At 71.0% G+C, this 113210-nt stretch carries 109 protein-coding genes, 7 tRNA genes and 1 other RNA gene (2 of these 117 cut by a window edge); 32 read left to right on the top strand and 85 right to left on the bottom strand.

Going from position 1 to position 113210, the window contains the following annotated elements:
* The 10 genes from Q9R26_RS03090 to topA all read right to left on the bottom strand — a co-directional run.
* Positions 1–281: the 5' portion of an isochorismatase family protein gene (locus Q9R26_RS03090; protein ID WP_311226509.1), read on the bottom strand. The gene continues 340 nt to the left of window position 1, outside the view; only the first 281 of its 621 coding nucleotides appear in the window; its start codon is at positions 279–281; its stop codon lies off the left edge, out of view.
* 23 nt (positions 282–304) lie between these two features.
* A complete protein-coding gene (dacB, locus tag Q9R26_RS03085; protein WP_311226508.1) occupies positions 305–1816 on the bottom strand; it encodes a D-alanyl-D-alanine carboxypeptidase/D-alanyl-D-alanine-endopeptidase in 1512 nt (503 codons plus the stop codon).
* A 73-nt stretch (positions 1817–1889) separates the two neighbouring features.
* Positions 1890–2885: a Gfo/Idh/MocA family oxidoreductase gene (locus Q9R26_RS03080; RefSeq protein WP_311226507.1), complete on the bottom strand. Its 996-nt coding sequence runs from the start codon at positions 2883–2885 to the stop codon at positions 1890–1892.
* Positions 2886–2937: 52 nt separating this feature from the next.
* Positions 2938–3378 carry a BLUF domain-containing protein gene (locus tag Q9R26_RS03075; protein ID WP_311226506.1) on the bottom strand — a complete coding sequence of 147 codons (441 nt, stop codon included), beginning with the start codon at positions 3376–3378 and terminating at the stop codon, positions 2938–2940.
* A gap of 188 nt (positions 3379–3566) precedes the next feature.
* On the bottom strand, positions 3567–4364 hold the full coding sequence (locus Q9R26_RS03070) for a glycoside hydrolase family 16 protein (RefSeq protein ID WP_311226505.1): 798 nt from the start codon (positions 4362–4364) through the stop codon (positions 3567–3569).
* 181 nt (positions 4365–4545) lie between these two features.
* Positions 4546–4618 (bottom strand) — tRNA-Thr (locus Q9R26_RS03065).
* Positions 4619–4662: 44 nt separating this feature from the next.
* Complete coding sequence (locus Q9R26_RS03060) at positions 4663–5298, bottom strand: TetR/AcrR family transcriptional regulator (protein WP_182066632.1); 636 nt, start codon at positions 5296–5298, stop codon at positions 4663–4665.
* 24 nt (positions 5299–5322) lie between these two features.
* Positions 5323–6465 (bottom strand): DNA polymerase III subunit delta', encoded by a 1143-nt coding sequence (locus Q9R26_RS03055; RefSeq protein ID WP_259579474.1) that lies wholly within the window; start codon positions 6463–6465, stop codon positions 5323–5325.
* 25 nt (positions 6466–6490) lie between these two features.
* The gene (gene tmk, locus Q9R26_RS03050; protein ID WP_311226504.1) at positions 6491–7126 is read right to left on the bottom strand and encodes a dTMP kinase; all 636 of its coding nucleotides are present in this window, start codon (positions 7124–7126) and stop codon (positions 6491–6493) included.
* A complete protein-coding gene (gene topA / locus Q9R26_RS03045) occupies positions 7123–9948 on the bottom strand; it encodes a type I DNA topoisomerase (RefSeq protein ID WP_311226503.1) in 2826 nt (941 codons plus the stop codon). Before topA ends, tmk begins: the two co-directional genes overlap by 4 nt.
* 162 nt (positions 9949–10110) lie before the next feature.
* Between topA and Q9R26_RS03040 the strand changes: the two genes are divergently transcribed.
* Positions 10111–10302 (top strand): hypothetical protein, encoded by a 192-nt coding sequence (locus Q9R26_RS03040; RefSeq protein ID WP_311226502.1) that lies wholly within the window; start codon positions 10111–10113, stop codon positions 10300–10302.
* A 102-nt stretch (positions 10303–10404) separates the two neighbouring features.
* On the opposite strand, the gene Q9R26_RS03035 is transcribed toward Q9R26_RS03040, so the two are convergent.
* The 4 genes from Q9R26_RS03035 to Q9R26_RS03020 form a co-directional block, all read right to left on the bottom strand.
* Positions 10405–10710, bottom strand: coding sequence for a TadE family type IV pilus minor pilin (locus tag Q9R26_RS03035; RefSeq protein ID WP_311226501.1), 306 nt, complete (start codon positions 10708–10710; stop codon positions 10405–10407).
* Positions 10711–10720: 10 nt separating this feature from the next.
* Positions 10721–10960 carry a DUF4244 domain-containing protein gene (locus Q9R26_RS03030; RefSeq protein ID WP_311226500.1) on the bottom strand — a complete coding sequence of 80 codons (240 nt, stop codon included), beginning with the start codon at positions 10958–10960 and terminating at the stop codon, positions 10721–10723.
* 84 nt (positions 10961–11044) lie between these two features.
* The gene (locus tag Q9R26_RS03025) at positions 11045–11878 is read right to left on the bottom strand and encodes a type II secretion system F family protein (protein WP_311226499.1); all 834 of its coding nucleotides are present in this window, start codon (positions 11876–11878) and stop codon (positions 11045–11047) included.
* Entirely contained in the window at positions 11875–12804 is a 930-nt protein-coding gene (locus tag Q9R26_RS03020; protein WP_182066647.1) for a CpaF family protein, read from the bottom strand. Before Q9R26_RS03020 ends, Q9R26_RS03025 begins: the two co-directional genes overlap by 4 nt.
* 802 nt (positions 12805–13606) lie before the next feature.
* Here Q9R26_RS03020 and acs point away from each other — a divergent pair.
* A complete protein-coding gene (gene acs / locus Q9R26_RS03015; protein ID WP_259579486.1) occupies positions 13607–15559 on the top strand; it encodes an acetate--CoA ligase in 1953 nt (650 codons plus the stop codon).
* A 78-nt stretch (positions 15560–15637) separates the two neighbouring features.
* On the opposite strand, the gene Q9R26_RS03010 is transcribed toward acs, so the two are convergent.
* Together Q9R26_RS03010 and Q9R26_RS03005 are read right to left on the bottom strand one after the other, a co-directional pair.
* Positions 15638–16099 (bottom strand): RidA family protein, encoded by a 462-nt coding sequence (locus tag Q9R26_RS03010; protein WP_182066640.1) that lies wholly within the window; start codon positions 16097–16099, stop codon positions 15638–15640.
* Positions 16096–16254: a DUF4177 domain-containing protein gene (locus Q9R26_RS03005; RefSeq protein WP_017888699.1), complete on the bottom strand. Its 159-nt coding sequence runs from the start codon at positions 16252–16254 to the stop codon at positions 16096–16098. The genes Q9R26_RS03010 and Q9R26_RS03005 overlap by 4 nt, the downstream gene beginning before the upstream one ends.
* Positions 16255–16304: 50 nt before the next feature.
* On the opposite strand from Q9R26_RS03005, the gene Q9R26_RS03000 reads away from it, so the two are divergent.
* The 5 genes from Q9R26_RS03000 to Q9R26_RS02980 all read left to right on the top strand — a co-directional run bounded on the left by Q9R26_RS03000 (position 16305) and on the right by Q9R26_RS02980 (position 21785).
* The gene (locus Q9R26_RS03000) at positions 16305–18869 is read left to right on the top strand and encodes a transglycosylase domain-containing protein (RefSeq protein WP_182066641.1); all 2565 of its coding nucleotides are present in this window, start codon (positions 16305–16307) and stop codon (positions 18867–18869) included.
* Entirely contained in the window at positions 18866–19822 is a 957-nt protein-coding gene (locus Q9R26_RS02995; RefSeq protein WP_182066642.1) for a metallophosphoesterase, read from the top strand. The genes Q9R26_RS03000 and Q9R26_RS02995 overlap by 4 nt, the downstream gene beginning before the upstream one ends.
* A gap of 93 nt (positions 19823–19915) precedes the next feature.
* A tRNA-Pro gene (locus Q9R26_RS02990) sits at positions 19916–19989 on the top strand.
* A gap of 156 nt (positions 19990–20145) precedes the next feature.
* Complete coding sequence (locus Q9R26_RS02985) at positions 20146–21171, top strand: ATP-binding protein (RefSeq protein ID WP_311226498.1); 1026 nt, start codon at positions 20146–20148, stop codon at positions 21169–21171.
* Positions 21168–21785 (top strand): response regulator transcription factor, encoded by a 618-nt coding sequence (locus tag Q9R26_RS02980; protein WP_311226497.1) that lies wholly within the window; start codon positions 21168–21170, stop codon positions 21783–21785. The genes Q9R26_RS02985 and Q9R26_RS02980 overlap by 4 nt, the downstream gene beginning before the upstream one ends.
* A gap of 86 nt (positions 21786–21871) precedes the next feature.
* On the opposite strand, the gene Q9R26_RS02975 is transcribed toward Q9R26_RS02980, so the two are convergent.
* The 12 genes from Q9R26_RS02975 to ffs form a co-directional block, all read right to left on the bottom strand.
* Positions 21872–22915, bottom strand: a complete 1044-nt coding sequence (locus Q9R26_RS02975) for an LLM class flavin-dependent oxidoreductase (protein WP_311226496.1) — start codon at positions 22913–22915, stop codon at positions 21872–21874.
* A 129-nt stretch (positions 22916–23044) separates the two neighbouring features.
* Positions 23045–23671 carry a thymidine kinase gene (locus Q9R26_RS02970; RefSeq protein ID WP_182066646.1) on the bottom strand — a complete coding sequence of 209 codons (627 nt, stop codon included), beginning with the start codon at positions 23669–23671 and terminating at the stop codon, positions 23045–23047.
* A complete protein-coding gene (locus Q9R26_RS02965) occupies positions 23671–24372 on the bottom strand; it encodes a response regulator transcription factor (RefSeq protein WP_247737937.1) in 702 nt (233 codons plus the stop codon). Before Q9R26_RS02965 ends, Q9R26_RS02970 begins: the two co-directional genes overlap by 1 nt.
* A complete protein-coding gene (locus tag Q9R26_RS02960) occupies positions 24359–25594 on the bottom strand; it encodes a hypothetical protein (protein ID WP_311226495.1) in 1236 nt (411 codons plus the stop codon). The genes Q9R26_RS02965 and Q9R26_RS02960 overlap by 14 nt, the downstream gene beginning before the upstream one ends.
* A complete protein-coding gene (locus Q9R26_RS02955; protein ID WP_311226494.1) occupies positions 25591–26811 on the bottom strand; it encodes an ATP-binding protein in 1221 nt (406 codons plus the stop codon). Before Q9R26_RS02955 ends, Q9R26_RS02960 begins: the two co-directional genes overlap by 4 nt.
* Before the next feature lie 170 nt (positions 26812–26981).
* Complete coding sequence (locus tag Q9R26_RS02950) at positions 26982–28136, bottom strand: Rv2578c family radical SAM protein (protein WP_311226493.1); 1155 nt, start codon at positions 28134–28136, stop codon at positions 26982–26984.
* A gap of 47 nt (positions 28137–28183) precedes the next feature.
* The gene (locus Q9R26_RS02945) at positions 28184–29671 is read right to left on the bottom strand and encodes a malate:quinone oxidoreductase (RefSeq protein ID WP_311226492.1); all 1488 of its coding nucleotides are present in this window, start codon (positions 29669–29671) and stop codon (positions 28184–28186) included.
* 96 nt (positions 29672–29767) lie between these two features.
* Positions 29768–30820 carry an aspartate-semialdehyde dehydrogenase gene (locus Q9R26_RS02940; RefSeq protein ID WP_182067004.1) on the bottom strand — a complete coding sequence of 351 codons (1053 nt, stop codon included), beginning with the start codon at positions 30818–30820 and terminating at the stop codon, positions 29768–29770.
* A gap of 43 nt (positions 30821–30863) precedes the next feature.
* The gene (locus Q9R26_RS02935; RefSeq protein ID WP_017888681.1) at positions 30864–32129 is read right to left on the bottom strand and encodes an aspartate kinase; all 1266 of its coding nucleotides are present in this window, start codon (positions 32127–32129) and stop codon (positions 30864–30866) included.
* Positions 32130–32245: 116 nt separating this feature from the next.
* Positions 32246–32845 (bottom strand): recombination mediator RecR, encoded by a 600-nt coding sequence (gene recR / locus Q9R26_RS02930; protein WP_017888680.1) that lies wholly within the window; start codon positions 32843–32845, stop codon positions 32246–32248.
* Entirely contained in the window at positions 32845–35571 is a 2727-nt protein-coding gene (locus Q9R26_RS02925; RefSeq protein WP_311226491.1) for a DNA polymerase III subunit gamma and tau, read from the bottom strand. The genes recR and Q9R26_RS02925 overlap by 1 nt, the downstream gene beginning before the upstream one ends.
* 95 nt (positions 35572–35666) lie before the next feature.
* Positions 35667–35763: signal recognition particle sRNA small type (ffs, locus tag Q9R26_RS02920), an RNA gene on the bottom strand.
* A 37-nt stretch (positions 35764–35800) separates the two neighbouring features.
* Here ffs and Q9R26_RS02915 point away from each other — a divergent pair.
* Positions 35801–36475: an SDR family oxidoreductase gene (locus Q9R26_RS02915; RefSeq protein WP_182067000.1), complete on the top strand. Its 675-nt coding sequence runs from the start codon at positions 35801–35803 to the stop codon at positions 36473–36475.
* 200 nt (positions 36476–36675) lie between these two features.
* Here Q9R26_RS02915 and Q9R26_RS02910 read toward each other — a convergent pair whose 3' ends face one another.
* Positions 36676–37872 (bottom strand): acetate/propionate family kinase, encoded by a 1197-nt coding sequence (locus tag Q9R26_RS02910; protein ID WP_182066998.1) that lies wholly within the window; start codon positions 37870–37872, stop codon positions 36676–36678.
* A 49-nt stretch (positions 37873–37921) separates the two neighbouring features.
* The gene (pta, locus tag Q9R26_RS02905; protein ID WP_311226490.1) at positions 37922–40030 is read right to left on the bottom strand and encodes a phosphate acetyltransferase; all 2109 of its coding nucleotides are present in this window, start codon (positions 40028–40030) and stop codon (positions 37922–37924) included.
* A 121-nt stretch (positions 40031–40151) separates the two neighbouring features.
* Between pta and Q9R26_RS02900 the strand changes: the two genes are divergently transcribed.
* Together Q9R26_RS02900 and Q9R26_RS02895 are read left to right on the top strand one after the other, a co-directional pair.
* Positions 40152–40236, top strand: a tRNA-Ser gene (locus tag Q9R26_RS02900).
* Between the two features lie 301 nt (positions 40237–40537).
* A complete protein-coding gene (locus Q9R26_RS02895; protein WP_182066994.1) occupies positions 40538–41179 on the top strand; it encodes a hypothetical protein in 642 nt (213 codons plus the stop codon).
* Positions 41180–41328: 149 nt separating this feature from the next.
* Here Q9R26_RS02895 and Q9R26_RS02890 read toward each other — a convergent pair whose 3' ends face one another.
* Positions 41329–42585 carry a multidrug effflux MFS transporter gene (locus tag Q9R26_RS02890; protein ID WP_311226489.1) on the bottom strand — a complete coding sequence of 419 codons (1257 nt, stop codon included), beginning with the start codon at positions 42583–42585 and terminating at the stop codon, positions 41329–41331.
* Positions 42586–42812: 227 nt separating this feature from the next.
* Here Q9R26_RS02890 and Q9R26_RS02885 point away from each other — a divergent pair, with 227 nt between their 5' ends.
* A complete protein-coding gene (locus tag Q9R26_RS02885) occupies positions 42813–43394 on the top strand; it encodes a TetR/AcrR family transcriptional regulator (protein ID WP_182066990.1) in 582 nt (193 codons plus the stop codon).
* A gap of 11 nt (positions 43395–43405) precedes the next feature.
* On the opposite strand, the gene Q9R26_RS02880 is transcribed toward Q9R26_RS02885, so the two are convergent.
* The 5 genes from Q9R26_RS02880 to Q9R26_RS02860 all read right to left on the bottom strand — a co-directional run bounded on the left by Q9R26_RS02880 (position 43406) and on the right by Q9R26_RS02860 (position 50151).
* Entirely contained in the window at positions 43406–44008 is a 603-nt protein-coding gene (locus tag Q9R26_RS02880) for a substrate-binding domain-containing protein (protein WP_111022264.1), read from the bottom strand.
* A gap of 1 nt (position 44009) precedes the next feature.
* Positions 44010–45440, bottom strand: a complete 1431-nt coding sequence (locus Q9R26_RS02875) for an MFS transporter (protein ID WP_311226488.1) — start codon at positions 45438–45440, stop codon at positions 44010–44012.
* Positions 45441–45578: 138 nt separating this feature from the next.
* Positions 45579–46724, bottom strand: a complete 1146-nt coding sequence (locus Q9R26_RS02870; RefSeq protein WP_209133791.1) for a cystathionine gamma-synthase — start codon at positions 46722–46724, stop codon at positions 45579–45581.
* 13 nt (positions 46725–46737) lie between these two features.
* Positions 46738–48102 carry a cystathionine beta-synthase gene (locus Q9R26_RS02865; protein ID WP_110863383.1) on the bottom strand — a complete coding sequence of 455 codons (1365 nt, stop codon included), beginning with the start codon at positions 48100–48102 and terminating at the stop codon, positions 46738–46740.
* Positions 48103–48276: 174 nt separating this feature from the next.
* Complete coding sequence (locus Q9R26_RS02860; protein WP_311226580.1) at positions 48277–50151, bottom strand: ABC transporter ATP-binding protein; 1875 nt, start codon at positions 50149–50151, stop codon at positions 48277–48279.
* 125 nt (positions 50152–50276) lie between these two features.
* Here Q9R26_RS02860 and Q9R26_RS02855 point away from each other — a divergent pair, with 125 nt between their 5' ends.
* Positions 50277–51701, top strand: a complete 1425-nt coding sequence (locus Q9R26_RS02855) for an amino acid permease (protein ID WP_311226487.1) — start codon at positions 50277–50279, stop codon at positions 51699–51701.
* 159 nt (positions 51702–51860) lie between these two features.
* Here the strand turns inward: Q9R26_RS02855 and Q9R26_RS02850 are convergent, their stop codons facing one another.
* The 5 genes from Q9R26_RS02850 to Q9R26_RS02830 all read right to left on the bottom strand — a co-directional run bounded on the left by Q9R26_RS02850 (position 51861) and on the right by Q9R26_RS02830 (position 56532).
* Complete coding sequence (locus Q9R26_RS02850) at positions 51861–52778, bottom strand: hypothetical protein (RefSeq protein WP_311226486.1); 918 nt, start codon at positions 52776–52778, stop codon at positions 51861–51863.
* A gap of 274 nt (positions 52779–53052) precedes the next feature.
* Positions 53053–53436, bottom strand: coding sequence for a 50S ribosomal protein L7/L12 (gene rplL, locus Q9R26_RS02845; protein ID WP_027466380.1), 384 nt, complete (start codon positions 53434–53436; stop codon positions 53053–53055).
* Between the two features lie 51 nt (positions 53437–53487).
* Complete coding sequence (gene rplJ / locus Q9R26_RS02840; RefSeq protein ID WP_182065696.1) at positions 53488–54003, bottom strand: 50S ribosomal protein L10; 516 nt, start codon at positions 54001–54003, stop codon at positions 53488–53490.
* A gap of 280 nt (positions 54004–54283) precedes the next feature.
* Complete coding sequence (locus tag Q9R26_RS02835) at positions 54284–55795, bottom strand: ATP-binding protein (RefSeq protein WP_311226485.1); 1512 nt, start codon at positions 55793–55795, stop codon at positions 54284–54286.
* A complete protein-coding gene (locus Q9R26_RS02830) occupies positions 55792–56532 on the bottom strand; it encodes a response regulator transcription factor (protein WP_110861513.1) in 741 nt (246 codons plus the stop codon). Before Q9R26_RS02830 ends, Q9R26_RS02835 begins: the two co-directional genes overlap by 4 nt.
* Before the next feature lie 103 nt (positions 56533–56635).
* Between Q9R26_RS02830 and Q9R26_RS02825 the strand changes: the two genes are divergently transcribed.
* The 5 genes from Q9R26_RS02825 to Q9R26_RS02805 all read left to right on the top strand — a co-directional run bounded on the left by Q9R26_RS02825 (position 56636) and on the right by Q9R26_RS02805 (position 62182).
* Positions 56636–57670 carry an acyl-CoA dehydrogenase gene (locus tag Q9R26_RS02825; RefSeq protein WP_311226484.1) on the top strand — a complete coding sequence of 345 codons (1035 nt, stop codon included), beginning with the start codon at positions 56636–56638 and terminating at the stop codon, positions 57668–57670.
* Positions 57667–59022: a bifunctional PIG-L family deacetylase/class I SAM-dependent methyltransferase gene (locus Q9R26_RS02820; protein WP_311226483.1), complete on the top strand. Its 1356-nt coding sequence runs from the start codon at positions 57667–57669 to the stop codon at positions 59020–59022. The genes Q9R26_RS02825 and Q9R26_RS02820 overlap by 4 nt, the downstream gene beginning before the upstream one ends.
* The gene (locus tag Q9R26_RS02815) at positions 59019–59729 is read left to right on the top strand and encodes a glycosyltransferase (RefSeq protein ID WP_311226482.1); all 711 of its coding nucleotides are present in this window, start codon (positions 59019–59021) and stop codon (positions 59727–59729) included. Before Q9R26_RS02820 ends, Q9R26_RS02815 begins: the two co-directional genes overlap by 4 nt.
* A 129-nt stretch (positions 59730–59858) precedes the next feature.
* Positions 59859–61403 (top strand): ABC transporter permease, encoded by a 1545-nt coding sequence (locus tag Q9R26_RS02810; protein WP_311226481.1) that lies wholly within the window; start codon positions 59859–59861, stop codon positions 61401–61403.
* 101 nt (positions 61404–61504) lie between these two features.
* Positions 61505–62182 carry an ABC transporter ATP-binding protein gene (locus tag Q9R26_RS02805; RefSeq protein ID WP_209134227.1) on the top strand — a complete coding sequence of 226 codons (678 nt, stop codon included), beginning with the start codon at positions 61505–61507 and terminating at the stop codon, positions 62180–62182.
* Positions 62183–62263: 81 nt separating this feature from the next.
* Here the strand turns inward: Q9R26_RS02805 and Q9R26_RS02800 are convergent, their stop codons facing one another.
* From Q9R26_RS02800 to Q9R26_RS02775, 6 genes are all read right to left on the bottom strand, one after another.
* The gene (locus Q9R26_RS02800; protein ID WP_311226480.1) at positions 62264–63211 is read right to left on the bottom strand and encodes a biopolymer transporter Tol; all 948 of its coding nucleotides are present in this window, start codon (positions 63209–63211) and stop codon (positions 62264–62266) included.
* A 136-nt stretch (positions 63212–63347) separates the two neighbouring features.
* Positions 63348–64187, bottom strand: coding sequence for a carbohydrate ABC transporter permease (locus Q9R26_RS02795; protein WP_017888647.1), 840 nt, complete (start codon positions 64185–64187; stop codon positions 63348–63350).
* Positions 64180–65175 (bottom strand): carbohydrate ABC transporter permease, encoded by a 996-nt coding sequence (locus tag Q9R26_RS02790; RefSeq protein ID WP_017888646.1) that lies wholly within the window; start codon positions 65173–65175, stop codon positions 64180–64182. The genes Q9R26_RS02795 and Q9R26_RS02790 overlap by 8 nt, the downstream gene beginning before the upstream one ends.
* A 181-nt stretch (positions 65176–65356) precedes the next feature.
* Positions 65357–66658 carry a sugar ABC transporter substrate-binding protein gene (locus Q9R26_RS02785; protein ID WP_182065689.1) on the bottom strand — a complete coding sequence of 434 codons (1302 nt, stop codon included), beginning with the start codon at positions 66656–66658 and terminating at the stop codon, positions 65357–65359.
* A gap of 114 nt (positions 66659–66772) precedes the next feature.
* Positions 66773–67924 carry a Gfo/Idh/MocA family oxidoreductase gene (locus tag Q9R26_RS02780; RefSeq protein WP_311226479.1) on the bottom strand — a complete coding sequence of 384 codons (1152 nt, stop codon included), beginning with the start codon at positions 67922–67924 and terminating at the stop codon, positions 66773–66775.
* The gene (locus tag Q9R26_RS02775; protein ID WP_311226478.1) at positions 67921–68667 is read right to left on the bottom strand and encodes a sugar phosphate isomerase/epimerase; all 747 of its coding nucleotides are present in this window, start codon (positions 68665–68667) and stop codon (positions 67921–67923) included. The genes Q9R26_RS02780 and Q9R26_RS02775 overlap by 4 nt, the downstream gene beginning before the upstream one ends.
* 144 nt (positions 68668–68811) lie before the next feature.
* Between Q9R26_RS02775 and Q9R26_RS02770 the strand changes: the two genes are divergently transcribed.
* Positions 68812–70023, top strand: a complete 1212-nt coding sequence (locus Q9R26_RS02770; RefSeq protein WP_311226477.1) for an ROK family protein — start codon at positions 68812–68814, stop codon at positions 70021–70023.
* A gap of 67 nt (positions 70024–70090) precedes the next feature.
* Positions 70091–70804 carry a YqaJ viral recombinase family protein gene (locus Q9R26_RS02765; RefSeq protein ID WP_209133810.1) on the top strand — a complete coding sequence of 238 codons (714 nt, stop codon included), beginning with the start codon at positions 70091–70093 and terminating at the stop codon, positions 70802–70804.
* On the opposite strand, the gene Q9R26_RS02760 is transcribed toward Q9R26_RS02765, so the two are convergent.
* From Q9R26_RS02760 to Q9R26_RS02735, 6 genes are all read right to left on the bottom strand, one after another.
* On the bottom strand, positions 70801–71409 hold the full coding sequence (locus Q9R26_RS02760) for a Pr6Pr family membrane protein (protein WP_182065684.1): 609 nt from the start codon (positions 71407–71409) through the stop codon (positions 70801–70803). The genes Q9R26_RS02765 and Q9R26_RS02760 overlap by 4 nt on opposite strands.
* Positions 71410–71551: 142 nt before the next feature.
* Positions 71552–72241 (bottom strand): 50S ribosomal protein L1, encoded by a 690-nt coding sequence (gene rplA, locus Q9R26_RS02755; RefSeq protein ID WP_017888639.1) that lies wholly within the window; start codon positions 72239–72241, stop codon positions 71552–71554.
* 90 nt (positions 72242–72331) lie between these two features.
* Positions 72332–72763: a 50S ribosomal protein L11 gene (rplK, locus tag Q9R26_RS02750; protein WP_017888638.1), complete on the bottom strand. Its 432-nt coding sequence runs from the start codon at positions 72761–72763 to the stop codon at positions 72332–72334.
* A 158-nt stretch (positions 72764–72921) separates the two neighbouring features.
* A complete protein-coding gene (gene nusG, locus Q9R26_RS02745) occupies positions 72922–73965 on the bottom strand; it encodes a transcription termination/antitermination protein NusG (RefSeq protein ID WP_182065683.1) in 1044 nt (347 codons plus the stop codon).
* 134 nt (positions 73966–74099) lie between these two features.
* The gene (gene secE, locus Q9R26_RS02740) at positions 74100–74363 is read right to left on the bottom strand and encodes a preprotein translocase subunit SecE (protein ID WP_371830607.1); all 264 of its coding nucleotides are present in this window, start codon (positions 74361–74363) and stop codon (positions 74100–74102) included.
* A gap of 35 nt (positions 74364–74398) precedes the next feature.
* Positions 74399–74471: transfer RNA gene (locus tag Q9R26_RS02735), tRNA-Trp, on the bottom strand.
* Between the two features lie 151 nt (positions 74472–74622).
* Between Q9R26_RS02735 and Q9R26_RS02730 the strand changes: the two genes are divergently transcribed.
* A complete protein-coding gene (locus tag Q9R26_RS02730) occupies positions 74623–75849 on the top strand; it encodes a pyridoxal phosphate-dependent aminotransferase (RefSeq protein ID WP_311226579.1) in 1227 nt (408 codons plus the stop codon).
* A 117-nt stretch (positions 75850–75966) separates the two neighbouring features.
* Here the strand turns inward: Q9R26_RS02730 and Q9R26_RS02725 are convergent, their stop codons facing one another.
* The 3 genes from Q9R26_RS02725 to Q9R26_RS02715 are packed head-to-tail and all read right to left on the bottom strand — an operon-like array spanning position 75967 to position 77869.
* Positions 75967–76995, bottom strand: a complete 1029-nt coding sequence (locus Q9R26_RS02725; protein WP_311226476.1) for a UDP-N-acetylmuramate dehydrogenase — start codon at positions 76993–76995, stop codon at positions 75967–75969.
* 2 nt (positions 76996–76997) lie between these two features.
* The gene (locus Q9R26_RS02720; RefSeq protein ID WP_071247385.1) at positions 76998–77423 is read right to left on the bottom strand and encodes a MaoC/PaaZ C-terminal domain-containing protein; all 426 of its coding nucleotides are present in this window, start codon (positions 77421–77423) and stop codon (positions 76998–77000) included.
* A complete protein-coding gene (locus tag Q9R26_RS02715) occupies positions 77420–77869 on the bottom strand; it encodes a MaoC family dehydratase N-terminal domain-containing protein (RefSeq protein WP_082047026.1) in 450 nt (149 codons plus the stop codon). Before Q9R26_RS02715 ends, Q9R26_RS02720 begins: the two co-directional genes overlap by 4 nt.
* Positions 77870–78000: 131 nt before the next feature.
* Between Q9R26_RS02715 and Q9R26_RS02710 the strand changes: the two genes are divergently transcribed.
* Positions 78001–78399, top strand: a complete 399-nt coding sequence (locus Q9R26_RS02710; RefSeq protein ID WP_182065680.1) for a hypothetical protein — start codon at positions 78001–78003, stop codon at positions 78397–78399.
* A gap of 111 nt (positions 78400–78510) precedes the next feature.
* A complete protein-coding gene (locus Q9R26_RS02705) occupies positions 78511–80406 on the top strand; it encodes an ABC transporter ATP-binding protein (RefSeq protein ID WP_209133817.1) in 1896 nt (631 codons plus the stop codon).
* Positions 80407–80481: 75 nt separating this feature from the next.
* Here Q9R26_RS02705 and Q9R26_RS02700 read toward each other — a convergent pair.
* From Q9R26_RS02700 to Q9R26_RS02680, 5 genes are all read right to left on the bottom strand, one after another.
* Positions 80482–80555 (bottom strand) — tRNA-Met (locus Q9R26_RS02700).
* Between the two features lie 32 nt (positions 80556–80587).
* Positions 80588–80659 (bottom strand) — tRNA-Thr (locus Q9R26_RS02695).
* 93 nt (positions 80660–80752) lie between these two features.
* Entirely contained in the window at positions 80753–81910 is a 1158-nt protein-coding gene (locus tag Q9R26_RS02690) for a peptidoglycan DD-metalloendopeptidase family protein (RefSeq protein ID WP_311226475.1), read from the bottom strand.
* A gap of 148 nt (positions 81911–82058) precedes the next feature.
* Positions 82059–82889 carry an inositol monophosphatase family protein gene (locus tag Q9R26_RS02685; protein ID WP_311226474.1) on the bottom strand — a complete coding sequence of 277 codons (831 nt, stop codon included), beginning with the start codon at positions 82887–82889 and terminating at the stop codon, positions 82059–82061.
* Positions 82890–82947: 58 nt separating this feature from the next.
* A tRNA-Tyr gene (locus Q9R26_RS02680) sits at positions 82948–83032 on the bottom strand.
* A gap of 197 nt (positions 83033–83229) precedes the next feature.
* Between Q9R26_RS02680 and Q9R26_RS02675 the strand changes: the two genes are divergently transcribed.
* Both Q9R26_RS02675 and cls read left to right on the top strand, forming a co-directional pair.
* On the top strand, positions 83230–83718 hold the full coding sequence (locus tag Q9R26_RS02675; protein ID WP_311226473.1) for a YajQ family cyclic di-GMP-binding protein: 489 nt from the start codon (positions 83230–83232) through the stop codon (positions 83716–83718).
* A 39-nt stretch (positions 83719–83757) separates the two neighbouring features.
* On the top strand, positions 83758–85218 hold the full coding sequence (gene cls, locus Q9R26_RS02670) for a cardiolipin synthase (RefSeq protein ID WP_182065675.1): 1461 nt from the start codon (positions 83758–83760) through the stop codon (positions 85216–85218).
* A gap of 172 nt (positions 85219–85390) precedes the next feature.
* On the opposite strand, the gene Q9R26_RS02665 is transcribed toward cls, so the two are convergent.
* The 4 genes from Q9R26_RS02665 to Q9R26_RS02650 all read right to left on the bottom strand — a co-directional run bounded on the left by Q9R26_RS02665 (position 85391) and on the right by Q9R26_RS02650 (position 89869).
* Entirely contained in the window at positions 85391–86506 is a 1116-nt protein-coding gene (locus tag Q9R26_RS02665; protein WP_311226472.1) for a heparan-alpha-glucosaminide N-acetyltransferase domain-containing protein, read from the bottom strand.
* Between the two features lie 7 nt (positions 86507–86513).
* Positions 86514–87887, bottom strand: coding sequence for an FAD-dependent oxidoreductase (locus tag Q9R26_RS02660; protein ID WP_259579554.1), 1374 nt, complete (start codon positions 87885–87887; stop codon positions 86514–86516).
* Positions 87888–87969: 82 nt separating this feature from the next.
* Positions 87970–89046 carry a polyprenyl synthetase family protein gene (locus tag Q9R26_RS02655; RefSeq protein ID WP_209133828.1) on the bottom strand — a complete coding sequence of 359 codons (1077 nt, stop codon included), beginning with the start codon at positions 89044–89046 and terminating at the stop codon, positions 87970–87972.
* Positions 89047–89077: 31 nt separating this feature from the next.
* Entirely contained in the window at positions 89078–89869 is a 792-nt protein-coding gene (locus Q9R26_RS02650; protein ID WP_017888622.1) for a demethylmenaquinone methyltransferase, read from the bottom strand.
* 86 nt (positions 89870–89955) lie between these two features.
* Between Q9R26_RS02650 and Q9R26_RS02645 the strand changes: the two genes are divergently transcribed.
* On the top strand, positions 89956–91215 hold the full coding sequence (locus Q9R26_RS02645; RefSeq protein ID WP_311226471.1) for an isochorismate synthase: 1260 nt from the start codon (positions 89956–89958) through the stop codon (positions 91213–91215).
* Between the two features lie 93 nt (positions 91216–91308).
* On the opposite strand, the gene menD is transcribed toward Q9R26_RS02645, so the two are convergent.
* The gene (gene menD, locus Q9R26_RS02640) at positions 91309–93000 is read right to left on the bottom strand and encodes a 2-succinyl-5-enolpyruvyl-6-hydroxy-3-cyclohexene-1-carboxylic-acid synthase (RefSeq protein WP_311226578.1); all 1692 of its coding nucleotides are present in this window, start codon (positions 92998–93000) and stop codon (positions 91309–91311) included.
* 49 nt (positions 93001–93049) lie between these two features.
* Positions 93050–93409, bottom strand: coding sequence for a PLDc N-terminal domain-containing protein (locus Q9R26_RS02635; protein ID WP_182065670.1), 360 nt, complete (start codon positions 93407–93409; stop codon positions 93050–93052).
* Between the two features lie 64 nt (positions 93410–93473).
* On the opposite strand from Q9R26_RS02635, the gene Q9R26_RS02630 reads away from it, so the two are divergent.
* Positions 93474–93809: a DUF4229 domain-containing protein gene (locus Q9R26_RS02630; protein ID WP_259579557.1), complete on the top strand. Its 336-nt coding sequence runs from the start codon at positions 93474–93476 to the stop codon at positions 93807–93809.
* A 47-nt stretch (positions 93810–93856) separates the two neighbouring features.
* On the opposite strand, the gene Q9R26_RS02625 is transcribed toward Q9R26_RS02630, so the two are convergent.
* Genes Q9R26_RS02625 through Q9R26_RS02610 form a run of 4 tightly spaced genes read right to left on the bottom strand, consistent with a single transcriptional unit; the run spans position 93857 to position 97343 of the window.
* Positions 93857–94858: a 1,4-dihydroxy-2-naphthoate polyprenyltransferase gene (locus tag Q9R26_RS02625; protein WP_182065668.1), complete on the bottom strand. Its 1002-nt coding sequence runs from the start codon at positions 94856–94858 to the stop codon at positions 93857–93859.
* A 40-nt stretch (positions 94859–94898) separates the two neighbouring features.
* The gene (locus Q9R26_RS02620) at positions 94899–96038 is read right to left on the bottom strand and encodes an AMP-binding protein (RefSeq protein WP_259579559.1); all 1140 of its coding nucleotides are present in this window, start codon (positions 96036–96038) and stop codon (positions 94899–94901) included.
* A complete protein-coding gene (locus tag Q9R26_RS02615) occupies positions 96038–96967 on the bottom strand; it encodes a 1,4-dihydroxy-2-naphthoyl-CoA synthase (RefSeq protein ID WP_182065666.1) in 930 nt (309 codons plus the stop codon). The genes Q9R26_RS02620 and Q9R26_RS02615 overlap by 1 nt, the downstream gene beginning before the upstream one ends.
* A gap of 31 nt (positions 96968–96998) precedes the next feature.
* A complete protein-coding gene (locus Q9R26_RS02610) occupies positions 96999–97343 on the bottom strand; it encodes a hypothetical protein (protein WP_182065665.1) in 345 nt (114 codons plus the stop codon).
* A 338-nt stretch (positions 97344–97681) separates the two neighbouring features.
* Here Q9R26_RS02610 and Q9R26_RS02605 point away from each other — a divergent pair, with 338 nt between their 5' ends.
* Positions 97682–98677 (top strand): o-succinylbenzoate synthase, encoded by a 996-nt coding sequence (locus tag Q9R26_RS02605; protein ID WP_259579563.1) that lies wholly within the window; start codon positions 97682–97684, stop codon positions 98675–98677.
* Positions 98678–98952: 275 nt separating this feature from the next.
* Here Q9R26_RS02605 and ccsB read toward each other — a convergent pair whose 3' ends face one another.
* The 6 genes from ccsB to Q9R26_RS02575 form a co-directional block, all read right to left on the bottom strand.
* A complete protein-coding gene (gene ccsB, locus Q9R26_RS02600; protein WP_259580319.1) occupies positions 98953–99972 on the bottom strand; it encodes a c-type cytochrome biogenesis protein CcsB in 1020 nt (339 codons plus the stop codon).
* Between the two features lie 5 nt (positions 99973–99977).
* Positions 99978–101702, bottom strand: coding sequence for a cytochrome c biogenesis protein ResB (locus tag Q9R26_RS02595; RefSeq protein ID WP_182065663.1), 1725 nt, complete (start codon positions 101700–101702; stop codon positions 99978–99980).
* Positions 101686–102384, bottom strand: a complete 699-nt coding sequence (locus tag Q9R26_RS02590; RefSeq protein ID WP_110861628.1) for a cytochrome c biogenesis CcdA family protein — start codon at positions 102382–102384, stop codon at positions 101686–101688. The genes Q9R26_RS02595 and Q9R26_RS02590 overlap by 17 nt, the downstream gene beginning before the upstream one ends.
* 45 nt (positions 102385–102429) lie before the next feature.
* Positions 102430–103086 carry a TlpA disulfide reductase family protein gene (locus Q9R26_RS02585; protein WP_262138682.1) on the bottom strand — a complete coding sequence of 219 codons (657 nt, stop codon included), beginning with the start codon at positions 103084–103086 and terminating at the stop codon, positions 102430–102432.
* The gene (locus tag Q9R26_RS02580) at positions 103083–103739 is read right to left on the bottom strand and encodes a histidine phosphatase family protein (protein WP_111038113.1); all 657 of its coding nucleotides are present in this window, start codon (positions 103737–103739) and stop codon (positions 103083–103085) included. The genes Q9R26_RS02585 and Q9R26_RS02580 overlap by 4 nt, the downstream gene beginning before the upstream one ends.
* Positions 103740–103806: 67 nt before the next feature.
* Positions 103807–105300 (bottom strand): SulP family inorganic anion transporter, encoded by a 1494-nt coding sequence (locus tag Q9R26_RS02575; RefSeq protein WP_182065661.1) that lies wholly within the window; start codon positions 105298–105300, stop codon positions 103807–103809.
* Between the two features lie 42 nt (positions 105301–105342).
* On the opposite strand from Q9R26_RS02575, the gene Q9R26_RS02570 reads away from it, so the two are divergent.
* On the top strand, positions 105343–105744 hold the full coding sequence (locus tag Q9R26_RS02570; protein WP_396136811.1) for a MerR family transcriptional regulator: 402 nt from the start codon (positions 105343–105345) through the stop codon (positions 105742–105744).
* Here the strand turns inward: Q9R26_RS02570 and Q9R26_RS02565 are convergent.
* Together Q9R26_RS02565 and Q9R26_RS02560 are read right to left on the bottom strand one after the other, a co-directional pair.
* Positions 105721–105942: a hypothetical protein gene (locus Q9R26_RS02565; RefSeq protein ID WP_182065660.1), complete on the bottom strand. Its 222-nt coding sequence runs from the start codon at positions 105940–105942 to the stop codon at positions 105721–105723. The two genes, Q9R26_RS02570 and Q9R26_RS02565, sit on opposite strands and share 24 nt — an antisense overlap.
* The gene (locus Q9R26_RS02560; protein WP_182065659.1) at positions 105942–106277 is read right to left on the bottom strand and encodes a hypothetical protein; all 336 of its coding nucleotides are present in this window, start codon (positions 106275–106277) and stop codon (positions 105942–105944) included. Before Q9R26_RS02560 ends, Q9R26_RS02565 begins: the two co-directional genes overlap by 1 nt.
* Positions 106278–106448: 171 nt before the next feature.
* Here Q9R26_RS02560 and aspS point away from each other — a divergent pair, with 171 nt between their 5' ends.
* Positions 106449–107789: an aspartate--tRNA(Asn) ligase gene (aspS, locus tag Q9R26_RS02555; RefSeq protein WP_311226470.1), complete on the top strand. Its 1341-nt coding sequence runs from the start codon at positions 106449–106451 to the stop codon at positions 107787–107789.
* Between the two features lie 119 nt (positions 107790–107908).
* Here the strand turns inward: aspS and Q9R26_RS02550 are convergent, their stop codons facing one another.
* From Q9R26_RS02550 to Q9R26_RS02530, 5 genes are all read right to left on the bottom strand, one after another.
* Positions 107909–108202: a Dabb family protein gene (locus Q9R26_RS02550; RefSeq protein ID WP_071406294.1), complete on the bottom strand. Its 294-nt coding sequence runs from the start codon at positions 108200–108202 to the stop codon at positions 107909–107911.
* The gene (locus Q9R26_RS02545) at positions 108199–108453 is read right to left on the bottom strand and encodes a glutaredoxin family protein (RefSeq protein WP_311226469.1); all 255 of its coding nucleotides are present in this window, start codon (positions 108451–108453) and stop codon (positions 108199–108201) included. Before Q9R26_RS02545 ends, Q9R26_RS02550 begins: the two co-directional genes overlap by 4 nt.
* An 87-nt stretch (positions 108454–108540) precedes the next feature.
* Positions 108541–108639: a 30S ribosomal protein bS22 gene (locus tag Q9R26_RS02540; RefSeq protein ID WP_003792170.1), complete on the bottom strand. Its 99-nt coding sequence runs from the start codon at positions 108637–108639 to the stop codon at positions 108541–108543.
* A 109-nt stretch (positions 108640–108748) separates the two neighbouring features.
* Entirely contained in the window at positions 108749–108943 is a 195-nt protein-coding gene (locus tag Q9R26_RS02535; RefSeq protein ID WP_017888579.1) for a helix-turn-helix domain-containing protein, read from the bottom strand.
* 156 nt (positions 108944–109099) lie between these two features.
* Entirely contained in the window at positions 109100–109615 is a 516-nt protein-coding gene (locus Q9R26_RS02530; RefSeq protein ID WP_110861584.1) for a helix-turn-helix transcriptional regulator, read from the bottom strand.
* A 74-nt stretch (positions 109616–109689) separates the two neighbouring features.
* Between Q9R26_RS02530 and Q9R26_RS02525 the strand changes: the two genes are divergently transcribed.
* Entirely contained in the window at positions 109690–111123 is a 1434-nt protein-coding gene (locus Q9R26_RS02525; protein ID WP_182065654.1) for a TrkH family potassium uptake protein, read from the top strand.
* Positions 111116–111811 carry a TrkA family potassium uptake protein gene (locus Q9R26_RS02520; protein WP_217499818.1) on the top strand — a complete coding sequence of 232 codons (696 nt, stop codon included), beginning with the start codon at positions 111116–111118 and terminating at the stop codon, positions 111809–111811. Before Q9R26_RS02525 ends, Q9R26_RS02520 begins: the two co-directional genes overlap by 8 nt.
* Positions 111812–111896: 85 nt before the next feature.
* Here the strand turns inward: Q9R26_RS02520 and proC are convergent, their stop codons facing one another.
* Positions 111897–112727 (bottom strand): pyrroline-5-carboxylate reductase, encoded by an 831-nt coding sequence (gene proC, locus Q9R26_RS02515; RefSeq protein WP_311226468.1) that lies wholly within the window; start codon positions 112725–112727, stop codon positions 111897–111899.
* Positions 112728–112791: 64 nt separating this feature from the next.
* Between proC and Q9R26_RS02510 the strand changes: the two genes are divergently transcribed.
* Positions 112792–113210 carry the beginning of a cation diffusion facilitator family transporter gene (locus Q9R26_RS02510; protein WP_311226467.1) on the top strand. Its footprint extends 538 nt past the window's final position, so 419 of the gene's 957 nt are visible here — the first part of the coding sequence; the start codon lies at positions 112792–112794; its stop codon lies beyond the right edge, outside the window.

The raw sequence follows: 113210 nt of genomic DNA, 5'->3' as shown, positions 1-113210 counted from the left end.
GTGTCGAGATCGGGGTGGTAATCGGCGCCGGGTGTGCCGGCGACGCAGTGCACCGGCCAGGTGTCGACGAAGTCGGGTCCTTCGGGTCCGGCGAAGTGTCCGCCGTTGTCGTCGTCGCCGTGGTGCCAGTCGCGGGACGCCACGATCAGGTCGTACTCGTCCCCGTGCCGACCGAGGAACGCGGTGATGCGCTCCGCGAGCGCCGCTCCCCCGGTGACCGCGAGCGCACCGCCCTCGGTGAAGTCGTTCTGGACGTCCACGACGAGCAGTGCTCTTGCCATGGGTCCATTCAACACCCGTCGGCTCAGGAGCCGGTGAGCTTGCTCCCGCACGAGTAGGTCGCGGCGGTCACCGCGTCGAGCGCCGGCAGTGCCGCCGCACGCGGCGAACCGATGGCGTAGAAGGCGAAGGTCAGCCGCGACCCGTCGGCGGCGTCGATGTAGCCGCCGAGGGTGTTCGCGCTGTCGATCCAGCCGGTCTTCGCGTGCACCTTGCCGCGGGCGACCGCGTTCGCGCCGGTGAACCGGCTGGCCAGGGTGCCGGACTGGCCGGACACCGGCAGGGCGTTCGCGAGCGTGCCGAGGCCCTTCGCGCCGGAGGCGACCTGCACCATGAGGTGCGCGACGAACTCCGGCGACACGGCGTTCGAGGCGCTCTCGCCCGAGCCGTCCTTGATGACGATGCCGGCCGGGTCGAGGCCGTAGGAGCGCAGTGCCGACTGGTACACGGACGACAGCGACGCCGCGGAGCCGTTCGAGCCGGACTCCTTCGAGGACACCCGGGCGAGCATCTCGGCCAGGGTGTTGTCCGAGTTCGGGATCATCTGCCCGATGAGCGTCGACACCGGCTGCGACGACACCGTGGCGATCGTCTCGGTGCCGGTGGTCGCCCGCTTGACGATCTGCGCGGACCCGGCGCCCGCGACGCCCGCGTTCGCCAGTGCCGTGCGGAACGCGATGCCGGCGCGTCCGACCGGGTCCTCCGACCGGGGCGAGGTCGCCGCTGCGGGGTTCGCCCGGTCACCGTCGACCATGAGCGCCGTGACCTCCGGCTGGTACCCGATGGTGCGCTCGGACACCGGCCACGTGGGGTCCCAGGCGTCGGCGTCGCTCCAGTACGAGTCGTCGGTGACGATCGTGGTGACCGGGGTGTCACCGACCTTCGCCTTCACCTGCTGCGCGAGCTGGGCGAGGGTCGGGGCACCCGGGTACACCGTGCCGCCGCCGGCGGACAGCGTCGCGTCACCGTGGCCGACCAGGGCGACGGTGTTCGCGGACTCCCGTGCGACGGTCGTCGGGATGCGGTGATCGCCCCCGAGTACCGAGAGCGCGGTCGCCGAAGTCAGGGTCTTCATGACGCTGCCGGTCTGGGCGGCCCGCTCGCCGTGCTCGGAGAACAGGACCTTGCCCGTCTTCGCGTCCATCACGTACCCCTCGAAGTCGCCCAGGCCGCTCGCCGACGCAGCCGTCGCGATCGAGCAGGTCCGGAGCGCGGACGGACCGGCGAGGTCGTCCGGCACCGCGCGGGCATCGGCGGTCGGGGTGGGGGACGGCTTCGTCGTCGGGCGCTTCGTGGTGGGCGTCCGGTCCGGAGCCGAGGACGCGGTCCGGGTCGGGCTCGGCGCCGCAGCGGTCCGGGAGTCCGGGGTCGTGGCCGCCGCGACGGCGACGGCCCCACCGGAACCGACCACCAGCAGCGCCGCGAGACCACCGGCGATCCATGGGACCGGGCGTCGTGCAGCGGAGGCGCGCACCGCGGTGACGGCGGCGCGGAACCGCTCCGGGACGGAACGCGGGGTGGGCTGCTGCTCGGACATCGCGACCGATCCTACGGAACTGCGGCAGGAGCCTCCAGGCCGGATCCGGGATCCGTTGCGGACGGGAGCCGGGTCAGGGAGCCGTGACCGGACCGTCGGCCGGGTACCGGACCCCGACCTGGCGTCGTGCCTCGTCCAGCACCGCCATGATCGCAACGGTCTCGTCCGGGTCCATCGGGCCGCCGTCGTGGCGGCCCGACATGATCATCGTCTCGAAGGCGCGGGCCTCGTGTCCGTAGCCGGCGAGCTCCTCGCGGCCGTCGAACTCCTCGACCACGGCACCGTCGCGGTCACGGATCCGCCAGGTGGTCGGCGTGTACCAGGTGGAGTCGAGGTCGATGCGGCCGGTCTCGCCGATGATCGCCGCGGTGTTCGGGCTCCGCAGGTCCATCCCGAAGTGGATCATCGACTGCGCACCGCCCTCGTGCGTCATGACCAGGCCCATCTGCTCGTCGACGCCCTGCTCGCTCAGCGTGCCCGCCGCGACGAGCGCGGTCGGCACCCCCAGCACGTCCACCGCGAAGGACACGGGGTAGATCCCGAGGTCGAGCAGCGCTCCCCCGCCGAGTGCCGGGTCGCGCAACCGGTGGTCGGGGTCCGTCGGGAGGGCCTGGTGGTGGGTCGCCTCGACGACCACCGGGCGGCCGATCCGGCCCTCGGCGACGACCTCGCGGATCATCGCCATCTGCGGCAGGAAGCGGGTCCACATCGCTTCCATCACCGCGACGCCCGCGTGCCGAGCCGCGTCGATGACCGTACGGGCCTCGTCCGCGGTCATCGTGAAGGCCTTCTCGACCAGGACGTGCTTGCCCGCCCGGATCGCGAGCAGGGCGTCCTCGGCGTGCCGGACGTGCGGGGTCGCGACGTAGACCGCGTCGACATCGTCGTCCGCCACCAGGTCCTCGTAGGAACCGTGTGCCCGGTCGATGCCGAACTCGGCGGCGAAGGCCTCGGCGTGTTCGCGGGTGCGGCTGCCCACGGCGGTGAACACGATGCCGGCCGTGGTGCAGTCACCCACGAAGGACCGCGCGATGCCGCCTGTGCCGATGACTCCCCAGCGAACCGTCATGGGTCCTGTCTACCAGGGCGGGGTGGGCCGTGGCGGGGCCTGCCTCGGGGCGTCAGCGGCGGTGCTTGCCGAGCGCGGCGTCCGGGGCGGCCATCGGGTGGTTCCGGAACCAGCGCAGGAGCTCACGGGCACGGCTCGTGTCGGCGCTCGCGTCCCCCTTGGCGAGGAACGAGTCGAAGCCGTCGGGCAGGTCGGCTTCGGCCTCCCGGTGGAACGCCATCTTCCACTCGCCGAAACGGCGGGTGTGGATGCGCTCCTCGACCAGCAGACCGACGTCGGTGTGCCGCGGGTCGTCGATGATGCGCTGGTACGTCTCGAGCACGGCCGCCTCGGGGCCCTCGAGCAGCTGCATGAACCGGCCGTCCTTGTAGACGAGCAGACCGGACAGGCCGGATGCGGTGTTGCGGACCCGTGCGTGCTCGAGCAGTGCGTCGAGCCGCTCCTGGTCGAACACCTCGTTCGCTGCGCTCATGTAGACCAGGGACAGCAGCATGACGACCTCTCGGTGACGACGGAACGGGTTCTCTCTCATCGTGGACCGCGCCGACGCCGTCGGGCAGCCCCAGAACGGGGATCGTTCCCGCCCGCGCACCCGCGTCGAGGTTCGGGTCATCGACGCGAGCACACGGGTGTCGGGTCGTACGACCGGACTGATTCGGAGCCCCCGTCCGGGGGGTTTGGTCACTCCGTGTCGTAAGTACGGACCCAGTCGATCTGCACGTGCCCCGGGTCGCCCCAGTTGCCGATCTGGAACATGTAGCGGTGCGGGGTGGTGGGCACGTTGCGCGGCACCGTGAACACCAGCTTGCCGTCGAGGTAGTACCGGATGATCTTCCCCGGCACCCACTCGGTCGTGTAGGTGTGCCAGTCGTTCCAGGACACCCGGGTGTTGTAGTGCTCGGTCCGCTTCTCGAGCCCCTGGAGCATCGAGTGGTGGAAGACGCGCGGTGAGCCGTCGAACTGCCCCTCCGGGTAGTTCAGCTCGCCGTCCGCCCACGCGTTCGACGTCGGCCAGAGCATGACCGCGATCCCGTTGCCGTCCCCACCGGTCGCCCGCGCACGGATGCTGAAGGTGCCGCCGACGTGCGACCAGGCACCGGTGGGCGTACCGAACGTCCCGGCAGCGCCGTGCTTCCCGTCCATCGAGACGTCCAGGTAGCCGTCGTGAGCGCTGATGAGCTTGTCCGAGTAGTACTTGCCGCCCGTGCCGTCGGGGTACGGCTGCCACGAGTTCCGGTACGTCTCCGCGAAGGGGCCGCCGGCTGCTGCCGGGGTGTCGAAGTCCTCGGAGAAGGTCGGCTCGCGGTCCGCCAAGTACGCGGGACCGGTCGCGGACGCCGTCGGGGTCGCGGACGAACCGGTGCTCGGCGACGAGGTCGAGGCGGACGTGGCACGGGACTCGGGCACGGCTGCCGCGGTGACCGCCAGGGCTCCGGCGGTGGCAGCGACCACGACGATGACCAGGACGCGCTTCAGCACGGCGTCACCGCCGGTGGAGCGCTGGGCTGGTGGTCGGTCATCATGTCCCCCGTATCGCGGACAAGGCTAGCCCGCGAACACGCCCGACGTCTGCCCCTCGGGCGAGGGACACGGGTTTCGTCCGGAATACGAAAACCCCGGTCAGAGCCACATCGAGTGGGTCTGACCGGGGTGTTCACGGAGCCGCCTGTCGGAATCGAACCGACGACCTATTCATTACGAGTGAATCGCTCTACCGACTGAGCTAAGGCGGCGCACACCCCATGTCCGGAGTGGCACGAGCAATGACTATACAGGTTCAGACGAGTGAACGCGAAACCAGCACGCCGAGCTCGGAGAAGGACCGTTCGAGCTCGTCCACCAGGTGTGTTCCGGCTTCGGAACCCGACCATTCCCACCATGCGTGGCGCAGGGCGGCGAGGGCGACGATGGCCGCGAGACCCGCGCGGCGGCGGAGTGCCTCGGCGTCGGCGGCGAGCTCCGGGTCGGCGTGTTCGAGCCGGCGCGCGACGGCCGCCTGCAGCTCCGCCTGGAACTCCTTCATGGACGCCATGCGACGACTGAACAGCTCCGGGTTCGCGCGGAGGACCTGCTGCCGCTCCTCGATGAGCCCGCGCTCCTCGATCAGTTCGCGCGTGGAGTGCACGAGCAGCGTGCCGATGTCCGCGAGCAGGTCACCGCTCGGACCACCGTCGACGAATGCCTGCAGCGCAGCGTCGTCCGGGAGCCGCGGGTCGTCCCCGAGGATCGCCTGCTCCTTGCTCGGGAAGTAGTTGAAGAACGTCCGGGGCGAGACGTCCGCCCGCCGGGAGATCTCGTCCACCGTGACCGCGCCGAGGCCGTCCTCGATGGCGATCCGGAGCGCAGCCTGCTGGATGGCGCGCCGGGTGGCGCGGCGCTTCCGTTCGCGCAGGCCGGGTTCAGCGTCGGGCATGCCGTGATTGTCGCACGCCGGGCTTCAGCGGCGGGCTCGGGCGATGGTGACGAGCAGTGCTTCGAGTGCCAGGAGTGCCGCCACGTTCGCCGCGATCCGCTGGCGCGCCAGGGCGACGGCGTCGAGGACCTCGAGCGCGGCAGCGGGCGGTGTCGTCGGCAGCGCGTGCTCGAGCTGGTCCCGCATGGACAGGTTGACCGGTTCCGCCGGGGCGCCGAGCCCCAGCAGGAGCAGGTCGCGGTACAGGGACGAGACGTCGACCAGGATCCGGTCGAGGCCGTCGCGCAGGCTGCGGGTCGCCCGGCGTTTCTGGTCGTCCTCGAGGGCACGGAGCTGCGACCGGAGCGCCGGCGGGATCGTCCCGCCCGGTTCGACCCCGAGCGAGCGGAGGGCCGCGTCGCGCTCTTCGGAGTCGCGCTGCTCGGTGATGGACTTGGCGTCCTCGTCGGCGACGGCGAGGAGCTCGGCGGCCGCCATGACGGCGTCACCCACGCTCCGCACGCCGAGCACGGTCGTCAGGGTCCGGCGGCGACGATCACGTGCTGGCTCGCTCGTGGCCAGGCGCTGTGCCATGCCGATGTGGCTCTGTGCCTGACGAGCGGCGTCCATCGCGAGGGCACGGTCGACGCCGGTCCGGGCGACGAGGAGGTCGGCGACGGACTCGATGCCGGGCACGCGCAGGCGGACCGAGCGGACGCGGGACCGGATCGTCGGCAACAGGTCGGCCTCACTCGGGGCGCAGAGGATCCACACCGTGCGCTCCGGGGGTTCCTCGAGCGCCTTGAGCAGCAGGTTCGAGGTGCGCTCGGTCATGCGGTCGGCGTCCTCGATGATGACGACGCGGTAGCGCCCGACCGACGGCGAGTAGTACGACGAGGTGACGAGCTGCCGGATCTCGTCGATCGTGATGATCACGCGCTGGGTCGTGAGCACCGAGACGTCGGGGTGGGTCTTCGCGGTGATCTGCCGCAGGGTGTGGTCGTCATCGGGGCCGTTGCCGACGAGCGCCGCGGCGAAGGCGGTCGCCACGTTGGAACGCCCCGACCCGGGCGGACCGGTGATGAGCCACGAGTGGGTCATGCCGCCGGTGCCGTCGGTCGACTCGGCCGCGTTGCGCAGCGACGCGACCGCTTCTTCCTGCCCGGTCAGGCCGTCCCACACGCTCACGGCACCATCCTGTCAGTGACCACCGTCATGCCCGGTCGATCCCGACGAGCGGGGCGACCGCTCGACGGACCACGTCCTGCACGGTGTCGGTCGGGGCCGAGGCGTCGACCACCAGGAAGCGCGCCGGCTCGGCCTCGGCCATCGCGAGGAAGGCCTGACGCACGGACTCGTGGAACGCCGCGGCCTCGGACTCGAGACGGTCGAAGGTGTCACCCCGTGCCGCGGCCACCCGGGCGCGGCCGACGGTGACGTCGAGGTCGAGCAGGATCGTGAGGTCCGGTGCCAGACCGTCCACTGCCCACTCCGACACGGAGCGGACCTGCTCGGCGCCGAGCCCGCGCGCGACGCCCTGGTAGGCGACGGACGAGTCGATGTAGCGGTCCTGCAGGACGACCTCGCCGCGTGCGATCGCCGGACGCACGACAGTCTCGACGTGCTGGGCACGGTCGGCCGCGTACAGCAGCGCCTCGGCACGGGGCGCGACGTGGCCCCGCTCGTGCAGGACCATCTGCCGGATCTGGACACCGAGGTCGGTGCCGCCGGGCTCGCGGGTGCGGACCACGGTCCGACCGTGCGCACCGAGCCACGCCGAGAGCAGCTCCGCCTGGGTCGTCTTGCCCGCGCCGTCGCCACCCTCGAGCGTGATGAAGCAACCGGTCACTTCTTCTTGGCCGCCGTCCGACGAGCCGGGGTCTTCTTCTTGACCGGCCCCTTGGCGCGCTTGTCGGCGATGAGCTGGACCGCGCGGGCGTGGTCGACGGCCTCGACGTCCTCGCCCTTCGGGATGGTCGCGTTCGTCTCGCCGTCGGTGACGTACGGGCCGAACCGGCCGTCCTTCATCTTGATCGGCTTGCCGGACACCGGGTCGGCGTCGAACTCCTTGAGCGCGGCGCTCGCGGTGCGGTTGCCGCCGTACTTCGGCTGCGCGAACAGCTCGAGTGCACCGGGCAGGTCGATGTCGAAGATCGCGTCCTCACCGGGCAGGGTCCGGGTGTCGGTCCCCTTCTTCAGGTACGGACCGTACCGGCCGTTCTGTGCCGTGATGTCGTTGCCCGTCTCCGGGTCCTGGCCCACGACGCGCGGAAGGTCGAGGAGCTTCAGCGCGGTCTCGAGGTCGACGGTCTGCGGGTCCATCGACTTGAAGAGCGAAGCGGTGCGTTCCTTCGGCGCCACGGCCTTCTTCGTCGTCTTCTTCGCAGGCGCCTTCTTGGCGGGGGCCTTCTTCGCGGTCGCGGTCGCCGTCTCGCTCGTCGCGGTCGCAGCAGCTGATCCAGCCGCCGGGGCCTCTGCCGCTGCGGGCGCCTCGACGACCTCGCCGGTCTTCGGGTCCACGATGGGTTCGGGCTCCGGGGTGCGCTCCGTGACGTAGGGGCCGAAGCGGCCGTCCTTCGCCAGGACCTCCTTGCCGGTCTCCGGGTTGATCCCGACGACGCGGTCGCCGATCACCGGGGCGTCGACGAGTTCCTTCGCCTTCTCGACGGTCAGCTCGTCGGGAGCGAGGTCCTCGGGCACGTTCACGCGCCGCGGCTTCTCGGGGTCGTCGCTCGGCACCTCGATGTAGGGGCCGTACCGACCGATCCGGAGCGTGAGGCCCGGAGCGAGCTCGACCGAGTTGATCTCGCGGGCGTCGATCTCACCGAGGTTGTCGATGACGGTCCGCAGGCCGCGCTGGTCGTCGTCGCCGCCACCGAAGTAGAAGCCCTTGAGCCAGTCCACCCGGTCCGCATCGCCGCGGGCGATGCGGTCGAGGTCTTCTTCCATCTCGGCGGTGAAGTCGTACTCCACGAGCTCGCCGAAGTACTCCTCGAGCAGGCGCACCACGCTGAACGCGATCCAGTTCGGCACCAGCTGCGTGCCGCGGAGCGAGACGTAGCCGCGGTCGATGATCGTCGGGCTGATCGTGGGGTAGGTCGACGGGCGCCCGATCCCCAGCTCTTCGAGCGTCTTGATGAGGCTCGCCTCGGTGAAGCGCGGCGGCGGGGTGGTGTCGTGCCCCTTCGCCTCGACGTCGGTGACCGTGAGGTGCTCGCCCTGGGCCACGTTCGGCAGGGCGACGTCCTGACCGGCACGCTCGGAGGACTCGTGGCGGTCCTCGTCACGGCCTTCTTCGTAGGCGCTGAGGAAGCCACGGAAGGTGATGACGGTGCCGGAGGCGGTGAACTCGGCGTCCGTGCCGTTCGCGGTCGCGGCGATGCCCTCGACCGACTCGGTGGAGGAGATGCCGAGCACGATCGACGCGGTCGAACCCTTGGCGTCCGCCATCTGGGACGCGATGGTGCGCTTCCAGATGAGGTCGTAGAGGCGCCACTCGACACCGGTCAGGGTGCCCTGCAGGTCCTGCGGGGTGCGGAAGGAGTCGCCGGCGGGACGGATCGCCTCGTGCGCCTCTTGCGCGTTCTTGCTCTTGCTCGCGTACAGGCGGGGCTTGTCGGGCACGGTGACCGAGCCGTACAGGTCCGCTGCCTGCTTGCGGGCCGCGTCGATGGCCTGCTTCGAGAGCGAGACCGAGTCGGTACGGATGTAGGTGATGTATCCGTTCTCGTACAGGGTCTGCGCAGCACGAGCGGTCTGTCGCGGGGACAGACGGAGCTTGCGCGCGGCCTCCTGCTGGAGCGTCGACGTGGTGAACGGCGCGGCCGGGCGCCGCGTGTACGGCTTCGAGTCGACGCTGCGGACGGTGGCATCGCCGGCGCGCTCGAGGACCGTCGTCAACGACGCGGCAGCGGCCTCGTCGAGCCGGACGACGTCACCACTGAGCGTGCCGCGGTCGTCGAAGTCACGGCCGGAGGCGACGCGGGTGCCCTGGACCCGGGCGAGTCGCGCGGAGAAGGAGGACTCGCCGGCCTTCTCGAACCGGGCGGAGAGGTCCCAGTAGTTGGCGGACACGAAGGCCAGGCGCTCGCGCTCACGGTCGACGACGAGGCGGGTGGCGGCGGACTGCACACGGCCGGCGGACAGACCGGGCGCGACCTTGCGCCACAGGACCGGGGAGACCTCGTACCCGTACAGACGGTCGAGGATGCGGCGGGTCTCCTGCGCGTCGACGAGCGCGGTGTCGAGCTCACGGGTGGCCTCCTGCGCGCGCTGGATCGCCTCCTTCGTGATCTCGTGGAAGACCATCCGCTTGACGGGGACCTTCGGCTTCAGGACCTGCAGCAGGTGCCACGCGATCGCTTCACCCTCGCGGTCTTCATCTGTTGCGAGGTAGAGCTCGTCGGCGTCCTTGAGGGCGCGCTTCAGCTCGGAGACGGTCTTCTTCTTGGCGTCGGACACGACGTAGTACGGCTCGAAGCCGTTGTCGACATCCACCGAGAACTTGCCGAGGGAGCCCTTCTTGAGCTCGGCCGGCAGGTTCTTCGGCTCGACGAGGTCGCGGATGTGTCCGACCGAGGCCTGGACTTCGTATCCGTCACCGAGGTATTGCGCGATCGTCTTCGCCTTCGCAGGGCTCTCGACGATCACGAGCTTCTTCGTGCCTGGCACGTGTCTCCTTGATCGATGGTGCTGATCGGCCCTGTCCACGAGCGTGTCCGGGTCGACCGGGACATCGGTGACCGCGGGCCGACAGGCACACCATACACATAGTGTTCGGGCGGGTCGCCTGCCGGACCGGCCACCGCGACTGCGTCGACGACGAACGGACCCGTGCCCACGACCACGCGGACCCGGGCCGTGGTGGCGACGAGTTGGCAGGCGTCGAGGATGGCCCCGTTCGCCCTGGCGATCCGGGTGGCGATCGCACACGGTTCCCCCGGTACCAGTCCGGTGGCGGCCGCGGCGGTGCCCACGGCGGCGGCGTCGGCGGTGCCCTGGGCGCGGACGGCCTGTGTCCGGTGACCGGCTGCGGCGAGCGCCGACGACCCGACGAGGACACCCACGCCGAGGACCGCCACGAGCAGGACGGTCGCCGACCCGCGTTGACCGTCGGAACTCGTCACGTCAGCCCCCTCGGGCCAGGGCGCACCCCGTCGCGGTCAGCGGGAGCGCCGCGAAGGGACCGGCCCCGCCGCGCGTGGCGTCGACGCACACCATGTCATCGTCCGACCGGACGACGATCGAGACCCCCGGCACGATCCGGTCGGCCGCGGACCGGCCCTGGCGCTCGTCGTCCCGACCGACCGCCCGGGCCGCGGTGGCTGCGGCGAGTTGCAGACGGCCCTGCGCGTCGACGACGATGACGGCCGCGACGAGGGCGGTCAACACGAGCGCCACCACGGGGAGGGCCACCGCGAACTCGACGGTCACCGAGCCGCGCTCACAGTGACAGCGCGCCACGGACGAGGTCAGTGAGGATGGTCTGGACCTCGCCGGAGCGCATGACGGCGACGAGCACACCGGCGAAGGCCACGGCGGCGAGGATGACGACCGCGTACTCGGCGGTGGCCGATCCCCGGTCGTCCCGCAGCCGGGACGACCATCGGGCGACGGGGGGACGCGGGCGACGGCGGCGGATGGCCGGACGGGTGCGGCGGTCGGGGGATGACGTGGTGCTCATAGAGCCCTTCCTTTCTGGTGGGTGGGACCAGCGTGTCGGGGCTGGGGTGTCGACGAAGCGGCCTCGGCGCCATCTGTGGAGAGGTCACGCCACCCCGCCCACCGTGGAGGAGAGGACCCCGACCACCACGGGCACCACCCCGACGAGCACGAACGCCGGCAGGACGCAGACCCCGAGCGGCAGCACCAGTCGGACGGCCAGTCGTTCCGCCGCCACGAGCCCCTCGGCAGCGGCTTCGTCGCGCACGTCCTCGGCGGCGCGGCGGAGCAACCCCGCGGCGGGCACCCCCGCCCGACGGGCGAGGTCGAGGACCTCTCGCAGCCGGTCCAGGTCTCCGGCGGGCGGGGCGGCTCCCGCGGACGCCTGGGCGACTGCCTGCCCGGCGGCGGTCCACGACCCGCCTCCGGCGACCGCCACGGCCCAGGCGTCGAGGAGCGCCCCGGGGACGCGGCCGTCGGGGGTCGCGGAACGGACCAGCCGGGTGGTCCACCGTCGCCCGGCCAGGACGAGGGCCGCCGCGGTGCACGAGCACGCCCAACCGGCCGGTGAACCCACCAGGACCTCGACGGCACCGGCACCCCAGGCCGCACCGAGCCCCAACCCGAAGAGCGGCAGTGCGAGCACGACCCGCGCGCTCGTCCGCGGGCCCGCCAGCGCGACCCGGATCGCCCGGTCAGATGCCGCGGTGCGTCGGAGCGCGCCGGCGAGCCCGCGGAGGGTCTCCGCGACGGGCGCTCCCGTCCGGTCCGCCACGCGGAGGACGACGACGATGTCCTGGTGGGCGGGTGCCGCGGCCCCGGGCAGCCCACCGACGAGCCGCCAGGCCCGTGGCGGCGGGACCCCTGCTGCGACCAGCGTCGCAACCCGGTCGAGCACCCCGGCCACCCGCGCCGGGCCGTCGGGTGTGGGTCGTCTCACCGCAGCCCGTCCACCGGGCGCACCTCGAGCCTCCCGTCCGGGCCGACGCGCAAGGTGCCCACGCCACCGAGCCGCCGCTGTCCCGCTCGTCGCTCCACGTGCAGGACCAGGTCGAAGGCGCTGACGGCCTGCCGGGCGAGCGCCTCGGCACCGAGGCCGGCGAGCGCGCCGAGCGCTTCGAGGCGAGCGGCCACGTCGGCGATGCCGTTGGCGTGCACGGTGCCGGCTCCCCCGTCGTGCCCGGTGTTCAGGGCAGAGAGGAGTTCGCGGACCTCGGCGCCGCGGCACTCCCCCACGACGATCCGGTCGGGGCGCATCCGCAGCGCCTCACGTACCAGACGGTCGAGGCCGAGTGCGCCGACCCCCTCGGCGTTCGCCTGCCGCGCCTCGAGCGCAACGACGTGCGGATGGGCGATCCGGAGCTCGGCGACGTCCTCCACCGTCACGATCCGCTCGTCGACGGGGACGGCGCCGAGCATCGCCGCGAGCAGTGTGGTCTTGCCGCTGCCGGTCGCACCGGTGACCAGGACGTTCCGGCGCGCGGCGACGGCGTCCTCGACGACCGAACGCGGCACGAACGCGAAGGTCCCGCCGCGTTCGAGGGTGGCGAGGGTGGGTCGCTGGACCTGCGGGAGTCGGATCGACACCGCGGTGCCCCCGACGGACACCGGAGCGAGGACGACGTGGACCCGGACGCCGTCGCCGTGCCGGACGTCCGCGCACGGTGTGGTCTCGTCGACGTGGCGCCCGCCGAGCGCGACGAGCCGGGTCGCGAGTTCGCGGGCACGTGCTTCGGTCAGTCGCGGCTGGACGGCTTCGAGTCCGGTCCCGCGGTCGACCCAGGTCCCGACGCCACCGAGCACCAGGACGTCCGTCACGGTGGCATCAGCCACCAGGGTGGCGAGCTCCTCGAACTCGACGACCACGGCCGCCCGGCGACGAGCGGGAGGCGCTGCGCCGGGCAGGAACGGGGCCGACGGAGCATGTGCCCGCGCCGAGGTCGAGAACGCAGGCGATGCCGACGCGGGTGGCGACGAGACGTGCGATGGCGACGAGGCGGACAGCGACGGCGACGGCGAAGGGGACGCCGTCGCACGGGGAAGAAGCGGAGCACGGTGCAAGGGCATGACGCCGACGGTAGGGAGCAGATCAACCGCCAGCCGAGACGGTCCCCACTTCTGTGGACAGCGTCCGGCACGCCCGACCAACGGGCCGGTTTGTCCCCCGAAACGGAAAGCCGTACCCCGGTCGATGATGCGACACCGACGCGCTCGAGGTTGCCCACCACCCCCGCTTCCCACCGCTGGACTGTGCAGAGCACCCACTCCGCAACAACATGCAGAACGCATGCACGAGCATGGACCGGTCTGTCCACGCGACCGGCGTCCCTGCGCGGATCGGGGCACACGGCGAAGCCCGACGAGCCTCCATCGCTCGAGTCGGACCCCGGGAAACAGAAGAGGCGGCACCGGTTGGGGGGAACAGGTGCCGCCTTGACATCGAGGGATTGGGGGGAATCCGATTCGATGCCGCCGGAAACGAGTCCAGCGAGAACTACTGTACCCCACGATCGGCCGTCCAGGGCAACCCCGGACACGACCTCCGGGCGTGCCGCGCCTCGACCCGGCCGAGGGGTAGTCTCCGGATGCACGCACGCACCCGCCACGGATGCACGCACGCATCCACGACGGATGCCACCAGAGGCCGCAACGACGCGAAAGGACATCGATGTCCACTCCGACCCAGACCGACCCCCGAGGCGACGACGGAGCGACCTTCGCTCCGCCGCCCGAGTTCGTGGCAGACGCGGTCGCCGGTGAGGACCTGCACCACGCGGCAGCAGCAGACCGCGAGGCGTTCTGGGCCGAGCAGTCCCGCTCCCTGCTCGACTGGCGCACCCCGTTCACGCAGACCCTGGACTGGTCGGACGCCCCGTTCGCGAAGTGGTTCGCCGACGGCACGCTCAACGTCGCTGAGAACTGCCTCGACCGGCACGTCCGCGCGGGCAACGGCGACCGGGTGGCGATCCACTTCGAGGGCGCGCCGGGCGACACGCGCCGGATCACCTACGCGGAGCTGACCGCCGAGGTCCAGCGCGCGGCGAACATGCTCACCGACCTCGGCGTGGGCCGGGGCGACCGGGTGGTCGTGTACCTGCCGCTCATCCCCGAGGCCGTCGTCACGATGCTCGCCGTCGCCCGCATCGGCGCCGTGCACTCGGTCGTCTTCGGCGGGTTCAGCGCCGAGAGCCTCCGTGCCCGGATCGAGGACGCCGGCGCGAAGCTCGTCGTCACGGCGGACGGCGGCTGGCGCCGTGGCGCGGTGTCAGCGCTCAAGCCGGCGGTCGACGAGGCACTCGAGGGCGAGGGCACCGACAGCGTCGAGCACGTCCTGGTCGTCAAGCGCGGCGGCAACGAGATCGCCTGGAACGACCGCGACCTGTGGTGGCACGACGAGGTCGCGAAGGCGGCCCCGGAACACACGCCCGAAGCCTTCCCCGCCGAGACCCCGCTCTTCATCCTGTACACCTCGGGCACGACCGGGAAGCCGAAGGGCATCGTGCACACCTCCGGCGGGTACCTGACGCAGGCCGCCTACACGCACAAGAACGTGTTCGACATGCACCCGGAGAAGGACGTCTACTGGTGCACCGCCGACATCGGCTGGATCACCGGGCACTCGTACGTCGTCTACGGCCCGCTCGCGAACGGCGTGACGCAGGTGCTCTACGAGGGCACGCCCGACGAGCCGAAGCCCGGCCGCTGGTGGGACCTCGTCGACGCCTACGGCGTCACCGTCCTCTACACGGCACCCACGGCGGTCCGCGCGGCGATGAAGGCCGGCCGCGAGATCCCGGAGGCGCGCAGCCTCGAGACCCTCCGCCTGCTCGGCAGCGTCGGCGAACCGATCAACCCCGAGGCGTGGCAGTGGTACCGCCAGGTCATCGGCCACGACCGCACGCCCATCGTCGACACGTGGTGGCAGACCGAGACCGGCGCGATCATGATCTCCGCGCTGCCCGGCGTCACGAAGCTGAAGCCCGGTGCCGCGCAGACGCCGCTGCCCGGCATCGTCGCCGAGATCGTCGACGACGACGGCAACCGCGCCGACCCGGGCGAGAGCGGCTACCTCACGATCACCGAGCCGTGGCCGTCGATGGCGCGCGGGATCTGGAACGACCCGGACCGTTTCGTCGAGACCTACTGGTCGCGGTTCCCCGGCCGCTACTTCGCCGGCGACGGTGCGCGGCTCGACGGACAGGGCGACATCTGGATCCAGGGCCGCGTCGACGACGTCATGAACGTGTCGGGCCACCGCCTGTCGACGGCCGAGATCGAGTCCGCCCTGGTCGGCCACGAGGGCGTCGCCGAGGCCGCCGTCGTCGGAGCCGCCGACGAGACCACCGGCCAGGCGGTCGTCGCGTACGTCATCCTGACCGCCGAGGCCGCCGCCGACGTCGACCGCGAATCGGCGTCGACCGAACTCCGCAACTGGGTGGGCAAGCGCATCGGTGCGATCGCGAAGCCCCGCCAAGTGGTCATCGTCCCTGAACTGCCGAAGACGCGCTCCGGCAAGATCATGCGGCGCCTGCTGCGCGACGCGGCCGAGGGCCGCCGCATCGGCGACACGACGACGCTGGCCGACCCCACGATCATGGCGACCATCGCGGAACTCATGTAGTCCCGGAAACGGAAGCAGGGCCTCCAGTCAGATCCGGACTGGAGGCCCTGCTCACGTTCGTTCCGTCGGTCGCCGCCGTCAGGCGGTGAGCTCCACCACCAGCTCGACCTCCACAGGAGCATCCAGCGGTAGGACCGCCACGCCCACCGCGCTGCGCGCGTGGACGCCGGCATCACCGAAGACCTCGCCGACCAGGGTCGACGCGCCGTTCGCGACACCGGGCTGGCCCGTGAAGGACGGCTCCGACGCGACGAACACGGTGACCTTGACGACCCGGGCGACGCGGTCGAGCGAGCCGGCGACCGACTCGACAGCCGCCAGCGCGTTGAGCGCGGCCACGCGGGCCTGCGCGGTGGCGGTGTCGGCGTCGACCGACGCTCCGACCTTGCCGGTGACGGGCAGTGCGCCGTCGACGAACGGCAGCTGACCGGCCGTGTAGACGTACTGACCGGTGACGACCGCGGGGACGTAGGCGGCGACGGGTGCGGCGACCGGCGGGAGCGTCAGCCCCAGCTCGGCGAGGCGGTCCGCGACGCTCATGCGTCGGCCTTCGGGCGCTTGAGGTACGCGACGAGCCCACCCTCGGGGCCGGTGACGATCTGGACCAACTCCCAGCCCTCGTCCCCGTAGTTGTTGAGGATCGCGGTGGTGTTGTGGATCATCAGGGGCGTGGTGAAGTACTCCCAGCGAGTCATGCGGTTCCTTGCCAGCCTTTCAGTCATGGGTGTCGTTTAGGCTGCATCCTATGTCTGCCCAGAAGACGTCTGCCTCGCGGACCAAGCCCGTCTCAGCAGTCGGCGCCTTCATCGGATTCGTCGGGTTCAGTGCCCTCGCCGGCCTGCTCGTCACGATCGGGGTCACCCCGGCCATCGCGGTCGCCGGTGTCACGACGACGTCGACGATCGGTGTGTTCGAGTCGCTGCCGGAGTACATCGAGATCGGTGACCTGCCGCAGCGCAACGAGCTGTACGCGTACTCGGGCGGCAAGTCCGTGCACTTCGCGACGGTCTACGACCAGAACCGCGAAGAGCTGAAGTTCGACCAGATCAGCGACCAGCTGAAGAACGCGGCGATCGACGGCGAGGACAAGCGCTTCTACGACCACGGCGGGGTCGACATGACCTCGCTCATCCGTGCCGGTGTGGGCAGCATCGCGGGCGGCCTCGGCGAGTCCGGCGGTGGGTCGACGCTGACCATGCAGCTCGTCCGCAACATCAAGATGCAGCAAGCCCTCGAGCTCCCCACCAAGAAGGAGCAGGTCAAGGCCTACAACGAGGCCGTCGAGCAGACCATCCCCCGCAAGCTCGAGGAGATGAAGCTCGCGATCGGGTTGGCGAAGAAGTACTCCAAGAAGGAGATCCTCACCGCCTACCTGAACATCGCCTACTTCGGCGACCAGACCTACGGCGTGCAGGCCGCGGCGCAGCACTACTACAACAAGAGCGCGACCGACCTGACCCCGGCCGAAGCCGCGTCGCTCATCGCGATCGTGCAGTACCCCGAGGCGCGCAACCTGTCGAGCCCGAAGAAGTACGACGCCAACGTCGCCCGTCGCAACGTCGTGCTCCGTTCGATGTACGACCAGAAGAACCTCACCGAGGCCGAGTACCGCACGGCGCGCCAGTCGAAGCCGGCGGACTACGTGCACCTGACGCAGCCGTCGCAGGGCTGCCGCGCCTCGGTGGGCGACGGCTCGCAGTTCTTCTGCGACTACGCGGTCAAGATCGTCAAGGAGATGTCCCAGCTCGGGTCGTCGCAGAAGGCACGTGACACCGCGTGGCGGAACGGCGGCTACAAGATCCAGACGTCGCTGAACATCGACTTGAACGCCGAGCAGAAGCGCCTCGTCAACACCTACGACAACAAGGCCGAGACGAACCTCGCCCTCGGCGCCACGCTCAACTCCATCGAGGCCGGTTCGGGACGCATCATCACGATGGCGCAGAACAAGGACTACGACCAGTCCCTCAAGTCCGCGCCGACTTCGACGAGCATCAACTACAGCGTCGACTACAAGTACGGCAACTCCGGCGGTTTCCAGACGGGATCGACGTACAAGCTCTTCACCCTGCTCGCGTGGCTGCAGGCCGGACACGGTCTCAACGAGGTCGTCAGCGGTGCGCCGCGGAACATGTCGACCGGCTGGACCGCGTGCGGACAGCCCGTCTACGCGGGCGACTACAACCCCAAGAACGACAGCCCGGGTGAGAGCGGCAACTACACCGTTGCAGCAGCGACCGCCGGATCGATCAACCTGGCGTTCCTGAACATGGCGCAGAAGCTCGACCTCTGTGACATCCGCGACACCGCCGAATCACTCGGTGTGCACCGCGCGGACGGCGGCGAGCTGCAGTACAACCCGTCGGCGGTCCTCGGGACGAACGACATCGCACCCATGACGATGGCCGCCGCGTACGCAGCCGTGTCCAACAACGGCATCTACTGCAAGCCGATCGCCATCGACGAGATCACCTCGCCGTCCGGCAAGAAGCTCGGCGGCCAGACGAAGGACTGCAAGCAGGCGATCGACCCCGAGGTCGCGCACGCAGCTGTCTACGCAATGAAGGGCACGATCACGAGCGGTACTGCGCGTGGAGCCCAGACCCCGGACGGTACGCAGCTCTTCGCGAAGACCGGCACGACGGACACCGCGAACCAGATCTGGCTCGTGGGCGCGAGTTCGCGCGTCGCGACTGCCTACTGGCAGGGCAACACGGACGGCAAGCTGAACAACCTCCGTCACTACAGCAACGGGGTGAACGGCACGTACGCCGGTGTCCGTGCGGATGTCTGGAAGCAGGCGATGACCCCGATCAACGCGACCTACCCGGCGGGCCCGTTCACCGACCCGAACAGCTCGGCGCTCCGCGGCAACGCCAAGGCCCTGCCGAACCTGCAGGGCAAGACGGCGGACGAAGCACGTGCGACCGTCTCGGGAGCCGGCTTCACCTACGTCGACGGCGGTGCACGCCCCGGTCCTGGCGACCCGGGGTCGGTCCTGTCGACCTCGCCGGCAGCGGGCGCGCTCCTGTCCTCGGGTTCGAGCGTCACCGTCTACACCTCCGACGGTACCCAGGCGACCGTCCCGGAGATCGGCGGCGACTCCCTCGGGGACGCCCGCTCGGCCCTGAACGACGCCGGGTTCACGAACGTCAACCTCGCCGACAGCTACGCCAAGGGCGGCGGCGGCAAGACCTGCAAGGTCGCCGCGGTCGAGCCGGCGATCAACGCCACGGCGAACAAGAACGACAACGTGACGATCCAGCTCTACGGCGACAAGAACGGCAAGGCGCCCAAGGACTGCAAGTGACCCGCGGTCGCACCGCACTCGGTGTCCTCGCTGCCGGCGCGGCCGTCGGGGCTGCTTCGGCAGCGTGGGGCTCGCTCGTCGAGCGTCGTCGCTTCGGGATCCGGTGGGAGACCGTCCCGGTGCTCCCGCCGGGCTCCCGTGACGTCACCGTCCTGCACCTCTCCGACATCCACATGGCCCCGTGGCAGGCCGACAAGCAGCAGTGGTTGCGCGACCTGAGCCTGGTCGAACCGGACTTCATCGTGAACACCGGGGACAACCTCGGCCACGCGACCGCGAACGCTGCCGTGGAGTACGCGCTCGAGCCGTTCCGCGGGGTGCCCGGTGTCTTCGCCTACGGGTCGAACGACTTCTTCGGGCCCTCCCCGCGCAACCCGCTGAAGTACTTCTCCGGGCCGAGCCGGATGCACAAGGCTGCGGAGCCCGTCGGTCTCGACATCGACCGACAAACGGCGTTCTTCGAGTCGCTCGGCTGGCTCGACCTGAACGACCAGGCGCACGCGATCGAACTCCGCGGCTCCCGGTTCGAGCTGTTCGGCACCTCGGACGCGCACCGCGACTGGGACCGCCTCGACCTGCTCCCCACGAACGTCGACGAGATGCGCAGCGACGTGCCGTGGTCCGAGGACGAGGACGGCCCCGCTCCCGTCGCGATCGGTGTCACACACGCGCCCTACCGTCGCGTGCTCGATGCCTTCGTGACGCAGGGTGCCGACATCATCTTCGCCGGACACACCCACGGCGGTCAGGTGGCGCTTCCGGGGGTCGGCGCGCTCGTCACGAACAGCGACCTCCCCCGCCGGTACGCGAGCGGGTTGCACAAGTGGGAGCACCGCAACCACTGGTCGTGGCTCGAGGTCTCGGCGGGCCTCGGCACCTCGATCTACGCGCCCGTCCGGTTCGCCTGCCGACCCGAGGCCGTCGTGGTCACTCTCACTGCACGGGCTTCCTGAGCCGACGCGCCCGGGAGTTCGCCGGATGGTCGTGAGCATCCCCGATCATCGGATAGTATTGTCTGGTTGCTCCGGTACGGAGCGATCACACCGCGGGGTGTGGCGCAGCTTGGTAGCGCGCCTCGTTCGGGACGAGGAGGTCGCAGGTTCAAATCCTGTCACCCCGACACTGTGTTGAGACAGTACGAAGAAGGCCCTGGTTCTCCGGAACCGGGGCCTTCTGCTTTCCACGGGTGCATCTCGGTCGTCGATGGGTCGCACGACCCAGTCAGCCGGTTCCTGTCCCATCGCGAGCAGGCGCTCCCGCTACGCTCGCAAGCGCCATGCAGAACGACAATCCCCTCGCCGCCGTGCTCGCGGCGATCGCCGCCGAGTTCCCCGACATCGCGGACGACCCGGCGCTGGGGCAGAGCCTGACCGACAACGTCTCGTCGATGATCGCCGAGGCCCACGAGCGCTACACCGCGGGGACCGACGGCAGCGTCGTGAGCCACGCGTTCCTCGACCCCGAGCACCTCGCGACCGGCAGTCTGCACGCCGAGCACGCACAGCACCCTGCCGGTGCCATGCTCGCGGCGGAGATGCTGTTCGACGCCTACCTGCCGGTCTTCGTCGACGAGGTCGGTGCGACGTCGTCCGCCGAGGTCCTGCGGGCCACCAGGGCCCTGCACGCCGGCATCTGGAGCCGGTTCCCGGCCGGGGCGGTCGCGTACACGGAGGCACTGCGCCAACGCCTCACCACGGCGCACCTGGACTCCCGGACGCAGATCGCGCGGGATCTGCACGACCGCGTCGCCCACGGCATCCTCGCCGGGTTGCAGCGCCTCGACCTCGTCCTGCTGACGGACCCGTCGGCGGACGAACGAGCCGACCAGCTCGACGACGCAGCGCGGTTGCTCCGGAGCGCACTCGGCGACGTGCAGGACCTCGCAGTGAGCCTGCACGCCCGGGTCGGGGATGCACTGCTCGACGACGCGCTCCGACGGCACGTGCGCGACCTGTTCCCCGACGATGATCTCCTGTCCATCGAGTCGACCGGTGTCTCCGGTTCCCTGCCGAACTGGCAGGCCGAGGAAGCGCTGACGATCCTGCTCGAGGCGCTCACCAACCGCGTCAAGCACGCCCCCGGTTCGACGACGTCGGTGCGCTTCGTCTGGTCACCCGCGACGTTGCTCGTGACGGTCGCCGATGACGGGCCGGGCTTCGACGTGCAGGGCGACACCGACGGCCGCCTCGGGCAGCAGACCATGCGCGAACGTGCCGCGGTGATCGGCGCGCGACTCGACGTCGAGAGCGCACCCGGTTCCGGCACCACCGTCCGCCTGACGATCCCGAGGGGCACGCTGTGACCATCACGCACGTCGCCATCGTCGACGACCACCGGCTCTTCCGCGAAGGACTCGCCACGATCCTGGCCGCGGTCCCCACGATCCGCGTCGTGGCGCACGGTGAACGGCCGTCGGAGGTGCTCGACTCCCCCGAAGCCCCCGCGATCGACGTCCTGCTGCTCGACGTCGAGCTGGACGGCCCGCCGGCACGGACGACGATCGCCACGGTCCGCCGCACCCGTCCGGACATCCGCGTGGTGGTGCTCACGATGCACCGGGACGCGGTCCTCCGCCGCACGCTGCTGGACGCCGGCGCGGTCGACTTCGTGACGAAGGACACCCCGAGCCGCGAACTCGTCGACCGCATCGCCCGCGCAGCCCACGCCGATGCGACACCCGTCACGTTCCCCGTCGACCTGGTGACCGAGGCCCGAGCGGGCTCACCGTTGAGCGACCGCGAGCTCGAGGTCCTCCGGCTCCTCGCGGCCGCGCGCACCAACGCCGAGATCGCGGCGGACCTGCAGCTCGCGATCGGCACGGTCAAGCGGCACGTCTACAACGTGTTCCGCAAGCTCGACGTCGGTTCGCGGGTCGGGGCGGTCGCCGCAGCGACGCGCCTGGGCCTGCTCGCCTGAGGCCCACCCCACTTCGTGAGCAGGAATGGTCGGGTGCCCGCAGGCGACCCGACCATTTCTGCTCACCAAGCGAACGAACGAAGGAGCTAGACCGACGCCGCCGCACCCGCGGGCACGAGCTTGCCGGCGGTGTGCAGCCCAGCCACGACGTCGAGCGCCTGGTGCCGGTACCGCGCCTGTGCAGCACCGGGCGACACGATCACGCCGTTCGCCCCGGTCGACGCCACGAGTGCGTTGATCTTCTCCGCGACCTGCTCGGCGTTCCCGTAGGCCTGCCGCTCGGTGCGGGCGGCGATGAACCGGCGCTCGAGGTCGTTGAACTCGTACGCACGCGCCTCGTCCATCGAGACCGGTTCGGGCTTCCGGCCGGAGCGCATCCGGATGAAGGAGATCATGCCCGGGGCGCTCTGCTCGTCGATGACGGCGGGGTCCTCGTCGGTGACGACCTGCACGCCGATCAGCGCGTTCGGCGTCTGCCGGAAGCGCGACGGTCGGAACGAGTCGCGGTACAGGGCGAGCGCGGCCTCGGTGTTGTCCGAGGCGAAGTGGTGGGCGAAGGCGAACGAGACGCCGAGCGCGCCGGCGACCTGGGCGCTGTAGCCGGAGGAGCCGAGCAGCCAGAACTCGGGCACGTCGCCGTAGCCCGGCACTGCGCGGATGCCGGACAGCGGGTTCGACTCGTCCATGCCGGTGAAGAACCCGATCAGGTCGGACAGCCGCTCCGGGAAGTCGTCGACGTCGAGTCGGTCCGTGCGGCGCAGCGCCATCGCCGTCGCGCCGTCGGTGCCGGGAGCGCGCCCGAGGCCGAGGTCGACGCGGTCACCGTACAGCGCACGGAGCGTGCCGAACTGCTCGGCGACGACGAGGGGGGCGTGGTTCGGCAGCATGACGCCACCCGATCCGATGCGGATGGTCGAGGTGGCCGCACCCACGGCGCTCAGCAGCACCGCCGGGGCCGAGGACGTGATGCCCGGCATCCCGTGGTGCTCGGCGACCCAGAACCGCTCGTACCCGAGCTGTTCGGCGTGCACGGCCATGTCGATGGACCCCTGCAGGGCCTCGGTGTTGGACTGGCCGTACTCGCGGGTGGCCAGGTCGAGGACGGACAGGTGCAGGGTGTCGTCGGTCATGTGGTCACCAACGCGCCCCGGCGCACGTGCATTCCTGTGCACCAGACGGACTGGAGGCCCGTGGCGGCGCCGCCACGGGCCTCCAGTCCGTCTGGTGGGTGCGTACCGGACGCGCGCCGGCACGAGCGGTCAGGCGCCGTCGAGGCGGCCGCCGGACTCCGTCAGGTAGCAGTTGGCGCAGAGCGACTCGTAGGCGACGTCGACGCCGTCGATCGCGACCTGGGAACCGTCGAAGACGAACCGGCCGTCGACCGTGCGGGCGTTGAAGACCGCCTTGCGGCCGCAGCGGCAGATGGTCTTGAGTTCCTCGAGTGCGTGCGCGACCTCGAGCAGGCGGGCGCTGCCGGGGAACGCCTCGGTACGGAAGTCCGTGCGGATGCCGTACGTGATGACCGGGATCTCGTCGAGCACCGCGATGCGCAGCAGGTCGTCGACCTGACGCGGGGTGAGGAACTGCGCCTCGTCGACGAGCACGCAGCTGACGGGCCGCACCATGCCGTCCAGGCGGTCGGACTCGGGGTCCAGGGCACCGGCGGCGGTGACGGCCTGCCGCACGTCGGCGTCCGGCGAGAAGACGATGTCGACGGTCCGGGTCACGCCCAGGCGGGAGACGATCTCACGATCGCCCTTGGTGTCGACCGCGGGCTTGGCGAGCAGTACCCGGTGCCCGCGCTCCTCGTAGTTGTAGGCGGCCTGCAGGAGCCCCGTGCTCTTGCCGCTGTTCATCGCGCCGTAGCGGAAGTAGAGCTTCGCCACTACGCGAGGAACCCGTCCTCGGCAGCCCGACGGATGAGGTCGGACTTCTTCGAGGCGGGGCGGCCCACCTTGCTGTACTTCTCGCGCACGCGACGCAGGTAGGTCTTGGCGGTCTCGTACTGCACGTTCATCTGCGCGGCGACCTCGTTGGTGGAGTAGCCGGAGACGTACAGGCGGAGGGCCTCTTCTTCACCGGCGCTGAGCTTGGGTCGCTGGTGGGCCTGCGCGCCCGTCGGCAACGGTCGCCACTCGCGGGGCTGCGGGGTCTCGCGGGCGACGCCCATGATCTCGCGTGCGACGTCCATGACCTCGCGCATCGGGAGCGACTTCGACAGGAACGCGGCGGCACCTGCGGCGAGGGCGCGGTCGCGGGACTCACGGCTGTCGACGCTCGAGAGCACGATCACCTTCGCCCCGGCGGCGCGGCAGGTACGGACGCGGGCCTCGATGGAGACCGGTTCCTTGAGCTGGAAGTCCAGGAACACCAGGTCGGTCGGGAAGCTGTCGCTGTGGACCATCTCGAGCCAGGTGTGCGCGGTCAGGGCCAGGTCGAAGTCGAACGCGTTCACCGCGATCCAGCTCGACAGGCTGTCCAGCAGCACCTCGTGGTCGTCGAGGATGGCCAGCCGCACACGTCGTGCTCCCGGGTTCGGGAGGGACGGCGACCCCTCCGAGAGCCTGTTCGGGTCAGTGCTGGTCATAGGAGAACCTTAGTGCGAGGGCGGAGGGGCGGACCGCGACGTCGAGGTCGGGGAACGTCACGCGGAGGACGGCGAAGTAGGGGTCGAAGGTGCGGTGGATGCCGATGTCGGAGTCCGCCACAGCGAGCTCCATGTCGACGGACACCCGAGCGGGTGCGGGCGACTGCGCGGGCCGGGCGGCCGGGGCTGCCCGGGCCGCCCGGGACGCCGCGGCCGCCACGGTGTCCGCTCGGCGCACCCTCGCGCGGAAGCCGGCCGGGTCGACGGTCGAGGCGCGGAGGGCCGCACGGACGAAGGTGCGGACGACCGCCCGCTGGTCGGTGTCGAGCGTCGCGATGAGGCCTTCGGGGTCGTCGACCACCGGCGCCTCGCCGCCGTCGATCCGGACTGCGTGCTCGAACCAGGTGCGGTCGGCGTCGGCGACCATGGACGCCCGGATGCCGTCGGCGATCGCGCGGGCTCGGGCACGGTCGGCATCGGTGATGACGTCGCGCGTGCGGAGCTCGGCGAAGAACGGGGCGACGTCGCGGGACAGGATCGTCGCGCGGTCCTGCTGCACGCTCTGCGCGATGCCGTCCCGCTCGGCACGCGCGACGGAGTACGACCCGGCACGGATCTGCACCCGTTCGGCGAGCCCAGCGAAGGTCCAGGCGAACACCGCGGACGCGGCGGTCAGCACGAGCGTGGGGGCCGCGGCCAGGAACGCCGCGACGGCGACCGGCACCTCGTGTGGGAACTCCGCTGCACCAGCGCCCCAGGTCACGGCGTTCACCGCGGCCAGGACGACCCCGCCGATCGTCAGGTCGGTCCACGGACGGTAGGGCGCGACCATGACGATGCCGGTCGCGGTGATCAGGGACATGAAGTCGTTCAGGGCACTCCGGTCCGGCCCCCACTGCGCGGCGACGCTCGTGACCGACGCCAGGCCGAGCAATCCGACGTGCGCGACGAACGCCCAACGCGGGAACGGCGCACGGAACGGACTCGAGGCAGCGAGCACCACCACCGCCGAGGCCGCGACGAGCAGCACGGTGAGGGCGCTGAGCGTCGGGCTGCCCTCGACGTCGCGGTCGAAGACCGACACGAGCAGGGCCCAGACGACGCTGCCGGCCCCGAGGACGACGGCCAGGGGCCGCGACCCCATCGCGCCGAGCGGGTCGTACTGCTGTGCGGTCCGGCGGGAGCCCCATCCGGACCCGTGGCGCTGCCCGGCCGCCGTCATCGCTCGGCCTCCCTGCCGTCGCCGAGCGCCGGCACGGTGACCGCGCCGGTGACCGGTCCGTAGGGCACGGTCATCATGACGCTCGTGCCGGAGCCGGGCGACGACCAGATCTGGACGTCACCGCCGACCCGGCCGATGCGCTCACGCACCGAACCGCGGAGGCCCATCCGGTCGGCGCCGGTGGCGTCCTCGTCGAACCCGCGGCCGTCGTCGACGACCATGACGGTGCAGGACGCGCTGTCGTCGAAGACGCTCACCTCGGCGGCGTCGGTCCCCGCGTGCTTCCGCACGTTGGCCAGGCACTGCCCCACGGCCCGGACGACCGCCGACAGCGCGCGCTGGTCCAGCCGCTCGAGTGCGGAGGGGTCCCCGGAGACCGTGACGTCCAGCCCGGAAGTCCGGTGCTCGTCGACCATGGCGCCGAACGCGTCGGCCGCGGCTCCGGGTCGCGGACGGGCGGCAGGCGCGAGCCACCCCTTGCCGGTGAGCGCCGCGACGTCGGCGTCGACCGTCTCGGCGAGGTGTGGGTCCATCGGGCCGTCCGGCGCGAGGGTGATCGCGCCCAGGTGGTTGAGCACGGTGTCGTGCAGGATCGCGGACGCCTCGGCCTCGACCCCGGCCCGGTAGGCGGACACGTGTTCTTCACGCGCAGATCGCAGGAGCTCGGGCTGCACCCGTTCGCTCCGCCCCGTGCTGCGGGTGGTGAAGAGCACGAGCGCGACCACGAAGCCAAGCGTGACCCACGCCAGGATGAGCGGACGGGGCGTCTCTTCGGCCTGCACGATGGCGATCCAGGTCGCGAGTCGCCCGGTCAGGAAGCCCACGAAGGACCACAGCACGACGCGGCTCGGCACGGCCCCGGCTCCCCCGACCAGGATGAGCGGGATCACGACGAGGGACATCAGGTACGAGGTCACCCACCCGGTCGGTACCTGCTGCTGCACCCCGACGGCGAACCACCAGGCGCAGACACCGCCGACGACCAGGAACGCGATCGCCGAGACCCGGCTGCCGAACTGCACGTGCACGCCGATCATGGCGAGCATCGGGACGACCGCCAACGCGGTGCCGACGACCTGCACCCCGGGCTCGGACAGGCCGTAGAGCACGAGGGTGATGGCCGCGGCCAACAGGGACCCGATGGCGCCGGCGTGGAACGCGCGCACGGTCGACCACGCGTTCACTCGCGGTGCGAGGTGCGTGGGGATGCCGAGCACGAGGTGGATCCTTCCGGGTGGCGAGGGCGCCGTCCACGATCCAACCACCGGAGCAGCGGCCGTGTACCCCGAATCCGGGGCCGTGCGGCGACCCGCACGATGATAGCGGCCCGGACCGGGGGCTTGCTGTCCCCCGAACGCGGACCGGACACGACCCGGGCAGACGCCCCTCAGAACAGCGTCTGTGCCGCCGCCGGCCGGAGCAGCCGCTGGTCGAAGCCGGGGTCGGCACGCTTCAGCGGTGACACCGTCGGCACCGACTGCTCCTGCGGCAGCGCCTGTGGCTCGCCCGGGCCCAGCCCCTGCGGTACACCCGGCTGCGGCGTTCGCGGTTCGGAGAACCCCATCGACCCCGTCGCCGGGTCCACACGACCCAGCCCAACCCCGTGCGCCGCCAGGATCGGGCGGATGCGCTCCGACAGCCACCGCCGGTAGTCCTTCGGCGCGTAGGTGTTGTCGAGGTACATCGCGCGGTACCGCTGCACCAGGTCGGGTCGCTCACGGCCGAGCCACTCGAACCACCACGGCTTGACGCCGGGCCTCAGGTGCAGCGCCGAGTACATGATGCTCGTCGCACCTGCCGCGGTCGCCCGACCGATGGCGTCGTCGAGGTGCGCCCGGGTGTCGGTGATGTACGGCAGCACGGGCATCAGGAACACGGCGCAGTCGAGCCCCGCGTCGCGGATGGCCCGCACGGTCGCGAGCCTGGCCGACGTCGTCGGCGTGCCGGACTCGACCGACTGTTGCAGCGGGTCGTCGTACACGGCGATCGACATCGCGAGGTCGACCGGCACCACCTTCGCCGCCTCGGCCAGCAGCGGCAGGTCGCGGCGCAGCAGGGTGCCCTTCGTCAGGATGCTGAACGGGGTGCGCGACTCCGCCAGTGCCTCGATCACGCCGGGCATCAGCCGGTACCGCCCCTCGGCCCGCTGGTACGGGTCGGTGTTCGTGCCGAGCGCCACCGGGTGACGGTCCCACGAGGGCTTGCCGAGCTCACGACGCAGCACGTCGGCGACGTTCGTCTTCACCACGATCTGCTGGTCGAAGTCGGCGCCGCCGTCGAACTCCAGGTACGTGTGGGTCGGGCGGGCGAAGCAGTACACGCAGGCGTGGCTGCACCCGCGGTACGGGTTGATCGTCCAACCGTACGTCCCCGAGCCGTCCGCGCTCGGCACCCGATTCAGGGCGCTCTTCGCCAGGACCTCGTGGAAGGTCACCCCGGCGAACTCGGGCGTCGTCACGCTCCGGACGAACCCGCTGTTCGATTCCATCCCGGGCAGCGCGTCGCTCTGCTCGGCATCGATCGCCTGTCCACTCCACCGCATGCCGTCATTCGAACACACGTTCGAACGGACCGCAAGCCGGGCGTCGCCTAGTGGTGGAGCCCGAGCACCTTCGCGGTGCGCTCGAGCGTGGCGTCCGCCAGCTCCGGGTCGTCGCCGAGGTCCTGCCCGTAGGTCGGCACCATCGCACGGACGTCGTCCTGCCAGCCGTCCCACCGGTCCGGGAAGCACCGGCGCAGCATCGTCAGCATGATCGGCACGGCCGTCGAGGCACCCGGGGACGCCCCGAGCAGGCCGGCGATCGAGCCGTCGGCGGCGGTGATGACCTCGGTGCCGAACTGCAGCACACCACCCTTGTCCTTGTCGGGCTTGATCACCTGGACGCGCTGCCCCGCGGTGATCCGGTGCCAGTGCTCGGGTTCGGCGCTCGGCATGAAGTCGCGGAGCGCCTCGAACTTGGTGCGCTTCGATGCGAGGAGCTGGCCGACCAGGTAGCGGACCAGGTCGAAGTTCGAGAACGCGACGCTCAGCATCGGGCGGAGGTTGTGCGGCCGGATCGAGCGGAACAGGTCGAGGACCGAGCCCTGCTTCAGGAACTTCGGACTGAAGCCGGCGTACGGGCCGAACATCAGCGACGAACCACCGTCGACGATGCGGGTGTCGAGGTGCGGCACCGACATCGGCGGGGCACCGACGCTGGCCTTGCCGTAGACCTTGGCGGAGTGCTTCTGCACGACCTCGGGATCGTCGGTGCGCAGGAACTCGCCCGACACCGGGAAGCCGCCGTAGCCGCGGATCTCCGGGATGCCGGACTTCTGCAGCAGGTGCAGGGCCCCACCACCGGCGCCGACGAAGACGAACTTCGCGGCGATGCGCTGCGTCGACCGGCCGATCTCGTTGCGGACGTTCAGCACCCAGCCCTCGGACACCTTCGACCGGGTCAGGTTGGTGACCTGGTGCGAGGGCTCGAACTCGACACCGTCGATCTCGAGCTGGTCGAAGAGCTGGCGGGTGAGCGACCCGAAGTCGACGTCCGAGCCGGCCGCCGAGTAGGTCGCCGCGATCGGCTGGTCCTTCTTGCGACCCGGGATGAGCGCCGGCGCCCACCGCCGGATCTGCGCCGGGTCGTCCGAGAACTCGATGCCCGCGAAGAGCGGGTGGTCACGCATCGCCTCGTACCGGGCGCGCATGTAGGCGACGTTGGCCTCGCCCCACACGAAGGAGATGTGCGGCGTGGGGTTGATGAAGTTCGTGGGCTCCGGCAGCACGCCGGTCTCGACCAGGTGTGCCCAGAACTGCCGCGAGACCTGGAACTGCTCGTTGACCGTGACGGCCTTCGCGATGTCGACGCGGCCGTCCGGCAGTTCCGGCGTGTAGTTCAGCTCGCACAGTGCCGAGTGCCCGGTACCCGCGTTGTTCCACGGGTTCGAGGACTCCTGCGCCACCGTGCCGAGCCGCTCGTACACGCGGATCTTCCAGTTGGGCTCGAGCCGGTGGATGATGGCCCCGAGCGTGGCACTCATGATGCCTCCGCCGATCAGGACGACGTCGATGGGGTCCACCTGCTGCTCTGCCACCCGTCGATCCTACCGGCGGCGTCCGACAGACGGACAGGAGGCCCGTGGCGGTGTCGCCACGGGCCTCCTGTCCGTCTGCTGGTCGCGCTCGGCGCGCTACGCGTCGACGGAACGGCGCGCGACGATCGTCTCCGCGATCTGCACCGCGTTGAGCGCGGCGCCCTTCCGCAGGTTGTCGTTGCTGACGAACAGGACGAGGCCGCGGCCCTCTGGCGCGGACTGGTCGGCGCGGATGCGGCCGACGAACGCCGGGTCCTGGCCGGCGGCCTGCAGCGGGGTCGGGACCTCGGAGAGCTCGACCCCGGGCGCGCTCGACAGGATCTCGGTGGCGCGCTCGGGCGACAGCGGACGCTCGAACTCGGCGTGCACCGAGATGGAGTGCCCGGTGAACACGGGGACGCGCACGCAGGTGCCGGCGACGAGCAGGTCGGGGAGTTCGAGGATCTTCCGGCTCTCGTTCCGGAGCTTCTTCTCCTCGTCGGTCTCGCCCAGGCCGTCCTCGACGATGCTGCCGGCGAGCGGCACGACGTCGAAGGCGATCGGGCGGACGTACTTGACCGGCTCGGGGAACGTCACGGCGGATCCGTCGTGCGTCAGCGCGGCGGTGTCCTGCTCGAGCGCGGCCGTCGCCTGGCCCAGGAGTTCCTCGACCCCGGCGAGCCCGGAACCCGAGACCGCCTGGTAGGTCGTGGCGACGAGTCGGCGGAGCCCGGACTCGGTGTCGAGCACCTTGAGCACCGGCATGATCGCCATGGTCGTGCAGTTCGGGTTCGCGATGATCCCCTTCGGCGCCTGGTCGATGGCGTGCGGGTTCACCTCGCTCACGACGAGCGGGACGTCGGGGTCCATGCGCCAGGCGCTCGAGTTGTCGACGACGAGTGCCCCGGCGGCGGCGAACTTCGGCGCGAGGGCCCGCGAGGCGGTGGCCCCGGCGGAGAACAGCGCGATGTCGATGCCGGACGGGTCGGCGAGCTCGGAGTCCTCGACCACGATCTGCTCGCCCCGGAACGGCAGCGTCGTACCGGCGGAACGGGCGCTCGCGAAGAAGCGGACCCGGTCGGCCGGGAACGCGCGCTCTTCGAGCAGGCGACGCATCACGGCGCCGACCTGGCCGGTGGCGCCGACGACGGCGACGGTGAGGGTGCTCATGCGGTGCTCCTGGTGGTTCAGCGGATCGACGGGGCGGCGGGCGTCAGCGGCCGGTACCGGCGTAGACGACGGCCTCGGCGTCGGCGTCGAGGCCGAACGCACTGTGCACGACGCGCATCGCCTCGTTCAGGGTGTCGGCGCGGGTCACGACCGAGATGCGGATCTCGGACGTGGAGATCATCTCGATGTTGATCGATGCGTCGTGCAGGGCGCGGAACAGCTGCGCCGAGACACCGGCGTTCGTGCGCATGCCGGCACCGACCAGGGCGAGCTTGCCGATCTGGTCGTCGTACTGGATGCTCTCGTAACCGATGTCGGCCTTCGCGACCTCGAGCGCCGTCAGCACGGTCTGACCCTGGTCCTTCGGCAGGGTGAACGAGATGTCCGTCCGCCCGGTCGAGGCTGCCGACACGTTCTGGACGATCATGTCGATGTTCGCCCCGGCGCGCGCGACGTTCGTGAAGATCTCGGCGGCCTTGCCCGGCTGGTCCGGGACCCCCACGACGGTGATCTTGCCCTCGGAGAGGTCTCCGGCGATCCCGGTGATGATCGGTTCTTCCACGGTTTCCCCCTCGGCAGGGTTGTAGACGATGGTGCCCTCGTTGTTGTTGAACGAGGACCGGACGTGCAGGGTGACGCCGTGCCGCCGGGCGTACTCGACGGCGCGGATGTACAGGACCTTGGCACCCGAGGCTGCGAGCTCGAGCATCTCCTCGCTGGTGACGCGGTCGACCTTGCGTGCCTTCGGCACGACACGGGGGTCGGCGGTGAAGATGCCGTCGACGTCGGTGTAGATCTCGCAGACGTCGGCGTCGAGTGCAGCGGCGAGGGCGACGGCCGTGGTGTCCGAGCCGCCTCGACCGAGCGTGGTGATCTCGCCCGTGGTGCGGTTGAAGCCCTGGAACCCGGCGACGATCGCGACGTGACCGGAGTCGAGCGCCTCACGCACGCGCTTCGGGGTGACGTCGACGATGCGCGCCTTGCCGTGCTGCGCGTCGGTGAGCATGCCGGCCTGGCTGCCGGTGTAGGACGACGCTTCGACCCCGAGGCTCTTGATCGCCATCGCGAGCAGCGCCATCGAGATGCGCTCCCCCGCGGTCAGGAGCATGTCGAGCTCACGGCCGGCAGGGATCGGCGTGACGGAGTGCGCGAGGTCGACGAGTTCGTCGGTGGTGTCGCCCATCGCCGACACGGCCACGACCACGTCGTTGCCGGCCTTCTTCGTCTCGACGATCCGCTTCGCCACGCGCTTGATGCTCTCGGCGTCCGCGACGGATGAACCACCGAACTTCTGCACGATCAAGGCCACTGGCTGGTACTCCCGGAGACGGCGACACCGCGAGGTCACGCGGTCTCACAATGGTAGTCGGTGTTTCGGGGATGTTGCGTGCGAGCGGGCCCGCACGCAAGGATCCTGCGTGGCGGTCAGCCGCCGACGACGCGGCGCCCCTCGAAGGCACGACCGAGCGTGACCTCGTCGGCGTACTCCAGGTCGCCGCCGACCGGCAGCCCCGACGCGAGCCGGGTGGTGCGGATTCCCATCGGGACGAGCAGCCGGCTCAAGTAGGTCGCCGTCGCCTCGCCCTCGAGGTTCGGGTCGGTCGCGATGATGACCTCGGCCACGGTGCCGTCGGCCAGACGCGTCATGAGCTGCTGGATGCGCAGGTCGTCCGGTCCGATGCCGTCGATCGGGCTGATCGCCCCGCCGAGCACGTGGTACAGCCCGCGGAACTCGCGGGTGCGCTCGATCGCCGCGACGTCCTTCGCCTCTTCCACCACGCAGATCGTGGCCGGCGAGCGGCGCGGGTCGCGGCAGATGCTGCACTGGACGTTCTCGGTGACGTTGCCGCAGATCTCGCAGAAGCGGACGCGCTCCTTGACGTCGGCGAGCAGCTCGGACAGCCGGCTCGGGTCGAACGACTCGGTCTGCAGGATGTGGAAGGCGATGCGCTGCGCCGACTTCGGGCCGATGCCGGGCAGGCGACCGAACTCGTCGATGAGGTCCTGGACGATCCCGTCGTACATCAGGCACCGTCCTGGTGGAGAGCGGTCTCCTCGATGAACTGGGCGTTGAGGATCTCACGCACGACGGCCTCCCCGTACCGGCCGGCGACCGGGGCGCGTCGCGCGGGCGGCGCGGTGCGCGCGGGAGCGGCGGCCGGCTGTGCCGCGCGCTGCGGGGCGGCCTGCTGCGTCTGGCCCGCCGACGCCGCGGCTGCGGGCGCTGCGGATGCTGCGGGCGCTGGGCCTCGTCCGATCCCCGGGTCGGGGAACGGGGCGCCGTCGTCGTACGGTTCGTCGTCGAGCGGGTAGTCGTCGACCGGCACACCCGGGACGACGGGTCCGCCGGGAGGCGCGGCTGCCGCTCCGGGAGCCGCCTGCGGACCCGGGGTGGTCGGCTGGTCGGCCTGCCCGGCCGTGGCACCGGCTGGTCGCGCGGGTGCGGCCGACGGTGCCGGCTCGGTCGGCTGGGGCGCGCTCGTCTCGGCCGGGGCGACCGGCGCGGACGCCGGCACGGTGCCGAAGGGTGCTGCCCAGCTGGGCTCGACGGACTCCGGGACGGCGTCGGCGGTGGGGTCGCTGGCGGGGATGGTCGCGACCGCCCAGTCCGTCACCGGCGCACCGGAGGGAGCGGGGGTCGACTCAGTCGGTGCCTGGCTGCGCTGCGGCGCGGACGCGGACGGCGCTGCCTTCGGCGCCGACGCGGACTTCGGTGCCGGCGCCGCCGTCGGCGCGGGAGCTGTCGTCGACTCGGGCGTTGCCGACGCGGCCTGCGACTCCGTGGCAGGGGCGGCCGTCGGCGTGGGAGCGGCAGCGGCCACCTGCGTGGCGGGGGCCGGACGCTGGGCCGGTGCGGCCTGCTGTGCCGGAGCCTGCTGCTGCTGGGGACGCTGCTGCTGTCCGGGACCGCGGGCGACGAACTTCACCCGGAGCCCGAGGACGTCCACGATGGCAGCGCGCAGCAGTTCGCTGACGCTGGCCGACGGGTCGGACATCTCCTTGAACGAGGCGACGTCCTGCTGGCTCGGGAACGTCAGCGTCAGCACGTCGTCGCGCAGCGCGGTGACCTGCGCCGTGACGACCACCGACCACGCCGAACGCTTGGCGTGCTGCACGTGCTCGACGATCTGCGGCCAGGAGTCGCGCATCTGCTGGAAGCCGACCGCACCGACGGTCCGGACGGCGGGCTCGTCACCGATCGTCGTGCCCTGGCCGGTGGACGACGGGCTGACCGGCTCGGCCGCGGGCTTCGCGGGCTCCGGCTTGGACGGCGCTGACTTCGCGGGCTCTGACTTCGCGGGCTCGGTCGAGGTCGGCGCAGGCGCCCCGGGAGTACTCGGAGCGACCGCTGCCCACGACGCTCCGGCGTCGCGAGCCACGGCGCCGGAGTCGGCCTGTGGCGCGGCGGGCTGCTCGACGGGACGCTGGGCCGTCGTACGAGCCGCTGCAGGAGCGGGCGTCGGGGCGAGGGAGGGAGCAGGCGCTGCGGGTGCCGCGGCTGCCGGCTGCTCACGACGCGGTGCAGCGGCGACGGCGGGAGCGGGAGCGGACTGCTCGCCGACGCCGGCGTCATGCCCACCGGCGTCGCCCACCCCGACACGACGTTCCAGCCGCTCCACGCGGGCGAGGGCTCCGCGCTGGGTGTCGTCGGCCTCGGGCACGAGCATCCGGGCCGTCATGAGTTCGAGGTGCAACCGGGGCGAGGTCGCGCCGGTCATCTCGGTGAGGGCCCGGTTCGCGATGTCGGCTGAGCGGGAGAGCCCGGTCGCACCGAAGACCCCGGCCTGGCGGCTCATGGTGTCGAGTTCTTCCGGTGAGACCCCGCGCAGGACGGCGGCGGCGCTCTCGTTCGTCGCCGCGACGACGATCAGGTCGCGCAGGCGCTCGAGCAGGTCCTCGACGAAGCGCCGGGGGTCCTGTCCGGTCTGCACGACCCGGTCGATCGCAGCGAACGCGGACGCCGGGTCGGCGACGGCCAGGGCGTCGACGACGTCGTCGAGCAGGGCGGCGTCGGTGTAGCCGAGCAGGGCCACGGCACGCTCGTAGGCGATCGCACCGTCTTCACTGCCGGCCATGAGCTGGTCGAGCAGCGACAGGGTGTCGCGGACGGACCCACCGCCGGCGCGCACCACCAGGGGCAGGACGCCGGGGGCCACCGACACGGACTCCTGCGTGCAGAGCTGCTCGACGTACTCGAGCATCGCCGCGGGTGGGACGAGCCGGAACGGGTAGTGGTGGGTGCGCGACCGGATGGTGCCGATGACCTTCTCGGGCTCGGTCGTCGCGAAGATGAACTTGACGTGCTCGGGCGGTTCCTCGACCAGCTTGAGCAGCGCGTTGAAGCCCTGCGGCGTCACCATGTGCGCTTCGTCGAGGATGAAGATCTTGTAGCGGTCGCGAGCCGGCGCGAACACGGCCCGGTCGCGCAGGTCACGCGCGTCGTCGACACCGTTGTGGCTCGCGGCGTCGATCTCGATGACGTCGAGTGAACCGCTGCCGTCGCGGGCGAGTTCCACGCAGCTCGGGCAGACGCCGCACGGGGTGTCGGTCGGGCCCTCGGCGCAGTTCAGGCAGCGCGCGAGGATGCGGGCCGAGGTCGTCTTACCGCAGCCACGGGGCCCGCTGAACAGGTAGGCATGGTTGACGCGGTTCGTGCGGAGCGCCGTGCGGAGCGGGTCGGTGACCTGCGACTGCCCGATCAGCTCGGCGAAGTTCTCGGGCCGGTAACGGCGATACAGGGCGGTGACCACGCGACAAGGGTAGCCGTCACGACCGACAAGCCGCGTGCCCGTCCACAGCTCCGGTCAGCGCGCGTGCGCAGCCCCGGCTCCCCCTCCCCGGAAACGAAGAAGACTCCTCACGCACCCGCCAGAGCCTGGTTACCCTTGCTGCGTTTCCGCCCTGGGGGAGTTGGCCTGGATGGCGTCACGTGAGGAGCCGCCGAGAAGTCTACCGGACGCGACGGGCAGACTCGAACACATGAAGATCGCCATCGCCGGAGGACACGGCCAGATCGCCCTGCTCCTCGCCCGCCAGATCACCGACGCCGGCCACGACGCCGTCGCGATCGTCCGCAACCCCGCGCACGTGGCCGACGTCGAGCAACAGGGGGCGCGTGCGATCGTCGCCGACCTGGAGCAGCTCGGCGACGACGACCTGGCGCTCCGCCTGCGCGGTGTCGATGCCGTGGTGTTCGCCGCCGGTGCCGGGCCGAACAGCGGCGCCGAGCGGAAGCTCACCGTCGACCGTGACGGTGCGATCCTGCTCGCCGACGCCGCCGAGCGTGCCGGCATCGAGCGCTACGTGATGATCTCCGCGATGGCGGCCGACACCTACGACCCCGAGCTCGCCGTCGTGCCCGCGCAGGACGACGCCGCGGTGTTCCAGGTCTACCTGCGGGCGAAGGCCGAGGCGGACGCGAACCTGCGGGCCCGACGCCTCCGCTGGACGATCGTGCGTCCCGGCGGCCTGCTCGACACGCCGCCGCAGGGCACCGTCGACGTCGGTCGGACGGTACCGCGCGGCTCGATCCCCCGCGCGGACGTCGCGACCGTGGTCCTGCACGCCCTGCTCGACGACGCGGCGGTCGGCGTGCAGTTCGAGGTCACCAGCGGCGACACCCCGATCCCGGCGGCGCTGGACGCACTCACCTGAGCGGTCGGTGGAGCCCGCACCGTGCGAGTCCCTCGCCGAAGGTGCCGGGCCGCGCACCGTGCGCACCCGCTCACCCCGAGCGGACTTCCGCGCCCCGTGTGGCGCTGCAAGCGCGCACCCAGCCGCCAGCCCCGCACCGACCCACGAACACCGCACCGTGCGCCGTGCCGCCGCGACGCAAGGCGGCTCGGCGTCACGCGTCAGAGCGCGACCGCAGCCGACTGCCGGGCGATCTCGAGCTCCTCGTTCGTCGGGACCACGAGCACCGCGACCCGTGAGCCGTCGGTCGAGATGCGGCGGGCGTCGCGCGACGCCAGCTCGTTGCGGTCCGGGTCGATCTCGATGCCCAGGTGCTCGAGCCCCGCGAGCACGCGCCGTCGCAGCAGCGCGTTGTTCTCGCCGACACCCGCGGTGAACACGACCGCGTCGAGCCCGCCGAGCTGCGCCGTGTAGGCGCCCACGTAGCGGCGGATGCGGTGGCGGTACACGGCGAGCGCCGCCTCCGCCTGCTCGTCGCCCTTGGTGGCCGCGTCCTGCACGTCGCGCATGTCGCCGTTGCCGGTCAGGCCGAGCAAGCCGGACCGCTTGTTGAGCATCGTGTCGAGCTCGTCGAAGGTCATCCCGGCCTCGCGGTGCAGGTGGATGAGCACCGCGGGGTCGAGGTCGCCGGAGCGGGTGCCCATGACGAGCCCCTCGAGCGGCGTGAGCCCCATCGAGGTCTCGATGGACCTCCCGCCGTCGATGGCCGCGACCGAGGCGCCGTTGCCCAGGTGCAGCACGATCGTCTTGAGTTCGGCGAGCGGCCGGTCGAGGAACTCCGCGGCCTGCTCGGAGACGTACTTGTGGCTGGTGCCGTGCATGCCGTAGCGGCGGATCCCGTACTCGGCGGCCAGGTCGGCGGGGATCGCGTACGTGTACGCGTGCGGCGGCATCGTCTGGTGGAACGCGGTGTCGAACACGGCGACGTGCGGGACGTCCGAGAAGACCTGCTTCGCGGCCCGGATCCCCTCGAGGTTCGCGGGGTTGTGCAGCGGCGCGAGGCTGTTGAGGTCCTCGATCTGCTGCTCGACCTCGTCCGTGACGACGGTCGCGCGGTCGAAGGTGGTCCCCCCGTGCACGACACGGTGGCCGACGACGGCGGGCGGGTGCTCGTCGAACGACGGGCCGACCTTCGCGAACGCGTCGATCATTGCCTGGAACCCGGCGGCGTGGTCGGGCACCGACGCCGAGTCGTTCGACGACGACTCCCCCGTCAGCGCGTTGGTGTGCTTCCAGGCCCCGGCTGACTCGCCGATGCGCTCGACGAGCCCCGAGGCGAGCGTGCGCTCGTCCTCGAGTTCGATGAGCTGGTACTTGAACGAACTCGAGCCGGAGTTGACGACGAGGGCTGCGGTCACGGGGTGGTCACTTTCTGTCGGGCCTGGAGGCGCGGTGCGGGTCGGGCGGTCAGACCGCGTCGGTCGCGGTACCGGCCTGGATCGCGGTGATGGCGACGGTGTTCACGATGTCGCCCACCAGGGCGCCGCGCGACAGGTCGTTGATCGGCTTGCGCAGGCCCTGCAGGACCGGGCCGATCGCCACGGCGCCGGCCGAGCGCTGCACGGCCTTGTACGTGTTGTTGCCGGTGTTGAGGTCCGGGAAGATGAACACCGTCGCCCGACCCGCGACCGGCGAGCCCGGCATCTTGGTCGACGCGACCGTGGGGTCGGCTGCGGCGTCGTACTGGATCGGGCCCTCGACGAGCAGGTCGGGTCGGCGGTCCCGCACGAACGCGGTGCCGGCGCGCACCTTGTCGACGTCGGCGCCGGAGCCGCTGTCGCCGGTGGAGTAGCTGAGCATCGCGACGCGGGGGTCGATGCCGAACTGGGTCGCCGTCTCGGCCGACGAGATCGCGATGTCGGCGAGCTGCTCGCTCGTGGGGTCCGGGATCACCGCGCAGTCGCCGTAGACGAGCACGCGGTCGGCGAGCGCCATCAGGAACACGCTGGACACGATCGAGGTGTCCGGACGGGTCTTGATGATCTCGAACGACGGCCGGATGGTGTGCGCCGTGGTGTGCTTCGCGCCGGAGACCATGCCGTCGGCGAGTCCGAGCTGCACCATCATCGTGCCGAAGTAGGAGACATCGGTGACGGTGTCGCGGGCGAGCTCGATCGACATCCCCTTGTGGGCGCGGAGCCGGGTGTACTCCTCGGCGAAGCGTTCCCGCAGCTCGGGGTCGAACGGCGAGACGAGCTGCGCGGCCTCGAGGTCGAGGCCGAGCTCGGTCGCGCGCGTACGGATGGCGGCGGGGTCGCCGAGGATCGTCAGCTCGCAGACCTGGCGCTGCAGCAGGGTGGATGCGGCGCGGAGGATGCGGTCGTCCTCGCCCTCCGGCAGGACGATGCGCTTGCCGTAGCTGCGCGCCCGGTCGAGCAGGCCGTGCTCGAACATGAGCGGCGTGACGACCCCGGACGGGGCGAGCTGCAGCCGGTCGCGCAGGGCCTCGGCGTCGACGTGCTGCTCGAACAGGGCGAGCGCGAGGTCGGCCTTCCGGGGCGAGTCCGCGGCGAGACGGCCACGGGTCTGGGTGATCCGGAGGGCGGTGTCGTACGTGCCGAGGTCGTTCTGCGCGATCGGCAGCGAGCTCGACAGACCCTCGAGCAGCCGGGACACCTGCGGGGCGATCTCGAACCCGCCGTTCAGGATGACGCCGGCAAGGCTCGGGAACGTCTCGGACTGGTTGGCGAGCAGCGTGGCGATGAGGACGTCGCTCCGGTCGCCGGGGACGACGACGATGCCGCCCTCGATGAGCCGGGGCAGCACGTTCTCCATGCTCATCCCCGCGACGACGGTGCCGAGGGCCTCGCGGTCGAGCAGGGCGTCGTCCCCGCGCACCAGGGTGGCGCCGGTGGCCTGCAGCAGGGCGCGGACCGTCGGGGCGACGAGCACGCGGTCCTCGGGGATCGCCCACACCGGGACGTCCGGGTGGTCGTCGTGCACGGCCTGCTCGACACTCGTCACGATGGCGGCCAGGGCGTCCGGGTCGGCGCGGTTCACCACGACGCCGAACAGCTGCGCGTGTGCCGCCCGCAGCTCGCTCGTCGTGACGTCCGCCACCTGGGCCATGCCCTCGGGGGTGCGCGCCGCACGTTCGGCGGCGTCACGGCCGCCCAGCACGAGGAGCACCGGAGCGCCGAGGTTCGCGGCGACCTTCGCGTTGAAGGACAGCTCGGTGGGGCTGCCCACGTCGGTGTAGTCGGACCCGAGCACCACGACGGCGTCGCACTGCCGCTCGACCTGCGCGAACCGGGTGACGATGGTGCCGAGCGCCGCCTCGGGGTCGGCGTGCACGTCGTCGTAGGTGACGCCGACCGCGTCGTCGTACGAGATGCCGACGGCCGTGTGCTGCAGCAGCAGCTCGAGCACGTAGTCGGGTTCGACGACCGAGCGGGCGACGGGCCGGAACACGCCGACGCGGCCGACGGACCGGGCGAGGGTCTCGAGGACACCGAGGGCGACGGTGCTCTTGCCCGTGTGCCCTTCTGCTGACGTGATGTAGATGCGGGTCGACACGACGCCCAGGGTAGTCGCCGCACATGTCACGACATCTGGGAGCACGGCCACCGACGACACGCGGTCGTGAGCACCCCGGAGAACCTGTACCATTGGGTGTCGCCGTCGCGAGACGGTGTCAGGAGAATTCGCCTAGTGGCCTATGGCGCACGCTTGGAAAGCGTGTTGGGTGCAAGCCCTCGGGGGTTCGAATCCCCCATTCTCCGCAGCGAACAGGACCGAACCACCCACGAGGGACCCGCACCGATCGGTGCGGGTCCTTCGTCGTTGCACGACCGCCCAGTCCTCCACCCTGCGGACGAGCGCGTGCCCTGTTCCCCCTGGGTTGGCCGGGAAACGCCGACCAGGGGTGGAACGGGCTGTCCCCGGTACCCGTCGGTCGCCTATGCTGGCCGAGCGAACGGCTCCGGGACGAGCCGACCGCGGTGCATCGAGCGGCAGGGGCGTCGCTCGGAGGGCGTGCTGATCAGCGTGCCCGGAACACCCGAGGGGACGAGGAGACGCGCCATGGGGGAGACAACCGTGCCCGCAGTACCCGTGCGGTCCGCCGTCTTCGACACGGTCCTCCGTCCGCGCCGGTCGCTCGTCCGCTCCACCGCGCTGAGCATCGCCTTCTCGGCCGTGCCCCTCGCCGTCGCCCTGGTCTGGGTCTCGTTCCCGTTCCGCACGTGGGCCGTGTTCGCCGGGATCGTCGTCGCGATGGCCGCGGCCGTCGGCATCGTGTTCGTCCGACTGCACACCGCGTTCATCGGGATCGACGACGACGGCCTGACGATCCGTGGCGTCCTCACGGCGCACCGGCGGGTCCCCCGCGAGCGCGTGCACAGCCTCGTGCTCGCCACGACCTTCGGCTCCTCGGTGGACCGGACCGTACGGGAACTCGTCGCCTTCGACCGGACCGGAACGCACCTCTTCCGGCTCCGCGCCGACGTCTGGGGGGACGACGGGCTCGACCGGGTCGTCGACGCGCTCGGCGTACAGGTCGTCGAGGAGTCCCGGCCGGTCTCCGCCCGCACCTTCGCGAAGCGCTACCCGACGAGCCGCGCCTGGTACGAGCAGCGGTCGGCGTTCCTGCTCGTCGGCGGCCTCGTCGTGCTGGTCGTCGGCGGGCTGCTCGCCGTGGAGTTCGCCGGCCTCAACGCCCGCTGACCCTCCCCGTCGCGGCGCGGCAGGGGCCCGCGGACCGCGGTACCCGGCTCCGTTGGTTCCGCGTCGGTGGCGACCCGAGCCTCCCGGCCGTCGGCGACGCGCCGGACGTGACCCAGGTCGCACGACCGGGACCCGTGGAGCCCGTCTTCTCAGTGCGAGAGCGCGGGCACCGTCCGCGGGCGGACCACGAACCAGAGCATCAGGATCGCGACGGCGGCGGTCGACGCCATCACCATCGCCATCGGGGTCGCCGTCGTGATGCCGAGCCAGCCGACCACCGGCGAGATGAGCCCGGCGACGCCGAAGTTCAGGGCGCCGAGCACCGAGGCGGCGGTGCCTGCCTCCTTCCCGTGGGCAGCGAGACCGATGACCTGGACGAGCGGGAACGAGAACCCGCACGCGGCGATGAAGAACCAGAGCGGCACGAGCACGCCGACCAGACCGGCCCCGACCTGGTCGAGGACGATGATCGCGATCGATGCCAGCAGCAGGGTCGCGGTCGAGCACGCGAGGATCCACTGCGGACCCACCCGCTGGGCGAGCCGCGACGAGATCTGCACGCCCAGGACGACCCCGACGGAGTTGACGGCGAAGAGCAGCCCGTACTGCTGCGCGTCGAGCCCGTAGACCTGCTGGAACAGGAACGGCGACGCGCTGAGGTACGAGAACAGACCGCTGAACACCATGGCGCCGATGAGCGCGACACCGACGAAGATCCGGTCGGAGAACAGCGCCTTGTAGCGCTGGCCGATGGTGGAGTGCCCGGCCTCGTGCCGGCGGGCAGGCGGCAGGGTCTCGACGATGAGCAGGATCGACGCGATCACCACCGCCAGGCCGTAGCAGGCGAGGAAGACGAAGATGCCGCGCCAGCTGGTGAACTGCAGCATCTGCGAACCGATGAGCGGCGCGAGGATCGGTGCGAGGCCGTTCACCATCGCCAGACGGGACAGCATCCGCACCAGCGGCTTGCCGCCGAACAGGTCACGCACCGTCGCCATCGCGACGACACCGCCGGCCGCGGCGCCCATGCCCTGCAGCACGCGGAACACCGCGAGCAGCTCGATGTCCGGCGCGGTCGCGGCACCGATCGACGCGGCGATGTGCACCGTGGTCGCGATGATCAGCGGCAGCCGGCGGCCGACCTTGTCACTCCACGGGCCGACCAGGAGCTGCCCGATGGCGAAGCCGAGCGTCGTCGCGGTGAGCGTCAGCTGGACCGCGCCGTCGGTGACGCCGAACTGGTCCTTGATCGCCGGGAACGCCGGCAGGTACAGGTCGATCGTGAACGGACCGAGCGCCGTGAGGGCACCCAGGACGAAGACGTAGACGAGTCGCTGCCCGCGGGAGAGCGAGTCTCCCGGGTGCAGGACGACCCGGAGCGAACCGGTGGTGGCGGGCGCGGTCACGAGACAGGAGTCCTTCGACGATGAGGGGTGGAGGGGTGATCGCGGGCCGATCGAATCGATTCGTCCGCGGAACCATCCTACGGTCGCCGGTGCGTGCTCGGCGTCGCCGGTGCAGCCCGCCCGCGTGAAGCGGCTCGTGCTGCCCCTCGGCCCTGCGCGGACCATGCGGTAGCGTCGGGTTGCTCGGGTGCCTTCCGGGTGAAGCGGATCAGAAGGGGGTGGGCGTCATGGTGGATGCCCGGATCCTGCACACCACTGCAGCGCTGCGCGAGGCGATCCTGCGACTCGCCGCGGACCGACCGGTCTCGGAGATCACCGTCGCCGACGTCACGCGTGCCGCCGGCATCAACCGGGCCACGTTCTACTCGCACGCCGTCTCGCCCGGGTCGCTGCTCGCCGACGTCCTGACGCCGGAACTCGACCGCATCCGGCAGGACGACGCCGACGAACGCCGAGCCGCCGCCGACCGGGGCGCCGGAGCCGACGAGCTCGCGGCCATCACCCGGCGCGGCATCAACGCCGTCGTCGAGCACGTGACGACGCACCGTGACATCTACGGCAAGGCACTGCCGGACCCGAACGACGCCTCGCTGCACCGGCTGCTCGTCGAGCACTTCACGGTGTCGAGCGCGCTGCACATCCGCGAGCTCGACCCCGCACACCGGCCCGACCTGCTCGACGACGTCGCCGCGGGGTTCGTGGCGCAGGGCTTCGTCGGGGCGATCGAGGCCTGGCTCGCCGGACCCCGGCGGTCGCGGAAGGCGCTGGTGGAGACGATCACGCTGTCGTTCCCGACGTGGTGGAGCTGAGCGGACCGTTCCTACTCGGCGTCGGTCGTGTCGCCGTCCGTCGGGTCGGTCTCCGGCTTCTCGCCGCGCTGCAGGGACTGCACGACGTCGACCGCCGTCGCCGCGGTGTCGGCATCGTCGCCCTCGGACGGTACGCGGTAGTCGGCGGACACCCCGTCGCCACCGGTGCCGGTCGCGGGAAGCGGGTCGCCGAGGGACACCACGACGACCCCGGCATCGTGGGCGGTCTGGATCACGCCGGTCAGTGCGGACGGTCGGGCGGCGTGCACGAGCAGGGCCTTGGCGCCCTTCCGCACGAGCTGGGCGACCGCGGTCCGCTGGGACGCCGCCGCACCCGATGCCGGAGCGACCCGGACGTCCGGCCGGAACCCGGCGTCGGTCAGGTCCGTGCGGAGCCGGTCGGCGAGTGCCGCGTCGTCGTGCACCAGGACGACACCGATCACGGCCTGCTGGTCGAAACCGCCGTCGGAGCTCGTCAGGTCGGTGCTCTGCACGGGTGTGGGGGCGGCCGACGTCGTGCCCTGGCACCCGGCCAGGGTCAGGGCCGCCGCCAGGGCGACGGTCACGGCGACGATGCGCAGCACGGTGGTCTCCTCTTCGGTCCGGTCTGCCACGCTACCCGGCGGCCGGGCCGTGCGACGACGACACGGTCCCGCCCGGGTCCGCCGGGACCGTCGTCGCCGGTGCCGGCACGGGGCCGAGCCGTCGAACGGCCGCGATCGCCAGTGCAGCGAACCCGATCATCGCCGCGAACACCAGGGGGAACGACACGGTGCCGTCGGCTCCACCGGCCGCGGTGAAGAGCAGGCCGGTCACCGCCAGACCGATCACGCTGCCCGCGGCATCAGCGATCGTCAGGGCCGAGCTCGCGAACCCGTCGTCGCCCTCGCCGGAGAACCGCAGGGTCAGCATCGAGGCGCGCGGGTAGATCGCGCCCATGCCCGCACCGCCGACGAACCAGCCGGCGACCAGCACCCACCACGACAGGTCGAACGTCGCGACCGCGAGCGCGGTCACCAGGCTGATGAGCACCAGCGTGAGTCCCGCCCCGAAGGTGCGACGGGCGGTGAGCCGCCGCTCCCCCAGACGGCCGTGCGCCCAGCTCGACGCGGCCCAGCTGAGTGCCGCCACCGTCAGGGCGAGCCCCGCGGCCGACGGCGACAACCCGTGTTCGGCCTGCAGCAGGAACGGCACGTACGCCTCGCTCCCGAAGAACGACGCGGCGACGAGCCCGCGCAGCAGCACGACCGATGGCAGCCCGGCAGCGGCCCGGAACGTCCCGCCCGGCAGCAGCGGACGCAGGGCGAACCAGGTGCCGACCAGCCCGACGACGACCGCCGCGACCATGCCCCACGGGGTCAGGTCCGGCGCCACGTTGAGCAGCAGGATCGACACGGCCGCCGCCACCGACCACCCGATCCGGACCCGCTGCCACGGCGGGCGGAGCGACGAGGCCGGGGCGTGCAGCCGGCCGAGCGTCGGCACGAGCAGGGTGAAGGCGGCCAACGCGATCACCAGGGCCCCGGCGAACACCCAGTGCCAGTTCCAGGTGTCGGTGACGATGCCGGCCAGGGCGGGACCGATCAGCGCCGGGACGACCCAGGCCGCGGCGAACCCGGCGAACACCGGTCCGTGCAGCTCGGCGGGGAAGATCCGGGCGACGAGCACGTACAGCACCACGTCGATGGACCCGGCCCCGAACCCCTCGACGAGCCGCCCGGCCAGGAACACCTCCATGGTCGGTGCGAGCATGACCACGGCGGTCCCCACCGCGAAGAACGCTGCCGAGACCCACGCCACGATCCGACCACCGGCGCGATCGGTCCAGTTGCCGGCGAGCACCATGCCGGGCACCCCGGCGGCGAGCGGGGCGGCGAAGGCGAGCGCGTACAGGGTCTCGCCGTCGAGGTCACGGCTGATCACCGGCATGATCGTCGTCATCGCCAGGTTCTGGAACGCCGCGACGCCGACGATCGCGACCATGCCGATCGTCGCGAGGGCGTACGGCCCGCTCAGCAGGCTGGTCCGCGACGCCGGTGTGCTCACCCGATCATCGTAGGGGCGGGCGCCGACGACACGGCAGCGGGTCGCGCGCCCCGCCGTCCTGCGCCCCGCCGTCCTGCGCCCCGCCGTCCTGCGCCCCGTCGCCCCGCGCCCCGTCGTCCCGCGTCAGCGGGGCCGGCGTCAGCGCGCCAGCGCCTGCTCCAGGTCCGCCACCAGGTCGCCGGCGTCCTCGATGCCCACCGACAGCCGGACGACGTTCTCCGGCACGGCGAGCTCGGTGCCCTTCACCGACGCGTGGGTCATCTCGCTCGGGTACCCGATGAGCGACTCCACACCACCGAGCGACTCGGCCAGGGCGAACAGCTCCGTCGACTCCGCGAACCGCTTCGCCGCCTCGGCGCCGCCGGACAGTGCGACCGAGAGCATCCCGCCGAAGCCGCGCATCTGGCGTGCGGCGATGTCGTGCCCCGGGTGGTCGGGCAGGCCCGGGTAGTAGACGCGCTCGACGCCGGGCGCGACGACGAGCGCCTCGGCGACGGCCTGCGCGTTCCGCGAGTGCCGCTCCATGCGCACCGCGAGCGTCTTGATGCCACGGGTGGTCAGGTAGGCGTCGAACGGCGACGAGATCGCACCGGCGCCGAACTGCAGGAACTGCACCTTCGCCGCGAGCTCTTCGTCCGCCAGCACGACGGCTCCGCCGACGACGTCGGAGTGTCCGCCGAGGTACTTCGTGGTCGAGTACACGACGACGTCGGCGCCGAGCGACAGCGGCTGCTGCAGGTACGGCGACGCGAACGTGTTGTCGACCACCACCAGTGCGCCCGACTCGTGCCCGAGGGTCGCGAGCGCGGCGATGTCGGCGATCTTCATGAGCGGGTTCGTCGGCGTCTCGACCCACAGCACGGTGGTGGCCGGTGCGCCCTGCAGCGCCGCGCGGACCTGGTCGAGGTCGCTCATGTCGACGACGACGAGCTCGACGCCCCACGGCACGTGCAGCCGGCTCACCAGGCGGTGGGTGCCGCCGTACACGTCGTTGCCCATCACGACGCGGCCGCCGGGGACCAGCGCGGCGCGGAGCAGGGCGTCCTCGGCGGCGAGCCCGGACGCGAACGACGACGCCGCGACGCCGCCGTCGAGGTCGGCCAGGAGCACCTGCAACGAGTCACGCGTCGGGTTGCCGGCGCGCGAGTACTCGTAGCCGTTGCGCATGCCGCCGACGCCGTCCTGCACGTACGTCGACGTCAGGTGGATCGGCGGGATGACGGCGCCGGTGGTCTCGTCGGGCTCCTGGCCGGCGTGGACGGCCCGGGTGCTGAACTCGGTCATGCTCGGTGGTTCCTTACTCGGAGAGGTAGGTGAGGAGGTCGTGCCGGGTCAGCACGGTGACGGGCTTGCCGTCCGCGACGACGAGGAGCGCGTCGGCCGACTCGAGCGCACGACGCGCCGCGGAGACCGACTCGCCGACGCCGATGAGCGGCAGCGGGTCGCCGACGAAGCCGGTGAGCGCGTCCGACATCTTCGCGGTGCCGGTGAACACCTGCTCGAGCAGTGCCTTCTCCTCGACGGCGCCGACGACCTCGCCGATGACGACGGGCGGCTCCGCACTGAGCACGGGCATCTGCGAGACGCCGTACTTGGTCATGATGTCGACGACGTCTCGCACGGTGTCGGCCGGGTGCGCGTGCACCAGGTCGGGCAGGCGGCCGTCCTTGCCGGCGATGAGCGAGCCGACGGTGCGCTCGTCGTCGGTCTCGGCGAACCCGTAGGAGCGCATCCAGCGGTCGTTGAAGATCTTGCCGAGGTAGCCGCGGCCGCCGTCCGGCAGCAGCACGACGACGACGTCGTCCTCGGTGAGGTCACGGGCCGCACGGAGCGCCGCGACGACGGCCATGCCGCTGGAACCGCCGACGAGCAGTCCCTCCTCGCGCGCCAGGCGCCGGGTCATCGCGAAGGAGTCGGCGTCCGACACCGCGATGATCTCGTCCGGCACGCCGGCGTCGTACGCGCTCGGCCAGAAGTCCTCGCCGACGCCCTCGACCAGGTACGGGCGCCCGGTGCCGCCGGAGTACACGGAGCCCTCGGGGTCGGCACCCACGATGCGGACGCCGCCGTCGGACGCCTCCTTCAGGTACCGTCCGGTGCCCGAGATCGTGCCGCCGGTGCCGACGCCCGCGACGAAGTGGGTGATCTGCCCCTCGGTGTCGCGCCAGATCTCCGGACCGGTGGTCTCGTAGTGGCTGCGGGGACCGTTCGGGTTCGCGTACTGGTTCGGCTTGTAGGCGCCGGGGATCTCCTGCACGAGCCGGTCCGACACCGAGTAGTAGGACTCGGGGTGCTCCGGCGCGACCGCGGTCGGGGTCACGACGATCTCGGCGCCGTACGCCGTCAGCACGTTGCGCTTGTCCTCGCCGACCTTGTCGGGCAGCACGAAGACGCACCGGTAGCCGCGCTGCTGGGCGACCAGGGCCAGACCGACGCCGGTGTTGCCGGAGGTCGGTTCGACGATGGTGCCACCGGGGCGCAGGTCTCCGGAAGCCTCGGCCGCGTCGATGATCCGGGTGGCGATGCGGTCCTTGGACGACCCACCGGGGTTCAGGTACTCGACCTTCACCAGGATGGTCGCCCGCACCCCCTCGGTCACCCGGTTGAGCTTGACGAGCGGGGTGTCGCCGACGAGGTCGACGACGGAGTTCGCGTAACGCACGGCGTCGAGTCTAGGACGCGGTCCCCGCGTCCCGCTGGGATGTGTCGTGCGCGGACAGCGCACCGGGATCCCGCGGCGGACGGCGTGCCCTGGTCGCGCTGCGTGCCGGACGGGAGGCCCGTGCGGACGCCGCCACGGGCCTCGGCGTCCGGCGCCCGGTCGCGACCACGACCGTCAGGGGTGGACGACGTCCGCCGACGTGTTCTGCTGCCGGTGCAGCTGCGCGTACGTGCCGTCGAGGGCGAGGAGTTCGTCGTGCGTGCCCTGCTCGACGATCTGACCGTGGTCGAGGACGAAGATGACGTCGGCGTCGCGGATCGTCGACAGCCGGTGCGCGATCGAGATGGTGGTCCGACCGGCGGCCGCCGTGTCGAGCGCCGTCTGCACGACGTGCTCCGAGATGGAGTCGAGTGCACTGGTGGCCTCGTCGAGGACGAGCACCGGCGGGTCCTTCAGCATGACCCGCGCGATGGCGATGCGCTGCTTCTCACCACCGGACAGACGGTAGCCGCGCTCCCCCACGACGGTGTCGTAGCCGTCCGGGAACGACGCGATCGTGTCGTGGATGTTCGCCGCACGGGCCGCACGCTCGAGCTCGTCGTCGGTGGCGTCGGGCTTGGCGTACCGCAGGTTCTCGCCGATCGTGGCGTGGAACAGGTACGTCTCCTGGCTCACGATGCCGACGTGCCGCATCAGGTCCTCGTGCACCAGGTCGCGGACGTCCTGCCCGGCGAACCGCACCGATCCCTCGGTCGCCTCGTACAGCCGGGGCACCAGGTAGGACACCGTCGTCTTGCCCGCGCCGGAGGGACCGACGAAGGCCGCGAACTGCCCGGGGCGGAGCTCGAACGACACTCCGCGCAGGGTCGGCTTGTCGGCTTCGCCGTCGGGGTAGGTGAAGACGACGTCGTCGAAGGCGACGTGGCCGACCTTCGACTCGTCCACGGGCCGGGCGGTCGGCGAGTCCGTGATGGCCGGCTGGAGGTCGAAGTACTCGAAGATGCGGGCGAAGAGCGCACCGGAGGTCTGCAGGTCGAGGACCACGCGCAGCAGCCCGACCGTCGGGAACAGCAGCCGGGACTGCACCGTCGTGAACGCGACGATCGTGCCCGCCGTGATCGGGACGTCGCCGATGATCAGGTACGCGGCGACGACGTAGATGATCGCCGGGATGATCGACAGGAAGATCTGCACGATCGCGAAGAACCACTGCCCGGACATCTGCTGGCGTACCTGCAGGGTGATCTGGTTGCGGTTCTCGGCCCCGTAGCGGCGGGTCTCGCTGGCCTGTTGGTTGAAGCTCTTCGCGAGCAGGATGCCCGAGACGCTCAGCGCCTCCTGCGTGATGGCCGTCATGTCGGACAGCGACTCCTGCGTCTGCGCGGCGATGCGGGCCCGGACCTGGCCGACACGACGCTGCGCGATCACGAGCAGTGGCAGCAGGACCACGGCGACCAGCGTCATCTGCCAGCTCAGCAGGAGCATCGCGACCACGGCGGCGATCACGGTCACGGTGTTGCCGAGCACCGACGAGATCGTGTTGTTCAGCACGCTCGCCACGCCACCGACGTCGTTCTGCAGGCGCGACTGGATGACGCCGGTCTTGGTGCGTGTGAAGAACGCGAGCTCCATCCGCTGCAGGTGCGCGAACAGGCGCATCCGCATCGCACCCATGACCTTGTTGCCGACCGTCGCGGTCAGGTACGTCTGCCAGACGCCGACCCCCGCGCTCGCGATCCAGAGCAGGACCATCGCGGACACGAGCTCGATCAGCACGGGCACGTCGGGGCGACCCGACGGCGGGAACAGTCCCCGGTCGAACGCCTGCTGGGTGAGCAGCGGCGGCACGACCGAGATGGCCGCGCCGACCAGCACGAGGACGACCGTGAGCAGGATCGCCCGGCGGTGCGGCTCGAACAACGCTGCGATGCGGCGGACCAGGTGCGGGATCTTCGGCGCCTCGGCGTTGGCGGCCTTCTGCGCGCGGAAGTCGCCGCTCGAGATGCGCCCGCCCCCGCGCGGACCGCCGCCTCGCCCGCCGTGTCCCATGCTCATGAGGCCACCGTAGCCCCGCGCTCGGACATCGAGCGCCCCTCCACGGCACCGCAGTATTTGACCCCGTTCAGGGGGCGTGCGAGCATGTGCCGTCCCCGTCCCCGCACCACCGAGGTCCCATGTCGTCCGCGCCGTCACGTCCCACGTCCCTGGGGGCGCAGCTCGCCCGCCGCAAGCCGATCGAGCAGCTGCAGGCCGAAGCCTCCCGTGGTGTGAACGGTGAACCGCTCCGCCGGTCGCTCGGGGTCTGGCAGCTGACGATGATCAGCGTCGGGGCCACGCTCGGCACCGGCATCCTGGTCGTCCTCGGCACCGCGGTCCCCCTCGCCGGTCCCGCCGTCTGGATCTCGTTCGTCGTCGCGGGGATCGCCGCACTGCTGTCCGCGCTGTCGTACGCCGAGATGGCGGGCGCCGTCCCGACCTCGGGGTCCAGCTACTCGTACACGTACGCCACGATGGGCGAGGGCATCGCGTGGGTCTGCGGCTGGTGCCTCGTGCTCGAGTACGCCGTCTCGGTGGCCGCGGTCGCCGTGGGTGCCAGCGAGTACGTCGACGAGACCCTGCGCGTGTTCGGGCTGCACCTGCCCACCGCACTCGCCGCTCCCCCGGTCGACGGCGGCGTGGTCAACCTGCCCGCGGCGGTCCTGGTCCTGCTCGCCACCGCCGTGCTGCTGCCCGGTGCCCGCGAGAGCGCCTGGGTGAACACGGTCATGGTCATCGTCAAGATCGCCCTGCTGGTCTTCTTCGTCGTCGTGGCGTTCACGGCGTTCCAGGCGCAGAACTTCGAACCGTTGGCCCCGATGGGCGCCGCCGGGGTCACCGCCGCCGCGTCGCGGCTGTTCTTCTCGTACATCGGCTTCGATGCCGCCTCGACCGCCGGTGAAGAGGCCGAGAACCCCCGCCGTGACCTGCCCCGGGCGATCATCGGCTCGATCGCGCTCATCACGGCGCTGTACATCCTCGTCGCGATCGCTGCCGTCGGGGCCCGCTCGTGGACCGCGTTCTCGTCGTCCGAGGCGTCGCTCGTCCGCATCGTCGTCGACGTCACGGGGCAGCCGCTCGTCGCCCTGGTGTTCTCGATCGGCGCCGTCGTCGCCATCGCCAGCGTCGTGCTCACCGTCCTGTACGGCCAGACCCGCATCCTGCTCACGATGTCCCGCGACGGCCTGGTACCGAAGGTCTTCGGGCGGGTCTCCCGTCGCACCGGCACCCCGATCGCGAACACGCTCATCATCGGCATCGCCGTGACGATCGTCGCCGCGCTCGTGCCCCTCGGGGAACTCGCCGACGCCACGAGCATCGGCACCCTCGTCGCATTCGCCCTGGTGAACGTGTCCGTCATCGTGCTCCGCCGCTCGCAGCCCGACCTGGAGCGCTCGTACCGGGTGCCGCTGTTCCCCGTCGTGCCGATCCTCGGCACCCTGAGCTGCGTGCTGCTCGCGGTGTTCCTCGGCGCCACCACCTGGATCGCCTTCGGCATCTGGATGGTCGCCGGCGCCCTGCTCTACCTGGCCTACGGCCGCCGCCACAGCACCCTGCGCTGACGCGCCCGCGGCTGCCTGCCCCGCGACGACCTCACGAGCTTACTCCCGCCAAAGCGACAGATGCCCGCGAAACGTTCGCGTCATTCTGTCGCTCTGCCGGGAGGCGTAACACCCTTCCCGCGAGAAGTGTCGCTCTGGCAACACCAACGAGCCAGGACGTCATCGGCACGGCACACCGTGCTGACGAAACAGGGTCCGGAGGCGCTCCGGCACGACGAGGTGCTCCCAGTACACGCGGACGAACCCGTTGACCTCGGCGCGAGCACGGACCCGGTCCTCGCGCCGCTTCTCGCCCCAAACGGCGTCGGCGCCGCTCCTCCCCCGCAGCATCTCGCGGTCTTCGTACTTCTGCCGCCCGTCGAACTCGATCACGATCCCCTGCCTCGGCAACCAGAAGTCCACCCGGTCGACGGCGCCGTCCACGCCGATGAACTCGTGCTGCGGTTCCATGTCCGGGCACCCGAGCTCGGCCGCACGCGCCGCGAAGTAGGACTCGCCCACCGACTCGTGGCGAACATCGCAGATCTCCAACGCGTGCTCAAGGCGGACCGCGCCCCACGGACCGGCCGTCAGCGCCAGGTTCTCGAGATCTTCGTGCCGTGCTCCGTTGCGGAGCGCGTGGTCCAACCCGACGACCGCTGCAGCCAGGGGTCCCCGACGAGCGAGCTCGATCGTCGTCTGCGCGAGAGCGGTGTACTCGACACCGTGGAAACGGTGCCCCGACCCCAGCGAGGACCCGGCGTGCATCGTCAGCCCGTTACGTCGGAGGTCGTGCTCCAGCGCGGGCACGTTCGCATGGACGCGCTCCGGCCACGGGTCGAGACGAGGTGCCCCGAGGATCGCAGCCGCTGAGTCGAGCGACCACACAGCGCCTCCGCGGAGCAGCGGGAGCGCCGCTCGCATGCGGACGAGGTGTCGGCTCCGGCCGTCGAGCGCGTCCCACGCCGAGCGGTCGACGTAGACGCCATGGCGCACGCGGACGAGTTCGCCGGCCAGCTTGCGGCGCTGTAGCTGTCGTGCGTCCGCGCGGTCGAGTCTGTTCGTCCGGAACAGTGCGATGGCGTTGGCGGGGTGCATGGCAGCACTCTGTCGCCCAGCGCAACCGATGTCGGCGACGTTCGCCGATCTGTGGAGAATCCGCGCGCCTCCGGGCGGTCCTGCGGCGATGCCAAAGCGACGATTCTCCGGAAGTGGGTACCGTCAGAGGCGCTGAAGCGACAAGGCGCCGTGATCTTTCCAGGCCCATCTGTCGCTTTGGCGAAAGCGACAAAAATCTACGCGCACGCCACCCGCACACGACGAAGGCCGCCGCCCCGAGGGGCAGCGGCCTTCGTGACCGGAACGGTCGAGACTACGCGAGCTCGATCGTGGCGCCAGCGGCCTCGAGGGTCGCCTTCGCCTTGTCGGCGGTCTCCTTGTTCGCACCCTCGAGGATCTTGGCGTCGGCGGTCTCGACGAGCGCCTTGGCCTCACCGAGGCCGAGCGACGTCAGGCCACGGACCTCCTTGATGACCTGGATCTTCTTGTCACCAGCGGACTTGAGGATGACGTCGAACTCGGTCTTCTCCTCAGCGGCCTCGGCCGGAGCAGCTGCGCCGGCGGGGGCGGCAGCGGCGACCGGGGCGGCCGCGGTGACCTCGAAGACCTCTTCGAACTTCTTCACGAAGTCCGAGAGCTCGATGAGCGTGAGCTCCTTGAAGGCCTCGATGAGCTCGTCCTGCGAAAGCTTCGCCATGATTTTCTCCTACTACTAGCTAGTACGTGTGGTTGATGAACGCGAGCCTGATCAGGCCGCGGACTCCTGCTTCTCGCGAAGGGCGTCCACGGTGCGGACGGCCTGCGAGAGGGGCGCCTGGAACAGGTACGCAGCACCGAACAGCGAGGCCTTGAGTGCGCCGGCGAGCTTGCCGAGCAGCACTTCACGGGACTCGAGGTCGGCGAGCTTGTCCACCTCGGTCGCGGAGAGCGGGTTACCGTCGAAGTAACCACCCTTCACCACGAGCTCGGGGTTCGCCTTGGCGAATGCACGCAGCGACTTCGCGACGGCGACGGTGTCACCGTGGACGAAGGCGAGAGCGGACGGACCGGCGAGCTCGTCGTCGAACGACGAGATGCCGGCGTTGTTCGCCGCGATCTTGGTCAGCGTGTTCTTCACCACGGCGTACGTGGCGTGCTCACGGATCGAGTTGCGGAGCTCCTTGAGCTGCGCGACCGTGAGACCGCGGTACTCGGTGAGCAGAACGGCGTTCGAGCTACGGAAGGACTCCGTGAGCTCGGCGACCGCAGCTTCCTTGTTCGCCATGGTTCTCCTTGGGGGTCTTGCCGGCAGCCCCAGGTCCACGAACGAAAAAAGCTCCGGCGCAGAGGCTCGGAGCTGCTCTCACCAGATGGTGGGAGTGGTTCGGAACACCTGCGCGGGATGCCTCACGAGTGAGGACCTTCGGTCACGATGCTCACAAACACGTTGCGAGCAGCACGACATCCGGCGGTCTTTGGCTTCGAGAACTGTACCAGACGCCGTGGGCGTCACCAAACACCCCCACCGGAGGCGCGGGGCGGCCCCGCCCCGCGCCTCCCGACCGTCAGTGGGCGCCGTCCACCGCGGCGGGTGTCGCCGACCAGTCCGCCGACCCGGCCGGGTCGGCCGTCGACGCGACGGCCCCTGCCGCGGCGGCAGCCGCAGCCGGGTCGCGGGGCAGGTGCACCGCAAAGACGGTGTCCCCCGGCTCACTCGTGACCTCGACCCGACCGCCGTGCGCCTGCACGACCGCGTCCACGATGGCGAGCCCCAGACCGGTCGACCCGACCGTGCGGGACCGCGAACTGTCCGCCCGGGCGAAGCGCTCGAACAGCTTCGGCAGGAACTCCGGGTCGATCCCCTGGCCGGTGTCGCGGACCGTCAGGTCCACGCCGCCGTCGACCGGGGCGAGGCCCACCGTGATGCGGGTGCCCTCGGGCGTGTGGGTCCGGGCGTTCGTGACGAGGTTCACGATGACCTGGTGCAGGCGTGCGGCGTCGCCCGTGATCGTCACCGGTTCCGGCGGGACGTCGACCTCGATGGGGTGCTCCGGTGAGGCGGCGTGCGCGTCGTTGACGGCGTCGAGCACCAGGCCGGTCAGGTCGACCTCGGCGAGCTGGATCTCGCGGCCTTCGTCGAGCCGGGCGAGGAGCAGCAGGTCCTCCACCATCGAGGTCATCCGGATGGACTCGGACTCGATGCGGCTCATGGCGTAGACGACGTCCTCCGGCAGGTCGCCGCCCATGCGCCGGGTGAGCTCGGCGTACCCGCGCACCGAGGCGAGCGGGGTCCGGAGCTCGTGCGAGGCGTCGGCGACGAACTGCCGCACCTTCTGCTCCGAGCGTTCCCGCGCCTGCATCGCACTGCCGATGTGCCCCAGCATGCGGTTGAACGCGCTGCCGACCCGGCCGACCTCCGTGCGGGGGTCGGTGTCGGGCACGCGGACGCCGTCGAGGGCGTCGCTGCGGTCGAGCGGCATGCGCGCGACGGTGGAGGCGGTCTCGGCGACGCGCTCGAGCGGGCGGAGCGACTGCCGGACCACGAACGCGGCGACGACCGAACCGGCGACCAGTGCGGCTGCCAGGACGGAGAGGACCCCCGCGAAGAGCTTCCAGACGCTGTCGTAGACGGGTGCCATCGGGAGCCCCACGACCAGGACGGCCGGGCCGACGTTGACGGCGGCCAGACGGTACCGTCCGACGTCCGAGCCGAGGTCGATCGTCTCCGGGGCGGCGTCCACGCGGACGGATCCCAGTGCATCGGCGCTCGCCTGCGGGATCCCGCTCGGGCGGCCGTAGTCGTCGAGCACGTTCGCGATCACGACCTGGCCGTCGACGAAGTACGCCGTCAGCGTGCCGGCCGCCTGCCCGGACGGTCGGGACAGGTCGATGCTCGGCTGCCCCGACTGGTTCTGCTGCAGGTACCGCTGCGCCCGGTGCGTGGCACTCGTGATCTGCTTGTCGATCGCGCTGGTCTGGATCGAGAAGAGCGCGATGAGGCTGGCCCCGCCGATCACCGCGCTGACGGCGACGACGAGGGCGACGATGCTCAGGACGAGCCGGCGCCGCAGGGTCACGAGGTCGGCTTGATGACGTACCCGACGCCGCGCACCGTGTGGATCATCGGGGTCTCACCGGCGTCGATCTTCTTGCGCAGGTAGGAGATGTAGATCTCGACGACCGACGACTTGCCGCCGAAGTCGTACGACCACACGCGGTCCAGGATCTGCGCCTTCGAGAGCACGCGGCGGGGGTTGCGCATCAGGAAGCGGAGCAGCTCGAACTCGGTCGCGGTGAGCTCGATCGGCCGACCCGCACGCGAGACCTCGTACGACTCCTCGTCGAGCACCAGGTCGCCGACCACGATGCGGGAGTCCCCGGCCTCGGAGATCGAGATCTGCGAGCGGCGGATGAGTCCCCGCAGACGCGCCACGACCTCCTCGAGGGAGAACGGCTTGGTGACGTAGTCGTCGCCGCCCGCGGTGAGCCCGGTGACCCGGTCCTCGACGGAGTCCTTCGCGGTGAGGAAGAGCACCGGGGTGTCGTCGTTGTTCTGCCGCAGCCGGCTCAGCACCTGCAACCCGTCGAGGTCCGGCATCATGACGTCGAGCACCATCGCGTCCGGCTTGAACTCCCGTGCGGTCGTCAGGGCGTCCTGCCCGCCGTTCGCGCTCTTGACGTCCCAGCCCTCGTAGCGGAGCGCCATGGACAACAGGTCGGTGAGGCTGGCTTCGTCGTCGACGACCAGGATGCGCAACGGGGTTCCGTCGGCACGCGTGAGGCGCGGGGCTGCTGCAGGCTGGGAGATGGTCACGTCTTCGAGTATCGAGAAGTTCCTATGAGCGCTCTGTGGGGCGCCCCTGTGCGTTCTGTGGATCGAGGACGCGTCCACACCTCCTCCTCCGTACGGTGGAGACATGTTGCGATCTGCAGCCTGGCCCGCGTCGGCCCGGCACCTGGACACCGCGCGGATCGAACGGACGACCGGGAGGCCCGGCTCGGCACCGACGGACCGCCTCGCGGTCGCACGAGCGGTCGCCGCCACCACCCCACCCCTGTCATCCGGCACGGCCGGCGGGTTCTTCGGCACGCTCGCCGCGCTCGCCGCGGCGGACGTCGCCACCGCCCGCACCGTCGAACCGCACCTGGACGCGCTCGGGATCCTCGCGCAGGCCGGGGTCGACGCCCCGGACGGCTCGACCTGGGGCGTCTTCGCGGCCGAGGGGCCGGGCCTCCGACTCGACGCCGCACCGCAGCACGACGGCTCGGTCCTGCTGCACGGCACGAAGCCGTGGTGCTCGCTCGCCTCGACGCTCTCGCACGCGCTGGTCACCGCTCACCTGGGCGACGAGCGGGTCCTCGTCGCCGTGGACCTGCGCCAGCCCGGGATCGCCGTGCACGACGACACCTGGGTCGCACGCGGCATGCCGGACGTGCCGAGCGGACCGGTCGACTTCGACGGCGTCCGGGCACGACCCGTCGGCGCGCCCGGTTGGTACCTGCGACGTCCGGGCTTCGCGTGGGGCGGCATCGGCGTCGCCGCCTGCTGGTGGGGCGGTGCTCTCGGACTCGCCCGGGTGCTCCGTGACACCGCGTCGGCGCACCCGGATTCCGAGCTGCTGCAGGCCGCCCTCGGCGCCACCGTGGCCGACCTCGCCGACGCCGAGGACGCGCTCGCCGACGCCGCCGCCCGGATCGACGATCCCGACCCGGCCTCCGACGACACCGACTGGCGGCTGCTCGCCCAGACCGTCCGGTCGCGGGTGCGCCGTTCGGTCGACGCGGTGCGCGAGCGGGTGGTCTCGACGATCGGCCCGGCACCGCTGACCGCCGACCCCACCGTCGCCGCGCGGGTCGCCGACCTCGAGCTCTACGTCCTGCAGGACCACGGCGCCCGCGACCTCGCCCGCATCGGCCGGATGGTGCTCGAGCGCGGCGGCGTCGCGTGGTGAGCTTCGACCACCGCGAGCCGGGCACCGACCCGGCGGCGTGGACGGGATTCCTCGACGGCCTGGACGCCCCGGCGATCGACCTGGCCGGTGCCGGGTCGGTGGTGGTCGTCGCACCCCACCCCGATGACGAGACCCTCGGCGCCGGTGGGCTGATCGCGGCCGCTGCAGCGGCCGGCGTCCCCGTGCACGTGCTGCTCCTGACCCGCGGCGAGCGCTCCCACCCGGACTCCCCCACGACGACCCCGGAGGCACTCGCCGCCGCCCGCGACGCGGAGTTCGTGGCGGCCCTGCGCACCCTGCACCCCGACGTGACGTCGGCCTCGGTGGGGATCGCGGACGGCGCGACCCGCGAACACCGGGACCGTGTCGTCGACACCCTGGCCACGGTGCTCGCCGGCGTCGCCCGCCCCGTGCTGCTCGTCGCGCCGTGGCGCGGGGACGGGCACCGCGACCACCGCATCGCCGGCGAGGTCGCCGAGGCCGCCGCGGCGAGCGCCGCCGACGTCGACCTGCTCGCGTACCCGATCTGGGCCTGGCACTGGGACGACCCGGGCCACTCCGTCGCCCCGTGGAACGACGTCCGGGCCCTGTCGCTGCCCGACGACCTTGTCGCCCGGAAGCGAGCCGCACTCGACGCCTACCCGTCGCAGACCCGGCCCCTGTCGCCCGCGCCGGGGGACGAGGCGATCGTCGACGACCGGCACGCCGCCCACCACCTGCGGACGACGGAGTGGTTCTTCGCGCCGGGGGCCGCCGCGTCGCGGTCTCGCGAGTCGTTCGACGCCCACTACGACCGGAAGCCCGAGGGGTGGGACTTCGACGGGTCCTGGTACGAGCAGCGCAAGCGTGCCGTGACGCTGGCGGCGCTCCCCCGCCCGCGCTTCCGGTCGGCACTCGAGCTCGGCTGCGCGACCGGCGTCCTGACCGCAGCCCTCGCCGAGCGCGCGGACGACGTGCTCGGCACGGACATCTCGGCTGCGCCGCTGGATCGTGCTGCCCGTCGCGCCCCGACCGCTCGGTTCGTGCAGGCTGCCCTGCCGGTGGAGTGGCCGGACGGGCGCTGGGACCTGGTGGTGATGTCCGAGGTCGGGTACTACCTGTCGCCCGCCGACCTCGACGCGACGATCGACCGCGTGCTCGGGTCGCTCGACGACGACGGCGTGCTCGTGGCCTGCCACTGGCGGCACCCCGACGACGAGGCGGTCTCGAGCGGCGACGCGGTGGACGCGCGGCTGACCGAACGGTGGCCGCGCCCCGCCCTGCTCCGACACGTGGAGGAGGACTTCGTCCTGAGCGTCCTGCCCGGCCCGGCGGTCACCTCGGTGGCCCGGGCCGAGGGGATCGTCCGGTGAGCCGACCGGAACCGCGTGCACGCATCGACGTCGTCGTCCCCGCGCACGACGAGGAGGACCGGATCGCCGCGTGTCTCGACGCGCTCCTGGTGGCCGTCGACCGGCTCGCCACGGAGCGGCCCGGGGTCGACGCCGCCGTCACGGTGGTGCTCGACGGCTGCACGGACGGCACCGCTCCGGTGGTCGAGCGGTACCCGGTCGACGTCCTGACCACGGACCGTGTCGGGGTCGGTCGGGCACGGACCATCGGGGCGACGCACGCGCTCCGTGCGCACGACGGCGACCCGGCAGCCCGGTGGCTCGCGCACACCGACGCCGATTCGCGCGTGCACGAACGGTGGCTCGTCCAGCAGTCCGACGCCCTCGCCTCTGGTGCGCAGGTGCTCGTCGGTGCCGTCGTCCCCGACCCGGACGACCTGGCGCCCGCGGTGCTCGACCGGTGGACGCGGGCGCACCCGCCGGGTGCTGCCCTCGGCCACGTGCACGGCGCGAACCTCGGCGTGCTCGCCGCGGCGTACGTCAGCCTCGGCGGGTTCGACCCGGTGCCCGAGCACGAGGACGCGCGGCTGGTCGCCCGGGCGCGGGCGCTCGGCTTCCGGGTGGACGCCACCGTCGACCTGCCGGTGGTGACCAGCGGGCGTTTCGCCGGCCGGACCCCCGGCGGGTACGCGGAGCACCTGCGCCAGCGGTACGGCGAGGTCGGCTGATGCGCCCTTAGTCGCCTCATAGGTCCGCGATGGGCCGGTCATCGCCAGCGTGCCTAGGTTCTCCTCCGTCGGCCCCGCCGCGTGCTCTGCGCGGCCGGTGACCCCAGCCGGCCACCACCGAGGAGAACCATGTTCCTGACCTACCTCAGGCGCGAACTCACGAACCGCAAGAAGCAGACGGTCATCATCGCGATCGGGATGGCCCTGGCCATCGCCCTCGTGGTGATCGTGTCGTCGATCTCGGGTGGCGTGCAGGCAGCGCAGTCGAGCGTCCTGCAGTCCGTCTACGGCGTCGGCACCGACATCACCGTCACCAAGACCGCGACGCCGTCGACGAACGGCGGGCGTCCGAGCTTCGACTTCGGCAGCCAGGGCGACAGCGACGACGACAGCGGCTCGACCGACCTGTCGCAGTCGCGGCTCGCGGTCGCGCGCGGCACGAGCACCCTGAACGCCGCGAACCTGTCCACGATCACGAGCACCGACGGCGTCGAGGCCGCGACGGGTGTGCTGACCCTCGAGAACAGCACGTTCTCCGGCCAGGTCCAGCAGCAGTCGACCGACGACAGCAGCACGGACGGCAGCAACGACTCCAGCAGCGACAGCACGACCCAGCAGGGTCCGCCGAGCGGGGACACCGGCGGTGGCGGCGGGTTCGGCGGCGGGTCGTTCAGCGTCGACTCGTTCACGGTGACCGGCATCCCGGTGTCCGGCGCCGCGGTCGGCCCGCTCACGAGCACCGAGCTCACGAAGGGGCGCACCTTCGCCGCGAAGGACGCGGGCAAGGACGTGGTCGTGCTCGATGCGTCGTACGCGAAGAGCGAGTCCAAGGCGGTCGGCGACACCGTCGACATCGGCGGCACCGACTTCACCGTCATCGGCATCGTCAGCTCCACCGGCTCGGCCTCGACCACGGGCTCGAACACCTACATCCCGCTCGACACCGCGCAGGCACTGGCCGACCTCGACGGCAAGGTCACCTCGATCTACGTCTCCGCCGAGTCGTCCTCCGACGTCAGCACCATCAAGTCCGCGCTGCAGGCGAAGCTGACGAGCGCCACCGTCTCCACCGAGGCCGACCTGGCCTCGAGCGTCTCCGGGTCCCTCAGCACCGCGTCGAGCCTGGTCTCGAACCTCGGCAAGTGGCTGTCGATCGTCGTGCTCGCCGCGGCGTTCCTCATCGCGATCCTCTTCACGATCTCCGGCGTGACCCGCCGCACCCGCGAGTTCGGGACCCTCAAGGCGATCGGCTGGTCGAACGGCCGCATCACCCGACAGGTGGCCGGTGAGTCCCTGGTGCAGGGCCTGATCGGCGGCGTGCTCGGCGCCGCGGCCGGCCTGATCGGCATCCTCGTCGTGAACGTCATCAGTCCGACGATCTCGGCGAGCGCCTCGAGCACGACCGGCGGTGGTGCCGGTGGCGGCGGCATGCCCGGCGGCGCAGCGACCGCGGCCGCGGGCAGCGGCACGACGGGCGGTGCACCGGCCGGGGGCTTCGGCGGCGGCGCGAGCACCGCGTCGACGACCGACGTGGTCCTGCACGCCCCGGTGACCGTCGAGATCATCCTGCTGGCGATCGGCCTCGCGATCCTCGGCGGTCTCATCGCCGGCGCGCTCGGCGGCTGGCGCGCGAGCCGGCTCCGCCCGGCCGAGGCGCTCCGGAGCGTGGCCTGATGCCCGGCCGCACCGACACGACCGAACCGACGACAGGAGCAACCGTGACCAGCACCGACACCGCGACCGGCGAGGCGGAGGCGACCCGTGCCTCCAGTCCGATGTACCGGCTGACGAACGTCAGCAAGACCTACGAGCAGAAGAACCGGACCGTCACCGCCCTGACGAACGTCCACCTGACGATCCCGCAGGGGCAACTCGTGGCCGTCCAGGGGCCGACCGGCGGCGGGAAGTCGACGCTGCTGCAGATGCTCGGAGCACTCGACCGGCCGAGTGCCGGTTCCATCCACCTGGGTGGCGACCGCGACGTGGCGAAGCTCGGCGACGGCGCACTGACCGACCTGCGGGCGACCGAGATCGGCTTCGTGTTCCAGAGCTTCAACCTGATCCCGACGCTGACAGCCCTCGAGAACGTCGAGACGGCGTTCGCGGGGTCGCTCGCGAACCGGTCCCGGACCGAGGTCCGCGAGCGCGCGGTCGCTGCCCTCCGCGAGGTCGGACTGGGCGAGCGGATGGAGCACCTGCCGGCCGAGCTGTCTGGCGGACAGCAGCAGCGCGTGGCGATCGCCCGAGCGCTGGTGAAGAACCCGAGCGTGCTGCTCGCCGACGAGCCGACGGGTGCACTCGACGAGTCGACCCGCGACGAGATCATGGCGCTCATCGAGAAGCAGTGGCGGGAGCGCGGGCTGACCGTCGTCATCGTCACGCACGACTCGTGGGTCGCGAAGCGTGCCGAGCGGCGCCTGCACATCAAGCAGGGGCAGGTGCGCGAGGTCTAGCGGGGCGGGCGCGTTTCGCGCTGCGCGACAGACCACGCGTCCCGCGGCGCGTGGACTGTCGCGCAGCGCGTGACGACGCCGCTACCCCGCCGCCGGGTAGTCGCAGTACGCGAACCACGCCGAGTCCGGGGCCCACGGCGGCACGTTGACCGTCCCCTGCCCGCCGTCGAGCGCCACCAGGGTCTCCGGTTGGACCGCGATCCGTGCGCCGCGGACGAGCGACCCAGGTAGCAGCCGCAGCTCGACGCGGTGGTCCGCCGGGTGGCCCTGCACGCCGGGCTCGTACGACAGGTAGAGCAGGTGTGCGCCGTCCGGCGACAGGTGCGGGAACCAGTTCACCCGGTCGTCGTTCGTCAGGCGGACGGGGCTGTCGTGCCCGGGCCAGCGCACGGCCAGCTGCGCGGTGCCCGGGGTGAACCGCTCCGTGTTCCAGAGCAGGATCCCGCCGGCCGGACTGATGGTGCAGCCGTCGTCGGAGTGCTCGTCCCGCGTGACGAACGTCGGCTCGCCGGTCTCCGGGTCGACCATCGCGACGTCGGTCGTCCAGACGCCGTCCTCGGACAGCTCCCCCACGATCGCGGCGAGGGCACTGCCGTCGGGGGCGATGCCGTGCAGGTAGAACTTCCGCTTGGCGGGCAGGGCCGCAGCGACGTCGGTGATCCGGGTCGTGGGGCCGCCCTCGGGCAGCGGGACGCGGTACAGCTCGCCGTCGCGCGCGCTCACCACGATGGAGCTGCCGGACGGGTCGACCACGTGGTCGTTGTTGATCTCGTCGACGCCGTCCATCGGCACCGGCACGAGCGCGGTCTCGTCCAGCACGGTGCCGCTGTCGGCGGACGGCAGTCGCAGCAGCCAGAGGTCGCCGTCGCCGTTGAGCACCAGGGTCTCGGCGTCCAGGACGTTCGGTGCCTCGACGAGCACCGCGGCCGACTCGAACACGAGCCTCGAGGTGCGGGACTCGACGTCGTACACGTGCACGCGGCTGGTCTGTCCGGGCAGCAGCTGCCGCCCCCTGGTCTCGTCGCTCATGGTTCCATCCTGTCGGTCGTCGCGTGGTCGGTTGGTCGGGTCGGTGGGGAACGGCAAAACACCGGTGTTCGCGCTGCGCACCGCGTGATGCGGCGGCGTCGAGCACGAACACCGGTGTCTTGCGGAAGGGCTCCGCCTACTTCACGGCACCGGCGGTCAGGCCTGCCACGAACTGGCGCTGGACCACGAGGAACGCGGCCACGACCGGGATCGACACGACGAGCGACGCCGCCATGACCTGGTTCCAGTACACGTTCGTCTGCGTCGAGTACTGCTGCAGACCGACCGCCAGGGTCGAACCGAGGCCGTTCGTCATGACCGAGGCGAAGAGGACCTCACCCCAGGCCGTCATGAACGAGTAGATCCCGACCGCCACCAGACCCGGGCGGGCCGACGGCAGGATGACCCGGAACAGGGCACCCATCGGGCCCGAACCGTCGACCATGGCGGCCTCGTCGAGCTCGCGCGGGATGGTCTCGAAGTACCCGGCCAGCATCCAGATCGAGAACGGCAGTGTGAACGTCAGGTACGTGATGATCAGGCCGAGCCACGACCCGACGAGCTGGATGCCCAGGGTGTTGCCGAGGTTCGTGAAGATCAGGAACAGCGGCAGCAGGAACAGCACGCCGGGGAACATCTGCGTGGAGAGCACCGCGGTGGTGAAGGTGCTCTTGCCCTTGAAGTTCCAGCGCGAGACGCCGTAGGCGGCGAACGTCGCGATGATCAGCGAGAACACCGTCGCCACCGTGCAGACCACGAGCGAGTTGATGAAGTACCGACCGAGCGGCACCGTCGACCACATGTCGATGAACGGCTGGAAGGTGATCCGCGACGGGATCCACGTGAAGTTGTCCTGCACGTCGCCGAGGGGCTTGATGGCCGTGGTGATCATCACGTAGAGCGGCACGACCGTGAACAGCGTCAGGACGACCAGGGTGATGATCTTGAAGGACTTGGCGCCAGTTGTCTCACGCACGGACGGACCTCCGGTTGGTCACGGCGAGGTAGATGCCGGTGACGACGAGCAGGAAGAGCAGGAGCAGGACGCTCATCGCGGCACCGGAACCGAAGTTCCAGGTGATGAACGACGCGTTGTAGATGTGGAAGCTCAGCAGGTCCGCGGCGGGCGGCTGCGCGGTCGAGCCGAACAGCACGAACGGGGTGTTGAAGTCGTTGAACGTCCACAGGAACATCACGAGCACGAGCGTCACGTTGACCGGGCGCACCATCGGCAGCGTGATCGAGCGCCACTGGCGGAACGGCTTGGCACCGTCCACCGAAGCGGCCTCGTAGACGTCGTTGGGGACGGACTGCAGACCGGCCATGAGCATCAGGAACGCGAAGGGCCAGGTCTTCCAGATCGCCACGACGACGACGGCCACGAACGCGTTGTTGCCGATGAGCCAGAACGGGGCGTTGCCGCCGAACAGCCCGAGTTGGTCGACGAGCAGGTGGTTCAGGGCCCCGGAGTCCCGCTGGAACATGAACTTCCAGGTGATGACGCCGGCGTACATCGGCAGCGCGTAGGGCACGAGGAACAGGGTGCGGAAGAGCCCGCGTCCGGCGAAGGGCTTCTGCAGCGCGACGGCTGCGGCCATGCCGAAGGTCCAGGAGAGCCCGACCACGAGGACCGTGAAGGCGCACGTGATGAGGAACGAGTTGAGGACCCCACGGCCGATCGCCTGGTCGAAGTCGACGACGACCTGGTAGTTCCTGAACCCGGCGAAGGGCGCGGCGCCCCAGTTCGCGATGAAGTACTTGGTGAGCTGGATGAACGAGATCCAGATGCCGGTGAGCATCGGGACGATGTGGATGAGCAGCTCGAACAGGATGGCCGGCGCGACGAGCGCGTAGGGCAGCCAGTGGGTCTTGCGCTTGCGACCTGGCGGACGGCCCGACATCGTCGGGGCCTTCGTGTGCGTCAGGTCGATGCGCTCCGAGTCGGGCAGGACCGTCGTGGACATCTGGTGGGGCCTTTCGGCAGGAGGGGCGTGCAGGTGCGGTCCGCGCGGGCCGTGGCAGCGGCCGGGAGGCGCGGGGTGCGTGGGGCGTCAGCCTCACGGCCGACGGGTGGTCGGCCCTGGAACGTCAGGGGCTGGAGGCCCGGGCGCGTCCGGCGGACGCGACCCGGGCCTCCAGGGTGGATCAACCGGCGGCCTGGGACACCTGGTCCTGGGCGGTCTGCAGCGCCGACTTGATGTCGGCTTCGGAGACCGTGGAACCGGTCGCGATCTTGGCGAACATGTCGTTCATCGCCTTGCCGACCGTGGACTCGAACTGGTCCTCGGCGGGCACCAGCGGGAGCGGCTTCGCCTTGTTGTTGTAGATGTCGAGGAACGTCTTCGTCTGCTCGTCCGTGACGGAGTCAGCAGCCTCGGCGAGCACCGGCAGGGCCGAGTACGGCTTGTCCAGCGTCGTCTGCGTGTCCATGCTCGTCATGTACTTGACGAACTTGAGCGCGCCGTCCTTGTTCTTCGTGTTCTTGAAGACCGACAGGTTGATGCCGGCCGGGAAGGACGCGATCTGCTCGCCGCCCTCGGGAGCCGGCAGCGCCACGACGCCGTACTCGGACGACTTCATGCCGAGGGACTCGATGGTCGCGTTCGCGTTGTTCTGGTTGAGGATGAACGCGGCCTTCTTCTTCGCGAAGTCCGTGGTCGACTGCGTCGCGTTGTCGTACTGCGCGTTCGACGGGTTGGCGACCTTCGCGTCCTGCATGAGGTCGAGGTAGCGCTTGATGCCGTCGACGTTGGCCTTCGAGGTGAAGGTCGGCTTGCCGTCCTTGTCGAACCACTCGCCACCGTTCTGCGCCGAGTTGATGAACGCGAAGTGCGAGTTCTCGGTGTACGAACCGCCCGCGAGGCTGAAGCCGTAGGTGTCACCCTTGGTCAGCTTCTCGGCGTCGGAGACCATCTCCTCCCACGTGGTGGGCGGGGTGATGCCGGCGTCCGACAGCATCTTCTTGTTGTAGTACAGGCCGTAGGCGAGACCGTAGAGCGGGACGCTCGTGACCGTCTTGTCGGGCGCGCCACCGGTGGACAGGGCGACCTTGCCGAACTTGTCCGCACCGCCGATCGCCTTCATCTCGGCGTCACCGAACTCCTGGAAGGCGCCGGTGGCCTGGAGCGAGGTCGCCCAGGTGTTGCCGATGTTGACGACGTCCGGGCCCTGGCCCGAGGTGACGGCGGTCTGGATCTTGTTCTGCAGGTCGTTCCAGCCGATGACCTGGAGGTCGACCTTGATCCCGGTCTCCTTGGTGAACTTCTCGAGGACGGGGGTCAGCACCTCCTTGTCGTTCTGCAGGGACGTGCCCTGGTTGGACGCCCAGTAGGTGAGCGTCTTGGAGTCGCCGGAGTTGCCGGACGATCCGGAGGAGCAGGCTGCGAGGCCGGACACGGTGAGTGCGGCGGCCGCGGTGATGGCCAGTGCGCGGATGGCAGTGCGCATGACTCTCTACTTTCTCGTCGTTGAGATGGTGCAGGGGATGGTGCAGAGCTGGAGCTGGTGCTGCGGATGGTGCTGGTCGGGTGCTGCTGTGGGTTGCGGGCAGCGTCCTGGCGGTCAGGCCAGGGTGCGTTCCGCGGGGTCCCAGCCCTCGGGGAGGGTCGGGGAGGGCGACACGGTGCTCTCGACGAGCACCGCCTCGCCACGTTCTGCCGCCTCGGCGATGGAGACCATCACGTCGAGGACGTGGAAGGCGAGCGCACCGGGGACGCGGTTCTCGTCGCCGGCCCGCAGCGAGCGGGCCAGGTCGACCACGCCGGTGCCGCGCGAGTAGGTGGAGCCGACCGCGGGGATCGTCTCGGGCTCCTCGGAACCGAGGGCGTACAGCTCGGTGTCGCCGTCGAAGTTGTTCGGGTCGGGGAACACGACGGTGCCGGTCTCCCCCGCGATCTCGACGAAGCCGGTGCGGCCGCGGTCGGACTCGAACGAGAAGACGCTCTGCGCGCTCCCGCCGTTCTCGAACTCGATCAGCGCGGAGTGGTTCGTCGGGACGTCCACCGGGAACTCGGTGCCCGCCTTCGGACCGGAGCCGATGGTGCGCGTGGCGCGGGACTTCGACGCCGTCGCCGTGACCTTCTTCACCGGTCCGAACGTCTGGACGAGGGTGGTGATGTAGTACGGGCCGATGTCGAACAGCGGACCGGCACCGTACGCGAAGAGGAACTCCGGGCTCGGGTGCCACGACTCGGGGCCGGGGCTCTGGAAGAGCGTCAGGCCGTTCAGGGGCGTGCCGATGCGGCCGTCGCGGATGGTGCGGAGCGCGGTCTGCAGGCCGGCGCCCAGGAACGTGTCCGGGGCGACGCTGACGGTCCTGCCCGCGGCGGCGGCGGCATCGCGGAGTTCCGCGGCGCTGGCACGGTCGAGGGCGTAGGGCTTCTCGCCCCAGACGTGCTTGCCGGCGGCCAGGGCCTGCAGCGCGACCTCGACGTGGGCGGCCGGGATCGTCAGGTTCACGACGATCTCGATGTCGTCGTCGGCCAGGAGCTCCTCGACGGTGCCCGATCCGGGGACGCCCCACTTCTCGGCCTGGGCGGCGGCGCGCGACAGGTCGATGTCGGCGATGAAGCGGACGGTCACGTCGGGGAAGACGGTGAGGTTCGACAGGTACTGGTCCGAGATGACCCCGGCGCCGATGACGCCGACGCCGACGGGGCCGGTGCGGGTGGCGCTGTCGGTCGCCGTTGCGGCAGCGGTCGTGGTGTCGGTCATGCGCGGGCCCCCTCGAGGAACGTGTAGGAGTCGGCGACGGCCTGGAAGACGTCACCCTCGTGGTCGTCGAGCTCGACGACGTGCAGTGCGTCGGGCGCGGCAGCGATGATGTCGCGGATCGGCATGACGCCGTTGCCGACGGCGACCTGCTGCTTGTCGTCGTGCGAGCCGTCGCCGTCCTTGACGTGCAGGAACTGGACCTTGTCGCCGTACTTGCCGATGACCGCGACCGGATCGTCCCCGCCGACCTGCACCCAGTAGGTGTCGAGCTCGAGCACGACGTCGTCGGACAGGGCGTCGGCGAAGACCTCGTAGGCGCTGACGCCGTCGATGCGGTTCGAGAACTCGAACGCGTGGTTGTGGTAGCCGAGCACCAGACCGTGGTCGGCGGCGCGCGGGGCGAGGGCGCTGAGTTCGCGGGCGATCGCCTCGACGTCCTCGCGGGTGGTCCAGCGCGACTCGTCGATGTGCGGGTCGATGAGCGTCCCGAAGCCGAGGGTGGTGGAGGCGTGGAAGATGCGCTCGAGGTCCTGCTCGCCTGCGTCGAGCAGACGTGCGTGGCCGCTCGGTGCGGCGAGGCCGGCGTCGCGGAGGGCGGCGGCGAGTTCGTCGGCGTTGTCGACGAAGCCGAAGGCCTCGACGTTCGTGTAGCCGATGTCGGCGATGCGCTGCAGGGTGCCGGGCAGATCAGCACCGAGGGCATCGCGGACCGTGTAGAGCTGGACCGAGAGCGGTTGGGTCACCAGGGGTTCTCCTCGTCGAGATGGCGCGGTCGTCACTGACCGATCGTCACACTACGAGCACTTTTGTCGGCGGTCAAGCAGAAGTCCGAGGAATGTCGACGGACTTCATTGCGTGGCGCGAGCGATGTGTGCTTCACTCCCCACATGGTCGACTTGAACCGGACGGCAGCGTCGCCTCCGGTCGGGACGAGCGAGCTCTTCCAGATCCTCCGCGACGGCGTGCCGCGCACCAGGGCTGAGCTCGCCGCACTGACAGGACTCGCACGCTCCACCATCGGCGTGCGCCTCGACTCCCTGATCGACATCGGGCTGGTCGGCGCCGTGGACACCGCCGTCTCCACCGGCGGCCGTCCGCCTGCCCAGGTGGCGCTGAAGCCCCGCGCCCGGCTCGTGATCGCTGCCGACCTCGGCGCCTCGCACGGTCGTGTCGCCGTCACCGACCTCGTCGCGGCTCCGCTCGCCACCCGCGAGGCCCGGATCGACATCGCCGCCGGTCCGGTGCCGACGCTGTCCTGGCTCGTCGAGACGATCGACGACCTGCTCGGCGAGGTCGGGCGGAGCCGGCAGGACGTGATCGCGATCGGCATCGGCGTGCCCGGACCGGTCGAGTTCTCCACGGGCCGCCCGGCGAACCCGCCGATCATGCCCGGCTGGGACGGCTTCGACGTGCCCTCGTGGCTCCGCCAGCACATCGCCGCCCACGTCCTGCTCGACAACGACGTCAACATCGCCGCCCTCGGTGAGCGCGAGCACGGCTGGCCGGACGTCGACCACCTGCTGTTCGTGAAGGTCGCCACCGGCATCGGGTCCGGCATCGTCTCCGAGGGCCGGCTGCAGCGCGGCGCCCAGGGCACCGCGGGTGACATCGGCCACGTGCGGGTCTCCCGCGCCGGCGACGTCCCCTGCCACTGCGGCAACACCGGCTGCCTGGAGGCCGTGGCCTCCGGTCCGGCCATCGCCCGCGCACTCCGCGCGAAGGGGCACGACGTGCACACGGGTGCGGACGTGATCGACCTGGTGAACCGGTCGGACCTCGACGCCATCTACGCCGTCCGACAGGCCGGTCGGGACATCGGCGAGGTCCTCGCGACCTGCATCTCGCTCATCAACCCGTCCGTCATCGCACTCGGCGGATCGATCACGCAGGCCGGTGAGCACGTGCTCGCCGGCGTCCGCGAGGTCGTCTACTCCCGCTCGATGCCCCTGGCCAGCGAGCACCTCGTCATCGTGCAGTCCCGCGCCGGGTCCCTCGCCGCGCTGCAGGGGGCCGCGGCCCTCGCCATCGGCTACGCCCTCTCCCCCGCCGGGGTCGACGAGCTCGTGGCCTTCGCCGAGGGGCGCGAACTGGTCTCCTGACGCACACCCGCGGTCGCGTGAGCGCGTCGGTTTCGGTCTTGCCGGTGGTCGGGGGGACAATCGTCGGGTGACGATCGTGCAGCCCACCCTGTGGGGCGACCTGGACCCCGGTCTGGAGGAGCTGTCTGCCTCCGCCACGCCGGCTGCGGTCCCGGGGCGCGACGCGTTCACCGCCCTGCGTGGCCACACCGAGCGCATCGTCGCGCACTCCTCGGACCGCGTCGCCTGGCTCCGCGCCCGCGCCATGGGCATCACCGCCACCGACGTCGCCCGGCTCGCCTCGCTGCGCGCCGTCGAGGCCGTCGTCACCGAGAAGCGCTACGGCTCCCGGTTCTCCGGGAACGCGTTCACCGAGCACGGCAAGGACCGCGAACCGGTCATCGCCGCCTGGGTTGCCGCCACCCACGGCATCCAGCCCTCGGCGCACCTGTTCCACGCCGCCGCGAACCGCGCCCACCTCGCCACCCCGGACGGCGTCGGGGTCGACGAGTCGTCCCGCGTGGTGCTCGCCGAGATCAAGACCACCGGCAAGGCCTGGCGGAGCATCCCCCGGCACTACCTGCGGCAGATCTGGTGGCAGCAGTACGTGCTCGGCGCCGACCGCACCCTGTTCGTCTGGGAACGCCACGACGGGTTCGTGCCGGTCGCGGACGAGCCCGAGTGCCGCTGGGTCGACCGCGACGACGACCAGATCCGCGGGCTCGTCCAGCTCGCCGACCTGGTGCTCGACAAGCTCCGTGGCTTCCGCTCCGAGACCGTCGGCCGGACCGCCGCCGGCTAGACCTGCACCAGCCGCAGCCGACTCATCCCCACGACGAGGATGCCGAGCAGGGTGATCGAGACCGCGATCCCGACCACGTAGATCGCGACGACGCCGTAGCCCTGCGCCGGATCGAGGAACGGGTACGGCACCCACCCGTCGGTCGCGCCACGGACGAGCACCACGGTGGTCCAGACCGCCGGGTAGAGCAGGAACCACCACACGTGCCGGAGCAGCAGTCGTGCGCGGTCCGAGAACAGCAGCCAGTCGAGCACCGCGTACACCGGGATGATCTTGTGCACGATGTCGTTCGACCACGGCACCGAGGCCGACACGTTCGCGCCCGTGAGCAGCGTGTTGTACACGATGCCGGTCGTCGCGATGTACACCGTCGCGGCGCCACGGAGCACCGAGACGGCGAGGTCCGCCCGCTTGCGCCGGGCTGCGACCACGAGCGTCACCGCGAGGGCCACGGCGACGATCAGGTTCGACTGGATCGTGAAGTAGCCGAAGAAGTTCCAGAACGAGTACGTCGGGGTCTGCGAGCTCTCGAGCCACTGCGCCACGACCGCGACGACGATGGCGATGACGGCGATCAGTCGGAGCGAGTTCACGAGGGTGCGCACGGCTCCACGGTATCGGGACACGGCGACGACGTGCAGGAAGGGCCCGCACCGTTGCCGGTGCGGGCCCTTCCTCGAGTCACTCGACTCAGATGCTGTTGACGTCCAGCGGGACGGCACTGGGATGACGCAGTGCCGAAGGTCGTCAGATGCTGTTGACGTCCAGCGGGATGCCGGGGCCGAAGGTCGTCGAGACGGCGCCCTTCATGACGTACCGGCCCTTCGAGGACGACGGCTTGAGGCGGTTGATCTCCTCGAGCGCGGTCGAGATGTTCTCGTCGAGCTGCTCCGGCGTGAACGAGGCCTTGCCGACGACGAAGTGCACGTTGGCGTGCTTGTCGACACGGAACTCGATCTTGCCGCCCTTGATGTCGTTGACGGCCTGCGCCACGTTCGGGGTGACGGTGCCGGTCTTCGGGTTCGGCATGAGGCCACGCGGGCCGAGCACCTTGCCGAGACGACCGACCTTGCCCATGAGCTCCGGGGTCGAGACGGCGGAGTCGAACGAGGTGTAGCCCTCGGCCACCTTCGCGATGAGCTCGTCGCCACCGACCTCGTCGGCGCCGGCGGCGATGGCGGCCTCAGCAGCCGCACCCGTCGCGAAGACGATGACGCGGGCGGTCTTGCCCGTGCCGTGCGGCAGGATGACCGTGCCACGGACCATCTGGTCGGCCTTGCGGGGGTCGACGCCGAGCTTCAGCGCGACCTCGACCGTGGAGTCGGTCTTCGAGGAACCGGTCTCCTTGGCCAGGGCGACGGCCTCGGTCGGGGTGTAGAACTTGTCGGCCTCGATCTTCGCGGCCGCGGCCTGGTAGGCCTTGGACTTCTTCGCCATGGTGGTCTCCTTGCGAGATACGTGGTTGGCGAGCCGGCGAGGCTCTCCCACGGAAAGGTGTCTGGTGGTGGGCCGGAGCCCGATCGGTGCTTAGGCCTCGACCGTGATGCCCATCGAGCGTGCGGTGCCGGCGATGATCTTCGCGGCCTGCTCGATGTCGTTGGCGTTCAGGTCGGCCTGCTTGGTCTCGGCGATCTGACGGACCTGGTCCATCGAGATCTTCGCGACCTTGACCGTGTGCGGGGTCGAGGACCCCTTCTGCACACCAGCAGCCTTCTTGATGAGCTCGGCGGCCGGCGGGGTCTTCAGGACGAACGTGAACGAACGGTCCTCGTAGACGGTGATCTCGACCGGCACGACGTTGCCACGCTGCGACTCGGTCGCCGCGTTGTACGCCTTGCAGAACTCCATGATGTTGACGCCGTGCTGACCGAGCGCCGGACCGATCGGGGGGGCCGGGTTGGCGGCTCCCGCGTTGATCTGCAGCTTGATCAGGCCCGTGACCTTCTTCTTCGGTGCCATGACTTGTCTTCCTCCTGGAATCGAACACACGGGGATCCGTGCACTCTCCCGCTGGTCCGGCCGTTCCGGACAGCGGTGAAGGCCCGCTCGCACGAGGCGCGTGGGCCCAAACCCGTTCAGTGTAGTCGATCTCGGTGACCGCTACAGCGTGGTGGTCGCTAGAGCTTGGTGACCTGGTCGAAGCTGAGCTCGACCGGGGTCTCGCGCTCGAACAGCGAGACGAGGACGGTGAGCTTGCCGCTCTCCGGCTTGATCTCGGAGATCGAACCCGGCAGGCCCGCGAACGAGCCTTCCTTGATGGTGATCGTCTCGCCGATCTCGAAGTCGACCTCGGCTGCGGGCTGTGCCTGCAGGCCGCCGCCCTTCGCGCCACCCTTGGTCGGCGCGGCCTCGGCGACCTGCACCAGGGACTTGAGCATGCCGAACGCCTCGTCGAAACGGAGCGGCGTCGGGTTGTGCGCGTTGCCGACGAAGCCGGTGACGCCCGGGGTGTGCCGGACGACGGACCACGAGTCCTCGTTGAGGTCCATGCGGACGAGCACGTACGAGGGGATCCGGACGCGGGTGACCAGCTTGCGCTGCCCGTTCTTGATCTCGACGACGTCCTCCATCGGGACCTCGACCTGGTAGATGTAGTCCTCCATCGACATCGAGACCATGCGGTTCTCGATGTTCGACTTCACGCGGCGCTCGAAGCCCGCGTAGGAGTGGATGACGTACCACTTGCCCGGCTTCATCCGCAGCTCGGCCTTGAAGGCCTCGTACGGGTCGACCTCGGCAGGCTCGTCGTCCTCGTCGTCGAGTGCCTCGTCGGCGGCGAGCGTCTCGTTCGCCTCGGCGGCGGTCTCGGACTCGAGCTCGACTTCTTCCTCGTCCTCGACGGCCTCGACGGCGGCCTCGGCCTCGTCGGTGGAGTCGATCTCGAGGGCGTCGTCCACGACGGCGTCTGCCTCGGGGTCACGGGCTTCCTGCAGGGCCGTCAGTGCTTCGTCGAGGCCGGCGTCGACGGTGCCGTCGTCGGGCTCGGAGCTGAGGCCGAGGGACTCGTCGTCGTCGCCCTCGATCGAGATCGCACGCTCTTCAGCGGACTCGACGGAGCGTCCTTCGCCGGTCTCGACGTCGCCTTCCTGGTTCTCCTCGACCTCGGAGGACTGCTCGGCAGCCGTCGCGAGGTCGATGTCATCGCGGGAGTTGTCAGACACAGTCGATTCTTTCCGTTCGGTGGTTCGGGTCGGGGTGGCGTTCGTTCATGGTCACGAGCGACGCCGTCACGATCGACGCCGTCTCGGGCGACCGTACTCCTCGGAACGACCGCACACGGCAGTCGACGTCGGGGTCAGGCCGTGGGCCCGTTGCCGAAGACGTACCCGACGCCGAGACCGAACACGAAGTCGAGGATCGACACCAGGATCATCATGACGACGACGAACACGAGCACGACGCCCGTGTAGCTGAAGAGTTCCTTGCGGGTCGGCGTCACGACCTTGCGCAGTTCGCCGATCACCTGGCGGATGAAGAGCACGATGGCAGCGATGGGCCCGCGGCGCTCGGCCCGGTCCTGCTTCGCCTTGGCGACGACGTCGTCCGCCGTCGTCTCCATGTCTTTGCTCGCCAACTTCTACCCTTCCAGAGTTGCAGGGCGGACAGGACTCGAACCTGCAACCTGCGGTTTTGGAGACCGCTGCTCTACCAATTGAGCCACCGCCCTTCGCAACACGGTTCGTCACCGATCCGCGTTCCGGTGGACGAGTCTACGGGAGTCCGTCACACGGTGTCCACTTGGCCCCGTCCACGGCGTGCCGCGCCGGTAGGCTGGGCCCGTGAGCACCGCAGCCCCAGGCCCCGAGTCCACCGCCCACGTGTCCGTCGACACCCTCGCCACCGCGCCGGCCGATCGTCCGCGCATCGCGTCCCGCATCGCGGCCATCGCCGAGTCCGCGACGCTCAAGGTCGACGCGAAGGCCAAGGCGCTCAAGGCCGCCGGCCGTCCGGTGATCTCGTTCGCCGCCGGCGAGCCCGACTTCGCGACCCCGCAGCACGTGGTCGACGCGGCCGTCGCTGCCGCGCAGGACCCGAAGAACCACCGCTACACGCCCGCGACCGGCCTGCCCGAACTGAAGCAGGCCATCGCCGACAAGACCGCCCGGGTGTCCGGTGTCACCGTCGAGCCGTCGCAGGTCATCGTCACCAACGGTGGCAAGCAGGCGGTCTACCAGGCGTTCCAGACCATCGTCGACGCCGGTGACGAGGTCCTGCTGCCCGCGCCGTACTGGACCACGTACCCCGAGGCCATCCGGCTGGCCGGCGGCGAGCCCGTCGAGGTCTTCGCCGGCAGCGACCAGGACTACCTGGTGACGGTCGAGCAGCTCGAGGCCGCCCGCACCCCGGCGACCAAGGCGCTGCTGTTCTGCTCGCCGTCGAACCCCACGGGCGCCGTGTACTCCGCCGAGCAGACCCGGGCCATCGGCGAGTGGGCGCTCGAGCACGGCATCTGGGTGATCAGCGACGAGATCTACCAGGACCTGGTCTACGACGGCGTCCGTTTCGCCGGCATCCTGGCCGAGGTCCCCGCCCTCGCCGACACCACGATCCTGGTGAACGGCGTCGCGAAGACCTACGCGATGACCGGCTGGCGCGTCGGGTGGTCCATCGGCCCGGCCGACGCCGTCAAGGCCGCATCGAACCTGCAGTCGCACCTGTCGTCGAACGTCTCGAACGTGTCGCAGCGCGCAGCGATCGCCGCCCTCACCGGTCCGCAGGAGCCCGTCGCCGCCATGCGCGAGGCCTTCGACCGCCGCCGGAAGGCCATCGTGGACGGCCTCAACGCGATCCCGGGCTTCCGCACGCCGACCCCGCAGGGCGCCTTCTACGTCTACCCGGACGTCACCGCACTGCTCGGTCGCGAATGGGCCGGCACCACCCCGACGACCACGCTCGAACTGGCCGACCTGATCCTCGAGCACGCCGAGGTCGCGGTCGTGCCGGGTGAGGCCTTCGGCCCCTCCGGCTACCTGCGCCTGTCGTACGCCCTCGGCGACGACGACATCGCCGAGGGCGTCGCCCGGCTGGCGAAGTTCTTCGCGTAGACGCTGCGCACGCGACACCCTGTGGAACACAGAACGGGCCGCCTCGTCGAGGTGGCCCGTTCTGTGTTCCGGGAGGCCCGTGGTGCGTCGTGCTCGTCCGTCCCGTCGTGCGGACGATCAGCCGAGCAGGTCCCCCACCACGACGGGTTCCGGGACGAGCGAGACACCGAAGCGGTTCAGGACGGTCACCTGCACGAACCGTGCGAGCTCGGCCACCTGCGCCGCCGTCGCGCCGCCGCGGTTCGTGAGTGCGAGGGTGTGCTTGGACGAGATCGCCGCGCGGGAACCCGGCACCGCGTAGCCGCGGTGGACGCCGGCGTGCTCGATGAGCCACGCGGCACTGAGCTTGACGTCGTCGCCCGCGGGCCAGCGGGGCGCGTCCGCCGGCAGGGTCTCGGCGAACGCCGGCGAGACGATCGGGTTCGTGAAGAACGACCCGGCGCTCCAGGTGTCGTGGTCGTCCGCGTCGAGCACCATGCCCTTCGAGCCGCGCAGCCGTAGGACCTCGTCGCGGACGGTCGTGGGCGGCACGAGCGCACCGAGCTCGACCCCGAGCGAACCGGCGAGCTGCGCGTACCGCACGGGCACACCGTGCTCGCCCGCGAGCCCGAGTCGGAACTCGACCGTCAGCACGACACCGCGCCGACCGTGCTTGAGGGTCGACGAGCGGTAGCCGAGCGCCAGCTCGGCTGCCGGGACCCACGCGCGCTCCCCCGTGGCGGCATCGAGGAACTCGACGCGGGTGAGCACGTCGGCGAGTTCGACCCCGTAGGCGCCGATGTTCTGCACCGGGGACGCACCGACCGTGCCCGGGATGCCGCTGAGGGCCTCCAGGCCGGTCCAGCCGTTCGCGACGGTCGTGGCGACGAACGGGTCCCACGGCTCCCCCGCGGCGACGCGGACGGTGACGCCGTCGGCGTCGCGGTCGGCTTCGACGCCCGTCGTCCGGACCAGCACGACGGTGCCGTCGAAGCCCTGGTCGGCGACCAGCAGGTTGCTGCCGCCGCCGAGGACGAGCCACTCGTGGTCGTCGAAGGCGTCGAGCGCGTGGGCGACGAGTTCGTCGGTCGTCGTGGCCGTGAGCAGCCGGGTGGCGGCCCCGCCGACGCGGAGCGTCGTCAGGTCGGCCAGCGCCGGCTCGGACACGGTCAGCGGAACACCACCGTGACCTGCGCCTTGCCGAGCACGGTCTGCCCGGCGGCGGTCACGGTGAGGTCGATGCGCTTCGGCCGACCGTCCTCGTCGACGGTGCCGACCTTCGCGACGATGCCGACGGTGGCACCCTGCTCCGGGTCCACGACGACGGGACGCGTGAAGCGGACGCCGTAGCCCGCGACCCAGCCGCGGTCGCCGAGCCACTCGGCGACCGGCTGCACGGCGATGCCCATCGTGAGCATGCCGTGGGCGAGCACACCCGGCAGGCCGACCGAAGCGGCCACGTCGTCGCGGTAGTGGATGGGGTTGAAGTCACCCGAGGCGCCGGCGTACCGGACGAGCGAGTCACGCGTGATGTGCACGTCACGCTCGGCGACGACGGTGCCGACCTCGAGCGCGGTGGCGGGTGCGGCGGTCATGCGTCGTCTCCTCGGACCACGAGGGTGGAGGTCGCCGTGACGACGTGCTCCCCCTCGGCGTCGTTCATGGTGCTCTGGGCGGTGACCATCGCGTTGCCGCCGAGGGTCTTCACACTGGTGACCGTCAGGGTCGCGGTGAGCTCGTCGCCGGCGACGATCGGCCGGTCGTAGGTGAAGGACTGCTCGCCGTGCACCACGCGGGAGAAGTCGATGCCGGCGTCGGGCTCGTTCAGGAGCTGCGCGAGCGTGGCCTCCTGCACGACGACGGCGAACGTCGGGGGTGCGACCACGTCGGCGTACCCGGCGGCACGTGCGGCGTCCGGATCATGGTGGACGGGATTGGTCGCGAAGACCGCACGCGAGAACTCGCGCACCTTCTCGCGGCCGACCAGGTAGGGCTGGGCCGGCGGGAACGTCCTGCCGACGAGCTCGGGGTTCACTGACACCACGGCAGTCTACCGACGCCCGTCCGGGGGCCTGTGGTCCATGAGCACGCATCAGCTAGACTGTCTGAGACCGATTCGGGGGAATCGGGGCGTGCCGTGCGGCACGGGTTCGTTCGGGACGGGGAGGGCCGATGGACACCACGACGGAGTTCGCCGTGCACACGGGAGACCGGTGCACCGCCATGGAGGTCGCGGCCGCTGCGCTGCGCCGCACGGGCCACCACGTCGAGTCGACGGGTGGCACGATGACCGTGACGGCGGGCAGCCGGACGCTCACCATCCTGCTCGGCGCGCTCGTCCAGCCGGCCCGGGAGTACCGCCGCTACGAGCTGTCGACCGTCGTGGACGGTGCCACCACCACGATCACCCTGTGCCGGGCCGGGCACGGCACGGCCGTGTCCGGCGGCAGCATCGGCGCGAACCGTCGTCGCGCCGCCTGGCAGCAGGTCACCGCCGCGGTCGAGGACGCATTCCGTGCGGCCGGGGTGCTCGCGACGCGGACGGACACCGGCTCCCACCGCACGCAGTAGGCGACCGGACGGCCTCCGACGGGTCGCCGCGCGGCGCACCGTCACGGGAGCGGTCACCGAGGACCCTGCCAGCCATCTAGGTTGGGCCAGGGGCACCGGAGAGGAACCGCCATGAGCATGGAGAGCGCAGCCTGGAGCTCGCTGTACAAGATCTCGTCCGCGCAGGGCGGCAAGCACGGGTTCTCCCGCGCGTCCGTCCGGCGGATCCTGACGTTCGCGGTGCCGTACCGGGCGAAGCTGCTGGTCTTCATCGGTCTGTCCGTCGTCGGCGCCTTCCTCGCGGTCGCGACGCCGGTCCTCGCCGGTCAGGTGGTCGACGTCATCGTCGCCCGTGGTGAGGTCGCGACGATCGTCCGGTTGGCCGTGGTCATCGCCCTGGTGGCCGTGGCCGACGCCGCCGTGTCACTGACCACCCGCTGGTACTCGGCGCGGATCGGCGAGGGCGTGATCCTGGACCTCCGCACCGCCGTCTTCGACCACGTGCAGAAGATGCCCATCGCGTTCTTCACCCGCACCCGGACCGGTGCGCTCGTGAGCCGCCTGAACAACGACGTGATCGGCGCCCAACAGGCCTTCAGCGGCACGCTGTCCGGCGTGGTCACGAACCTCGTGGCGCTGGTCCTCACGCTGATCGTCATGCTCAGCACCTCGTGGCTCGTGACGGTCCTCGCCGTCGTCATGCTCCCGCTCTTCCTGGTCCCCGCCCGCCGGATGGGCAGCCGCCTCGCCGCCCTTCGTCGCGAGGCCGCCGACCACAACTCCGCGATGAGCACCCAGATGACCGAGCGCTTCTCGGCACCCGGCGCCACCCTCGTCAAGCTGTTCGGCCGACCCGACGAAGAGGCCGAGGAGTTCCGCGTCCGCGCTGCCCGTGTGCGCGACATCGGGGTCCGGACCGCGATGCTGCAGTTCGTCTTCTTCACCGCGCTGATGCTCGTCTCCGCGCTCGCCCTCGCGCTGGTCTACGGGCTCGGCGGCTTCCTCGCGCTCGCCGGCCGCCTGGACACCGGCGAGGTGGTCACCCTGGCGCTCCTGCTCACCCGGCTGTACGCCCCGCTGACGAGCCTGGCGAACGCCCGGGTCGAGATCATGAGCGCCGTGGTCAGCTTCGAGCGCGTCTTCGAGGTGCTCGACCTCGAACCACTCATCCAGGAGCAGCCCGACGCGGTCACCATCGCCGACGGGCCGGTCTCCGTCGAGTTCGACGACGTCCGGTTCGCCTACCCGTCCGCCGACAAGGTGTCCCTCGCCTCCCTCGAGGAGGTCGCCACGCTCGACACCCGCGGCGGCGAGGAGGTACTGCACGGCCTGTCCTTCCGGATCGAGCCGGGGCAGACCGTCGCCCTGGTCGGCTCGTCCGGAGCCGGCAAGTCCACGGTCGCGCAGCTGCTCGCACGCCTGTACGACGTCGACAGCGGCGCCGTGCGCCTGGCCGGGACGGACGTCCGTGACGTCACGTTCGCCTCGATGCGCCACACCCTCGGCATGGTGACGCAGGACGGTCACCTGTTCCACGAGACCATCCGTTCCAACCTGCGGTTCGCCCGGCCCGAGGCGTCCGACGACGAGGTGTGGGACGCCGTCCGCCGTGCGCGGCTCGAGCCGCTCATCCGGTCCCTCCCCGACCAGCTGGACACCATGGTGGGCGAACGCGGCTACCGGCTGTCCGGGGGCGAGCGCCAGCGGATGACGATCGCCCGGCTCCTGCTCGCCCAGCCGCGCGTCGTCATCCTCGACGAGGCGACGGCGGCACTCGACTCGACGTCCGAGGCAGCGGTGCAGGCTGCGCTCGGCGAGGCGCTCGAGGGACGGACGGCGATGGTGATCGCGCACCGGCTCTCCACGATCCGCAGCGCGGACGTCATCCTCGTGGTCGAGGACGGCTCGATCGTGGAGCGCGGCACGCACGACGAACTGCTGGCCGCGGGTGGCCGGTACGAGGAACTGCACCGCACCCAGTTCGCCGCGCAGGAGAACGTCGCGACCGGCGTGCAGGCGGCGGACTGAACGCGCGGCGGGTCGGGAGCGGCAACAGAGAAGGCCCCCTGACCCAGGGGATCCTGGACGAGAGGGCCTTGCGTGTAGCGAGGGCGGGACTTGAACCCGCGACCCCACGATTATGAGTCGTGTGCTCTAACCAACTGAGCTACCCCGCCAGAGATCCGGAGCGGCACGCGCACCGGGTCGGAGCCCCGAGTCAGGATTGAACTGACGACCCCCTCCTTACCATGGAGGTGCTCTACCACTGAGCTATCGGGGCGATGTGCCGCGAACGGCACCACACGAGGATAGCAGACCTCCGACGCTGCTCCGGAACCGGACGAGACGCCCGGGCGTGCCGCGTCGTGGGCCGCTAGTTCGCGTTGGTCTTGAGCCACGCCAGCGGGTCCACCGGGACCCCGTCGACGTGCACCTCGAGGTGCAGGTGCGGACCCGTGGAGTTGCCCGTGCTGCCGACGAGACCGAGGATGTCGCCGACCTCGACGTGCTGACCGGTGACCACCTTGAAGGAGTTGTCCTCCATGTGGCCGTAGACGCTGACGAACTGCTTGCCGTCGACGTCGTGCTCGACCCAGACGTCGTTGCCGAAACCGCCGTCGTTCGCCTGCACCTTGATCACGGTACCGGCGGCGATGACGCCGATCGGAGTGCCCTCGCCCGGGGCGAAGTCGACGCCCATGTGGTTCGTCGAGCAGAACGAGCATCCGGCGACCTGACGTCCACCGAAGCCCGAGGTGATCGGCACACCGGTCAGGAACGGCCACTGGATCGTGCCGGTCGGGTCGTTCGTGAAGCTGGAGGAATCGACGTTCGCGTACTGCGTGGCGTCCGAGACCGTGAACTGGTCGCGAGCGGTCGAACCGTCAGCAGCGGCACCGACCTGCATCGACTGGGTCGCACCCGAGCTGGCACGGGCCGCGGTCGAGCCGGACTCCGGCACCCAGAGCGCCTGGGCCGGCAGCGAGGTCGAGACGACCAGGCCGGCCGCGAAGAGCAGGGCGCCGACCGCGGTCACACGGGAGGCCGACCGGCGGAACGACGCACCACGCTTCGGGGCCGGTGCGCTGACGGGGGTGCTGGAACGGATGTGGCGGGTCGCTCGGTCGACCGGGACCTTCGGCGCCGGACGGCTGGTGCGACGACGCGACGCGGGGACCTGCCCGGCGACCCGCCGCGGCTGCGACACCGAGGCAGCGGGAGCGGCCGGCTGCGCCTGCACGACGGGCGAGGTGGGGGCCGGCGGCGTCACGATGCTGGAGGCCGGGCGCGCGGGCGAGGCCGGTGCGAGATCGATCGGCGACACCGGAGCCGCTGGGGTTCCCGGCGTGACCGCACCGATCACGTCGTCGAAGCTCGGACCCGTCGAGTCCTGCACCTCCTGCGCCGTGACCGCGCCCTTCGCCGCTGCTCGTTCCGCCTCGATCCGAGCGCGTCGGGTCTGGTGGACGACCGGGTTGGCGGCGTCGACGGAACCGTCGGTGGGAGCGGACGACAGAGGAGTACGGGGCATGCGTGCGGTGGCGATCCTGATCGGAGAAGGGCTCACTCGTTGGTAACGAGCAGATAACGGGACCTGAGCACGCTAGCAGGCGACGTCGCTGGTCGCCAGTCGTGGTGATGTCCTCCCGGCACCCCCGGACCCGGGGATCGGCGCGTACTCAGGCCCGCACGGCTCCGAGTGCACCGGCCTCGAGCCGGCGCACCAGGGCCTCGAGTTCGTCGGCGACGGCGGGGCTCGCGAACAGGAAGGAGCGGGTCCCCCCGGCCTCCCAGATGCGGATCGCCGCGCCGGCCTCCTGCGCGACGAGGGCCCCACCCGCCATGTCCCACGGGTTGATCCCGCGCTCGTAGTAGGCGTCCACCACGCCCGCCCCGACGGCGCAGCAGTCGAGCGACGCCGCTCCCCCACGGCGGATGTCCCGCACCTCGCCGATGAGTCCGGCGAGCACCGCGACCTGCTCGCGGCGACGGTCGGCCGTGTACCCGAACCCGGTGGCGACGAGCGTCTCGGCGAGCGAACCGGGCGTGGCGACGGACAACGGTTCGCCGTCACGGGTCGCACCCCGTCCGACCGCCGCCCGGAAGACGGTGCCCGTCGCGGGTGCCACGACGACGCCCGCGATCGGCTCCCAGGTCATCGGGTCGGGTGCGCCGCGTACGACGCCGATGCTCACGCCGTACTCCGCGCTGCCGTACAGGTAGTTGACCGTGCCGTCGATCGGGTCCACCACCCAGGTGATGCCCGAGGCGCCGGAGGCCGAACCGGACTCCTCGCCGTGGAAGGCGTCGTCGGGGCGGGCCTCGGCGATGCGGGCGCGGATGAGTGCCTCGACCTCGCGGTCGGCGGCCGTGACCACGTCGACGATGCTCGACTTCCGGTCCGCGACCTCGACCCCCTCGGCGCGGCGCCGTGCGGCCAGCGCCGCTGCGTCACGGGCGATCGACTCGGCGAGGTCGGCGAACTGGGACGGAGTGAGGTCGGATGCCATGCGCCCATCCTCCCGGAAACCCCATCGGCCCCGTCCGCAGTGGACGGGGCCGATCAGATGGTGGCAAGTGAGGGATTCGAACCCCCGAAGGCTACGCCGGCTGATTTACAGTCAGATCCCTTTGGCCGCTTGGGTAACTTGCCATGCGCACCCAGCCGGTGTGATCACCAACCGAAGGCGCGCACAAGAGCATAGCGGATGACTGACGGTGGTCGTGACCACCACGGACCGATCCGCGCCACCGGAACCGGGCCTCCCTCCCCGTCGGCACGGCCCGGACGCCGCTCGCGCGTCGCCCGGGAACCGGCGACGGGGGCCCACCGCCGTTAGGCTGTTCTGCATGGCAGACAGTTCCTTCGACGTGGTGAGCAAGGTCGACAAGATGGAGGCGGAGAACGCCCTCAACCAAGCGGCCAAGGAGATCGAGCAGCGGTACGACTTCAAGGGTGCCGACGCCTCGGTCGCGTTCAGCGGCGAGGACGTCCTCATCAAGGCGAACTCGGAAGAGCGGGCCAAGGCGGTCCTCGACGTGCTGCAGAGCAAGGTGATCAAGCGGAACATCAGTCTGAAGAGCCTCGACGCCGGTGACCCGTACCCCTCGGGCAAGGAGTACCGCATCGAGGTGACGTTCAAGAACGGCATCGAGCAGGACGTGGCGAAGAAGATCGGCGCCTTCCTGCGCGCCAACGCCCCGAAGTCGGTGAAGAGCCAGATCCAGGGCGACGAGCTCCGCGTCTCGTCGAAGAGCCGTGACGACCTGCAGAACACGATCCAGCTCCTCAAGGGTGAAGAGTTCGACGTCCCGCTGCAGTTCATCAACTTCCGCTGACCCGCGGCGCCTGCGACCGACACCCGACACCGGCACCCCGTGGAGCACTGGCTCAGCGTCGTCATCACCGTCCTGCTCGTCCTGCTGGACCTGGCGATCCGCGTCTTCTCGATCATCTACGTCCCGATCAACCGGAAGCCGCAGACCGCGACGGCGTGGCTGCTCGCGATCTTCCTCATCCCCTACATCGGCTTCATCGTCTTCCTGGTCATCGGGTCGACGAAGCTCCCCCGCGCCCGTCGCGAGAAGCAGACCGAGATCAACGCGTACATCCTCGAGCAGACGGAGGGCATCGAGCGGGTCCGTCGTGACCACCCGTGGCCCGCGTGGCTCGAGAGCGTCACGCGGCTGAACCGTGAGCTCGGTGCGATGCCGTTGGTCGGCGGCAACTCCGCGGAGCTCTACCCCGACTCCGAGGAGTCCATCGCCGAGATGACCCGGGCGATCGACCAGTCCCGCCGGTTCGTGCACGTCGAGTTCTACATAGCGACGCTCGACGACACCACGCGCCCGTTCTTCGAGGCGCTCGCGCGGGCGCGGGCCCGTGGGGTGACCGTGCGGTTCCTGCTCGACCACTGGGCCAGCCGCGGGTACCCGGGCTACAAGGACACCCTGGCGTTCATGGACCAGGCGGGCATCGAGTGGCACCTGATGCTGCCCCTCCTGCCGTTGCAGGGCAAGTTCCAGCGCCCCGACCTCCGCAACCACCGGAAGATCATGGTGATCGACGGCTCGGTCGCGTTCACCGGCTCGCAGAACCTGATCGACGCGTCGTACGACATCAAGTCCCACGTCGAGAAGGGCATGGTCTACAAGGACCTGTTCGCCCGGTTCGAGGGTCCGGTCGTCGCAGGGCTCAACGCCCTGTTCGTCACCGACTGGTACAGCGAGACCGACGAACTGCTGCTGCGCGAGAGCGACCCCGTGCAGCGGGCCGACCGCAGCGACGCGCTCGACTGCCAGGTGGTGCCGTCCGGCCCGGGCTTCGACGGCGAGAACAACCTGCGCCTGTTCAACGCGCTGCTCTACTCGGCGCAGCAGAAGGTCTCGATCACGTCGCCGTACTTCGTCCCGGACGACTCGATGCTCTACGCCATCACCACGACAGCGCAGCGCGGGGTCGACGTCGAGCTGTTCGTCGGCGAGATGGGCGACCACGCGATGACGTGGCACGCACAGCGCTCGTACTACGAGGGACTGCTCCGCGCCGGCGTGCGGATCTGGCTGTACCGGGCGCCGACGATCCTGCACGCCAAGCACTTCACCATCGACGACGAGGTGTCGGTGATCGGGTCGAGCAACATGGACATGCGCTCGTTCAGCCTGAACCTCGAGGTCTCCGTGATGGTGCGTGGTCACCGCTTCGTCGACGCCCTGCGCGAGGTGCAGGAAGCGTACAAGGAGCACAGCTTCGAGCTCACGCTCGACGAGTGGGTCGACCGTCCGCGCCGGTCCAAGGTGCTCGACAACGTCGCGCGGCTCACGGCGGCGCTGCAGTAGCCGTCTGGAGGCCCGGTGCGGGTCCGCCCCGCACGGTGCGCTGTCCGCCACCCGGTGCGACGTTGACCGCACGGTGCGTCGCCACGACGGGGCACGCAGCGGGCAAGCCCGCCCCGGACGGACGACCCTGCACCGTGCGGCTCCAGCACCGGCACCGGCACCGGCAGGACGCTCAGCGCATCGGGACGAGGGATGCCAGGGCCCCGACCATCCGCTCGAGCGGGCCGCGGCCGAGGAACCGCCGCCACAGCATCGCGAAGACCACCGAGCCGAAGGCGAACCAGCCCCATGCCTCGGCCGACTCGGGGTAGGTCGGCAGCATCGCGATGACCACGAGGTGCCCCGAGTACACCGTCAGCGGCATCGAGCCGACGGCGGCCAGAGGGAACGCGATCCGCTGGGCGACAGGCCCGCGGCCGTCGAACACGAGCAGGCAGAGGGCGATCACCGCGACCGCGACCCCGGCTGTGCCGACCACGTCGACGACCGACGACGAGTGGTCGCGCGGGGACAGGAACAGCTGTGCGAGGGCCTGGCCGGGGCTCGAGGCCTCGCCTGCGTACGGGACCCCGGGGAACGCCAGGGCAGCGTCGTCCGGCAGCGGAGCGAGGACCGATCCGGCGACGTACGCGGTGGCAGCGACCAGTGCGCCGGACACGAGGATCAGGACCTGCCGGCCACGGTCCTCCAGCCCGACCCGGGCGACCGCGAGCCCCACCAGGACGTACGCCAGGAAGGTGACCACGGGGTAGACCAGGCCGAGCTGCACGCCGACCATGCCGGCGTCGGCGTAGGCCGGCGCGATCGTCAGCGCGGCGAGCGGCGACAGCACCGCGCAGAGCACGGCGATGCCGAGCAGCGCCCCCGGTCGGACGCGGAGCACCGGGACCACCAGCAGGAACAGCACCCCGTAGGTCGGCAGGATCACGTACACAGGGGTGTCGAGCGCCATCAGGGCGAACCCGATGACGACGACCACCGCGGCACGGATCGCGAGCCGGGCTCGGATGCGGCCGATGGTGGGCGGGCCGGGCGGCTCGGTCCGTCCGCTGGTCAGGCCGATCGAGACGCCGGCCAGGACCGCGAACAGCGTGGACGGGCGCCCGTGGGCGACGGCGGTCCAGGTGGCGGGGTCGGACCAGTCGAGCTGCTCCGCGATGCCGCCGATGTGGGCGGCCATCATGCCGAGCAGCGCGATCGCACGGGCCACGTCGACGCCCTGCAGCCGCATCCCCGACGCGGACGCGCCCCGCACCGCTGTGGGCGGGACGGGGCGCGTGTTGGTCATGGCGTCGTCAGCTCGTCGGGGTGTCGACGCGTCCGAGCGAGACGTCGATCATCTCGTCGCGCGGCACCACCTTGATGCGTTCGCGCCCGTCGACCGCACCGAGCGCCTGCTCGTGGGTGTCGAGGTGGTGCCAGCCCTCGAGGTCGGTGTACTCGACACCGCGCTCCCGGAGCAGGGCCGGGATCGCCTCGTCGGACGGGTCCTCCGGGGTCCACCAGCTCGCCTGGTCGTTGACGATGTGCTGCACGGTCTCCATGGCGTCGGACTTCGTGTGCCCGATGAGCCCGACCGGACCGCGCTTGATCCACCCGGTGGCGTACACCCCGGGGATCTGCTGATTGTCGTCGTCGAGGACCTGGCCCTCGTGGTTCGGGATGACACCGTGCCGCTCGTCGAACGGCACACCGGGCAGCGGGGAGCCGAAGTACCCGACCGCGCGGTACGCGGCCTGGATCGGGACCTCGCGGATCTCGCCGGTGCCCTCCACGCCGCCCTCGCCGTTCGGGCGGGTGCGCTCGTAGCGGATGGCGGTGAGCTTGCCCTGCTCGTCGCCGACGAACTCGATCGGCTTCGCGTAGAAGTGCAGGTGGAGCCGACGGCTGGCCTGGCCGACCTCGCGCGTGCGCCACTGCTCGAGGACGCGGTTGATCACCATCACCTGCTTGTTCGTCGCGATCGCGGTCCTCGAGGCCTCGTCGTGGTCGAAGTCCTCGTCGTAGACCACCATGTCGACGTCACGGACCTCGCCGAGCTCGCGGAGCTCGAGCGGCGTGAACTTCACCTGCGCCGGACCGCGGCGGCCGAAGACGTGCACGTCCGTGACGGGCGATGCCTTGAGGCCCTCGTAGACGTTCGCGGGGATCTCGGTCGGCAGCAGGTCGTCGGCGTGCTTGGCCAGGATGCGCGAGACGTCGAGGGCGACGTTGCCGACACCGATGACCGCGACGCTCTCGGCGTTCAGCGGCCAGGTGCGGGGGACGTCGGGGTGGCCGTCGAACCAGCTCACGAACTCGGCGGCGCCGTACGAGCCGTCGAGGTCGACACCGGGGATGTCGAGGTCGGCGTCCTTGATCGCACCGGTCGAGAACACGACCGCGTTGTAGTGCTTCTTGAGGTCCTCGAGGGTGATGTCCTCGCCGTAGCGGACGTTGCCGAACAGCCGGACGACACCGCGGTCGAGGACGTCACGCAGGGCGTTGATGATGCCCTTGATGCGCGGGTGGTCGGGGGCGACGCCGTACCGGACCAGACCGTACGGCGCGGGGAGCTGCTCGAACAGGTCGATCGACACGTCGTAGCCGTGCGCCTCGCGCAGCAGGATGTCCGCGGCGTAGATGCCGGCCGGGCCGGCGCCGACGATGGCGAGTCGGAGGGTGGGCACTGATCGTCTCCAGTTCGTTCGGGTGGGGGTTCCCGGGGGCCTCCCGGCCGGGCCGCAGCTCGTGCGCCGTCGGGAGGGGTGTTCAGCGGCTTCGGTCGACGACGGAGTCCGCGAAGCGGGTGAGCGCCCGTTTCACGGTGCCGTCCGGGAGCGGGGCGAGGGCGGCGACGGCTTCGCGGGCCCAGGCGACGGCGACGGCACGGGTCGCCGCGGTGGCCTCGTGCTCGCGGAGCGCGGCGACGGCCGACTGGTACGGCGCGGAGTCGACCACGTCGTCGGGCGCACCGTTGACGTCGCGCTCGATGCGCTCGACCAGGTGCTGGGCGGACGGGTCGGTCGCGGCCATCCGGCGCAGCTGCAGGACCGGCAGGGTGTCCACACCGGCGCGCAGGTCGTTGCCCGCGATCTTGCCGGTCTTGTCCGTCGCGGGGGCGAGGTCGATGACGTCGTCCACGAGCTGGAACGCCACGCCGACCTTCTCGCCGAAGGTACCGACGGCGTCGAGGTAGGCGCGGTCGGCACCGGAGAACATCACGCCGGCGCGTGCCGCGGTGGCGATGAGCGATCCGGTCTTGTCGCTGAGCACCTGGATGTAGTGCTCGAGCGGGTCGTCGTCCGGCTGCGGCCCCGTGGTCTCGTGCAGCTGCCCCATGCAGAGCCGCTGGAAGGTCTCGGCCTGCATCCGGATGCCCTCGGTGCCGAGGTCGGCCGTGATCAGGCTGGCGCGGGCGAAGAGCAGGTCGCCGGTCAGGATCGCCACGTTGTTGCCGTAGGTGATCTGCGCGGCGGGGACCCCGCGGCGGACGGGGGCCTCGTCCATGACGTCGTCGTGGTAGAGCGACGCCAGGTGCGTGGTCTCGATGCTGACCGCGGCCTTGATCACGGCGTCGGTCACCCCGTCACCGAGCTGGGCGATGAGGAGCGTCAGGGTCGGACGGATGCGCTTGCCGCCGGCCGACAGCAGGTACCGGCTGGTGGTGTCGGCGAGCGTGTCGGTGGAGCGCATGGCCTCCTCGAGCCCCTGCTCGACGAGTTCGAGCCCGTCGTCGACCGCGGAGATGAAGCGTCGGTCGGCGGGCGTGGCGAACAACCGCTCGCCGATGCCCAGCGATGCGCGCAGGCTCGGCGCGCGACGTGCGACCGGGACGCTCGGATTCAAGTGCTGCTCCGTCTTCGGGGGTGGTGACCGGTCAGTCGGCGGCCGGGTCGACGCGCGGCTGCTCGCCGGTGTTCTGGTGGTCACGGCGAGCCTTCGCACGCCGTGCCGCGGACTCGCGCACCGTGTCGGCGACGGGCTTGCGGCCACGGTGCAGTGCGACGATACCGGCCGTCAGGTTGCGGTAGGCGACCACCGAGAACCCGACACCGCGGAGCCACTGGGTGAGCACCTGCTGGTCGGGCCACGCGTCGATCGACTCGGCGAGGTAGCGGTAGGCGGCCGGGTTGCTGCTCGAGAGCCGCGCGATGCCCGGGAGCACGCGCTTCAGGTAGGTGCCGTAGCCGAAGCGCAGCAGGGCGCGGGGCGGCGTCGAGAACTCACAGATGACGACGCGGCCGCCGGGCTTGAGGACGCGCAGCATCTCGGCGAGCGCCTGCTTCGGGTCGTTCACGTTGCGCAGCCCGAACGAGATCGTGACGGCGTCGAACGTGTCGTCGTCGAAGGGCAGCTGCTCGGCGTCGCCCTCGACGAAGGTGATCTCGGGATGGCGTTCACGGCCGACGGCGATCATGCCGGCGGACAGGTCGAGCGCGGTGACCTCGGCGCCCTTCTTGGCGAAGGCCGCCGCGCTGGTCCCGGTGCCCGCGGCGATGTCGAGGACCTTCTCGCCGGGCTGCGGGTCGACCGCGCGGACGGTGGCGACACGCCACAGCGGAGCGTTGCCCGCCGACAGGATGTCGTTCGTGAGGTCGTACTTGGCCGCGACGTCGTCGAACATCGCCGCCACCTCGTCCGGGCGCTTGTTCAGGTCCGCTCTGCTCACACGGTCAATCCTAGAGGTCCCGACCGAGCGTTCACCGGACTCGCAGCCACCCGGGCGGTGCGGGATCGGCGCGTAGCATCGGAGCCGTGACCCGAACCACCACGGCGGCGCCCCCGCTGACGGTCTCGACCCGGATCCTCGACGACCCGGGCGCCGTCCTCCGCCACACGCTCCGCGACCGTCCACTCGCCTTCGTCCGGAACGGCGACGGCATCGTCGGCATCGGCGAGGCGCTCCGGTTCACGTTCACCGGACCCGACCGGATGCGTGACGCCGCGGCCCTCTGGCGCAGCATCGTCGAGACCGCCGTCGTCGACGACCCGGTGCAGCTGCGCGGTTCGGGGCTCGTCGCGTTCGGGTCCTTCGCCTTCGCCGACGACTCCGCCGACGAGAGCGTGCTCATCGTTCCCCGGGTGGTCCTCGGTCGTCGGCGTGGCAAGGCCTGGCTGACCGCGATCGACACCACGCTCGGCGCGGAGCCCCTGGCCTTCACCCGGACCTCGGTCCCGGTCCCCCACGTCGGGCCGCACGTCTCCGTGGCGTTGCGTCCCGGACACATCGACGAGGACACCTACGCCGCCAACGTGACCGAGGCGGTCCGGCGCATCGTGGCCGGCGATGCCCGCAAGGTGGTGCTCGCCCGCGACCTCGTCGGCACGCTGCCGCCGGGAGCCGATCGACGGGCGGTCCTGCTCGACCTCGCGGCCGCCTACCCGCAGTGCGTGACCTTCGCGGTGGACGGACTGGTCGGCGCCACCCCCGAGACCCTCGCCCGCACCGACGGCACACGGTTGACCGCGCGGGTGCTCGCCGGCAGCGCCGCCCGGGGCACCGACGAGGTGTCCGACCGTGCCGCTGCCGAGGCCCTGGCCAGCAGTGCCAAGGACGTCGAGGAGCACACCTTCGCGATCGACAGCCTGCTCGCGGCCCTCGCCCCGCTCGCGACGGACCTGCGCGCCGACGCCGAACCGTTCCGGCTGCAGCTGCCGAACCTGTGGCACCTGGCGACCGACGTGCAGGCCACGCTGCCGCCGGACACCACGTCGCTGGACGTCGCCGACGCCCTGCACCCGACCGCCGCGGTCGCCGGCACCCCGACGGACGTGGCCGTGCGGCTCGTCGCCGAGCTCGAGGGCGTCGACCGCGGCCGCTACGCCGGGCCGGTCGGCTGGATGAGCGCGACGGGTGACGGCGAGTGGATGCTCGCGCTCCGCAGCGCCCGGATCGACGACGACGGCACCGTGCGGGCCTGGGCGGGCGCCGGGATCGTCGCCGGTTCGGAGTCGACGCGCGAGGTTGCCGAGACGGCCCTGAAGTTCCGGCCGATCACCGACGCGCTGGCCTGAGGCAGCCGCGCGACCCGCGCAGTGCCGCAGCCGGGCGGCCACGCAGCCGCGCCGGCGCGCGGTCGCTCGGTCGCGCAGTCGCCGCTCGACCGTTCAGTCCGCCAGCGGGACCTCGATCACGACACGCTCGGCGGGGTCGGTGAGCACCCGCTCGAGGTCACCCCACGTCGCCGCCCGGCGGTACTCCCACCCGAGGCCGGTGACGACCCGCTCGACGTCGACGTGCTGCGGGGTCGACATCATCCGCCGCATGTCGGCTTCCGGCGTGGTCTTCGCCACCTCGAGCCCGCGGAAGATCGCACCGCCGTGGTCGTTGCCGACGACGACCTGCACCCGGTGGGTGCGTTCCTCCGTCCCGGTGACGAACGCTCCGAGGTCGTGCAGCAGCGTCAGGTCGCCGAGGAGCACGCGGGTGGTGCCCACCGAGGCCGAGGCCTGCTCGAGCGCCGCGGCGATGCCGAGCGCGGTCGAGACGGTCCCGTCGATGCCGGCGAGCCCGCGGTTCGCGTGCACCCGGATCTTCTTGCCGAGCACCCGGGCGTCGGCTTCACGGATGAGCTGCGACGCACCGAGGACCAGCCGGTCGTGCGGCCAGGTCACCCCCCAGACGGCCTCGGCGAGCATGGCCCGGTCGACGGGTCGGCGACGGAGCGCGACCTCGTCACGCAGGAACTTGTTCCGCGCAGCGCGGTCGGCGGAGCGCTTGGCATCGAGATCCGGGCCGGCGTCGCCGTCCCCCAGGATCCGGCGGCTCGCGCCGACCCAGCGGCCGACCCACGCACGGTGCTCCGGACGGGTGCGGCCCGTCACGCGGACGTCGGACACGAAGGTGGTCGCGGCGTCCGGTCGGGAGGCGCGGGCCGGGTCGAAGGGGTCGGCCGCCGGTCCGCGGACCACGATGGTCTCGACCCCGTCGCGCTGCAGGAGCGCGGGGACCTCTCTGCTGAGGGTCGGGTGACCGAGCACGACGGCCCGGCGGACGGCGCCGCCGTGGTCCGGGTCGCGCAGCAGTTCGCGGTAGGCCACGACCAGGTTGCGACCGAAGCGCGCGCCGCTCGAGACCTCGGCGAGGAGCGGCGCCCCGAGTTCCCAGGCGATCCGCTCGGCGTCCTCGCCGGCGTCGTGCCCGGCGATGACGACGGTTCCGGGTTCGTCGTCCGGGGTGAGCTCGGCGACCGGCAGACCCGTGTGCGCCCGGCGGGTCGCGAACACCAGGTCGACCTCGTCGTCCGGCACGGGGCTGACGTGCTCCGGGGCGAGCCCGGCGGACAGCGGCTCACGGAACGCGACGTTGAGCTGCGCGGGACCGGGTTGCCCGGTGTGCCCCGCTGCGGCGGCGACGGCCTGTCGGGCGAGGGTGCGCAGGGTGTCGCGGACCGAGGCGTCGACGCCGTGCGCCGACGGGGCCTCGACGTCGCGCACGAAGGCCACGGCCCGGCCGAAGATGCCCGGCTGGACAGTGGTCTGGTTGCTGCCGATGCCGCGCAGTTCGTCGGGTCGGTCGGCGCTCAGCACGATCATCGGCACGCCGGAGTGGTGTGCCTCGAGCACGGCGGGGTGCAGGTTCGCCACCGCGGTGCCCGACGTCGTCACGACCGCTGCCGGCCGGTGTGTCTCGACCGCGAGCCCGAGTGCGAAGAACCCGGCGGTCCGTTCGTCCAACCGCACGTGCACGGTCAGCCCACCGGCGCGTTCCAGGGCGACCGCCGCGAGTGCGAGCGCCTGGGAACGCGAACCGGGGCTCACCACGACGTCGGTGACGCCGGCACGCACGAGTTCCTGCAGGAGGGCGAGCGCGGTGTCCGTCGCCGGGCTGCCCGAACCGGCGGGGCCGTCAGCGATCGGTGCGGCCGTCGTCGTCGCGCTCGTGGAACTGGTCTTCGAGGTCTCGGAGGGTCGCGTCGTCCTGGTCCTTGTCCGTGATGGTGGTGCCCGGCTCCGGCGTGGTGCCGAGGAAGTCCGGGTCGTCCTCGGGTCCACGGTACCGGGCCGAAGCGCCGGGGTCGGCCGCCGGGGTGCGACCGAGCAGGAACCAGAGGACGCCGCCGACGACGGGCAGGACGATGACGAGCAGGAGCCACACGCCGCGGCGCAGGGAACGGACGCGCTGACGGGGCATCGTGCCGCAGTCGATGGCCGCGTACACCGTGAAGGCGACGGCGGCCACGGCGACGATCAACCACAAGCGGACCATGTGGTGAAGTCTAGGTCGCGACCCTGTGATGCCCCTGCCGGTCGGCCGTCCGTAGACTCACCGTGTGAAAGCGTGGCTCCTGTACACCCTGGCTCGGCTCGGCATCTTCGTGGTGGCGCTCGTGCTCCTCCTGCTCCTGACGCCGATGCCGTGGTACTGGGCGACGATCGTGGCCGCCCTGGTGGGCCTGCTCATCTCGTACATCGCCCTGTCCGGACTGCGCACGCAGGTCGCCCTGAGCCTGGCGAACCGCCGCGGCACCCCGGAGCGCGACGCCGACTCGGACTTCGAGGACGACTTCGTGGACGCCGCCGACTCCGACGCCGCAGCCGCTCCCGTCGTCCGTCCGGTGTCCGACGCGGACCGGCACGAGGCGCGCCGCGACTCCGACTCCGCCTGATCAGACGGAGCCGGGCGCGGGGCCGTCGGATCGGGGAGCCGGGACGGCTACGGCTGGACGGCCAGGGTGATCCCGAGCACCACCCCGAAGGCGAGCGAGGCGAACGACGACAGCTGCAGGGCCGTGATGAGCTCACGGGGCTTCCGTGACGACACCCCGATCGCCAGGGCCGGCAAGGCCAGCAGCAGCGAGAAGTACGTGAAGCCCGTGCGGAAGTACAGCAGCACGAACCAGAGCAGCACGACGTACGGCAGCATCAGGAACAGGCCGAACAGGACGCGGGCCACCGGACGGCCGACGACCACGGCGAGCGTGCGTTTGCCCGCCAGCTGGTCCTCGTCGATGTCGCGGATGTTGTTCACCATCAGGACCGCGCAGGCGAAGAACCCGGCGGCGACGGCGGCTGCCCAGCCGCTGACCGTGACCTCACGGATCTGCACGAACTGGGTGCCGAGCACGGCGACCAGTCCGAAGAACACGAAGACGAAGACCTCGCCGAGGGCGTTGTACCCGTACGGCTTCTTGCCCCCGGTGTAGAACCAGGCGGCGACGATGGCGGCGGCCCCCACGAGCAGCAGCCACCACAGCTGGGTGAGCAGCACGATGACCAGGCCGGCGACCGCGGCCAGGCCGAAGAACGTCAGGGCGACGGTGAGCACGGTCCGGGGCCTGGCCAGGCCTGCTCCGGTGAGTCGTGCCGGGCCGACGCGGTACTCGTCGGTGCCGCGGACCCCGTCCGAGTAGTCGTTGCTGTAGTTCACGCCGATCTGCAGGAACAGCGCCACGGCCAGGGCGAGCAGCGCGACGGCGAGGTGGCCGTCCTTCGCCAGGTAGTCGCCGAAGTCCCCGGGTTCCCCGCTGTCGACGAACGCGACGGCGGTGCCGAGCACGACCGGGACGACACCGAGGGTCAGGGTGCGCAGGCGTGCTCCGCCGATCCAGTCGCGCGCGGTCGCCTTCCGCTTGGTGCGGGCGGGGGCAGCGGCCTTCGCCGGGTTGCCGGACCGGCCCTGCTTCTGCGTCGAGTTCTTCGTTCGTGCCACGAGCACCGATCTTATTGCCGATGCGGCGCCCGGCGGCTCGCAGTCCCTACGGGCGCCCCGGGTCGACGAGCGCCTGCACGGCCCGGCGGTCGGGTTTGCCCGACGGCAGCATCGGGACCCGCTCCACCAGGACCACGTCTGCCGGGCGGGCGGCACGCCCGAGGGTGGCTCCGACGTGCGCACGTGCGGCGTCGAGGTCGAGCGGCTGCTCGGTGACGACGACCGGGACCTCGCCCCACTCCCCCGCCGAGCGCCGGACGACGACGGCGCTCTCCTGCCCGGGGAGGCCGCGGACGAGCCGTTCGACCGCACCGAGCTGGACCTTCTCGCCGCCGGAGATCACCACGTCGTCGAGGCGTCCGAGCACGCGCAACACGCCGTCGGACAGGGTCGCCGTGTCCCCGGTCCGGTACCAGCGCAGCCCGTCCCGTTCGACGAAGACCGACGCCGTGCGGGCGTCGTCGTCGAGGTACCCCTCGGCGAGCATCGGCCCGGCCAGGTGCAGCTCGCCGTCGACCAGCGCGGTGCGCACCGTGCCGAACGGGACGCCGTCGTACACGCATCCGCCGCTCGTCTCGCTCGCGCCGTACGTCGTCACGATCCGGACCCCGGCGTCGAGCGCCCGTTGCCGGAGTGGCGCCGGGGTGGCCTGCCCGCCGACCAGGACCGCGTCGAAGCGGGCGAGCGCACGGGTGGCGTCCGGGTCGTCGAGGACCCGGGCGAGCTGCACCGGCACCAGCGAGGTGTAGCGACGCGGCGCGGCCGGACCGGTGACGAGCCGTTCGGCCGCCTCGGTGAAGGCGTCGGCCGCGAAGTGCCCGGCTGGCACGACGACGGGTTCGGTGCCCGCGGTGATCGAACGGGTCAGGACGTTGATGCCGGCGATGTAGTGCGTCGGCAGGGCGAGCACCCAGCGCCCGGGCCCGCCGAGTGCCGCGTCCGCCGCGGCGGCACCGGCGAGGAGCGCCTCGGACGAGAGCGCCACGCGCTTGCCGGTGCCGGTGGACCCACTCGTCTCGACCACCAGGGCGACCGCCTGCCGGACCTCGGCCGGATGCGGTGTCGGCAGCGCCGGGGCACCCTCGGCGACGGGGAGCAGTGCGGGGCCGCCGGCGAGCGCTGCCTCCAGGCCGCGCAGCACGGCCGTCGGGTCCGACGTACCGGTCGCGACCAGCGGACGGGGCATCAGTAGTGCCAGGGGAACGCGGTCCACTCGGGAGCACGCTTCTCGAGGAACGAGTCGCGGCCCTCGACGGCTTCGTCGGTGCCGTAGGCCAGCCGCGTCGCTTCGCCCGCGAACACCTGCTGCCCGACCATGCCGTCGTCCACGGCGTTGAACGCGTACTTGAGCATCCGGATCGCCGTCGGGGACTTGCCGAGCACGATCTCGCCCCAGCGGATCGCCTCACGCTCCAGGTCGACGTGCGGCACCACGGCGTTCACCGCCCCCATCTCGTACGCGCGCTGGGCGGAGTACTCCTGGGCGAGGAAGAAGACCTCGCGAGCGAACTTCTGCCCGATCTGCTTGGCGTAGTAGGCGCTGCCGTAGCCACCGTCGAACGAGCCGACGTCGGCATCGGTCTGCTTGAACTTCCCGTGCTCGGCGCTCGCGATGGTGAGGTCGCAGATCGCGTGCAGGGAGTGCCCACCGCCCGCCGCCCAGCCGGGGACGACGGCGATGACGACCTTCGGCATCATCCGGATCAGCCGCTGGACCTCGAGGATGTGCAGCCGCCCCATCGATGCCTGTGCGGCCGCGGGGTCCACACCCTCGGGCGGTGCGCCCTCGTCACCGACGTACTGGTAGCCGCTCCGCCCCCGGATGCGCTGGTCGCCGCCGGAGCAGAACGCCCACCCGCCGTCCTTCGGGCTCGGGCCGTTGCCGGTGAGCAGCACGACGCCGACACGGGGGTCCTGCCGCGCGTCGTCGAGGGCACGGTAGAGCTCGTCGACCGTGCGCGGACGGAAGGCGTTGCGGACCTCGGGGCGGTCGAAGGCGACCCGGACGATGCCCTCGGAGACGTGCTTGTGGTACGTGATGTCGGTGAACTGCTCCGCGATCGGAGCGGTGGTCCAGACGTCGGGGTCGAACAGGTCGGAGACGGGAGCAGGCATGCTCCCAACGTACCGCCGGGCGTCTGCCGGGTCAGGCGCCCATGTCGGTCAGGATCTCCGGCGCGACGAACACCATGATCACGATGAGGATCACGGGGTTCGCGAAGAACGCCAGGACGACCCCGACGGCGCCGTACCAGCGTCCGAACGAGCCGACGGCGGCGACGAACCCGAGCACGGCGGCGATGAGCGTCAGGAACACGACGACGAAGCAGATCCCGAAGGCGAAGTTCGTGTCACCGCCCATGAACACGGCGAACGCACTGGCGTCGACCGCGGCGGAGACCACGGCCAGGCCGAGGGCGATCTTGCCGACGACCGGGTTGCGGCGCTTCGTGCGACCCGTCTGCCGGACGTCGACGGTGCCGCGCTGCATGAGGCGTGCGAAGTCGTCGGAGTCGCGCCCTGGAGCCGCCGCGGATCGAGCGCCCGCTGCCGGGCGGGTCGCCGCCGAGGGCCGGGCTGCAGCTGCCGGACGAGCCGACGCTGCCGGACGAGCCGACGCTGCCGGGCGTGCCGCTCCGGCGCTCGACGGGTCGGACGGGCGCTGCGATGCGCGCTGCTGTGCTGCGCGCTGCCGCGGATCCACCGCCACCGAGCCTCCCTCGTTCCGGGTCGTTCCCCTCGCCGACCGAGGCCGACCGATGCATGCTAGTGCCCTGCCCTGGCGGTCCCCTCCGAGGAACCGGCAGGGGCCCTGGGTGCGGTGGGAGGATGGCGGACGTGCTCCCCGACCTCGCCGAACTCCTCGCCGACGCCCACGTGGTCGCCCTGCCCATGCGGGTCCGGTTCCGCGGCATCACCACGCGCGAGGCGGTCGTGCTGCGCGGCCCCGCCGGCTGGACCGAGTTCTCGCCGTTCGTCGAGTACGACGACGCCGAAGCCGCCGCCTGGCTGCGGGCCACGGTCGACTTCGGGTGGATCGACCACGAACCCGCCGCCGACTCCGTGCCGGTCAACGCCACCGTCCCGGCGATCGCCGCCGACGACGTCGCCGACCTGCTCGGACGGTACCCCGGCTGCACCACGGCCAAGGTCAAGGTCGCGGAGCCCGGCACGACCGTCGACGACGACGTCGCCCGTGTCGCCGCGGTCCGGCGGGTGATGGGGCCCGAGGCCGCGGTCCGGGTCGATGCGAACGGCCTGTGGAGCGTCGACCAGGCAGCCGCGGCACTCGAACGCCTCGCTCCCTTCGACCTGCAGTACGCCGAGCAGCCCTGCGCGACCGTGCCCGAGCTGGCCGAGCTCCGGTCACGGACGGCCGGCCTCGGCGTCCGGGTCGCGGCGGACGAGAGCGTCCGGAAGGCGACCGACCCCCTCGCCGTCGCCCGGGCCGGCGCCGCCGACGTCCTGGTCGTGAAGGCCCAGCCGCTCGGGGGGATCACCGCGGCGCGTGCCGTCATCGCCGACGCCGGGCTGCCGTGCGTCGTCTCGAGTGCGCTCGACACCTCGGTCGGGCTCGGGATGGGGGCGTTCCTCGCCGCCGCGGCGATGACCCCGGGGTACGCCGCAGGGCTCGGGACGGCGGCGATGTTCGCCGGGGACGTCACGGCCGATCCGCTGCTGCCGGTCGGCGGTCGGGTGCCGGTGCGTCGGGTCGACGTCACGCCGGAGCTGGTGCAGCGCTCCGCCGCGTCGCCGGAGCGCACGGCGTGGTGGCGTGAGCGGGTGGCGCGCGTGCACGCCCTGGTCGCGGCCGCCGCCGGGTAGCGCACCCGCGCCCGGTCGGGTCCGTCGAAGGCGCAGGACACGCCGCTCGCGTTCACCGAGATCGCACGTTCCGTCGTTCCGACGGCCCCGGAACGACGGTTCGTGCGCCCGCGCCGCTCCGCACACGGCACGTCGTGACCACTACCGGGGTCCGCCCGACCGGTCGCGGCTCTCGACGCACCCCGGACGACGGACGGGAGGCACGGTGCCAGCTGGCACCGTGCCTCCCGTCCGGTCGTGGTCGCGAAAAGGGCCGCGTCCGCGACCCACGCAGCTCACAGACCCGAGTAGCTGTGCAGGCCCTTGAAGAAGACGTTCACGACCGAGAAGTTGAACATCACCGCGGCGAAGCCGATGAGGGCCAGCCAGGACGACCGCGCACCGCGCCAGCCGCGGGTCGCACGGGCGTGGATGTAGCCCGCGTAGACGACCCAGATGATGAAGGTCCAGACCTCCTTGGTGTCCCAGCCCCAGTAGCGACCCCACGCACGCTCGGCCCAGATCGCACCGGCGATGAGGGTGAAGGTCCAGAGGACGAAGCCGACGAGCAGGACACGGTAGGTCAGGACCTCGAGCCGGTCGGCGTCGGGCAGCGTCGCCATGAAGCGGAGCCTGCCGGTGGCCGTGCGGCCCTGGCGGTACGTCTGCACGAGTTGCGCCACCGCGAGACCCGCGCCGAGCGCGAAGAACCCGGTGCCGGCGATCGCCACGAAGACGTGGATGACCAGCCAGTACGACTGCAGGGCCGGCTGGAGCGGGACGACGGGGACCCAGTAGTTCACCGTCGCGATGCCGAGCAGGATGATCGTCAGGCCGGTGATGAAGACGCCGAGGAACTTCAGGTTCTGCCAGAACTGCACGAGCAGGAAGATCAGGGTGATCAGCGCCGTGCCGGTCAGCGAGAACTCGAACATGTTGCCCCACGGCACACGGTCGGCCGCGATGCCGCGGAGCACGACCGAGGCGACGTGCAGGACGAGCGCGAGGATCGTCATCGCCATGCCGACGCGCTCGAACTTCGTGCCGCGTCCGGCGGAGCCACCCGACGGTGGCGCGGCGACCTGCTCGAGCACGACGGTGCCGCCGCGGACGGTCGCCACCGTCTTCGCTCCGCGTGCTGCCGCAGCATTGGACGCCCCGGCCGAGCTGTCGTCCGCACCCGCGTTCTTCGCGGCGGCCGTGACGTCGCCGGAGCGTTTGGCCATGTCGAGGGCGAACGAGATGAACGCGACCACGTACACCGCCATCGCGGAGTACGTGAGCACGACCGAGTAGGTCGCGAGGTTCGTGGTCATGTCGTTCACTGGGGCATCCTAACTCCGAGGTCCGACGTGTGGCGCTGTGCGATGTCCGCGACGGCCCGTTCGAGGTTCGGGTCCTCGCCGCGCGCGAGTCCGGCGTACTCGAGGTCGTACTCGCCGCCCGGTGCGTCGCGGCGCGGGACGACCTTCACCCAGACGCGGCGGCGCGGGACGAACAGCGAGGTGAGCAGGCCGAGGGTGGAGAGCAGGGCGAACCCGCCCACCCAGAGCTGCGACGGGTCGTGGTGGACGTCGAGGGAGACGTACCGCTTGACGCCGTCGAACGTGATCGACCCGGCGCCTTCGGGGAGCTTCTTCGTCTGGCCGGGCTGCAACGCGATGCTCGCGGTGTCCGACTGCCGACCGGCGATCTGGTCGAGTCCCTTGGTGCTGAGCGTGTACACGCTCTGCGGCACACCGCTGTCGAGCCCGAGGTCACCCGTGTAGACCTGCAGCGTCAGCAGCGGGTTCTGGGTGTCCGGGTAGGCACTCGAGTACGCGCCGCTCGCGAGCTTCGACGCGGTCGGGTAGAAGAACCCGACCATGCCGAGCTGGTCGGGCTTGGCGTCCGGCACCTTGATGACGCCGGTGGAGGTGTAGTTCGCGTCCTCCGGCAGGAACGGCACGACGTCCTTGAAGGCCACGTTGCCGTCGCCGTCGCGCACCGTGACCTGCATCGCGTAGCCGTTGCCGAGCAGGTAGACGTTCGTGCCACCGACGTGCAGCGGGTCGTTCACACCGAGCCGACTCGTCTTCGGCTGGCCGCCCTTCTCGGTGCTCGTGACGGTGGCCGAGTAGTCGAGCGCCTGCCCGAGGGCGTCGAGGTTGCGCTCCTCGTACTTCGTCACGAACTTGTCGAGCCGGAGGTTGTAGCCCTGCAGGTCGGTCTGCTGGAACCAGCGACCGGGGTTGAACGAGTCGTACGAGCCGAGCACGTTCGAGAACGTCTGGCCCTCGACCAGCAGGCGCTGTCCGGTGAAGCCGAAGCCGCCGCCGACGCCGACCGCCAGGAGCACCCCGACGAGGGCGGCGTGGAACACCAGGTTGCCGGTCTCGCGCAGGTAGCCGCGCTCCGCGCTCACCGAGTCGCCGAACCGCTCGACGCGGTACCCGGACCGCTTCAGGATCGCCATCGCGCGCGTCACCGCGTGCTCGGCGGACGGGAGGCCCGTGGTCGCGTCGATCCCGGTCGTCCCGTCGATCATCGCGTCCGGCTGCACCGCCACGGTGCGGAAGCCCGCCAGTCGCGTCAGGCGCGCGGGGGTCTTCGGCGGACGGGTCCGCAGTGCCTGCCAGTGGTGCTTCGTGCGGGGCACGATGCACCCGATGAGCGAGATGAAGAGCAGCAGGTAGATCGCGGAGAACCACACCGAGGTGTAGGTGTCGAAGACCTGGAGCTTGTCGAGGACCGGGTAGAGCTGCGGGTGGTCCGCCTTGTACTGCACGACGCCGTTCGGGTCGGCGGTGCGCTGCGGGACGAGCGAGCCCGGGATCGCCGCGAGGGCGAGCAGCATGAGCAGGAACAGCGCCGTGCGCATGCTCGTCAGCTGCCGCCAGAAGAAGCGGAGGTACCCGACGAAGCCGAGCTTCGGCTGGTTGACGCCGCCGTCGGTGGGGCCGGAGCCGTCGACGTGGTCCGACGGTCGCTGCGGGTCGGAGGCGCTGTCGGCCCCGTCGCCCGTACCCGTCGGGACGTGCTCGTTGAGGTCAGACCGCGGGGACAAAGCTCTGGATCACCGCCCCGACGCTCGACATGACGGCCGACCAGATACCGGTGACCATGAGCAGACCGATGACGATCAGGATCGCTCCTCCGATGATGTTGACGGTGCGCATGTGACGCTTCACCGCCGCGATGGCCCCCGTGGCCCAGCCGGCGCCGAGGGCGACGAGGACGAACGGGATGCCGAGCCCGAGGCAGTACGCCACCCCGAGCCACATGCCCTGCCAGGCACTGCCCGACTGCACGCTGAGCAGGTTGATGGCCGCCAGGGTCGGGCCGAGGCACGGGGTCCAGCCGAGCCCGAACACGATGCCGAGCAGGGGGGCACCGAGGAGCCCCGTGGCCGGGGTCCAGCCGGGCTTGATGGTGCGCTGCAGGAACGTGAACCGACCGACGAACACCAGGCCCATCGCGATCACGACGACCCCGAGCACCTGCGTGATGAGGTCGCGCCAGCGGACGAGCCAGAAGCCGAGCGCCCCGAACACGGTCGTGTACGCCACGAACACCGCGGTGAACCCGGCGATGAACAGCAGCACGCCGAGCACCACACGACCCCGACGCTGCCCGCCCTCGGCGACACCGCCGACGTACCCGAGGTACCCCGGCACGAGCGGCAGCACGCACGGGGACAGGAACGACACGAGCCCGGCGAGCGCCGCCACGGGCAGCGCCACGGCCATCTGGCCGCTCAGGATCGCGTCGGCGAAGGGGTTGGAGGTCACGGGTCAGGAGGCCTTGCCGGCGTCGAGCTCGTCGCTGACCAGGGTCTGCAGGATGCTCGTGCCGTCGATCGCCCCGAGGACCCGGGCGGCCACGCGTCCCTTGGTGTCGAGGACGATCGTGGCGGGCACCGCGTTCGGTGCGATCTGACCGGACATCGCGAGCTGCATCGTGCCCGTGCGCTGATCGAGGACGGTCGGGTACCGCACGTCGAAGGTGCGCTCGAAGGCGGCCGCGGTCGCCGCTTCGTCACGGACGTTGACACCGATGAACGCGACGTCGTCGGCGTCGGCGTACTCGTCGTGCACCTGGTTGAGGTACTTCGCCTCGGCGCGGCACGGGGGGCAGCTGGCGTACCAGAAGTTCAGGACGACGACCTTGCCCCGGAGGTCCTTCGACGACACGGTGTCACCGTTCGAGTCCTCGGCCCGGAAGGTGACCGGGTCGGTGCGGTCCTTCGCGGAGACCTCGGTCACGGCGCCGTCACCGGAGATGTAGTTCTGGGTCGTGCCGTTGCCGTACTGCTTCGCGATGCCGCCGCTGTCCGACGAGCAACCGGACAGGACGAGGACGGCGGCCACGGCCGTCGCTGCGAGGACCGCGAACCGCTTGCTGATGACGCGCGCACTGCTCGGGCTGTTCACGCTGCTCGTGCTGTTCACACTGCTCCTTCATCGACGGCGGTCGCGCGCAGCTCCTGCGCGGGGTCCGCGTACCCGACCTCGGTGAACCGACCGGTCGACGTGGCGGGCACACGTTCGACGGTGGTGATGCTCGACAGGTCACAACGGCGCTTGCGCGGGTCGTGCCACAGCGGCTCCCCCGCGAGCTTCCGGTGGACCATCCAGATCGGCAGCTGGTGGCTGACCAGGACGACGTCGCCCTCGTCCACGCTCTCCCACGCCGTGGTCATCGCCGCGAGCATGCGGTTGGCGATCGACTCGTACGCCTCGCCCCAACTCGGACGCAGCGGGTTCGCGATCCACGGCCACTCCGCCGGGCGGCCGAGCGAGCGCTTCGTGAACCCGGGAGGCTGCCCCTCGTAGCGGTTCGTCGGTTCGATCAGGCGCTCGTCGAGCGTCACGTCGAGGCCGTAGGCGGCCGACCAGGGTGCGGCGGACTCCTGCGTGCGCTGCAGCGGGGAGGCGACGATCCGTCGCACGTCGACACCGGCATCCTTCCAGGCGGTCGCGGAGGCCTGCGCCATCCGCGTGCCGAGGTCGCTCAACCCGAAGCCCGGGAGCCGGCCGTAGAGGACGCGGCCCGGGTTGTGCACCTCTCCGTGCCGGACGAGGTGGAGACGGGTCGCAGGCATGAGTTCCAGTGTAGGTCGCCCGCCGTTCCCACCGCCCCCTCAGGTGATTCACCGGATGCGGAAGCACTCAGCCGCCGAGTTCACCGGAGAGCCGCCCGTGCAGCGCGATCGACCCCGTGTCGAGGTTCACCACCTCGACCGTCGAGCCGTGCTTCGCGAACCGCTGTTCGACCCCGTCGAGCGCCGCGACCGTCGACGCGTCGAACACGTGGGCGTCGGCCAGGTCGATGATCACGTGTTCCGGGTCCTCGGCGTACGAGAACCGTGTGACGAGGTCGTTCGACGAGGCGAAGAACAGCGCCCCCCGGACCCGGTACCGCACGGTGCGGTCGTCGACGGGCTCGCGGACCACGGTCACCACGTGCGCCACCCGGCGGGCGAAGACCAGGGCCGCCACGACCACACCCACGAGCACCCCGGTCGCGAGGTTCTCGGTCACGACGACCACCACGACGGTGACGAGCATGACCGCGGTCTCGCCGAGCGGCATCCGTCGGAGGGTGCGCGGTCGGATGCTGTGCCAGTCGAAGGTCGCGACGCAGACCATGAGCATGACCGCCGTCAGTGCCGCCATCGGGATCTGGGCCACGAGGTCGTGGAGCACGATCGTCAGGACCAGCACCGAGACGCCGGCGGCGAAGGTCGAGACGCGGGTCCGGGCACCCGCGGTCTTCACGTTGATCACCGTCTGGCCGATCATCGCGCAGCCGCCGGTCCCGCCGAAGAAGGCGGACGCGATGTTCGCGACGCCCTGGCCCCACGACTCGCGCCACTTGCTCGACCCCGTCTCCGTGATGGAGTCGACGAGCTGCGCGGTGAGCAGGGTCTCGATCAGCCCGACGATCGCGACGCCGAACGCGTACGGGGCGACGACCTGCAGCGTCTCGAAGGTGAACGGCGTCGTGATGCCGCCGAAGCCCGGGAGCGCCGTCGGCAGGGCGCCCTCGTCGCCGACCGTCGGCACGGCGACGCTGAACACCATCGTGATGCCGGTGATCACCACGACCGCGATGAGCGGTGCGGGGATCGCCTTCGTCAGGAACGGGAAGCCGACGATGATCGCGATGCCGAGCACGGTCAGCGGCCACACGACGAACGGCACGTCGTCGCCGAGCAGGTTCGGCAGCTGGGCGGTGAAGATGAGGATGGCGAGGGCGTTCACGAACGCGACGTTGACGCTGCGCGGGATGAACCGCATCAGCCGTGCCACCCCGAGGAACCCGAGCACGAGCTGGAACACGCCACCCAGCACGATCGCGGGCACCAGGTACTCGATCCCGTGCTCGCGGACGAGCGGGGCGATGACGAGCGCCACGGAGCCGGCGGCGGCGGAGATCATCGCGGGGCGACCACCGACGATCGAGATCACGATCGCGATGACGACGCTCGAGAACAGGCCGACCGCGGGATCGACCCCGGCGACGACGGAGAACGAGATCGCTTCGGGGATGAGGGCCAGCGCGGTGACGATGCCGGCCAGGACCTCTCGGGTGAGCATGCGGGGCGAGCGGAGGGCGGCGAGGACGCTCGGGGCCGTCGGCGCGTGGGTGATCACGGACATCGATAGGAACTCTACCCTCACGTGAGGGTAGAGTCGTGCGCTGTGAGCACCAGCGACGTCCCCGACACGATGCACATCGGCGAGCTCGCCGACCGCGCCGGCATGTCCCTGCGCACGATCCGGCACTACGACGAGGTCGGACTGCTCGTGCCGAGCGGTCGCACCACCGGCGGGTTCCGGGTCTACACGGCGCAGGACCTCGAACGGCTGCTCGTGATCCGCCGGATGAAGCCACTCGGGTTCACGCTCGACGGGATGGCCGAGCTGCTCCGCGTGGTCGACGCCCTCGCGACGAAGGACCCCGAGGACGAACCAGCGCTGGCGGCCCGCCTCGACGCGTACCTCGAGGACGCCCGAGCCCGCCACGCCAAGCTCGTCGAGCGGGCCGGCATGGCCGAGGAGTTCATCGGCACGCTCGGATCACTCCGCGCTTCGCTCCCCTGAGAGCTGTCCGGACTCGATCAGCCTCCGGCGCTCCGACCGCGCTGCCCGCCACTCGGCCTGCCGCCGGATCAGTTCGTCGTGTTCCCAGATGAGCCGCCGGGCCTTCCACGGCCGCAGGCGGTACTTCCGCCGGATGCGTCGGCGCCACTCCTCCTGCCGCCGCGCGACCAACGCGAGCACCGGATCCTCCACCACCATCACTGCTCCTTCCCCGTGATCAGTCCCAGCACCATCGTGCCGAGCACCGCGTCGTCTTCGCGAAGCATCTGCATGTCGTACATCGCGTCGGCACCGACGAGACCGACCTCGGCCCGCCCGACGTCGCGGTCGCACGCCTGGTCGACGATCCACACGAAGCGCTGCCAGGCGCGGTCACGCTCCTCGCGCGCGACGTCCCGCCGCCATCGCAGCACCGCCCACAACCCGCCGACGACCGCCACGAGCAGCGTGAAGGCCGCCGTGCAGAGTGCCGCCACCACCACCGCGACCGCCGCAGGCGGCCAGGTCGCGAGCTCCCCTGTCCCCGTCCCCACCCGGTCCCCCTCTCGTCCCGCGACCCGGCCACGTCGAGAACGCTACGGACCGCACGCACGCCACCACGGGCCTCCCGGCCATCGGTGGAGAACGCCGGACGCAGGCGGCCCTGTGGAGGGAGGAACCCTGCCGCCCACGCCCCCGGACGCAGGCGGTTAGACTCGACCACCGTGATCGAACGCACCCGCATCGCCGACCTGGCAGCCCTCCCCGACGGTCCCGTCTCCGTGGCCGGATGGGTCGAGACCGTCCGAGACCAGAAGAAGGTGCAGTTCGTCGTGCTGCGCGACGAGACCGGCGCCGTCCAGCTCGTGAACCCGGCGACGCGCGAGGCCGAGGACGGCGACGACGCCGCACAGTCCGCCCTCGCGACCACCACCGAGATCTCCGGCTTGGCACACGGCACCTTCGTGCACGTCACCGGCACGCTGAAGCACGACGAGCGCGTGAAGCTCGGCGGGCTCGAGGTCAAGATCGGTGCGCTGCAGGTGGTGAGCGCCGCGATCCCGGAGACCCCGATCGCCGACGACTCGTCGCTCGACAAGCGTCTCGACTGGCGCTTCCTCGACCTGCGCAACCGCAAGCAGAACCTGATCTTCCGCATCCAGACGACGCTGGAGCACGCCTTCCGCACGTACTGGGTCGACCGCGACTACATCGAGATCCACACCCCGAAGCTCATGGCGTCGGCGTCCGAGTCGCGCGCCGAGCTGTTCCAGCTCGAGTACTTCGAGACGACCGCCTACCTGGCCCAGTCGCCGCAGAACTTCAAGCAGATGGCACAGCCGGCCGGCTTCGGTGCCGTGTTCGAGATCGCCGATGCCTTCCGCGCCGACCCCTCGTTCACGAGCCGCCACGCCACCGAGTTCACCAGCGTCGACGCCGAGTTCTCGTGGATCGAGTCCCACGAGGACGTCATGGCGATGCACGAAGAGGTCCTGGTCGCCGGCATCACCGCCGTCAAGGAGAAGTACGGCAAGGACATCGAGGAGGTCTTCGGCTTCGAGCTGCAGGTCCCCGCGACGCCGTTCCCCCGCGTGACCCTGGCCGACGCGCGCAAGATCGTCGCCGACAGCGGCTACGACGTCGTCCGCGCCGACGGTGACCTGGACCCCGAGGGCGAGCGCCGCGTCGCCGCCTGGGCGAAGGAGCACCACGGCTCGGAGTTCGTGTTCGTCACGGAGTACGACGCCTCGATCCGGCCCTACTACCACATGCGCAAGCCGGGCGACCCGTCGGTCACCAACAGCTACGACCTCATCTTCAACGGTGCCGAGATCTCCACGGGCGCCCAGCGTGAGCACCGAGTCGACGTGCTCGAGGCGCAGGCCGTCGAGAAGGGCCTCGACCCGGAGGAACTCGGCTGGTACCTCGACTTCTTCCGCTACGGCGTCCCGCCGCACGGCGGCTTCGGCATGGGCCTCGCGCGCGTGCTGATGCTGATGCTCGGTGAGCCGTCGATCCGCGAGGTCACGTACCTGTTCCGTGGCCCGACGCGCCTGACCCCGTAGGCACCGAGCGCGGCGAGGCCGCGCGCACTTCGTGAGCAGCAATGGTCGCTTCCCGGTGCGGGAGGCGACCATTGCTGCTCACGAAGCGACGAGCGCCGGGCCCGGACGGGAGGCCCGGCTCAGCTCTGCCAGTCGATGGCGGCCCGCGCCGTGACCAGTTCACGGATCTCCGCTGCCGCGGCCTGGTGCTCCGGGTGCACCTGGTACGCGTCGAGCCCGGCGAGGTCGTCGAAGGTGGCGACCACGGCGACGTCGTGGTTCTTGTCCGGGTAGGCGACGTTCTCGACGACCTCGAGCGAGCGGATCGACTCGACGGTGCCGACCAGGCCGGTCAGGAGTTCACGGATGCGGGCGATCGACGCGGTGCGGTCGAGGTCGGTCCGCAGGGACCAGGAGACGACGTGGGAGATCATGCGCGGGCCTCGGACTTCTCGAGCGCACGTGCGAGCCGGTCGGCGTCGACGTGCCAGTTGCTGTGGACGCGCCCGTCGATGAGCACGACGGGGATGTCCTCCGCGTACTCCTGGCGGAGGGCGTCGTCGTCGAGGATCGAGCGTTCCTGCAGGGTGACCCCCGGGTGGTCGGCGACGACGCGTTCGACCACGGGTCGGGCGTCGTCGCAGAGGTGGCATCCGGGCTTCGTCAGGAACGTCACTGCGGGCATGGTCCCAGCGTAGTCCGGGAACGCGAAAGCCCCGGCGAACCGGGGCTTCTCGTGCAGGTCCTCCGATCTGCGCAGACCTGTGCGGGTCTACTTCTTGTTGCGGCGCTGGTGACGCGTCTTGCGAAGGAGCTTGCGGTGCTTCTTCTTCGCCATGCGCTTACGACGCTTCTTGATGACAGAACCCATGTGGACCTCGCTCGGACTGATGCTGATGTACGGACACCGGGCCGAAGAGACCGCGGAAAATCAACCTGCCCGAGTCTACCGGCTGCCCGCTGTGATGTCGAACGCGCGCTCAGCCGACGTCCGCCACGCCACCGCGCAGCACGTCGGCGACGGCCGACTCGGGGACGCGGAAGGAGCGGCCGAAGCGGATCGCGGGGAGCTCACCGGCGTGCACCATCCGGTACACGGTCATCTTCGAGACGCGCATCATCTCGGCGACCTCAGCGACGGTGAGGAAGCGCACGTCGTCGAAACTGCCGGTCATGATCCGCCTTCGGGCTCGCACGCACGCTGCGCACGGGAGTGGTGTGACCTGTGTGGTCAGTGGCAACTGTAGAGGCGTGTGCGACCCGGTGTCCAGGACCGGTCCGAGCAGCGCGCACCGGTCCCGCCCGGTGCTCGGAAGCCCGTGCGGCAGGGCTCAGTCCTCGTCGCCCCGGCGGGTGAAGCGCTTGCGGCTGCGGTCGACGACACGCTCCCAGCCCTGCTGGGCGCCGGAGATCGCCGCGGTGGCCCGGTACGACGCCTCGGCCATCACACGGCCGAGTTCAGTGCCCACCTCGACGGTCGCCTTGCCAGCCGCGCCGTTCCGGCGGATCGACACGGGCTGACCGTCCGGCGTCCACGCGGTGGTGGCCGGGGTGCCGTCGGCGTCGACCGCGCCCGTGAACGGCAGGACCCAGTCCTCCAGGCGCACGAGCGGCTCGGGGTCGAGCCGGTAGTAGCGGTGCTGCCCTTCTTCGCGACTGGTGACGAGACCGATGTCACGCAGGACACGCAGGTGCTTCGACACCGTGGGCTGGCTCACCCCGAGGCGTTCGACGAGCTGGCCGACGCTGAGCTCCCCGCCGGTGACGTCCGAACCGTAGGCGGACAACAGCGTGCCGAGCAGCTCGCGCCGGGTCGGGTCCGCCACGACGGAGAAGATGTCGGCCATGGGGCAAGGCTAGCCGGGGCACCACGGATGTACCATGACGAACCGTCCCGGCCCATGTCCTCGGAGGCATACGCATGCTCGACCGAACCGAGCCGATCCCGCACCACGTGAGTGTCGGCCGACGGCGAGCGAGCCGGATCGCGACGGTGCTGCGCTCGTCGCCGTCCCGACTGGCGATCGTCGTGTTCATCGCGCTGATCTTCCTGTTCACGGTGCTCTTCATGACGCCGTGGGCCACCGCGGACCGCAGCAGCACCCACTTCGCGGACGCCCTGTTCACCGCGGCGTCGGTGGTCTGCGTCACCGGGCTGTCCACGGTCGACATGGCGACGCACTGGTCGGTGTTCGGCAAGGTCCTGGTGGTCATCGGCACCCAGATCGGTGCCGTCGGTGTCCTGACCTTCGCGTCGATCCTCGGCCTCTTCGTCACCCGCAGGCTCGGCCTTCGCGCCAAGCTCATGGCGGCCGGCGACTCGAACCCGCTCCGCACCCACCACGGCGCCGTGCCCGAGGGACAGGCCGTCCGGCTCGGCGAGGTCGGCACCCTGCTCGCGACCGTGGCGGTGAGCACGCTGTCGATCGAGATCGTCCTCGGCCTGCTGCTCCTGCCGTCGGTGCTCATCGCCGGCATCCCGTTCTGGACGGCGGTCGGCGACTCCTTCTACTACGCGGCGATGGCCTTCACGAACACCGGGTTCTCGCCGAACGCCGACGGCCTCGACCCGTTCGCCCACGACTACTGGTTCCTGACGCTGCTGATGATCGGTGTCGTGGCGGGCTCCATCGGGTTCCCGGTGATCCGTGCCCTGACGAAGCAGCTGCGCACCCCGCGGCGCTGGCCGATCCACGTCAAGCTCACCCTGGCGACGAGCGCGGTCCTGCTCTTCGGTGGCGCGGTCGTCTACACCGCACTCGAGGCGTCGAACCCGACGACCTTCGGCGAAGAAGGAGCCGGGCGCACGGCGTTCCAGGCGCTCTTCCTGTCGACGATGACCCGCTCCGGCGGCTTCTCGCTCGTCGACTTCGACCAGCTCAACGGCTCGAGTCTGCTCGTCACGGACATGCTCATGTTCATCGGCGGCGGATCCGCGTCGACCGCCGGCGGCATCAAGGTGACGACCCTCGCGGTGCTGTTCCTGGCCGCGGTCGCCGAGGCGCGTGGACGCCAGAGCATGGAGGCCTTCGGCCGCCGGATCCCGAGCGACGTCCTGCGGGTCGCAGTGGCCATCGTGCTCTGGGGAGCGACGATCGTGGCCGTCGCGACCGTGGTGCTCCTGCAGATCACCGACGACTCGCTCGACCGTGTGCTGTTCGAGGTGATCTCGGCGTTCTCGACCAGTGGGTTGTCCTCCGGCGTGTCCGCGAACCTGCCGGAACCGGGCAAGTACGTGCTCGCCGCCACCATGTTCCTCGGCCGGGTCGGTACAGTGACCATCGCCGCTGCCCTGGCCGCCAGCCAGAGCCGGCAACTGTTCCGCCGTCCCGAGGAGAGGCCGATCGTTGGCTGACCGCACCCGTTCGTCGCACCAGCACGGTGCCATCAGTCACGACGCTCCCGTCCTCGTCATCGGGCTCGGACGCTTCGGGGCCGCCACCGCCGGCCAGCTCGAACGTCAGGACCGCGAGGTGCTCGTCGTCGACACCGACGCCGGACTGGTGCAGAAGTGGTCCGACCGCGTCACCCACGCGGTGCAGGCCGACGCGACCGACATCGACGCGCTCCGGCAGATCGGCGCGCAGGACTTCGCCATCGCCGTCGTCGGCACGGGCAGCGACCTCGAGTCGAGCGTCCTGATCACGGCGAACCTGGTCGACCTCGGCGTCCCCCAGATCTGGGCGAAGGCGATCAGCCGCTCGCACGGCACGATCCTGTCCCGCATCGGGGCGAACCACGTCGTCTACCCCGAGCGCGAGGCCGGCGAGCGAACGGCACACCTGGTCTCCGGCCGGATGCTCGACTTCATCGAGTTCGACGACGACTTCGCCGTGGTCAAGATGTTCCCGCCGCGCGCAGTCCGCGGCAAGGACCTCGCCACCACCGTGATCCGCACCCGCTTCGGCCTGACCGTGCTCGGCATCAAGCCGCCCGGCAGCCCGTTCGTACCGGCGACGCCGGACAGCGTCATCGGTGAGGACGACGTCATCATCGTCTCGGGTTCCGAGACCGACCTGGAGCGCTTCGCCGCCTACGAGTAGCGAGCGCGGCCCGGGTCGCGACCAGGGCCGGACGGGAGGCCCGTGGCGGCGTCGCCACGGGCCTCCCGTCCGCCTCGGGGTGCGTCTACGACGCGGCGATCTCCTCGGCCCGCGCGATCGCGGCACGCGACGCGCGCAGCAGCGTGTCCGCCAGGTCGGCGTCCTGCAGCACCGCGACGGCCCGCTCCGTCGTGCCCTTCGGGCTCGTCACCGCACGGCGCAGGTCGGCGGGCTCCCGGCCGGACCGCGCGAGCAGCTCGACCGCGCCGCGGACGGTGCCCTGCACCATCGTCGCCGCCTGCTCGTGGGTGAACCCGAGCTCCTCGGCGGCACGTTGCCACTGCTCGACCAGCAGGAAGACGTAGGCGGGACCGGAACCGGACACGGCGGACAACGCGTCGAGCTGCGACTCCGGCACCTCGATGACCTCCCCCGAGGCGGTGAACACCGACGACGCCAGCGCGACGGCCGCGGCGTCGGCCGAGGTGCCCGCGCTGATGCCGGTGACGCCGCGGCCGACGCCGATCGGGGTGTTCGGCAGGGCACGGACGACCCGGACACCGCCGGGCACCCGAGCCTCCATGCTCGCGGTGGTGGTGCCGACGGCGACGCTGACCAGGACGGCGCCGGGTTCCAGGTCGTCTGCGACCTCGTCGAGCAGGTTCGCGATCATGTACGGCTTCACGCCGACCACGACGAGGGCGGCACCGCGGACGGCCGCCCGGTTGGCGTCGGGGTCGGTGTCGCTCGCGGTGGCGTCGAGGCCGCGCTGCCGGTGGGCAGCAGCGGACGCCTCCGACTTCGTGGTCAGGGTCACGGTGGCCGGGTCGAGTCCCGCTGCGAGCAGGCCGTCGAGGACCGCGCCGGACATGGAGCCGACGCCGAGCAGGGCGGTGCGGGGCAGGTCGATCGTCATGCTCCCGACCCTACCGACGCCACCCGCCTAGGATCGTGTCGCAGACCACGAGAAGGGGACAGCTGTGAGCGCTTCCGGAGGCACGAAGGCGATCTTCGCCGCACTCGGTGCCAACATCGGCATCGCGATCGTGAAGTTCATCGCGGCGGCGATCAGCGGATCGGCGTCGATGCTGGCCGAGGGCGTGCACTCCCTGGCCGACTCCGCGAACCAGCTCCTACTGCTGCTCGGTGGCCGCAAGGCACGGCGAGCTGCGGACCAGGAACACCCCTTCGGCTACGGGCGTGAACGGTACGTCTACGCGTTCGTCGTCTCGATCATCCTGTTCTCGGTCGGTGGCGTCTTCTCGCTCTACGAGGGCATCGAGAAGCTCGCCCACCCGCACCCGCTCGAGAACTGGTGGCTCCCCCTCGTGGTGCTCGTCATCGCCATCGGGCTCGAGGGCTTCTCGCTCCGCACCGCCCTGAAGGAAGCCCGGCCGCA

The sequence above is a fragment of the Curtobacterium sp. BRB10 genome, from assembly GCF_031844325.1.
Taxonomy (GTDB): domain Bacteria; phylum Actinomycetota; class Actinomycetes; order Actinomycetales; family Microbacteriaceae; genus Curtobacterium; species Curtobacterium poinsettiae_A.
The sequence above is the reverse complement of the archived record's forward strand: the minus strand, read 5'-3'. Positions and strand labels throughout refer to the sequence as shown.

What these genes read in the sequence shown, in the direction of transcription:
- Q9R26_RS02685 (WP_311226474.1), bottom strand. Translation starts at nt 82,889, where the DNA reads ATGGCATCCGACCTCACTCCGTCCCAGTTCGCCGACCTCGCCGAGTCG.
- Q9R26_RS03075 (WP_311226506.1), bottom strand. Translation starts at nt 3,378, where the DNA reads ATGCTGCTGTCCCTGGTCTACATGAGCGCAGCGAACGAGGTGTTCGAC.
- rplA (WP_017888639.1), bottom strand. Translation starts at nt 72,241, where the DNA reads ATGGCGAAGAAGTCCAAGGCCTACCAGGCCGCGGCCGCGAAGATCGAG.
- Q9R26_RS03080 (WP_311226507.1), bottom strand. Translation starts at nt 2,885, where the DNA reads ATGACGGTTCGCTGGGGAGTCATCGGCACAGGCGGCATCGCGCGGTCC.
- Q9R26_RS02895 (WP_182066994.1), top strand. Translation starts at nt 40,538, where the DNA reads ATGGGGGAGACAACCGTGCCCGCAGTACCCGTGCGGTCCGCCGTCTTC.
- Q9R26_RS02580 (WP_111038113.1), bottom strand. Translation starts at nt 103,739, where the DNA reads ATGCCTGCGACCCGTCTCCACCTCGTCCGGCACGGAGAGGTGCACAAC.
- Q9R26_RS02810 (WP_311226481.1), top strand. Translation starts at nt 59,859, where the DNA reads ATGTTCCTGACCTACCTCAGGCGCGAACTCACGAACCGCAAGAAGCAG.
- Q9R26_RS02575 (WP_182065661.1), bottom strand. Translation starts at nt 105,300, where the DNA reads ATGTCCGTGATCACCCACGCGCCGACGGCCCCGAGCGTCCTCGCCGCC.
- rplJ (WP_182065696.1), bottom strand. Translation starts at nt 54,003, where the DNA reads ATGGCGAACAAGGAAGCTGCGGTCGCCGAGCTCACGGAGTCCTTCCGT.
- Q9R26_RS03010 (WP_182066640.1), bottom strand. Translation starts at nt 16,099, where the DNA reads ATGAGCGTCGCGGACCGCCTCGCCGAGCTGGGGCTGACGCTCCCGCCG.
- Q9R26_RS02825 (WP_311226484.1), top strand. Translation starts at nt 56,636, where the DNA reads ATGTTGCGATCTGCAGCCTGGCCCGCGTCGGCCCGGCACCTGGACACC.
- Q9R26_RS03005 (WP_017888699.1), bottom strand. Translation starts at nt 16,254, where the DNA reads ATGACTCGCTGGGAGTACTTCACCACGCCCCTGATGATCCACAACACC.
- Q9R26_RS02800 (WP_311226480.1), bottom strand. Translation starts at nt 63,211, where the DNA reads ATGAGCGACGAGACCAGGGGGCGGCAGCTGCTGCCCGGACAGACCAGC.
- Q9R26_RS02525 (WP_182065654.1), top strand. Translation starts at nt 109,690, where the DNA reads ATGCTCGACCGAACCGAGCCGATCCCGCACCACGTGAGTGTCGGCCGA.
- Q9R26_RS02770 (WP_311226477.1), top strand. Translation starts at nt 68,812, where the DNA reads ATGGTCGACTTGAACCGGACGGCAGCGTCGCCTCCGGTCGGGACGAGC.
- proC (WP_311226468.1), bottom strand. Translation starts at nt 112,727, where the DNA reads ATGACGATCGACCTGCCCCGCACCGCCCTGCTCGGCGTCGGCTCCATG.
- Q9R26_RS02965 (WP_247737937.1), bottom strand. Translation starts at nt 24,372, where the DNA reads ATGACCAGCACTGACCCGAACAGGCTCTCGGAGGGGTCGCCGTCCCTC.
- rplK (WP_017888638.1), bottom strand. Translation starts at nt 72,763, where the DNA reads ATGGCACCGAAGAAGAAGGTCACGGGCCTGATCAAGCTGCAGATCAAC.
- Q9R26_RS02535 (WP_017888579.1), bottom strand. Translation starts at nt 108,943, where the DNA reads ATGACCGGCAGTTTCGACGACGTGCGCTTCCTCACCGTCGCTGAGGTC.
- Q9R26_RS02620 (WP_259579559.1), bottom strand. Translation starts at nt 96,038, where the DNA reads ATGCCCCGTCCGCTGGTCGCGACCGGTACGTCGGACCCGACGGCCGTG.
- recR (WP_017888680.1), bottom strand. Translation starts at nt 32,845, where the DNA reads ATGTACGACGGGATCGTCCAGGACCTCATCGACGAGTTCGGTCGCCTG.
- secE (WP_371830607.1), bottom strand. Translation starts at nt 74,363, where the DNA reads ATGGAGACGACGGCGGACGACGTCGTCGCCAAGGCGAAGCAGGACCGG.
- Q9R26_RS03060 (WP_182066632.1), bottom strand. Translation starts at nt 5,298, where the DNA reads ATGCCCGACGCTGAACCCGGCCTGCGCGAACGGAAGCGCCGCGCCACC.
- acs (WP_259579486.1), top strand. Translation starts at nt 13,607, where the DNA reads ATGTCCACTCCGACCCAGACCGACCCCCGAGGCGACGACGGAGCGACC.
- ccsB (WP_259580319.1), bottom strand. Translation starts at nt 99,972, where the DNA reads ATGACCACGAACCTCGCGACCTACTCGGTCGTGCTCACGTACTCCGCG.
- Q9R26_RS02850 (WP_311226486.1), bottom strand. Translation starts at nt 52,778, where the DNA reads ATGCACCCCGCCAACGCCATCGCACTGTTCCGGACGAACAGACTCGAC.
- Q9R26_RS02960 (WP_311226495.1), bottom strand. Translation starts at nt 25,594, where the DNA reads ATGACGGCGGCCGGGCAGCGCCACGGGTCCGGATGGGGCTCCCGCCGG.
- Q9R26_RS03000 (WP_182066641.1), top strand. Translation starts at nt 16,305, where the DNA reads ATGTCTGCCCAGAAGACGTCTGCCTCGCGGACCAAGCCCGTCTCAGCA.
- Q9R26_RS02790 (WP_017888646.1), bottom strand. Translation starts at nt 65,175, where the DNA reads ATGTCCACGACGGTCCTGCCCGACTCGGAGCGCATCGACCTGACGCAC.
- Q9R26_RS02565 (WP_182065660.1), bottom strand. Translation starts at nt 105,942, where the DNA reads ATGGTGGTGGAGGATCCGGTGCTCGCGTTGGTCGCGCGGCGGCAGGAG.
- Q9R26_RS02805 (WP_209134227.1), top strand. Translation starts at nt 61,505, where the DNA reads ATGTACCGGCTGACGAACGTCAGCAAGACCTACGAGCAGAAGAACCGG.
- Q9R26_RS02530 (WP_110861584.1), bottom strand. Translation starts at nt 109,615, where the DNA reads ATGGCCGACATCTTCTCCGTCGTGGCGGACCCGACCCGGCGCGAGCTG.
- Q9R26_RS02975 (WP_311226496.1), bottom strand. Translation starts at nt 22,915, where the DNA reads ATGACCGACGACACCCTGCACCTGTCCGTCCTCGACCTGGCCACCCGC.
- Q9R26_RS02860 (WP_311226580.1), bottom strand. Translation starts at nt 50,151, where the DNA reads ATGGGACACGGCGGGCGAGGCGGCGGTCCGCGCGGGGGCGGGCGCATC.
- Q9R26_RS02545 (WP_311226469.1), bottom strand. Translation starts at nt 108,453, where the DNA reads ATGCCCGCAGTGACGTTCCTGACGAAGCCCGGATGCCACCTCTGCGAC.
- Q9R26_RS02615 (WP_182065666.1), bottom strand. Translation starts at nt 96,967, where the DNA reads ATGCCTGCTCCCGTCTCCGACCTGTTCGACCCCGACGTCTGGACCACC.
- Q9R26_RS02705 (WP_209133817.1), top strand. Translation starts at nt 78,511, where the DNA reads ATGAGCATGGAGAGCGCAGCCTGGAGCTCGCTGTACAAGATCTCGTCC.
- Q9R26_RS02785 (WP_182065689.1), bottom strand. Translation starts at nt 66,658, where the DNA reads ATGCGCACTGCCATCCGCGCACTGGCCATCACCGCGGCCGCCGCACTC.
- Q9R26_RS02710 (WP_182065680.1), top strand. Translation starts at nt 78,001, where the DNA reads ATGGACACCACGACGGAGTTCGCCGTGCACACGGGAGACCGGTGCACC.
- Q9R26_RS02885 (WP_182066990.1), top strand. Translation starts at nt 42,813, where the DNA reads ATGGTGGATGCCCGGATCCTGCACACCACTGCAGCGCTGCGCGAGGCG.
- Q9R26_RS02985 (WP_311226498.1), top strand. Translation starts at nt 20,146, where the DNA reads ATGCAGAACGACAATCCCCTCGCCGCCGTGCTCGCGGCGATCGCCGCC.
- Q9R26_RS02590 (WP_110861628.1), bottom strand. Translation starts at nt 102,384, where the DNA reads ATGGCCGTGGCGCTGCCCGTGGCGGCGCTCGCCGGGCTCGTGTCGTTC.
- rplL (WP_027466380.1), bottom strand. Translation starts at nt 53,436, where the DNA reads ATGGCGAAGCTTTCGCAGGACGAGCTCATCGAGGCCTTCAAGGAGCTC.
- Q9R26_RS03030 (WP_311226500.1), bottom strand. Translation starts at nt 10,960, where the DNA reads ATGAGCACCACGTCATCCCCCGACCGCCGCACCCGTCCGGCCATCCGC.
- Q9R26_RS02675 (WP_311226473.1), top strand. Translation starts at nt 83,230, where the DNA reads ATGGCAGACAGTTCCTTCGACGTGGTGAGCAAGGTCGACAAGATGGAG.
- Q9R26_RS02665 (WP_311226472.1), bottom strand. Translation starts at nt 86,506, where the DNA reads ATGACCAACACGCGCCCCGTCCCGCCCACAGCGGTGCGGGGCGCGTCC.
- Q9R26_RS02855 (WP_311226487.1), top strand. Translation starts at nt 50,277, where the DNA reads ATGTCGTCCGCGCCGTCACGTCCCACGTCCCTGGGGGCGCAGCTCGCC.
- Q9R26_RS02870 (WP_209133791.1), bottom strand. Translation starts at nt 46,724, where the DNA reads ATGACCGAGTTCAGCACCCGGGCCGTCCACGCCGGCCAGGAGCCCGAC.
- Q9R26_RS02690 (WP_311226475.1), bottom strand. Translation starts at nt 81,910, where the DNA reads ATGCCCCGTACTCCTCTGTCGTCCGCTCCCACCGACGGTTCCGTCGAC.
- Q9R26_RS02550 (WP_071406294.1), bottom strand. Translation starts at nt 108,202, where the DNA reads ATGATCTCCCACGTCGTCTCCTGGTCCCTGCGGACCGACCTCGACCGC.
- Q9R26_RS02605 (WP_259579563.1), top strand. Translation starts at nt 97,682, where the DNA reads ATGGCGGACGTGCTCCCCGACCTCGCCGAACTCCTCGCCGACGCCCAC.
- Q9R26_RS02950 (WP_311226493.1), bottom strand. Translation starts at nt 28,136, where the DNA reads ATGCGGTGGAGTGGACAGGCGATCGATGCCGAGCAGAGCGACGCGCTG.
- Q9R26_RS02720 (WP_071247385.1), bottom strand. Translation starts at nt 77,423, where the DNA reads ATGACCGCCGCACCCGCCACCGCGCTCGAGGTCGGCACCGTCGTCGCC.
- Q9R26_RS02610 (WP_182065665.1), bottom strand. Translation starts at nt 97,343, where the DNA reads ATGCAGCGCGGCACCGTCGACGTCCGGCAGACGGGTCGCACGAAGCGC.
- dacB (WP_311226508.1), bottom strand. Translation starts at nt 1,816, where the DNA reads ATGTCCGAGCAGCAGCCCACCCCGCGTTCCGTCCCGGAGCGGTTCCGC.
- Q9R26_RS02940 (WP_182067004.1), bottom strand. Translation starts at nt 30,820, where the DNA reads ATGAGCACCCTCACCGTCGCCGTCGTCGGCGCCACCGGCCAGGTCGGC.
- Q9R26_RS02780 (WP_311226479.1), bottom strand. Translation starts at nt 67,924, where the DNA reads ATGACCGACACCACGACCGCTGCCGCAACGGCGACCGACAGCGCCACC.
- Q9R26_RS02635 (WP_182065670.1), bottom strand. Translation starts at nt 93,409, where the DNA reads ATGGTCCGCTTGTGGTTGATCGTCGCCGTGGCCGCCGTCGCCTTCACG.
- Q9R26_RS02540 (WP_003792170.1), bottom strand. Translation starts at nt 108,639, where the DNA reads ATGGGTTCTGTCATCAAGAAGCGTCGTAAGCGCATGGCGAAGAAGAAG.
- Q9R26_RS02915 (WP_182067000.1), top strand. Translation starts at nt 35,801, where the DNA reads ATGAAGATCGCCATCGCCGGAGGACACGGCCAGATCGCCCTGCTCCTC.